Annotated in this window: 103 protein-coding genes and 12 pseudogenes (1 of these 115 only partly in view); 61 read left to right on the top strand and 54 right to left on the bottom strand. The window is 51.5% G+C overall.

The genetic code is table 11. The annotated features are described in order from the left end of the window. Both uspF and ACKI5T_RS00570 read right to left on the bottom strand, forming a co-directional pair. Positions 1 to 328: the 5' portion of a universal stress protein UspF gene (uspF, locus tag ACKI5T_RS00575; RefSeq protein ID WP_059178076.1), read on the bottom strand. 107 nt of this gene lie to the left of the window's left edge; the window shows 328 of its 435 coding nt (coding positions 1–328); it begins with the start codon at positions 326 to 328; its stop codon lies off the left edge, out of view. A 647-nt stretch (positions 329 to 975) separates the two neighbouring features. Next, positions 976 to 1,860, bottom strand: a complete 885-nt coding sequence (locus ACKI5T_RS00570; RefSeq protein WP_407434840.1) for a LysR family transcriptional regulator — start codon at positions 1,858 to 1,860, stop codon at positions 976 to 978. Positions 1,861 to 1,957: 97 nt separating this feature from the next. On the opposite strand from ACKI5T_RS00570, the gene ACKI5T_RS00565 reads away from it, so the two are divergent. Together ACKI5T_RS00565 and chrA are read left to right on the top strand one after the other, a co-directional pair. Further along, complete coding sequence (locus tag ACKI5T_RS00565) at positions 1,958 to 2,617, top strand: DsbA family protein (RefSeq protein ID WP_407434838.1); 660 nt, start codon at positions 1,958 to 1,960, stop codon at positions 2,615 to 2,617. A 614-nt stretch (positions 2,618 to 3,231) separates the two neighbouring features. Then, positions 3,232 to 4,437: a chromate efflux transporter gene (gene chrA / locus ACKI5T_RS00560; RefSeq protein WP_407434836.1), complete on the top strand. Its 1,206-nt coding sequence runs from the start codon at positions 3,232 to 3,234 to the stop codon at positions 4,435 to 4,437. Positions 4,438 to 4,624: 187 nt separating this feature from the next. Here the strand turns inward: chrA and rstA are convergent, their stop codons facing one another. Further along, positions 4,625 to 5,341 carry a two-component system response regulator RstA gene (rstA, locus tag ACKI5T_RS00555; RefSeq protein WP_407434834.1) on the bottom strand — a complete coding sequence of 239 codons (717 nt, stop codon included), beginning with the start codon at positions 5,339 to 5,341 and terminating at the stop codon, positions 4,625 to 4,627. Between the two features lie 126 nt (positions 5,342 to 5,467). Here rstA and ACKI5T_RS00550 point away from each other — a divergent pair, with 126 nt between their 5' ends. Then, a complete protein-coding gene (locus ACKI5T_RS00550; protein ID WP_407434832.1) occupies positions 5,468 to 5,803 on the top strand; it encodes a GlpM family protein in 336 nt (111 codons plus the stop codon). On the opposite strand, the gene folM is transcribed toward ACKI5T_RS00550, so the two are convergent. The 3 genes from folM to ydgH all read right to left on the bottom strand — a co-directional run bounded on the left by folM (position 5,800) and on the right by ydgH (position 9,073). Further along, positions 5,800 to 6,522: a dihydromonapterin reductase gene (gene folM, locus ACKI5T_RS00545; RefSeq protein WP_012017239.1), complete on the bottom strand. Its 723-nt coding sequence runs from the start codon at positions 6,520 to 6,522 to the stop codon at positions 5,800 to 5,802. The two genes, ACKI5T_RS00550 and folM, sit on opposite strands and share 4 nt — an antisense overlap. A gap of 40 nt (positions 6,523 to 6,562) precedes the next feature. Beyond that, positions 6,563 to 7,945 carry an amino acid permease gene (locus ACKI5T_RS00540; RefSeq protein ID WP_407434829.1) on the bottom strand — a complete coding sequence of 461 codons (1,383 nt, stop codon included), beginning with the start codon at positions 7,943 to 7,945 and terminating at the stop codon, positions 6,563 to 6,565. 183 nt (positions 7,946 to 8,128) lie between these two features. Continuing rightward, on the bottom strand, positions 8,129 to 9,073 hold the full coding sequence (gene ydgH / locus ACKI5T_RS00535; protein WP_407434827.1) for a DUF1471 family protein YdgH: 945 nt from the start codon (positions 9,071 to 9,073) through the stop codon (positions 8,129 to 8,131). A 534-nt stretch (positions 9,074 to 9,607) separates the two neighbouring features. Between ydgH and pntA the strand changes: the two genes are divergently transcribed. Together pntA and pntB are read left to right on the top strand one after the other, a co-directional pair. Then, positions 9,608 to 11,137, top strand: coding sequence for a Re/Si-specific NAD(P)(+) transhydrogenase subunit alpha (gene pntA / locus ACKI5T_RS00530; protein ID WP_407434825.1), 1,530 nt, complete (start codon positions 9,608 to 9,610; stop codon positions 11,135 to 11,137). Between the two features lie 10 nt (positions 11,138 to 11,147). Continuing rightward, positions 11,148 to 12,536, top strand: a complete 1,389-nt coding sequence (pntB, locus tag ACKI5T_RS00525; RefSeq protein ID WP_407434823.1) for a Re/Si-specific NAD(P)(+) transhydrogenase subunit beta — start codon at positions 11,148 to 11,150, stop codon at positions 12,534 to 12,536. 61 nt (positions 12,537 to 12,597) lie between these two features. Here the strand turns inward: pntB and uspE are convergent, their stop codons facing one another. Further along, positions 12,598 to 13,548, bottom strand: coding sequence for a universal stress protein UspE (gene uspE / locus ACKI5T_RS00520; RefSeq protein ID WP_407434821.1), 951 nt, complete (start codon positions 13,546 to 13,548; stop codon positions 12,598 to 12,600). Positions 13,549 to 13,836: 288 nt separating this feature from the next. Between uspE and ACKI5T_RS00515 the strand changes: the two genes are divergently transcribed. After that, the gene (locus ACKI5T_RS00515; protein WP_407434819.1) at positions 13,837 to 14,034 is read left to right on the top strand and encodes a hypothetical protein; all 198 of its coding nucleotides are present in this window, start codon (positions 13,837 to 13,839) and stop codon (positions 14,032 to 14,034) included. A 144-nt stretch (positions 14,035 to 14,178) separates the two neighbouring features. Beyond that, a complete protein-coding gene (locus ACKI5T_RS00510) occupies positions 14,179 to 14,481 on the top strand; it encodes a hypothetical protein (protein ID WP_407434817.1) in 303 nt (100 codons plus the stop codon). Between the two features lie 135 nt (positions 14,482 to 14,616). Here ACKI5T_RS00510 and fnr read toward each other — a convergent pair whose 3' ends face one another. From fnr to ACKI5T_RS00495, 3 genes and pseudogenes are all read right to left on the bottom strand, one after another. Continuing rightward, a complete protein-coding gene (gene fnr, locus ACKI5T_RS00505) occupies positions 14,617 to 15,369 on the bottom strand; it encodes a fumarate/nitrate reduction transcriptional regulator Fnr (RefSeq protein ID WP_012017246.1) in 753 nt (250 codons plus the stop codon). Between the two features lie 183 nt (positions 15,370 to 15,552). Beyond that, positions 15,553 to 16,065 carry a methylated-DNA--[protein]-cysteine S-methyltransferase gene (gene ogt / locus ACKI5T_RS00500; RefSeq protein ID WP_012017247.1) on the bottom strand — a complete coding sequence of 171 codons (513 nt, stop codon included), beginning with the start codon at positions 16,063 to 16,065 and terminating at the stop codon, positions 15,553 to 15,555. A 10-nt stretch (positions 16,066 to 16,075) separates the two neighbouring features. Continuing rightward, positions 16,076 to 16,232, bottom strand: a pseudogene (locus ACKI5T_RS00495) (AbgT family transporter); the annotation flags it as partial. Between the two features lie 6 nt (positions 16,233 to 16,238). Here ACKI5T_RS00495 and ACKI5T_RS00490 point away from each other — a divergent pair. Continuing rightward, positions 16,239 to 16,974: pseudogene (locus ACKI5T_RS00490) on the top strand (LysR family transcriptional regulator); the annotation flags it as partial. Between the two features lie 357 nt (positions 16,975 to 17,331). After that, complete coding sequence (gene smrA / locus ACKI5T_RS00485; protein ID WP_407434815.1) at positions 17,332 to 17,895, top strand: DNA endonuclease SmrA; 564 nt, start codon at positions 17,332 to 17,334, stop codon at positions 17,893 to 17,895. A 69-nt stretch (positions 17,896 to 17,964) separates the two neighbouring features. On the opposite strand, the gene tcp is transcribed toward smrA, so the two are convergent. Further along, the gene (gene tcp / locus ACKI5T_RS00480) at positions 17,965 to 19,623 is read right to left on the bottom strand and encodes a methyl-accepting chemotaxis citrate transducer (protein WP_407434813.1); all 1,659 of its coding nucleotides are present in this window, start codon (positions 19,621 to 19,623) and stop codon (positions 17,965 to 17,967) included. A gap of 172 nt (positions 19,624 to 19,795) precedes the next feature. Here tcp and ACKI5T_RS00475 point away from each other — a divergent pair, with 172 nt between their 5' ends. Further along, positions 19,796 to 20,689: an aldo/keto reductase family oxidoreductase gene (locus ACKI5T_RS00475; protein ID WP_407434811.1), complete on the top strand. Its 894-nt coding sequence runs from the start codon at positions 19,796 to 19,798 to the stop codon at positions 20,687 to 20,689. 333 nt (positions 20,690 to 21,022) lie between these two features. Here the strand turns inward: ACKI5T_RS00475 and ACKI5T_RS00470 are convergent, their stop codons facing one another. Continuing rightward, on the bottom strand, positions 21,023 to 21,859 hold the full coding sequence (locus ACKI5T_RS00470) for a MipA/OmpV family protein (RefSeq protein WP_407434809.1): 837 nt from the start codon (positions 21,857 to 21,859) through the stop codon (positions 21,023 to 21,025). A 204-nt stretch (positions 21,860 to 22,063) separates the two neighbouring features. Between ACKI5T_RS00470 and ACKI5T_RS00465 the strand changes: the two genes are divergently transcribed. Further along, positions 22,064 to 22,741, top strand: a complete 678-nt coding sequence (locus ACKI5T_RS00465; protein WP_407434807.1) for a response regulator — start codon at positions 22,064 to 22,066, stop codon at positions 22,739 to 22,741. Then, entirely contained in the window at positions 22,741 to 24,129 is a 1,389-nt protein-coding gene (locus tag ACKI5T_RS00460) for a sensor histidine kinase (protein ID WP_407434805.1), read from the top strand. Before ACKI5T_RS00465 ends, ACKI5T_RS00460 begins: the two co-directional genes overlap by 1 nt. A gap of 279 nt (positions 24,130 to 24,408) precedes the next feature. Here the strand turns inward: ACKI5T_RS00460 and ACKI5T_RS00455 are convergent, their stop codons facing one another. The 3 genes from ACKI5T_RS00455 to ACKI5T_RS00445 form a co-directional block, all read right to left on the bottom strand. Then, positions 24,409 to 24,696, bottom strand: a complete 288-nt coding sequence (locus ACKI5T_RS00455; protein WP_012017261.1) for a putative quinol monooxygenase — start codon at positions 24,694 to 24,696, stop codon at positions 24,409 to 24,411. Positions 24,697 to 24,987: 291 nt separating this feature from the next. Continuing rightward, positions 24,988 to 25,770 (bottom strand): pyrroline-5-carboxylate reductase, encoded by a 783-nt coding sequence (locus tag ACKI5T_RS00450; RefSeq protein ID WP_407434803.1) that lies wholly within the window; start codon positions 25,768 to 25,770, stop codon positions 24,988 to 24,990. Positions 25,771 to 25,862: 92 nt separating this feature from the next. Next, the gene (locus ACKI5T_RS00445) at positions 25,863 to 27,320 is read right to left on the bottom strand and encodes an efflux transporter outer membrane subunit (protein ID WP_407434801.1); all 1,458 of its coding nucleotides are present in this window, start codon (positions 27,318 to 27,320) and stop codon (positions 25,863 to 25,865) included. An 89-nt stretch (positions 27,321 to 27,409) separates the two neighbouring features. On the opposite strand from ACKI5T_RS00445, the gene ACKI5T_RS00440 reads away from it, so the two are divergent. From ACKI5T_RS00440 to ACKI5T_RS00425, 4 genes are all read left to right on the top strand, one after another. Continuing rightward, the gene (locus ACKI5T_RS00440; protein ID WP_407434799.1) at positions 27,410 to 28,024 is read left to right on the top strand and encodes a TetR/AcrR family transcriptional regulator; all 615 of its coding nucleotides are present in this window, start codon (positions 27,410 to 27,412) and stop codon (positions 28,022 to 28,024) included. Between the two features lie 73 nt (positions 28,025 to 28,097). After that, positions 28,098 to 29,207, top strand: coding sequence for an efflux RND transporter periplasmic adaptor subunit (locus tag ACKI5T_RS00435; protein WP_407434797.1), 1,110 nt, complete (start codon positions 28,098 to 28,100; stop codon positions 29,205 to 29,207). Further along, on the top strand, positions 29,204 to 32,293 hold the full coding sequence (locus ACKI5T_RS00430; RefSeq protein ID WP_407434795.1) for an efflux RND transporter permease subunit: 3,090 nt from the start codon (positions 29,204 to 29,206) through the stop codon (positions 32,291 to 32,293). The genes ACKI5T_RS00435 and ACKI5T_RS00430 overlap by 4 nt, the downstream gene beginning before the upstream one ends. Before the next feature lie 607 nt (positions 32,294 to 32,900). Beyond that, on the top strand, positions 32,901 to 34,874 hold the full coding sequence (locus ACKI5T_RS00425) for an alkyl/aryl-sulfatase (RefSeq protein ID WP_407434793.1): 1,974 nt from the start codon (positions 32,901 to 32,903) through the stop codon (positions 34,872 to 34,874). A gap of 100 nt (positions 34,875 to 34,974) precedes the next feature. On the opposite strand, the gene ACKI5T_RS00420 is transcribed toward ACKI5T_RS00425, so the two are convergent. Beyond that, positions 34,975 to 35,718: an SDR family oxidoreductase gene (locus ACKI5T_RS00420; protein ID WP_407434792.1), complete on the bottom strand. Its 744-nt coding sequence runs from the start codon at positions 35,716 to 35,718 to the stop codon at positions 34,975 to 34,977. Between the two features lie 145 nt (positions 35,719 to 35,863). Here ACKI5T_RS00420 and ACKI5T_RS00415 point away from each other — a divergent pair. The 4 genes and pseudogenes from ACKI5T_RS00415 to ACKI5T_RS00400 all read left to right on the top strand — a co-directional run. After that, a pseudogene (locus tag ACKI5T_RS00415) lies at positions 35,864 to 36,028 on the top strand (GNAT family N-acetyltransferase); the annotation flags it as partial. Between the two features lie 371 nt (positions 36,029 to 36,399). Next, entirely contained in the window at positions 36,400 to 37,761 is a 1,362-nt protein-coding gene (locus ACKI5T_RS00410) for a YncE family protein (protein ID WP_407434790.1), read from the top strand. 417 nt (positions 37,762 to 38,178) lie between these two features. After that, entirely contained in the window at positions 38,179 to 38,490 is a 312-nt protein-coding gene (locus ACKI5T_RS00405; RefSeq protein WP_407434788.1) for a hypothetical protein, read from the top strand. Positions 38,491 to 38,728: 238 nt separating this feature from the next. Then, entirely contained in the window at positions 38,729 to 38,830 is a 102-nt protein-coding gene (locus tag ACKI5T_RS00400; protein ID WP_407434786.1) for an FAD-dependent oxidoreductase, read from the top strand. 2 nt (positions 38,831 to 38,832) lie between these two features. Here ACKI5T_RS00400 and ACKI5T_RS00395 read toward each other — a convergent pair whose 3' ends face one another. The 3 genes from ACKI5T_RS00395 to ACKI5T_RS00385 all read right to left on the bottom strand — a co-directional run bounded on the left by ACKI5T_RS00395 (position 38,833) and on the right by ACKI5T_RS00385 (position 40,556). Then, positions 38,833 to 39,048, bottom strand: a complete 216-nt coding sequence (locus ACKI5T_RS00395; RefSeq protein WP_407434784.1) for a DUF6500 family protein — start codon at positions 39,046 to 39,048, stop codon at positions 38,833 to 38,835. 132 nt (positions 39,049 to 39,180) lie between these two features. Beyond that, positions 39,181 to 39,498 (bottom strand): YebG family protein, encoded by a 318-nt coding sequence (locus ACKI5T_RS00390; RefSeq protein WP_407434782.1) that lies wholly within the window; start codon positions 39,496 to 39,498, stop codon positions 39,181 to 39,183. A gap of 77 nt (positions 39,499 to 39,575) precedes the next feature. Then, the gene (locus ACKI5T_RS00385; protein WP_407434780.1) at positions 39,576 to 40,556 is read right to left on the bottom strand and encodes a nitrilase family protein; all 981 of its coding nucleotides are present in this window, start codon (positions 40,554 to 40,556) and stop codon (positions 39,576 to 39,578) included. Between the two features lie 100 nt (positions 40,557 to 40,656). Here ACKI5T_RS00385 and ACKI5T_RS00380 point away from each other — a divergent pair, with 100 nt between their 5' ends. After that, complete coding sequence (locus ACKI5T_RS00380) at positions 40,657 to 41,532, top strand: LysR family transcriptional regulator (protein ID WP_407435126.1); 876 nt, start codon at positions 40,657 to 40,659, stop codon at positions 41,530 to 41,532. A 32-nt stretch (positions 41,533 to 41,564) separates the two neighbouring features. Here ACKI5T_RS00380 and ACKI5T_RS00375 read toward each other — a convergent pair whose 3' ends face one another. Then, complete coding sequence (locus tag ACKI5T_RS00375; RefSeq protein ID WP_407434778.1) at positions 41,565 to 41,927, bottom strand: helix-turn-helix domain-containing protein; 363 nt, start codon at positions 41,925 to 41,927, stop codon at positions 41,565 to 41,567. 335 nt (positions 41,928 to 42,262) lie between these two features. Between ACKI5T_RS00375 and ACKI5T_RS00370 the strand changes: the two genes are divergently transcribed. Then, positions 42,263 to 43,438 carry an efflux RND transporter periplasmic adaptor subunit gene (locus ACKI5T_RS00370; RefSeq protein ID WP_407434776.1) on the top strand — a complete coding sequence of 392 codons (1,176 nt, stop codon included), beginning with the start codon at positions 42,263 to 42,265 and terminating at the stop codon, positions 43,436 to 43,438. A 23-nt stretch (positions 43,439 to 43,461) separates the two neighbouring features. Beyond that, positions 43,462 to 46,614 (top strand): multidrug efflux RND transporter permease subunit OqxB, encoded by a 3,153-nt coding sequence (gene oqxB, locus ACKI5T_RS00365; RefSeq protein ID WP_407434774.1) that lies wholly within the window; start codon positions 43,462 to 43,464, stop codon positions 46,612 to 46,614. A 67-nt stretch (positions 46,615 to 46,681) separates the two neighbouring features. Here the strand turns inward: oqxB and ACKI5T_RS00360 are convergent, their stop codons facing one another. Next, on the bottom strand, positions 46,682 to 47,161 hold the full coding sequence (locus ACKI5T_RS00360; protein ID WP_012017285.1) for an Rrf2 family transcriptional regulator: 480 nt from the start codon (positions 47,159 to 47,161) through the stop codon (positions 46,682 to 46,684). 161 nt (positions 47,162 to 47,322) lie between these two features. Between ACKI5T_RS00360 and ACKI5T_RS00355 the strand changes: the two genes are divergently transcribed. Then, positions 47,323 to 47,457 (top strand): hypothetical protein, encoded by a 135-nt coding sequence (locus ACKI5T_RS00355; RefSeq protein WP_407434772.1) that lies wholly within the window; start codon positions 47,323 to 47,325, stop codon positions 47,455 to 47,457. Between the two features lie 30 nt (positions 47,458 to 47,487). Here ACKI5T_RS00355 and ACKI5T_RS00350 read toward each other — a convergent pair whose 3' ends face one another. Further along, positions 47,488 to 48,063 (bottom strand): CGNR zinc finger domain-containing protein, encoded by a 576-nt coding sequence (locus ACKI5T_RS00350; RefSeq protein WP_407434770.1) that lies wholly within the window; start codon positions 48,061 to 48,063, stop codon positions 47,488 to 47,490. 92 nt (positions 48,064 to 48,155) lie between these two features. On the opposite strand from ACKI5T_RS00350, the gene ACKI5T_RS00345 reads away from it, so the two are divergent. Continuing rightward, a complete protein-coding gene (locus ACKI5T_RS00345) occupies positions 48,156 to 49,082 on the top strand; it encodes an alpha/beta fold hydrolase (RefSeq protein WP_407434768.1) in 927 nt (308 codons plus the stop codon). A gap of 118 nt (positions 49,083 to 49,200) precedes the next feature. Next, positions 49,201 to 49,593: a VOC family protein gene (locus ACKI5T_RS00340; protein WP_407434766.1), complete on the top strand. Its 393-nt coding sequence runs from the start codon at positions 49,201 to 49,203 to the stop codon at positions 49,591 to 49,593. A gap of 336 nt (positions 49,594 to 49,929) precedes the next feature. Here ACKI5T_RS00340 and ACKI5T_RS00335 read toward each other — a convergent pair. Beyond that, a pseudogene (locus ACKI5T_RS00335) lies at positions 49,930 to 50,388 on the bottom strand (MFS transporter); the annotation flags it as partial. On the opposite strand from ACKI5T_RS00335, the pseudogene ACKI5T_RS00330 reads away from it, so the two are divergent. From ACKI5T_RS00330 to ACKI5T_RS00310, 5 genes and pseudogenes are all read left to right on the top strand, one after another. After that, positions 50,381 to 51,117 (top strand): annotated as a pseudogene (locus ACKI5T_RS00330) (contractile injection system protein, VgrG/Pvc8 family); the annotation flags it as partial. The pseudogenes ACKI5T_RS00335 and ACKI5T_RS00330 overlap by 8 nt on opposite strands. 76 nt (positions 51,118 to 51,193) lie before the next feature. Then, positions 51,194 to 51,425 (top strand): annotated as a pseudogene (locus ACKI5T_RS00325) (ogr/Delta-like zinc finger family protein). Positions 51,426 to 51,689: 264 nt separating this feature from the next. Beyond that, positions 51,690 to 52,367: a hypothetical protein gene (locus ACKI5T_RS00320; protein WP_407434764.1), complete on the top strand. Its 678-nt coding sequence runs from the start codon at positions 51,690 to 51,692 to the stop codon at positions 52,365 to 52,367. Between the two features lie 558 nt (positions 52,368 to 52,925). Continuing rightward, a complete protein-coding gene (gene umuD / locus ACKI5T_RS00315) occupies positions 52,926 to 53,360 on the top strand; it encodes a translesion error-prone DNA polymerase V autoproteolytic subunit (RefSeq protein WP_012017298.1) in 435 nt (144 codons plus the stop codon). Continuing rightward, a pseudogene (locus ACKI5T_RS00310) lies at positions 53,344 to 53,781 on the top strand (DNA polymerase V subunit UmuC); the annotation flags it as partial. The gene umuD (ACKI5T_RS00315) and the pseudogene ACKI5T_RS00310, both read left to right, overlap by 17 nt. A 670-nt stretch (positions 53,782 to 54,451) precedes the next feature. Here ACKI5T_RS00310 and ACKI5T_RS00305 read toward each other — a convergent pair. After that, positions 54,452 to 55,584, bottom strand: a pseudogene (locus tag ACKI5T_RS00305) (IS3 family transposase). Between the two features lie 178 nt (positions 55,585 to 55,762). Here ACKI5T_RS00305 and ACKI5T_RS00300 point away from each other — a divergent pair. After that, positions 55,763 to 55,936: a GnsA/GnsB family addiction module toxin gene (locus tag ACKI5T_RS00300; protein WP_202693665.1), complete on the top strand. Its 174-nt coding sequence runs from the start codon at positions 55,763 to 55,765 to the stop codon at positions 55,934 to 55,936. Positions 55,937 to 56,133: 197 nt separating this feature from the next. Here ACKI5T_RS00300 and ACKI5T_RS00295 read toward each other — a convergent pair whose 3' ends face one another. From ACKI5T_RS00295 to ACKI5T_RS00285, 3 genes are all read right to left on the bottom strand, one after another. Further along, positions 56,134 to 56,610 (bottom strand): ferritin-like domain-containing protein, encoded by a 477-nt coding sequence (locus ACKI5T_RS00295; protein WP_202693486.1) that lies wholly within the window; start codon positions 56,608 to 56,610, stop codon positions 56,134 to 56,136. Positions 56,611 to 56,856: 246 nt separating this feature from the next. Continuing rightward, positions 56,857 to 57,012 carry a stress-induced protein gene (locus tag ACKI5T_RS00290; RefSeq protein ID WP_202693487.1) on the bottom strand — a complete coding sequence of 52 codons (156 nt, stop codon included), beginning with the start codon at positions 57,010 to 57,012 and terminating at the stop codon, positions 56,857 to 56,859. 638 nt (positions 57,013 to 57,650) lie between these two features. Then, positions 57,651 to 57,923 carry a hypothetical protein gene (locus tag ACKI5T_RS00285; RefSeq protein WP_202713028.1) on the bottom strand — a complete coding sequence of 91 codons (273 nt, stop codon included), beginning with the start codon at positions 57,921 to 57,923 and terminating at the stop codon, positions 57,651 to 57,653. Positions 57,924 to 58,220: 297 nt separating this feature from the next. Between ACKI5T_RS00285 and ACKI5T_RS00280 the strand changes: the two genes are divergently transcribed. Beyond that, on the top strand, positions 58,221 to 58,454 hold the full coding sequence (locus tag ACKI5T_RS00280) for a hypothetical protein (protein WP_202693666.1): 234 nt from the start codon (positions 58,221 to 58,223) through the stop codon (positions 58,452 to 58,454). Between the two features lie 18 nt (positions 58,455 to 58,472). Here ACKI5T_RS00280 and ACKI5T_RS00275 read toward each other — a convergent pair whose 3' ends face one another. Both ACKI5T_RS00275 and ACKI5T_RS00270 read right to left on the bottom strand, forming a co-directional pair. After that, positions 58,473 to 67,055, bottom strand: a complete 8,583-nt coding sequence (locus ACKI5T_RS00275) for a GH36-type glycosyl hydrolase domain-containing protein (protein WP_407434761.1) — start codon at positions 67,053 to 67,055, stop codon at positions 58,473 to 58,475. A gap of 155 nt (positions 67,056 to 67,210) precedes the next feature. After that, entirely contained in the window at positions 67,211 to 67,369 is a 159-nt protein-coding gene (locus tag ACKI5T_RS00270; protein WP_273542843.1) for a YnfU family zinc-binding protein, read from the bottom strand. Between the two features lie 489 nt (positions 67,370 to 67,858). Here ACKI5T_RS00270 and ACKI5T_RS00265 point away from each other — a divergent pair, with 489 nt between their 5' ends. The 3 genes from ACKI5T_RS00265 to umuC (ACKI5T_RS00255) all read left to right on the top strand — a co-directional run bounded on the left by ACKI5T_RS00265 (position 67,859) and on the right by umuC (ACKI5T_RS00255) (position 70,450). Continuing rightward, entirely contained in the window at positions 67,859 to 68,311 is a 453-nt protein-coding gene (locus ACKI5T_RS00265) for a GNAT family N-acetyltransferase (protein ID WP_202693490.1), read from the top strand. Positions 68,312 to 68,765: 454 nt separating this feature from the next. Further along, positions 68,766 to 69,185, top strand: a complete 420-nt coding sequence (gene umuD, locus ACKI5T_RS00260; protein ID WP_336994275.1) for a translesion error-prone DNA polymerase V autoproteolytic subunit — start codon at positions 68,766 to 68,768, stop codon at positions 69,183 to 69,185. Positions 69,186 to 69,187: 2 nt separating this feature from the next. Then, positions 69,188 to 70,450: a translesion error-prone DNA polymerase V subunit UmuC gene (gene umuC, locus ACKI5T_RS00255; protein ID WP_202693668.1), complete on the top strand. Its 1,263-nt coding sequence runs from the start codon at positions 69,188 to 69,190 to the stop codon at positions 70,448 to 70,450. 388 nt (positions 70,451 to 70,838) lie between these two features. On the opposite strand, the gene ACKI5T_RS00250 is transcribed toward umuC (ACKI5T_RS00255), so the two are convergent. Then, a complete protein-coding gene (locus ACKI5T_RS00250) occupies positions 70,839 to 71,696 on the bottom strand; it encodes a hypothetical protein (protein ID WP_407434758.1) in 858 nt (285 codons plus the stop codon). Positions 71,697 to 71,785: 89 nt separating this feature from the next. Between ACKI5T_RS00250 and umuC (ACKI5T_RS00245) the strand changes: the two are divergent. Next, positions 71,786 to 72,613 (top strand): annotated as a pseudogene (umuC, locus tag ACKI5T_RS00245) (translesion error-prone DNA polymerase V subunit UmuC); the annotation flags it as partial. Positions 72,614 to 72,676: 63 nt separating this feature from the next. Further along, a complete protein-coding gene (locus ACKI5T_RS00240) occupies positions 72,677 to 73,606 on the top strand; it encodes a zinc-dependent alcohol dehydrogenase family protein (protein WP_407434756.1) in 930 nt (309 codons plus the stop codon). Positions 73,607 to 73,647: 41 nt separating this feature from the next. Here ACKI5T_RS00240 and ACKI5T_RS00235 read toward each other — a convergent pair whose 3' ends face one another. Continuing rightward, positions 73,648 to 74,682, bottom strand: coding sequence for an AI-2E family transporter (locus ACKI5T_RS00235; protein WP_407434754.1), 1,035 nt, complete (start codon positions 74,680 to 74,682; stop codon positions 73,648 to 73,650). Between the two features lie 419 nt (positions 74,683 to 75,101). On the opposite strand from ACKI5T_RS00235, the gene mdtJ reads away from it, so the two are divergent. The 3 genes from mdtJ to ACKI5T_RS00220 all read left to right on the top strand — a co-directional run bounded on the left by mdtJ (position 75,102) and on the right by ACKI5T_RS00220 (position 78,026). Beyond that, the gene (gene mdtJ / locus ACKI5T_RS00230) at positions 75,102 to 75,464 is read left to right on the top strand and encodes a multidrug/spermidine efflux SMR transporter subunit MdtJ (RefSeq protein WP_407434752.1); all 363 of its coding nucleotides are present in this window, start codon (positions 75,102 to 75,104) and stop codon (positions 75,462 to 75,464) included. Beyond that, positions 75,451 to 75,780, top strand: coding sequence for a multidrug/spermidine efflux SMR transporter subunit MdtI (gene mdtI / locus ACKI5T_RS00225; protein ID WP_012017303.1), 330 nt, complete (start codon positions 75,451 to 75,453; stop codon positions 75,778 to 75,780). Before mdtJ ends, mdtI begins: the two co-directional genes overlap by 14 nt. 83 nt (positions 75,781 to 75,863) lie before the next feature. Continuing rightward, positions 75,864 to 78,026, top strand: a complete 2,163-nt coding sequence (locus ACKI5T_RS00220; RefSeq protein ID WP_407434750.1) for an EAL domain-containing protein — start codon at positions 75,864 to 75,866, stop codon at positions 78,024 to 78,026. Position 78,027: 1 nt separating this feature from the next. Here the strand turns inward: ACKI5T_RS00220 and ACKI5T_RS00215 are convergent, their stop codons facing one another. From ACKI5T_RS00215 to ACKI5T_RS00195, 5 genes are all read right to left on the bottom strand, one after another. Next, positions 78,028 to 78,849, bottom strand: coding sequence for a trypsin-like serine peptidase (locus ACKI5T_RS00215; protein ID WP_407434748.1), 822 nt, complete (start codon positions 78,847 to 78,849; stop codon positions 78,028 to 78,030). A gap of 101 nt (positions 78,850 to 78,950) precedes the next feature. After that, a complete protein-coding gene (locus ACKI5T_RS00210) occupies positions 78,951 to 79,034 on the bottom strand; it encodes a hypothetical protein (protein ID WP_407435123.1) in 84 nt (27 codons plus the stop codon). Positions 79,035 to 79,125: 91 nt separating this feature from the next. Next, positions 79,126 to 79,524, bottom strand: a complete 399-nt coding sequence (gene asr / locus ACKI5T_RS00205) for an acid resistance repetitive basic protein Asr (RefSeq protein WP_012017306.1) — start codon at positions 79,522 to 79,524, stop codon at positions 79,126 to 79,128. 149 nt (positions 79,525 to 79,673) lie between these two features. Then, positions 79,674 to 81,158 carry a carboxypeptidase M32 gene (locus ACKI5T_RS00200; RefSeq protein WP_407434746.1) on the bottom strand — a complete coding sequence of 495 codons (1,485 nt, stop codon included), beginning with the start codon at positions 81,156 to 81,158 and terminating at the stop codon, positions 79,674 to 79,676. A 73-nt stretch (positions 81,159 to 81,231) separates the two neighbouring features. Beyond that, the gene (locus ACKI5T_RS00195) at positions 81,232 to 82,485 is read right to left on the bottom strand and encodes an MFS transporter (RefSeq protein WP_407434744.1); all 1,254 of its coding nucleotides are present in this window, start codon (positions 82,483 to 82,485) and stop codon (positions 81,232 to 81,234) included. 120 nt (positions 82,486 to 82,605) lie between these two features. Between ACKI5T_RS00195 and ACKI5T_RS00190 the strand changes: the two genes are divergently transcribed. The 3 genes from ACKI5T_RS00190 to bioD all read left to right on the top strand — a co-directional run bounded on the left by ACKI5T_RS00190 (position 82,606) and on the right by bioD (position 85,678). Further along, positions 82,606 to 83,499: a LysR family transcriptional regulator gene (locus ACKI5T_RS00190; protein ID WP_407434742.1), complete on the top strand. Its 894-nt coding sequence runs from the start codon at positions 82,606 to 82,608 to the stop codon at positions 83,497 to 83,499. Between the two features lie 133 nt (positions 83,500 to 83,632). Beyond that, the gene (mlc, locus tag ACKI5T_RS00185; protein ID WP_407434740.1) at positions 83,633 to 84,856 is read left to right on the top strand and encodes a sugar metabolism global transcriptional regulator Mlc; all 1,224 of its coding nucleotides are present in this window, start codon (positions 83,633 to 83,635) and stop codon (positions 84,854 to 84,856) included. 126 nt (positions 84,857 to 84,982) lie between these two features. Next, positions 84,983 to 85,678 carry a dethiobiotin synthase gene (gene bioD, locus ACKI5T_RS00180; RefSeq protein ID WP_407434739.1) on the top strand — a complete coding sequence of 232 codons (696 nt, stop codon included), beginning with the start codon at positions 84,983 to 84,985 and terminating at the stop codon, positions 85,676 to 85,678. A gap of 69 nt (positions 85,679 to 85,747) precedes the next feature. Here the strand turns inward: bioD and osmV are convergent, their stop codons facing one another. The 6 genes from osmV to ACKI5T_RS00150 all read right to left on the bottom strand — a co-directional run bounded on the left by osmV (position 85,748) and on the right by ACKI5T_RS00150 (position 90,521). Beyond that, positions 85,748 to 86,896: an osmoprotectant ABC transporter ATP-binding protein OsmV gene (gene osmV, locus ACKI5T_RS00175; protein ID WP_407434737.1), complete on the bottom strand. Its 1,149-nt coding sequence runs from the start codon at positions 86,894 to 86,896 to the stop codon at positions 85,748 to 85,750. Beyond that, complete coding sequence (gene osmW / locus ACKI5T_RS00170; RefSeq protein ID WP_407434735.1) at positions 86,896 to 87,543, bottom strand: osmoprotectant ABC transporter permease OsmW; 648 nt, start codon at positions 87,541 to 87,543, stop codon at positions 86,896 to 86,898. The genes osmV and osmW overlap by 1 nt, the downstream gene beginning before the upstream one ends. Before the next feature lie 8 nt (positions 87,544 to 87,551). Beyond that, positions 87,552 to 88,448 (bottom strand): osmoprotectant ABC transporter substrate-binding protein OsmX, encoded by an 897-nt coding sequence (osmX, locus tag ACKI5T_RS00165; RefSeq protein WP_407434733.1) that lies wholly within the window; start codon positions 88,446 to 88,448, stop codon positions 87,552 to 87,554. Positions 88,449 to 88,466: 18 nt separating this feature from the next. Beyond that, positions 88,467 to 89,180, bottom strand: a complete 714-nt coding sequence (gene osmY / locus ACKI5T_RS00160; protein ID WP_407434731.1) for an osmoprotectant ABC transporter permease OsmY — start codon at positions 89,178 to 89,180, stop codon at positions 88,467 to 88,469. 290 nt (positions 89,181 to 89,470) lie between these two features. Then, complete coding sequence (gene dmsD / locus ACKI5T_RS00155) at positions 89,471 to 90,085, bottom strand: Tat proofreading chaperone DmsD (RefSeq protein WP_407434729.1); 615 nt, start codon at positions 90,083 to 90,085, stop codon at positions 89,471 to 89,473. A 130-nt stretch (positions 90,086 to 90,215) separates the two neighbouring features. Beyond that, a complete protein-coding gene (locus ACKI5T_RS00150) occupies positions 90,216 to 90,521 on the bottom strand; it encodes a DUF1161 domain-containing protein (protein ID WP_133632261.1) in 306 nt (101 codons plus the stop codon). Positions 90,522 to 90,828: 307 nt separating this feature from the next. Between ACKI5T_RS00150 and ACKI5T_RS00145 the strand changes: the two genes are divergently transcribed. From ACKI5T_RS00145 to ACKI5T_RS00135, 3 genes are all read left to right on the top strand, one after another. Next, positions 90,829 to 91,104, top strand: coding sequence for a hypothetical protein (locus ACKI5T_RS00145; RefSeq protein WP_407434727.1), 276 nt, complete (start codon positions 90,829 to 90,831; stop codon positions 91,102 to 91,104). Positions 91,105 to 91,115: 11 nt separating this feature from the next. Beyond that, the gene (locus ACKI5T_RS00140) at positions 91,116 to 91,394 is read left to right on the top strand and encodes a methyltransferase (protein ID WP_407434725.1); all 279 of its coding nucleotides are present in this window, start codon (positions 91,116 to 91,118) and stop codon (positions 91,392 to 91,394) included. 128 nt (positions 91,395 to 91,522) lie between these two features. After that, entirely contained in the window at positions 91,523 to 92,233 is a 711-nt protein-coding gene (locus tag ACKI5T_RS00135) for a YnfC family lipoprotein (protein WP_407434723.1), read from the top strand. Between the two features lie 22 nt (positions 92,234 to 92,255). Here the strand turns inward: ACKI5T_RS00135 and speG are convergent, their stop codons facing one another. Both speG and ACKI5T_RS00125 read right to left on the bottom strand, forming a co-directional pair. Then, complete coding sequence (gene speG, locus ACKI5T_RS00130; protein ID WP_012017320.1) at positions 92,256 to 92,816, bottom strand: spermidine N1-acetyltransferase; 561 nt, start codon at positions 92,814 to 92,816, stop codon at positions 92,256 to 92,258. Between the two features lie 24 nt (positions 92,817 to 92,840). Continuing rightward, positions 92,841 to 93,179: a DUF1283 family protein gene (locus tag ACKI5T_RS00125; protein WP_407434721.1), complete on the bottom strand. Its 339-nt coding sequence runs from the start codon at positions 93,177 to 93,179 to the stop codon at positions 92,841 to 92,843. Positions 93,180 to 93,331: 152 nt separating this feature from the next. On the opposite strand from ACKI5T_RS00125, the gene ACKI5T_RS00120 reads away from it, so the two are divergent. The 5 genes from ACKI5T_RS00120 (at position 93,332) to ACKI5T_RS00100 (ending at position 99,137) form a co-directional block, all read left to right on the top strand. Next, positions 93,332 to 93,658, top strand: coding sequence for a YnfA family protein (locus tag ACKI5T_RS00120; RefSeq protein ID WP_012017322.1), 327 nt, complete (start codon positions 93,332 to 93,334; stop codon positions 93,656 to 93,658). 109 nt (positions 93,659 to 93,767) lie between these two features. Further along, on the top strand, positions 93,768 to 94,982 hold the full coding sequence (gene manD, locus ACKI5T_RS00115) for a D-mannonate dehydratase ManD (RefSeq protein WP_407434719.1): 1,215 nt from the start codon (positions 93,768 to 93,770) through the stop codon (positions 94,980 to 94,982). A 14-nt stretch (positions 94,983 to 94,996) separates the two neighbouring features. Then, complete coding sequence (locus tag ACKI5T_RS00110) at positions 94,997 to 96,016, top strand: Zn-dependent oxidoreductase (protein WP_407434717.1); 1,020 nt, start codon at positions 94,997 to 94,999, stop codon at positions 96,014 to 96,016. A gap of 50 nt (positions 96,017 to 96,066) precedes the next feature. Beyond that, positions 96,067 to 97,452 carry an MFS transporter gene (locus ACKI5T_RS00105; RefSeq protein WP_407434715.1) on the top strand — a complete coding sequence of 462 codons (1,386 nt, stop codon included), beginning with the start codon at positions 96,067 to 96,069 and terminating at the stop codon, positions 97,450 to 97,452. 221 nt (positions 97,453 to 97,673) lie between these two features. Further along, a complete protein-coding gene (locus tag ACKI5T_RS00100) occupies positions 97,674 to 99,137 on the top strand; it encodes a mannitol dehydrogenase family protein (RefSeq protein WP_407434713.1) in 1,464 nt (487 codons plus the stop codon). Between the two features lie 44 nt (positions 99,138 to 99,181). Here ACKI5T_RS00100 and ydfZ read toward each other — a convergent pair whose 3' ends face one another. Beyond that, positions 99,182 to 99,385 carry a putative selenium delivery protein YdfZ gene (ydfZ, locus tag ACKI5T_RS00095; RefSeq protein WP_407434712.1) on the bottom strand — a complete coding sequence of 68 codons (204 nt, stop codon included), beginning with the start codon at positions 99,383 to 99,385 and terminating at the stop codon, positions 99,182 to 99,184. Between the two features lie 295 nt (positions 99,386 to 99,680). Here ydfZ and ACKI5T_RS00090 point away from each other — a divergent pair, with 295 nt between their 5' ends. Then, positions 99,681 to 100,112, top strand: coding sequence for a universal stress protein (locus ACKI5T_RS00090; protein WP_407434710.1), 432 nt, complete (start codon positions 99,681 to 99,683; stop codon positions 100,110 to 100,112). A 43-nt stretch (positions 100,113 to 100,155) separates the two neighbouring features. On the opposite strand, the gene ACKI5T_RS00085 is transcribed toward ACKI5T_RS00090, so the two are convergent. Continuing rightward, complete coding sequence (locus tag ACKI5T_RS00085; protein ID WP_059178809.1) at positions 100,156 to 100,842, bottom strand: GntR family transcriptional regulator; 687 nt, start codon at positions 100,840 to 100,842, stop codon at positions 100,156 to 100,158. 91 nt (positions 100,843 to 100,933) lie between these two features. Further along, positions 100,934 to 101,680 (bottom strand): bifunctional NADP-dependent 3-hydroxy acid dehydrogenase/3-hydroxypropionate dehydrogenase YdfG, encoded by a 747-nt coding sequence (ydfG, locus tag ACKI5T_RS00080; RefSeq protein WP_407434708.1) that lies wholly within the window; start codon positions 101,678 to 101,680, stop codon positions 100,934 to 100,936. Positions 101,681 to 101,833: 153 nt separating this feature from the next. Between ydfG and dcp the strand changes: the two genes are divergently transcribed. Then, entirely contained in the window at positions 101,834 to 103,873 is a 2,040-nt protein-coding gene (gene dcp / locus ACKI5T_RS00075; RefSeq protein ID WP_407434706.1) for a peptidyl-dipeptidase Dcp, read from the top strand. Positions 103,874 to 104,024: 151 nt separating this feature from the next. Here the strand turns inward: dcp and ACKI5T_RS00070 are convergent, their stop codons facing one another. The 6 genes from ACKI5T_RS00070 to ACKI5T_RS00045 all read right to left on the bottom strand — a co-directional run bounded on the left by ACKI5T_RS00070 (position 104,025) and on the right by ACKI5T_RS00045 (position 109,911). Continuing rightward, the gene (locus tag ACKI5T_RS00070) at positions 104,025 to 105,164 is read right to left on the bottom strand and encodes a phage integrase Arm DNA-binding domain-containing protein (RefSeq protein ID WP_407434704.1); all 1,140 of its coding nucleotides are present in this window, start codon (positions 105,162 to 105,164) and stop codon (positions 104,025 to 104,027) included. Then, entirely contained in the window at positions 105,145 to 105,402 is a 258-nt protein-coding gene (locus tag ACKI5T_RS00065; RefSeq protein ID WP_072140054.1) for an excisionase, read from the bottom strand. Before ACKI5T_RS00065 ends, ACKI5T_RS00070 begins: the two co-directional genes overlap by 20 nt. A gap of 59 nt (positions 105,403 to 105,461) precedes the next feature. Continuing rightward, positions 105,462 to 105,704: a DUF4060 family protein gene (locus ACKI5T_RS00060; protein WP_133632246.1), complete on the bottom strand. Its 243-nt coding sequence runs from the start codon at positions 105,702 to 105,704 to the stop codon at positions 105,462 to 105,464. A gap of 38 nt (positions 105,705 to 105,742) precedes the next feature. Continuing rightward, positions 105,743 to 106,783, bottom strand: coding sequence for a RecT family recombinase (locus tag ACKI5T_RS00055; RefSeq protein ID WP_407434702.1), 1,041 nt, complete (start codon positions 106,781 to 106,783; stop codon positions 105,743 to 105,745). A 14-nt stretch (positions 106,784 to 106,797) separates the two neighbouring features. Next, positions 106,798 to 109,608, bottom strand: coding sequence for a RecE family exodeoxyribonuclease (locus tag ACKI5T_RS00050; protein WP_407434700.1), 2,811 nt, complete (start codon positions 109,606 to 109,608; stop codon positions 106,798 to 106,800). A 138-nt stretch (positions 109,609 to 109,746) separates the two neighbouring features. Then, positions 109,747 to 109,911: a YdaE family protein gene (locus ACKI5T_RS00045; RefSeq protein WP_407434698.1), complete on the bottom strand. Its 165-nt coding sequence runs from the start codon at positions 109,909 to 109,911 to the stop codon at positions 109,747 to 109,749. Positions 109,912 to 110,138: 227 nt separating this feature from the next. Between ACKI5T_RS00045 and ACKI5T_RS00040 the strand changes: the two genes are divergently transcribed. Then, positions 110,139 to 110,642, top strand: coding sequence for a hypothetical protein (locus ACKI5T_RS00040; protein ID WP_407434697.1), 504 nt, complete (start codon positions 110,139 to 110,141; stop codon positions 110,640 to 110,642). A gap of 317 nt (positions 110,643 to 110,959) precedes the next feature. On the opposite strand, the gene ACKI5T_RS00035 is transcribed toward ACKI5T_RS00040, so the two are convergent. Further along, positions 110,960 to 111,652, bottom strand: coding sequence for a helix-turn-helix transcriptional regulator (locus tag ACKI5T_RS00035; RefSeq protein ID WP_133632404.1), 693 nt, complete (start codon positions 111,650 to 111,652; stop codon positions 110,960 to 110,962). A gap of 127 nt (positions 111,653 to 111,779) precedes the next feature. Here ACKI5T_RS00035 and ACKI5T_RS00030 point away from each other — a divergent pair, with 127 nt between their 5' ends. The 6 genes and pseudogenes from ACKI5T_RS00030 to ACKI5T_RS00005 form a co-directional block, all read left to right on the top strand. Further along, on the top strand, positions 111,780 to 112,031 hold the full coding sequence (locus tag ACKI5T_RS00030) for a helix-turn-helix domain-containing protein (protein ID WP_133632243.1): 252 nt from the start codon (positions 111,780 to 111,782) through the stop codon (positions 112,029 to 112,031). Positions 112,032 to 112,059: 28 nt separating this feature from the next. Continuing rightward, entirely contained in the window at positions 112,060 to 112,599 is a 540-nt protein-coding gene (locus tag ACKI5T_RS00025) for a toxin YdaT domain-containing protein (protein ID WP_407434695.1), read from the top strand. 85 nt (positions 112,600 to 112,684) lie between these two features. Further along, positions 112,685 to 112,948, top strand: a pseudogene (locus ACKI5T_RS00020) (replication protein); the annotation flags it as partial. Beyond that, positions 112,939 to 113,433: pseudogene (locus ACKI5T_RS00015) on the top strand (antitermination protein); the annotation flags it as partial. The pseudogenes ACKI5T_RS00020 and ACKI5T_RS00015, both read left to right, overlap by 10 nt. Positions 113,434 to 113,655: 222 nt before the next feature. Further along, a complete protein-coding gene (locus tag ACKI5T_RS00010; RefSeq protein WP_407434693.1) occupies positions 113,656 to 113,847 on the top strand; it encodes a TrmB family transcriptional regulator in 192 nt (63 codons plus the stop codon). 148 nt (positions 113,848 to 113,995) lie between these two features. After that, a pseudogene (locus tag ACKI5T_RS00005) lies at positions 113,996 to 114,099 on the top strand (site-specific DNA-methyltransferase); the annotation flags it as partial.

The raw sequence follows: 114,099 nt of genomic DNA, 5'->3' as shown, positions 1-114,099 counted from the left end.
AATCAGCACTTACCATTTCAGCGAGTTTAAGAATTTGATCCTTCGGTGAACCCGTTACGGCATGAGTCTGTATTTTGTCTGCAGGGATTTTGAATTGCTTCACAATTTCATCCAGTTTTGATAAGGCCGCATGCTGGAATTCTTTCATCTTCGGCATTTCTACTGAGTAGGCTAAACCTAAAGATGAATAATAAGGTTGCGAAGGAATAACAGTAAGAAAATGGACTTTTGCCGTGTTAAGAGCTGTATGCGCCTGAACATATGGAATGACCATGTGTGTCAGGTCATCCTCGGAAATGTCAATTGGAACCAAAATTGTGTTGTACATTTGATCCTCCTACGTGTTTTGCCCCATTAAGGTTAGGCTGATAATTCCTGGAAAACAGAGAGCTGGATGCCATAATGGGTAAAAGTTTATTCTGCCAATATGGGTATTGTCGAACTTGGATTTACACCGGTGTTATCGTCAGGGGTTAAAATCTCTCAACTATGAAATAGTTAATTGAATTAAGATCGTTTTGAATGAATATATCATCATGCGTTAACGATAATTATTATCAAAAAATTAAATTTTAAAATGCGAAAAATCCTCACATTTATGGCAGTGATATTGCTGAGGTTTTTTTGTTTAGTATTGAACACGTTACCCAAATATCTATTGAGTAAAATAATCTAACGATACGCAATGAAGAGGTATTTTAAAATTCTCGCTTTGGAGCGTCACAGCACGCTCTTTTTTTCTACACCACATCCGCAGCCTGGTGCGGTGAGAGCCTGTCACATATCGACAAACTAACCCCGGGTGTTGCTTATGGGACATCAGCCGGGCACGCCTGATGCTGGATGTTAACGATGCCCGATTGCAGCCCATCCCGATGGGCTGCAATCGGGGTAACTGGCAGTATTCTATGCGCTGGGACCAGTCATATCATCGCGCAATCTCCCGGTTGTGTTTTTGCCTTTCATCTCTGCGCTTCATGGGAGCCTGAGATGCTCAACCAGATAATCAATCAATACGCGCTGGGCCTGAGGCATTTTTTTATGTGAAAGATAAACCGCGCTTACAGACAACCTGTCGAGCTCATATTCCGGCAGCAGCGCAACCAGCCTCCCCGCCGCGAGCTCCTGCTCTACGGCATACAGAGGCAGCATGGCTACACCCGCCCCCAACTTTGTCGCCTTAAAAAGGATCGCAGCCTCGTTGGTACTGATGCTGCCCGTTACCGGCAGGTTGACAATGTCGCTCTCTTTATGGAACCGCCACGCGCTCTGGCCGAAGTAGGTATAGGTAAGACAGTTGTGATGTTTCAGGTCACTCAGACTGCCCGGTGTGCCGTGTTTGTCCAGGTACGCGCGGCTGGCGCATATTACGGAAGAGCAGTACCCGAGGTTGCGGGCATAAAGGTTAGGTGCAAGTGTGCTTGAAGTGCGGATAGCCAGATCGATACCTTCCTCGACCAGGTCAACGGTTCTGTCCATGATTTGCAGATCAACCTGTATTTCCGGATAGGCAATAAGGAAGTCAACAAGCAGCTCCGTAAGGCAAAACTCTGCAAAAATGGAATTGGAGGTGATCTTAAGTTTGCCCTTGGGCACAGGAACACTGCCGGGTCCCATGGCTGCAAGCCCATCCGTCAGAATCCGAATGTCCTGACACAGCAAAAGTGCCTGTTCACCGGCTACTGTTAGGCTGAGCCTGCGCGTTGTCCGGTGAAGCAGGCGCGATCCTGTCCACTCCTCCATCAGGTTTATGTAGCGCGAGGCCATAGCCCGCGATAAGCCCAGATGTTCCGCCGCCGCTGAGATGCTGCCGCGTTTGACCGTTTCCGAAAACACTTCCATCGCCGTAACTCTGTCCATTCGTTCACCTCATGCAACAATGTGTCTACTGTATGCCTGTTTTTCATATTGCGTAATCTAATTATGATCAACACAACTGATTAAAGGAGGGTGCACTATGCACATCGAAAAGCTGCAGTACATTTTTGACCCGCTTTGCGGCTGGTGCTATGCCAGCGCGCCTGCCCTGCATTATTTGGCCCGACACCACGGCGACCGGCTTGATCTGATGCCCAGTGGCCTGTTCAGTGATGAGGGGGCGCGGCAGATTACGGCTCAGTGGGCAGAATATGCATGGGCCAACGATCAGCGCATTACATCGCTGACCGGACAGCCGTTCAGCGAGAGCTATCACCAACTTCTGCTGTCCGGCACCCGTTTCGATTCGACCTACATGAACCGCGCGCTGACCGCATTTCAGCACGCTGGTGCAGCCGCAGAGGCGGACCTGCTCCACGTTCTTCAGCACGCCCGCTACGTCGAGGGTCGCGACACCTCTCGATGCGATGTGGTGGCGGATATCAGCGCCACCTGGGCGCAGGAACACGGTGCTGAGGGTGATGCGGATGAGCTGACCAGCCAGTTTGAAGGTGATGCCGCGCTGCGCAACCAGACTGAACAGCGCATTGCCCGCGTAAAGCGACTCATGCACGAAAAAGGTGTGGGAGGCGTGCCCCTGTTGATTGCGACGGCGTATGGGAAAGAACATATCATCAGCGGTTACGATCTTTACAGAGGGGAAGAAAGCATCAGCGCAGCGCTGGCCACGCTGGCATAACGCAACACGAATTTTCACACGATGGCGACTGAAATGGCAAACGTCGCAATCGTATTGTTCAAGGGTTAAGGACAGACTGCCGTAGCTGGTGTTTGATACCACAAGCCGGATAGAAACTCTCAAGGATCCTCAAATTTCGACACGGTGGGATAAATTCCAATACTGACTATCCATATACTCTGGCCTTAATGGCTTTAAGGCGTGTTCGGCAAGAAAGGGCTTTCATTCTGGTTTCACTGCTCGGCTTGTAAACATGATGGTAAACCCTTTCTGCCTGCCGTGTCGGTTGATAACAACGTACTGAAATAATGATTATTTTTTAGTTATGGGTTTGTTATGAGAGTTCCCATGAGCTGTGCCTTTAAAAGTCATCAGGCAAACATGTCAATCGTATCGGACGCTGCGTGACGCCTTAGGTGTTGGTCTGCAACCACGCCGTTCGGCTTCTGGAATCCGTTCTTACTCTCGTCCACGTCAGTCATGTTACAAAAGCAGATGACCCATAAGGACAAGGCATAAGCCAACGATCAAAGGATCATGGCTTATTTTTATCGCATTTCGTTATCGGATCTCGATTAATATAATCTAACGAAGCCAGAAATCTGGATGCGACCATGAGCGATATTGCCAGGCCTGACCAAAGCCCTTGGGCTCTCTTTCTGATCTTTCTTCGACTGGGTCTGACCTCCTTTGGCGGCCCGATTGCCCATTTGGGCTACTTTCACGATGAGTTTGTGACGCGGCGGAAGTGGCTGACCGAGCCCAGCTATGCAGACTTAGTCGCTCTCTGCCAGTTCCTGCCAGGGCCTGCAAGCAGCCAGGTCGGCATGGCGATCGGGTTGTTCCGATGCGGTTATACCGGGGCGTTAGCTGCATGGGCTGGCTTCACGCTGCCATCAGCAGTGGCGCTGATCCTCTTTGCGCTGGGGATGGTCAGCGACGGGGATGTGATGCCATTGGGGGTGCTGCAAGGGTTAAAGGTGGTGGCCGTAGCGGTGGTTGCACAAGCTGTATGGGGTATGGCTCGTAATCTCTGCCCGGATACACCGCGTATCACCATCATGGCGGCAGTCACCTGCTTTGTGCTTCTTGTGCCGTCTGCCTGGGGGCAGGTGGGGGCTATCGTCATTGCTGCTGCCATTGGTCTATTGCTGTTTAAACCTCAGAATAGGTCAATACATGACCCGCTGCCGATCGCCATACGGCGTCGCGTCGGATTGTTGTGGCTCATATTGTTCTTTGTGCTACTGACAGGCTTGCCATTGCTGACGGCAATGTTTCCAAATCAGACTTTATCAATGGTGAGTGTCTTCTACCGGGTCGGTTCACTGGTATTTGGGGGTGGGCATGTCGTGCTACCGTTGCTGCAAGCTGAAGTAGTGCCTACCGGCTGGGTAAGCAAAGATACATTTCTGGCCGGCTACGGTGCTACCCAGGCCGTTCCTGGCCCCTTGTTCAGCTTTGCGGCGTTTCTCGGCGCTTCACTAAATCATGGACCCTCCGGATGGTTCGGTGGTCTGGTCTGTCTGCTGGCGATCTTCGCGCCATCCTTCCTGCTGATCGCGGGTGCCTTACCTTTCTGGGAGCATCTGCGCCGCAACACCCGTGCGCAAGCGGCGATATTAGGTGTTAATGCGGCCGTGGTTGGCCTGTTGTTAGCAGCCCTCTATCAACCAGTATGGACGAGCGCGATTCACGCGCCGCAAGACTTCATCCTGGCGCTTTTGGCACTGGTTGCTCTATTGTTCTGGAAGTTACCACCATGGCTGGTTGTGGTGAGCAGTGCTATTGCGGGCTGGTTGTTCAGTGTAGCCCTGTGAGTTTAGGGATGTATTGAGGCAAAGGGTGCATGTTAAAGTCTGCTTTTGGCCCTATTTTTTTGTTGCGGGAAACCTTCAACCTACTGTAATTAAATAATATTTCAGTACTCACAATAGGTTGAAGGATTTGGCGCTAATACTATGGAACAATCAGCGTTTTCATGAACGTATCCGGATGACAAAGTCATCAGGTTTCCCAGGCGTGCGGAGCGAACAGATAACCTTTGTTGCGCACGGTTTTGATGCGGTAGGGTTCGGTGGCGTTATCCAGCAATTTTTTACGCAGCCGCGAAATCGCGACGTCAACGCTGCGATCCATCCCATCGTAACTCACACCGCGCAGGTTTTTCAGCAGCGCGTCGCGATCCATAATCTGACCGGCATGCGTGGCCAGTTCCCACAGCAGGTCGAAATCGGCAGTCGAAAGGGCGACATCCATGCCCGACAGCAGAACCTGACGATTCACCGGGTCAATCGATAGCGTGCCGAAACGCATGGCTTTGTACGGCGTAAGAGCCGGAGACGGCGTCTGGTTTTCAGCGGCGACACGCTGGCGTAAATGAAGACGCAGGCGCGCCAGCAGAACAGCAGGCGGCGTGGTTTTAAGAATGTAATCGTTCGCCCCCATTTCCAGTGACAGAATGTGGTTCATATCGCTATCAAGCGAGGTGAGCAAAACGATAGGGCCGTCCCATTGCGCGCGCAAATCGCGACACACGGTCATACCGTCTTTGCCTGGCAGCATGATATCCAGCAGGACCAAATCGGGTTTTTCACGCAGCACAACCTCTTCAGCGCGGTCACCACGTGGCTCAACGACGACGTCCATATCGTGTTTTCCGAGGTAGGCGGCGATAAGCTGGCCAACTTCGGGTTCATCCTCAACAAAAACGATCTTATTCATAAAACGTCTGTATCGCGAAAAATGTCAACATACACCGCGTAACCTTAACCTTCCATTAATCTTTCATAATTATCATCAGTTCCGCTATTCTGGCCGCTATTGTTATTTGATTGTTAAGGGAAAAGGATGGCGCTTTTGTTGAAGGCGGCGCTAGGTGCGCTGGTGGTAGTATTGATTGGCCTGCTGGCGAAAACGAAGAATTATTATATTGCGGGCCTGATTCCATTATTCCCGACGTTTGCGCTGTTCGCCCATTACATTGTGGCGTCTGAGCGTGGAATTGAAGCGTTGCGGACCACCATCGTGTTTGGCATGTGGTCCATTATTCCCTATTTTATTTATCTGCTGTCGCTGTGGTATTTCACGGCGATGATGCGTTTACCGCTGGCGCTGGGCGGGGCCGTGGTGTGCTGGAGCCTCAGCGCCTGGGTGTTAATCTTGTTCTGGAGCCGTTTTCACTAATTCAGCGGACGACCGCCGTCGACGCCAAACGAACGCCCCGTGACGTAGCAACTTGTCAGTAAATAATCGATCAGGTCGATCACTTCTTTTTCGCCCGGCACAATTTTCATCAGCGATTTATTCAGCGCTTTCTGGCGGTATTCCGCATCGTCCTCTTCGTTAAACAGAATTAACGAAGGCGCGATAGCATTGACCTTTACCTCCGGCGCAAGCTTGCGCGCGAAAGAGCGAGTCATGTTGTCCAGCGCCGCTTTGCTTGCCGCATAGGCAATATGCTTATCGCTGCCGCGTTCGACGACGTAATCGGTGAAATGAATAATGTCGCCAGCGGCATGGCCATGGCCGCGCAGTAACTCTTCGAGCGCATGATTCAACAGATAAGGCGCATGAACGTGGATCTGCATCATGCAGGCGAGCGTTTCGCTAAGCGGTGTGCCAGGTTTTTCAGCCTGCCATGCGCTGGCATTATGAATGATGGCGCGCAACCCGCGGGTGTTGGACTTCACCGTTTCGGCAAATCTCAGAATCCCTTCGTCAGTAGAAAAATCGGCCTGAATGCAGGTGGCGCCTGCCTGGCGTAATCCTTCTATCGAGGGATATTCGTTGCGATAGCTCACGATAACCGGCTGGCGGAGAGTGAGAAAGTGGTGGGCAAGGGCGAGGCCGATACGTCGGCCTCCACCCGTAATCAGAATGGGGCGTTGTGGCGCGTTTCCCATCGTTTTCTCCTTTTCAGTTCGACAATGGGAAAGTATGCGCTTATCCCATTAACATCCACGTTGCCGGTACGGATGCAACCAGTAACAGACCAATCAATGCCAGTTCGCGCCGTTTCAGCGTGTGGCTAAGCTGATGCGTGCGGCGGGCATAAATAAACACCAGCAGACCCGGCGCGTAGAGCACCACGGAAAGCAGCAGATGCATCGGGCCGGAGGCATACAATAACCATAACCCATAGAGACAAGCACCGACACCCACCACGTAATGCACGGGACGGGTGGCTATTTTTAGCAAATAGGCACCGACAAGGAAATAGGGTACCAGAATCATCTCTGAGGCAATGGTGAGCAGCGTGTTATAGTCCGAACCTGTGAGCCAGATCAGCACCAGACACACCTGGACGCTGATGTTGGTCAGCCACAGAGATGCAGAGGGCGCGCTGTTCTTATTCTGACGCGCAAACAAGCGCGGGAACGCTTTGTGCGTGGCGGCAAGGAAGGGCACTTCTGCCGCCATAATCGTCCAGCTCAGATAGGCACCGCAAACCGAAACAATCAACCCCGCTGCAATCACCACATCGCCCCAGGAACCCATCATTTTGACCATCAGGCCTGCCATTGAAGGGTTACGCATTTGCGCCAGTTCTGGACGGGCAACCACCCCAATAGACAGCAACGTGACCAGCAGATAGACGCTTAACGCAGCCAAAACGGCCAGCAGCGTGGCACGGCCGACATCGCGTTTATTGCGTGCCCTTGCCGAAACCACCACTGCGCCTTCTACCCCAATAAATACCCACAGCGTGATGAGCATGGTGTTTTTGACTTGTTCCCAGACGGGGACGCCCAACGCCACGCCGCTGAAATCAAGGGTAAAGACGTCGAGACGAAACGCGACAAATGCCAGGACGATAAACAGGCCCAGCGGGACCAGTTTTGCCAGCGTCGCCACCAGATTGATGCTGGCCGCCGTCTGCACGCCGCGCAGGACCAGAAAATGGACGAGCCACAGCAGAACCGACGCGCCGACAATAGACTGCCAGGTGTTGCCATCACCGAAGAAGCGCAGTTCAGGAGTATCAGTAAAGAAACTCAGGGCGGAGAAAACAATCACCAGATAGGAGACGTTGGCGATCACCGCGCATAACCAGTAACCCCAGGCGGAACAAAAGCCGATTAACTCGCCAAATCCTGCGCGCGCGTAAGTGAATATTCCGCCATCTAAATCCGGGCGGATACGCGTCAGCAATAACATGGCAAACGCCAGCAGGAGGATCCCAACGCCAGTGATGGCCCAACCGATGAGCAATGCCGCCGGGCTGGCGACTTCGGCCATATTCTGAGGCAAACTGAAGACGCCTGCGCCCAGCATGGAGCTTAAAACAAGCGCAGTTAATGCGCTCAGGCCAAGTTTCTTTTCCATTGGCTTCCTGTTATGAAAGGTCCAAATCCAGAATAATTATTTCGCACAGGCGCATAAAAATGGTGGATCACACTAAGGCGCGGGATTTTACGGAGTGTCTTGCTGGCATGCAATGATGTGAGGCAGAATTTCGATCAAATTAAGAAAAAAGGCGGCATTGCGCCGCCTTTTTAGACCTGGGTGTTACTTGTACAGGTCGGCGCTGATGGTGATGTTATTACCACGTTCCTGCCACTGGCGGGTGATGTGATAGTACTTAGCCCCTTTCTTCTGCGCGCGTTTAGCGACCTGGTACGAAATTTCCGTCATGTTGCCGTAGTTGCCGGTGAACTTCACGCTGTCGAAGGGAACCATCTGCGCTGCGGCAGTTTTGTTCAGCTCTTCAATTTTAGTGCCGTCTGGCAGGGTCACGGTATAGCGACCCCCTTTAGAGGATTGCGTTTCAAAGAAACGGCCCACATCAGAACTTGGTGCGGCAGAGGTTGCCACGCCTGGAATCTCAACAGCCTTAGCCGCTGCGCCGCCGGTCGCCAGCGCCGCACGTCCTGCTTCTGAATCTGCTGGAATCGCATCCGGGCTCTGCAGAACACGCTTTTTCGCATCAGCTTTATAAATGTAAGCAGTGATACGCTGGTTACCGCCCTGATTAGCATCCACCTGGCGCACGATATAGAAAGAGGCTGCCCCTTTCGCTTTCGCGGCTTTAGTGATGGCGTCGTTCACTTCGGGCTGGCTGCGATAGAAACCCTGAACGGTGACGGTGTCAAAAGGCTCAAGCGCAATGGCCTGGTCTTTTGGCAGTTCAGTTACGCCGTTGATCACACGATTTTTTGGCGCGTCAGCTTTGGGTGCATCGTTTTTATAAAGAGCGACCGTAACGCGTTGGTTACCGCTGTTGCCGTGATCGGAAGAGTCAACCACGTAAAATGAGTCTGCACCGACTTTATCGGCCAGTTTTGATGCGGCAGCGACGGCTTCGCTGATGGTGTTATAACGACCCACGATGACTGTCTGATCGAAAGGTTTTAACGCTGATGCTTGCTCCGGCGTTAATTCTGTCGCAGCGTTAGCGGACAAGGCGGTCGCAGAAAGAAGTACGGACGCCAGGAGAGTGTTCTTAAGCTTCATAAAAATAATCCTTCGCCATGCGCAAACCAGGTGCTGGTGTTGTTGTTAATTTGAAATCGTCGCCGATTATGGCATTTAAAACCTGTCGCTGTCTGCGCCATTTTTCGCAGCCGGTGCTGAGGTCAGGATTAAGTTCGATAACATTTAGTGATATGTTGAATAAACAGGCGTTTGAACAGTAAAACTGATTAGGCATATGACTTTCACGAGTTAATTTAATGTTAATGGGTTGTTCTAATGTGGGGCTATATCATGTTTTTACCGCTTCGCTTGACCTATTTATCGGGCCTGGCGCTGAAAGTAAGGTAAATATGTCGGTCAGAGACTGTGATCACTTATTTTTCACAGATAAAGTCAGAAATAGTGTTTTCTTGCGGTGGATCACAAGCGTTATTTTCAGTAGGTTATAGAAAGTTTGTTACTTTTTTATTTTCCGTGGTTATACATTCGTCAGGTCGTGATCGGGCGACAGCAAATGCGAACCGCGGTCATTTATCGACAAACCATCATCAAGAACCGATGGAAGGGAAAACTATGCGTATTGGGGTACCAAAAGAACGGTTTGCCAATGAAACCCGCGTAGCCGCAACGCCGAAAACGGTCGAGCAGCTGCTTAAACTGGGTTTTACCGTCGCGGTCGAAAGCGGCGCGGGCAAACTGGCGAGCTTCGATGACGAGGCATTTATTCAGGCTGGCGCCGAAATCGTCGACGGCGCTGAGATTTGGCAATCGCCGGTGATTCTGAAGGTGAACGCACCTGAAGAGAACGAAATTGCTTTACTGAATCCAGGCACGACGCTGGTGAGCTTCATCTGGCCGGCGCAAAATCCAGAACTCATTGAGAAGCTGGCCGCACGCGGTGTCACGGTAATGGCAATGGATTCTGTGCCACGTATTTCTCGCGCGCAGTCGCTGGATGCGTTGAGTTCAATGGCTAACATTGCGGGCTATCGTGCCATCGTTGAAGCGGCGCATGAATTTGGGCGTTTCTTCACCGGGCAGATTACCGCTGCAGGTAAAGTGCCTCCTGCGAAGGTGATGGTGATCGGTGCGGGTGTGGCCGGTCTGGCAGCAATTGGTGCGGCGAACAGCCTCGGCGCGATTGTTCGCGCATTTGATACCCGTCCGGAAGTGAAAGAACAGGTGCAGAGTATGGGCGCCGAGTTCCTTGAGCTGGATTTCGAAGAGGAAGCGGGTAGCGGTGATGGCTACGCGAAAGTGATGTCTGAGGCGTTTATTAAGGCCGAGATGGCGCTCTTTGCCGCGCAGGCAAAAGACGTCGACATCATCGTGACCACGGCCCTTATTCCTGGCAAACCGGCGCCAAAGCTGATCACGCGTGAAATGGTTGATTCCATGAAAGCGGGTAGTGTCGTTGTCGACCTGGCTTCACAAAACGGCGGTAACTGCGAATACACCGTTCCGAACGAAATCTTCATCACGGCGAACGGCGTGAAGATCATCGGTTATACCGACCTGCCGGGACGTCTGCCGACGCAGTCCTCCCAGCTGTACGGCACGAACCTCGTTAACTTGCTGAAGCTGCTGTGCAAAGAAAAAGACGGCAACGTGACCGTTGATTTTGATGATGTAGTCGTACGCGGTGTGACCGTGGTTCGCGATGGCGAAGTCACCTGGCCCGCTCCGCCAATTCAGGTTTCTGCTCAGCCTAAGGCCGCGCCAAAAGCGGCTCCTGCGCCGAAAGAACCGGCTGAACCGGTTTCTCCATGGCGTAAATATGCACTAATGGCGCTGGTGATTATTCTGTTTGGTTGGCTGGCAGACGTCGCGCCGAAAGAGTTCCTCGGTCACTTCACCGTTTTTGCGCTCTCCTGCGTCGTCGGTTACTACGTGGTGTGGAACGTTTCTCACGCACTGCATACGCCTCTGATGTCGGTGACAAACGCGATTTCCGGGATCATCGTGGTCGGGGCGTTGCTGCAAATTGGGCATGGCGGCTGGATCAGCTTCCTGAGCTTTATCGCGGTGCTTATCGCCAGTATCAATATTTTCGGTGGTTTCACCGTGACTCAGCGCATGCTGAAAATGTTTCGTAAAGGCTAAGGGGTAGCATATGTCTGGAGGATTAGTTACAGCTGCATACATTGTTGCTGCGATCCTGTTTATTTGCAGTCTGGCGGGACTTTCCAAGCACGAAACGTCGCAACGGGGTAACAACTTTGGTATCGCCGGGATGGCGATCGCGCTGATCGCGACGATATTCGGGCCGGACACCGGCAACGTGGCGTGGATCCTGGTGGCGATGATCATCGGTGGCGCGATTGGTATTCGTCTGGCAAAACGCGTTGAAATGACCGAGATGCCAGAGCTGGTGGCGATTCTGCACAGCTTTGTGGGTCTGGCGGCGGTGCTGGTTGGCTTTAACAGCTACCTGTATCACGAACCGGGTATGGAGCAGATTTTGGTCAATATTCATCTGACCGAAGTCTTCCTTGGCATCTTCATCGGTGCGGTGACATTCACAGGTTCTATCGTTGCGTTTGGAAAGCTGCGCGGCAAAATCTCCTCTAAACCGCTGATGTTGCCAAACCGCCACAAGATGAACCTTGCGGCGCTGGTGGTCTCTTTCCTGCTGCTAGTCGTGTTTGTGCGTACCGAAAGCGTGGGCATGCAGGTGCTGGCGCTGCTGGTGATGACCATTATCGCGCTGGCATTTGGCTGGCATCTGGTGGCGTCAATCGGCGGTGCGGATATGCCGGTTGTGGTGTCGATGCTGAACTCCTATTCAGGCTGGGCGGCAGCGGCGGCGGGCTTTATGCTCAGCAACGACCTGCTGATCGTTACCGGTGCGCTGGTGGGTTCTTCGGGTGCAATCCTGTCTTACATCATGTGTAAGGCGATGAACCGCTCCTTCTTTAGCGTGATTGCGGGTGGATTTGGTACCGACGGTGCCACGTCTACGGGCGATGAAGAAGTGGGTGAGCACCGCGAAATTACTGCTGAAGACACCGCTGATATGCTGAAAAACTCGCATACGGTAATCATCACCCCAGGCTATGGCATGGCGGTGGCGCAGGCGCAGTATCCGGTGGCAGAAATTACCGAGAGATTGCGTGCGCGCGGCATCAAAGTGCGCTTTGGCATTCACCCTGTTGCGGGTCGTCTGCCGGGTCACATGAACGTTCTGCTGGCAGAAGCGAAAGTGCCATACGATATCGTGCTGGAGATGGATGAGATCAATGATGATTTCACCGACACCGATACGGTTCTGGTCATTGGCGCGAACGACACGGTTAACCCTGCGGCGCAGGACGATCCGGGTAGCCCAATTGCCGGTATGCCTGTTCTGGAAGTGTGGAAGGCGCAGAACGTTATTGTCTTCAAACGCTCAATGAACACGGGCTATGCAGGCGTACAGAACCCGCTGTTCTTCAAAGAGAACACCCACATGCTGTTTGGCGATGCTAAAGCCAGCGTGGATGCAATTCTGAAATCGCTTTAAGACGTAAAATGTGAAAAAGCCGCCAGAGATGGCGGCTTTTTTTATGGCGGTGAAGCCGGTTTTAATCGTCCTCTTCGTCGTCCAGTTCAACAGGCGTTTGATACTGATCCGGTTTAATCACCAACAGGTCGCAGCGTAAGTGGTCAATGACCTGTTCAGCCGTGTTGCCCAGGAAGGCTGCGGAAATACCGGTTCGCCCGACAGTTCCCAGCACCACAATACCTGCCTGCAAATGCTCCGATAAATCAGGAATCACCTCTTCAGGCAGACCTTTTTCGACGTGCGTCATTTTCTCGTCGATGCCAAATTTCTGGCGGAGGGCTTTCATAGCCAGCAGATGCTGACCGCGAATCGCATCGTTATACACGCTTGGATCAAATTCAGGCAGTTCGATGGCGATATTAATCGGCGTGACCGGATAAGCACCAATTAAATGCACTTCGGTATGATTGACCTGCTCGGCGAGATGTATCGTCTCTTTGACCAGTTTTTCATTCAGAGAATTATGATAATCCTCTTCACTGGCGAGGTTCACAGCGACAAGCGCTTTACCGCCTTCTGGCCATGGCTGGTCTTTGACCATCCACACCGGACATGGACATTTGCGCAGCAAGTGCCAGTCGGTCGGGGTGAAAATCACCGACTCCAGTTTGTCGTGCTGATGGGCCATTTTGAGCAGCAGGTCGTGTTTCTCGGCAACCACTTCCTGGATGATGGCCTCAAAAGGACGGTTATGCCACACCACTTTGATATCAATGGGGATACCCGCATCGATGTAATATTTTGCCTGCTCGCGGATCCACGCGGTACGCTGGCTGATCACTCCCTGACGCATCGCCGTGCGTTCGTCAGGCGACAGAAGGGTGGTCATTTCGTATGAAAAGTCATAGATGGGCAAAAACGCTTTGATTTTGCCACCAATCCGTTGATGTAAATAGACAGCTCGACGTAATGCGGGTTGATCGTCCTGATTAGGATCGATGGCCACCAGCATGTTTTGATACTTTGCCATACAGGTCTCCTTACTACTGTCACCACAGTCTGTAATTAAAAGAGTAACCTATATATGTTGAATGAAACAGGGGATAAGTTTTACCAGATCAATAAATCGTGAGAATTTATTGATGAACGCCTTTATATGTTGATTCCCGTAAATTTTCCCAGGATTAAGCCGATCTTTTGGCCATCACAGGAAGCCACCTGTCAGCTTGAGACGCTGAAGCGTAGTGTCTGCTGGCGGAACATCTTGAGTGTTTGCCGGGCGGTGCTACTCTTTTTGAGGGTTTAATGGAGCAAAGCGATGAAGAACAAAGATGAACAGACGGGGTTGGTGGGGCTGGCAATCGGCGCGGCAGTGATTGGCCTGGTCTCCGCGCAGAAACCCATCAATCGGGACAGCGTTGTTGGTGAACTGGTCAGACTCGGAAGGCAGAAGGGTGATGGTGTGGAAGATGAGGTTTTTCAACAGGCCGCCGCGCTTGTGCGCAAAGGTGTATGAAAAACTGACACGGTGACCGGGTTAACGGCATAGACACGCAGTGAGTTCTGAAACGTTAATGGCTCATTTATATTGGCGAGCGACGAGAGACATGCACACAACCCTGGCTGTCATGGATAATTAAAGAATAAAAGGAGAACGACTGTGTTAAAAAAATTAGTGACAGGGCAATTGAGTTTGCCGATGACGTTCTGGGGATGGGGGTTTTGCGGGGGGTTATTGATCGGTCTGATGGGGTTAGCTGGCATACATACAGGTTATACGATGCTGGTGCCGCTGAGTTACATCGTTAAAACAATTCTTTTTAGCGCCGTACTGTCCGGTATCACGTTCATTCTTCGTAGAAAAATCACCGTGCTTGGTGTTCTTGCTTTTTTTGTTGCCTTAATCCAGGTGATTATGGGCATCGTTATGTTTGTAGGCCTTTCCTCATTACTTTTTAAATAATACTTTTTAAATAATTGAAGGGCTGGAGTCACACACAAGCCGAAATAAGAGTGGGATGAGTATTTAACGCGTTGTAGAAGGGGGAGTTTTAATACCGGGCCAAAAAATCGTTGACCCGGTAAAGAGAAAAGTACGTTATGCGACGTTGCGCGAGTGACCCGCAAGAACCGCCAGCGCTTCACCATTCTCGATGGTGATGTATTTGCCTTTTACCGCCAGCATGCCGCTTTTCTGGAAACGACCCAGCAGACGACTAATAGTTTCAACGGTCAGACCCAGATAGTTACCGATATCACCACGCGTCATGGTCAGACGGAATTCGCGAGGAGAGAAGCCCCGCTCCGCAAAACGGCGTGACAGATTGTAGATAAAGGCTGCCAGACGCTCTTCAGCATTCTTTTTGGAAAGCAGCAGGATCATGTCCTGATCGCCTTTGATCTCACCGCTCATCAGACGCATCATCTGCTGACGCAGATTAGGCATTTTGCCTGACAGATCATCCAGGGTTTCGAATGGAATTTCGCACACCATTGAGGTTTCAAGCGCCTGAGCAAAGCTCGGGTGATGAGCTGTCCCGATGGCGTCAAAACCGACCAAATCGCCAGCAAGATGGAAGCCAGTGATCTGCTCGTCGCCTTGCTCGGTGATGGTATAGCTCTTGATGGTGCCAGAACGGATTGCATAGAGCGATTTCAGTTCGTCTCCCGCTTTGAACAGCGTCTGCCCTTTCTGAATAGGCTTCTTGCGCTCGATGATGTTATCAAGCTGATCAAGTTCATGCTCGTTCAGGGTAAACGGGATACAGAGCTGGCTAATGCTGCAATCCTGACAATGGATAGCACAACCGCCAGACTGAATGCGTCGTATAATTCGCTTTTCCGGGATCATAGGTCTGCTCAAGCTTTAATTGATATTGGTCAATTTTAACATCTTTTTAGTGGAGACGTAAGCCTGGTAAACCATCAATAAAGGCAAGTGGCGACATTGTGTCGCCATCTTCTTGAAATTCCACAGCTTGACTGTGGGATTTGGTGCTAACTGGAAGAAAATTAAGCACTAAAAGCCTGGTTTCTACAGCAACAAATAGCCTTCATGACGCAGAAGCCACTCTTTTCGTTGCACACCACCCGCGTAACCCGTCATCGTTCCATTGCGGCCAATCACGCGATGGCAGGGCACCACAATACTCACCGGATTGGAACCGTTCGCCGCACCTACCGCGCGAGCCGCTCCGGCGCGTCCGAGCTGTTCGGCAAGCTGACCGTAATGCATTACCTGCCCGCAGGGAATGGCGCGCAGTGCCTGCCACACCTCGCGCTGGAAGGGCGTGCCCGCTGTTGCGGTAGGCAATGTATCAATAATGCTGAGATCGCCTTCAAAGTAGTTTGCCAGCTTCTCGCTCAGACCGCCCGGATTGGTAGCACCGATGCGTTCATAACCGGTGCGGTAATGAATATCCAGCAGTTCAACCATGCGATTGCTGTATTCTTCCCACTCCACCGCGCGCAGATTGAACTGCTCGTCGGCGATCACCCATAGAGGCCCCAGCGGCGTGGCAATCTTATCTTCGAGTAACCTCAGCATCCTTTTTCCCTTAATTCAGCCGTGGATAAATCCCCGGTCCAATTGACAGTTCGACAAGATACCACGCCACTAACATCACCAGCCATACCCCTAAAAAGATAAGCGGATACGGTAAGACCAGCGAATAGTAGGTACCCCAGTTTGGCCTCCGGTTTGTAGCGCTGAAGGCGTTTACAGAATGCGGCGAGAGTTTTTATCAACATGCGAATCTGATTCTCGAAGAACGACGTGCGGAGCAGGACGATATCCATCAGCGTCAAGGTCTGCTGGGCGGTCAAATTAACATTGGCATGGGGGCAATCTCGCCCGTAAGTTAATGCCTGCGGTGATTACGCGCTTTCATGAACAGCACCCGCTGGTGAAAGTGCGAATTATGGAAGGGCAACGGGTATCGATGATTAACGAATTACGTCAGGGCGAACTTGATTTTACGATAAATACCTATTATCAGGGGCCATTCGACCACGAATTTACCTTTGAAAAACGCTTCGAAAAACCGTTTGCGGTATTTTGTCGGAAAGGGCATCCGGGGTAGGGGCTAAATCCATCAATGCGCTTCTGCATTATAACTGGAGCATGCCGACGCCTCGTGGGAGTTATTATAAGCAGCTGGAGGACATGTTTAAATATCGCTCAAAAATACCGCGCATTGACGTTGTATGCGAAACATTCTCATCCTGTATCAGCCTTGTTGCGCAAAGCAATTTCTTGAGTGTCTTACCGCAAGAACTGGGCTGCTATCCGCTCCTGACGCACCATCTGGTGATGTTGCCGATCGAAGAAACCTTGTCCAAAGCCGTTTATTATTTGATTGAAAGACGTGATTCCCGACAAACGCCGCTGACGTTGTCGTTAATTACGCAATTCAGAAGAGATGCCCGCGGAATATTAAGCAGCGACGATCAATAAAAAAATAGAGTCTGCCGACATCGGACAGACCCTACAGTACACACAGCAGTTCATCCTATTGCAAATCCCGCTTCATTATTCCGTTCTGCAGGTTTATTTAGTTATAACAGGTTTCACTTAAAAATAAAGTGATGGCACCTCGAAATTCACATATTTTTAACTTAAATTGGTAAATTAATTAACAGTTAAATTGTGGTTAAGGTTGATTTAATCATTCATATTAGCCATGTTAATTCTTTTCATGTGGTTATTACTTTTGATTGTGTCGTAATCGCTTCAGAAGTGATGTGGCTGGAGCATTGAGACCCCCGTCCGGCGCGGGTATAGTACCCCTTCAGATCTCGCCGGAGAATTTCCATGAAGCCAGACGATAAATCAATTTTTCTTGACGCCATGGAAGATGTCCAGCCCCTGAAACGCGCCGCGGATGTCAACTGGCAGCCTAATCGTAACTCGCGCATCCGTCAGATTGTAGATGTTACTCAGCTTGATAACTTTTTGACGCTGGGGTTCCTCGACGTATTGCCTCTCGCCGAACCGCTGGCGTTTCAACGTGAAGGTGTCCAGCAGGGCGTAATTGAAAAATTACGTCACGGAAAATATCCCCGCCAGGCCAGTCTGAATCTATTACGCCAGCCGATTGAGCCGTGTCGCCAGATGCTATTTAGCTTTATTCGGCAGGCGCGTCACGATGGTTTGCGCAACCTGATCATCGTTCACGGAAAGGGCCGGGAAGATAATTCGCATCCGAATATTGTGCGCAGTTATCTGGCTCGCTGGTTAACAGAATTTGATGAAGTGCAGGCCTTCTGCGTAGCGCTGCCCCATCACGGTGGAGATGGCGCATGCTATGTTGCGCTGCAAAAATCCGAAGCCGCTAAACTGGAAAACTGGGAACGACACGCAAAACGGAGTCGATAAACAGGTTTTGCTTTTAGTGCCAGAAAAGCATTGCGGGTGATAATTCACCCGCATTTCAAAAGATGACTGTCAGAAGGTTTCCCAGTTTCCGTCTGAGGCAGAGGCCGCAGCCGGACGCAATACCTGCGGTGTTTTGAGATTCGACGGTCGCGGCGCGCTGTTTTGCGCTTGTGCATTCAAGCGGAACGCGGCAACTGCCTGGCGCAACTGCTCGGCCTGATCTTCCAGCGCCGCCGCCGCCGTGGCGGATTCCTGCACCAGCGCGGCGTTCTGCTGCGTCACGCTGTCCATCTGAGAAACGGCCAGGCTGACCTGTTCAATCCCGCGGCTCTGCTCATCGGATGCCGACGCGATTTCGCCCATGATATCGGTTACGCGCGTCACGGCCGCAACAATCTCTTTCATGGTTTTGCCTGCTTCGCTGACCTGCCCGGAGCCGGTATTCACGCGGCTGACGGAGTTTTCAATCAATCCTTTGATCTCTTTCGCGGCCTGCGCACTGCGGCTTGCCAGCGTGCGGACTTCACCGGCAACGACGGCAAATCCACGGCCTTGCTCACCGGCACGAGCCGCTTCCACAGCGGCGTTCAGCGCCAGAATATTGGTCTGGAAAGCGATGCTGTCGATAACGCTGGTGATGTGGGCAATTTGCTGTGAACTGTCGGCAATCTCGGTCATGGTACGAATGACGTTATCGACCACCATTCCACCCCGATCGGCGGTTTCTGACGCATTTTTTGCCAGCAGAGTCGCCTGGCGGGCGTTGTCGGAGTTTTGTTTGACCGTGGCGGTCAGCTCTTCCATGCTTGCAGCGGTCTCTTCCAGGGAAGAGGCTTGCTGTTCAGTACGTGCAGACAAATCGTTGCTCCCCGTCGCGATTTCGCCCGCGCCGGTGTAGATCGAATCGGTGCTGCCACGTACCGCGCTGACGGTTGTCACCAGCGATTGCTGCATTTCATGCAGACCCGCAGCCAGTTGACCCATTTCATTACGACTGTCGATAGAAATGGTATGCGTCAGGTCGCCGCTGGCGATGGTGCGAATATGATTCATCACGCTGCGCAGGGGTCTCAGCAGGAGATGCTGCAAACCCATCCAGAACACAATCAGTACGCCGATGACAACCAGCAAAATGGTGCCCAACGTCCACTGCATGCTGGTAAAGCTGTTTTGGTTTTCCAGAGCAGCCGCCTTCAGCAGGGTGTTGTTTTCTGCACGCCAGCGCGTATAGACGGCTTCCATCTTGTCCTGAGCCTCTTGTGCATCCAGATCGCCGTACGCCTGATAGTTATCGGCGCTCAGATATTCGATCGACAGCCGCATGACTTCGTGCATCTGGGTGTATGCTTTCTGCATCTCGGCGGTTAATTCCTGGCTCTGCCCGTTCACCGGCGGCATCTCATGCCATGCGCTGTAATAGGCTTCAGCTTTGCCCAGAGACGTGCTGGCGTTACCGAGCAGCTTGTTGATCGCCGCCAGAGAAGCGGGATCGCGCTGATTTTTAAGGTAACGGATCGCAACGCGAGTGACGGTAACGCGCGTTTTAACCAGCGTGTTTACGCTGTCGCTCAGGCTCTCTTGTTGCGCGTTGAGATTTCCTGAATTTTGGAAGTTTTGACGATCATTGCTGACTGCGGAGTAGAACAAGCCACCCGTGACGACCTGGAGCAGGCAGAACAGCGTAAGTGCAAAAATGATCCCAGTAATTACGTGCAGATTTTTCAGCATAAAAAGACGCCCGATTGTTGTGCAGAAGTTGCACCATTACTATCGACGTAGTATCTCTAAACTTTAACTTAACAGTGACTAAACTAACTTTTTCTTCATGTAACCTATTGTTCCCCTGAATACTATTTATCAAATTTAATTTTCTTTCAGTTCGTCGAACAGGAATCAAAATATGATCAATATCGAGAAAAGCGGTACGTTTACGTTAGGCACCCGTAACGTGAAAAGAGTGGGTTATGGGGCGATGCAGCTCGCCGGCCCGGGCGTGTTTGGCCCGCCGAAAAACCGGGACGCGGCGCTGGATGTGCTGCGGGAAGCAGTGGCGGCTGGGGTTAATCATATTGATACCAGTGATTTTTACGGCCCTCATGTCACTAACCAACTGATACGTGAGGCGTTACATCCGTACCAGGACGACCTGACGATTGTGACCAAAATTGGTGCGCGGCGTGGCGCTGATGCGTCGTGGCTCCCTGCATTTTCTGCTCAGGAATTGACGCAGGCGGTACACGATAATCTGCGAAATCTACAGCTGGATACGCTGGATGTGGTGAATTTGCGCATTATGTTCAGTGCTCATGGGCCCGCTGAAGGATCCATTGCCGAGCCGTTGACCACGCTTGTCGAATTGCAGCGTCAGGGGCTGGTGCGACATATTGGTTTGAGTAATGTGACCGCCGCGCAAGTCGCCGAAGCGCAGAGCATCGCCTCGATAGTTTGCGTGCAAAACCTTTACAACATTGTTAATCGTGGCGACGATGCGCTGATCGATTCTCTGGCGGAGCAGGGCATCGCCTATGTGCCGTTTTTCCCGCTCGGTGGGTTTACGCCCTTGCAGTCTTCCGGCCTCCAGGCCGTCGCGGAGGCAGTAAAGGCGACGCCGATGCAGGTTGCATTGGCATGGTTGCTGAAACGCTCGCCTAATATTCTGCTGATTCCGGGCACCTCATCGGTTGTACATCTGCATGAAAATCTTGCCGCCGCAGAGCTTGTGCTGTCCGACGAGGCGATGGACACGCTCAATGCGCTCGCGTCTTATGAAGAGAGTAATACTGCGCAGCATTAAGCGATGAAAAGCAAAACAGGACGCGCCCTCAGGCTACGTGGGACAAAATTCAGCGTGGCGTGGAGGCGTTTTCAATCTCTTCGGCGATACAGATTTTTCTGTCACGCCGGTGGCGGTGAAAGGCCTCAAGTGCGCGGACCACTAATACCGATCTAAAGATGACCCGATCAAAAGATGAATGGTTCAGAGATCGGGAACGCTGATGTGCTCCAGAGGCTCTGAGTAATTCTGCAAGTCGAATACCGCCCCATAATCTGAATCGGGGCGGATCGAATGTGTATGTATTGACGGTGGATACCCACACTCTGCCGAGAGGCAAACGTCGGACAATTATCAGAAACTGTATATCACTTTCAAGCTCCCAGTGGGCGATGCTTTCCGTTGCACAATCGGGCTGTTGCGTGCATCACCCACCAACTGTGTAAAACCCGTTGCGGCTACCACGCTCCAGTCCTGGTTGAACTTGTGCGTCCAGTCCACATTCATTGACCATGCATAAATCCCCGTTCCGACATCATAGGGAGCAAACCCTGATGCGGCTGACTGTGATGAATTGACCCCGTAGTACGTCTGCATATAGTCACTCGTCCCCCAACTGCTGGTCAGCGCCATCGTTAAAGTATCTTTCGAGCCGCTATACAGTGGGCTAAGAATGCCGAAATGCAGAGCCGCACCATTGTCTCGCTCAGTAAACGGCACCTCAGCCTGTAATTGCAAATGAAGCCAGTCGGCCACCTTATACCCCAGACCCACCACACCCAGAGCCGACCCTTTGACATCGCCCATACCGCGCAGGTTGTCACTGCCGTCGCTCAATGAGTCGCTGTCAACATCGTGATCTTTACGGCCTGCGCGATAACTCAGCGCAGTACTGTAATCCAGGTTGCCGATGCTGTTGCCGTAACCGATACCCTGCGTGGTACTCACGAAGAATCCATTACGCATCGAGTAATCAAACACAAGGGCCGTCGTGACACGGTTTTCATTCGAACCAGAATAGCGTGGTGTAACATCCACGCCCCCTCCCAACGTTAAGCCGTTACCTTGCTGCGGTTCTGCCGCCAGCACTGGAGAGACGAGTAACGCCAGCAGCGCGCCCGGCAATATTTTTTTTAGCGTGTGTCCCGAAAGTGAAGGGAGGAACTGATGACGCAGTTCGAAATTTCTCATTAAAGAAGTCCTTAGGGATTCAACTGATTACGATACAAGCGGTTTAAACGCCAGAACGCTCAGTGTGAATACACACCCTAAAGTTCTCATGAGCTCAAAATGAAGAAATACTGAAGTACGTCCCGGTGATGCAAACCTGATAGATTTCCTGATACCGTTTTTTTCTTCAGACTTTCTTCATTCACTGTTGATAACGTAACTATTGTGAAAATTCTCCTGATCGAAGACGACCTGGATCTAGGCAACGGCGTGCGTATCGCCCTTGCAGATCAAGGATTAGATGTCATATGGGTTCGCCGCAAAGAGGATGCGCTGCATCAACTTGATGCCTGCGTACCAGAACTGGTGTTGCTCGACCTCGGGCTGCCCGACGGCGATGGCATGAGCCTGATGGCATACTTGCGCCGGCAACTGAAGGGGATCCCTGTCATCATTCTGACCGCACGAGGCACGCTGCAGGACCGCCTTTGCGGGCTGGATGCTGGCGCTGATGACTATCTCGTCAAACCTTTTATGCTTGCCGAGCTGTTGGCCAGGGTGAGAGCCCTTGCGCGGCGCAGTTACGGTTTCGAAAATGAGATGATAGAAATTCGCGGGTTATCTCTTCACGTTCCGACTCGTCGCGTAACAGTGAACGCGCGGAATATTGAGTTGACGGCGAGTGAATACGCGCTGCTTGAGACTTTACTGTTGCGCACCGATCGCGTCATTACTCGTAGGTTTCTGGAAGAGAGAATATTCGGGGCAAAAGAGAATATGAGCAATTCTCTGGATGTGCATATGGGGAATTTGCGTCGCAAAATCGGCGATGGCTATGTGCGAACGGTGAGGGGAGTCGGGTTTGTGATCGATACCGTCCCCGTTCAGAAGGGAGCGGGTTGATGCGAAATTTTTGGCTGCACCTGAGAACCCCTTCGCTCGTACGGCGAATTATCATCGCCCAAATGCTTTTGCTTACGCTGCTTTGGTGTTTTTTTCTGACCTACATTCTGTCGGAAGACTTGCGAAGCCCTCCTATGCTAACGGGCAGTAAGACTTACGAAACCATTCAAAAATTGGTCGATCGTTTGGACGATCGTCCGCAGGCGCGAACCGAGGTACTGGACGCCTTCAGCCAGGCGTTGCGGGAAGGTTATGGCGGAGGTGAGGATCCTGCGCTGTCGATCAGCTTAATTGTTCGCAAAAATAAACACATAATTTATTCATCGGATGGCGCACCAACCGGGGTGACAAACACTCTATATGGGAGCCTCCAGACAATAGAGAGTGAAGGACGCTCCTGGACTAGCCGTACTCTACAATCAGGGAACTCCGATGTGGAGATCACACTGATTACCCCTGCCGCAGGCTGGAACTTCTTTATCTACCTGAACTCACGTGGCTACTACATATTACCGTTACTGGTCTGTATTCCTTTTCTATTGTTTCCCGCGTGGCTGTCAATCCGCATTGCGATGCGGCCCTGGAATAAAGTGGTCAATGAGATTGCCTTACGCACGCCGGAAGACCTGTCTCCCTTAAAATCAGTGCCAAAGCATATGGAGCTTCACCAAATGGTGGCCGCGATTAATGCATTTCTTGCGAGGCTGCGAGAAAGCACTGATAGGGAAAGGATTTTCATTGCCGATGCCGCTCACGAACTGCGTACCCCGCTGGCTGCAATGCGCATCAATGTTGAGGCATTGCAGTCCTATATAAGCAGCGAGAGTCAACAGGAGTTGCTGGCAGGGATCATTCGTAGCAATAGCCGCGCAGCTCGACTCGTCAATCAGTTGCTGCTGCTCATGCACAGCGAGGCGCGCATTGACACTGTCATGGAGCCTGTGCCGCTGACGACGCTCATTCAGGAGCGAATGGCGGAGTTAGCTCCGCTGGCTGCTGAGCGCAGAATTGAACTTGAATTTTACTCTGAAAATGAAATATGGATTACCGGTGTCAGAGAGCGTCTGATGTCTCTGATTGATAACGTCATTGAAAATGCCGTGAAGTATAGCCCTGAGGGCGGGCGGGTTGAGGTCGTCGTTCGATCACTCGAGAGATTCACGCAACTGCGTGTCTCAGATGCAGGGCCCGGTATTCTGCTTGAGATGAGGGAGCGCGTGTTCGATAGATTCTTTCGCGATCCCAATCAGATACAGAGCGGAAGTGGGCTGGGGCTGGCAATCGTCAAAGCGGTTGCGCAGCAACACAACAGCAGCGTATCCCTGAGCACGTCTGAAGAGGGCGGGTTGATGGTAACTGTTGATTTCCCTACACCAAAGTCCGCGTGAAAGGCAACAGCACTGTCATCCCTGACCAGCGGAGGGCATCAGTAAAAGAGCGGGGGCAGGGAGCTCCGCGCTTTTCTGTGCGCCTGTTCGCCAGCAAATCCAGCAAATTGAAGCCTACGGGGTTGAGCGCTATTACCATTATCTGTCTAAAACGATCGCTGAGGCTGGTGAACAATTCTTCACGGATTTCAACGTAAAATTCCGCGCCTGATTTCGCACCGGTGACGCAGCCAGATAGCTGCGCACCGTTGCATCAGGATTGATTATGCCGCAGACGATTTACGCAACGCTGTTCATGAAAATAAAGGTCGCTTTTTTGCGCTCGTACTGATTTATCAGGGGCACAAGGCGTCTGAAGTGTTCACTCGCACAATGTGCATCCAGCGCCGCGCGGTCAGGCCACTCTTCTACGAAAATAAAATGCCCGGCATCGTTCTCATCCACATACAAGTCATATGCGATGCACAGCGGCTCCAGCCTCGTCGCTTCAACCAGTTCGCGATAAAGCGGAAGCACGATCTCTACGGCCTCCGGCTGCATAAAATCTTCGGCAATCACTTTTAGCATGTTAGTTCCTTAACGGGCCCCGGTAGATCCGCCGGGACGCAGCTCATTTAAAATCAGTGTGACTTCAACGGATTGATTCTATCGAATCGTCATCGGCACGATCTGTTCGGTAAAATCATGTCACTGTATTTATATACAGTTGCTGGCACGTAAGCAATGATCAGTCATCTTTTGCGATGACCTCAACACCATTATGAAGAGACCTTTCTTTCTGGAGCGTGTGTCGTGCGGCTTTCTCAGTCCAGTAGGGAATAGATGCGAAAAAGCCAACAGATCCGTTGGCTTGATTTTTCAATATAGCGTCTTTTTTGAATGTTCTTGTATCGCCGATAAAGCCTTCTCAGAGGCGATAATCCAGGGTTTGAGCGCCTGCATCTGGGTAAGAATTTCAAGCCCTTCCCGTGTGAAATGCCCGGAAAGTGCCATCTCTTTACCCAGCTCATCCAGGCGCACAGACTCTTTATATTCTGCATACTGCACGACGTCCTTTAACCCATTGAGCACCAGTCGACGGGCAATATCTTCTGTCAGGCCTTTCTGTACAAACCAGCGCTGCAACCCTTCGGCGAGATAATAGTACCCGCTGTTCATACCCATACTTACCGTAGCCAACTCAAATTCTGATTCGTCAGTAAACACCATTAGCTCGCCTACTCGCGCAAACAGCTGCTGAATAGGATTGTCGGCAGCCGTTAGGATGACCGTCGATGTATTCATTTCAGCGGCGAACGTCAGGCTCAGCCTGATGCAATCCGTATGCCCGAATAAATCACGCAGACGCTGAATGGAGGTGGCAGGCACAAGAGAAATCAGGGTTTGCGTGCCGCGCAACTGTACCTGAGGCGCAATTTCATGCAGGGAATCAGAATCCCCGCCAATAAGAATGACATCAACTTCATCGACGACATTCTGTTTACTGTCCGGCGTCCAGCAGGGCAGATCGATTGCTAGTTTTTGCGCCCGTGCGTTATTTTCGCAAAAAAGAAACACCTGCGACTCTGGAACGGCACGAAACAGTCCCCGCACCAGCTTTTCAGTGAACGCATCCACATTTAGAATACCTATCCTTTGCATCCGTCCCCCTGGTGTCAGTGTCATTTCGTCATGTTTTCAACGGCCTAAGGCGTTGCTCTCATGTACTGCGGCATATTGAGGCGCACTGCGCCTTACAGCGTCTTTTTGTCAGCTTCTGGCGGCTGCCAGCCTCCTCCGAGCGCTCTGAATGTCGCGACAGCGGCGCGGGCAGAGTCTGTCTGGGCTTGCGCTCTGGCGTCGGAAGCCTGCAAGAGAGTTTCATCGTTGTGCAGGACGTCAATCAGGCTTGCCGTTCCTTGCTGGAAGGCGATGAAAGACGACTGGCGGGCGCTGGCAAGGGCGGATTCACCGTTGGTCAGGGTGGCGGTTTGTGATTCACTGTTGACCAGGGCGGAGAAGGCATTTTCGACGTCCTCGGTGGCGTGTAATACCGACAGGCGATAGGCGGCGAGTGCTTCAGCTTCCTGGCCTTTTGCCTGATCTATCTCGGCGTTGATCCGCCCGAAATCGAAAAGCCGCCAGCGCAATCCCAGCACGCCCGCAGACTGACTGGCACTGCCGGAGAAGAGGTTGTTGCTCGATATGGCCGTTGCGCTGCCGAGCAACGCACTGAGTGAAAACGTCGGATAATACTCGCTGACGGCGACGCCAATGCGTGCACTTGAGGCGGCGAGATGGCGCTCCGCGACGATAATATCGGGCCTGCGACGCAACAGATCGGCAGGTGTGCCTGTTGAGGTTATTTGTGGCGCCTGCGGAATGACGCCAGGCGATTCTAATTGAGCACGATGCGTGCCGGGAGGCGTGCCGAGCATAACGTCTAAGGCATTCATCGTGCTATCAAGCCCCGTTCGCAGCGCCGGGACGGTAGCCTGAACTTGCGCCAGTTCCCCTTCAGTCTGGCGAACCTGATACGCGGGAGCCAGTCCTTTGCGGTGAAGGAGTTGGACTTTTTCCAGCAGCGCTTGTTGCGTCCTGACCTGTTTCTCAGCAATTGCCAGTCGGGCCTGTAATCCGCGCAGGGTAATATAGATATCGGCAGTCTGCGCGGCCACAGCCAGGCGGGTCGCGACGACGCCCGCTTCAGAGGCCTGATAGTCAGCCAGCGCGGCCTGGCGACCGCGTCGCAGCCCGCCGAAAACATCAATTTCCCAGGTTGCGTTCAGATCGGTTTCATAGCTATTGCCGTAGCGACTATAATCCGGCGTCGAGCTAAGAACTTGACCCTGTGGGGTCTCTACGGACTGATGCACACGTGCTGCTTGCCCGCTGATGTTACCCGATGGCAGCAGGGTGGCGGTGGCGTTACTCAGTCCGGCACGGCTCTGGGTCATGCGCGCGGTTGCCTGGGCAAGATCGAGATTCTGTGCCAGAGCGTCCATAACGAACTGACTTAACAGGGGATCGCCGAAGCCGTCCCACCACTCGGCAAAACGGGCGGGTCTGGAAGCGGTTCTCTCCTGGACGGCAGACTGCGCCTGATAGCGTTCCGCAAGCGGCGCATCCGGGCGCTGATAATCTGGTCCGACGGCACAACCCGCCAGTAAACCGGTGCTCACCATGAGTGTAAGAGTACGTAGGGGTAACATTGATGTCTCTTGAGGCAATATTAAGTTGTGACCACATTACCAAATGGTCACTCGTTGTCAATCGTGGCTCATTGAGCTAAGCTGAAAAAATGACTAAACAGACAAATGATCTTCTTACGCGGGGTCCCTCTGACCACAGTGTCCGTGACCAGGTTGTGGAGGCGGCTACCGCTCATTTCGGGCATTTTGGCTACGAAAAAACAACCGTTTCAGACTTGGCCAAAGCGATAGGCTTTTCCAAAGCGTATATTTATAAATTTTTCGATTCCAAGCAGGCGATTGGCGAGGTGATCTGCGCGAACAGGTTGTCGCAAATTGCTGAAATCGTTAACAACGCGCTCGCGGATGTGCCGACGGCGTCTGAAAAGCTGCGGCGTTTGTTGAGAACGTTGACTGAAGCCGGAACGGATCTGTTTTTTCACGATCGCATGCTGTATGACATTGCCGCCGTTGCTTCCCGGGATAACTGGCCCTCTGCCGTGGCGCATCAGACGCGCCTTCGTCAACTGATACAGGACATCATCCAGGAAGGGCGTCAGGCCGGGGAGTTTGAGCGAAAAACGCCGCTTGATGAGGCTGCTGAGGCCATTTATCTGGTCATGCGCCCCTACATTTGCCCGTTACAGTTGCAATACAACCTTGATTCCGCACCTGCCGCCGCCGTCCTGCTGTCGTCATTGATACTGAGAAGTTTATCACCTTAGTTGTGACTATTGACTTAATTGGTCACCTGAAAGAGTATGCGGGTACTGTCCTGTTAAATAATTAAGGTACCCCATGCTCCGGCTCAAACCCGCCACTTTTGCTGTTTGTCTGTTGCCGCTCGCCCTCGTGGCCTGCGGTGACGCTTCCAGCGCCGACGATCCCCGTACGCAGCCTCCTCTGGTGAGGTCTGCTACCATCGTGAGCGCTGTCGATTCCTCCCGCGCCTTCACCGGTGTCGTGGTCGCCCGGATTCAAAGCGACCTCGGTTTCAGGGTGCAAGGCAAAATCATTGAACGTATGGTCGATACCGGCCAGACCGTTAAACGCGGCCAGCCGCTGATGCGTCTGGATCCTGTCGACCTGGGCCTGCAGGCGCAGGCGCAGCAGCAGGCAGTAGCGGCTGCACGCGCCCGTGCAAAACAAGCGATTGATGACGAGGCGCGTTACCGCGGGCTGGTCTCTGCAGGGGCGGTGTCGGCATCGGCCTACGATCAGATTAAGGCCGCCGCCAATACGGCCAAAGCTGAACTGAGCGCGGCTCAGGCACAGGCGAATGTGGCGCAAAACGCAATGGGCTACGCCGTGCTGCTGGCCGACGCCGACGGCGTGGTGATGGAGACGCTGGCGGAACCGGGTCAGGTTGTCAGTGCGGGTCAGGCGGTGGTTCGTCTGGCCAGAGCAGGGCAGCGCGAGGCCATCGTGCAGCTACCCGAGACGTTACGTCCGGCTCCCGGAAGCGAGGCCGAGGCCACCCTGTACGGAACGGGGAAACGCACCTCTCCTGCAAAACTGCGTCTGCTTTCCGATGCCGCCGATCCGGTGACACGCACTTTTGAAGCGAGATATGTCCTTGAAGGGGCGCTGGCAAGTGCACCGCTCGGATCGACCGTTACGCTTCACATTGCAGACGATCGCGCCGCCGCCCCAGTGATGCAGGTCCCTTTAGCCGCCCTCTACGATCCAGGAAAAGGGCCGGGTGTCTGGCGCATTTCAGGTAAACCCGCCAAAGTGTCATGGCAATCCGTTCAGGTGCTGGGATTAGGTGACGAGGCTGCCAGGATTACCGGTCGCCTCAAACCGGGTGAGCAGGTGGTCGCTCTTGGCGCACATCTGCTGCATGACGGCGAGGCCGTTCGCATGGCGGCACAGAGCGGATCCAGCACTGCCGGGAGTCAGCCATGAGCGGGGGGCGATTTAATCTTTCCGCGCTGGCCGTTCGTGAGCGCTCAATCACTCTGTTTCTTATTATTCTGATCACCGTGGCCGGTATTCTGTCGTTTTTCGAATTAGGGCGGGCTGAAGATCCTCCCTTTACCGTTAAGCAGATGACGATTATTTCGGCCTGGCCTGGCGCCACCGCACAGGAAATGCAGGATCAGGTGGCCGAACCGCTTGAAAAACGCATGCAGGAACTCAAGTGGTATGACCGCAGCGAGACCTACACGCGCCCCGGACTGGCGTTTACCATGCTGTCACTGAAGGACAGCACCCCGCCTTCGCAGGTGCAGGAAGAATTTTACCAGGCGCGCAAGAAGCTCGGTGATGAAACCAAAAACCTTCCTGCTGGCGTCATCGGACCGATGGTCAATGATGAATTCTCCGACGTGACTTTCGCGCTCTTTGCGCTCAAGGCGAAAGGGGAGCCGCAGCGGCTGCTGGTTCGCGATGCGGAATCATTACGCCAGCGAATTTTGCATGTGCCGGGGGTCAAAAAGGTCAATATCATCGGTGAACAGACGGAACGTATTTTTGTCTCGTTCTCGCATGACCGCCTGGCCACGCTTGGTATTTCACCTCAGGATATTTTTTCCGCCCTTAACAGCCAGAACGTACTCACACCCGCCGGGTCGATTGACACTCAAGGGCCACAGGTCTTTATCCGCCTCGATGGTGCCTTTGACAAACTGGAGAAAATCCGTGAAACGCCCATCGTCGTACAGGGCAGAACGTTACAGCTTTCTGACGTGGCGACCGTTGAACGGGGCTACGAAGATCCGGCGACCTTCCTGATCCGTAATCAGGGTGAACCGGCGCTGCTGCTGGGCATCGTTATGCGGGACGGCTGGAACGGTCTGGATTTGGGCAAGGCTCTGGATGCGGAAACGGCCAAAATCAATGAGAGCATGCCGCTGGGTATGACGTTTGCGAAGGTCACCGATCAGTCCGTCAACATCAACTCCTCCGTTGATGAATTCATGATCAAGTTCTTTGTCGCGCTGCTGGTGGTGATGGTGGTGTGCTTCGTCAGTATGGGATGGCGCGTGGGTGTCGTGGTTGCCGCCGCCGTGCCGCTAACGCTGGCGATTGTCTTTGTGGTGATGGAGGCCTCCGGTAAAAACTTTGACCGTATAACCCTGGGCTCGTTGATCCTGGCGCTGGGGTTGCTGGTGGATGACGCCATCATCGCTATCGAAATGATGGTGGTGAAGATGGAAGAGGGCTATGACCGCATCAAAGCCTCGGCCTATGCCTGGAGTCACACGGCGGCTCCGATGCTGGCCGGTACGCTGGTCACCGCCGTCGGTTTTATGCCTAACGGTTTTGCACAATCCACCGCCGGGGAATACACCAGCAACATGTTCTGGATAGTGGGTATCGCCCTGATTGCTTCCTGGGTCGTGGCGGTGGTGTTCACGCCTTATCTCGGCGTGAAAATGCTGCCCGACATCAAAAAGGTCGAGGGTGGACACGCGGCTATCTACAACACCCGTCATTACAACCGCTTTCGCCAGGTGCTCACGCGCGTTATCGCCCGTAAGTGGCTAGTGGCCGGCACGGTGATTGCGGTCTTCACGGTCGCGATACTCGGCATGGGGCTGGTGAAAAAACAATTTTTCCCGACCTCCGATCGCCCTGAGGTGCTTGTCGAAGTGCAAATGCCTTATGGAACGTCCATCGAGCAAACCAGTGCGGCAACCGCGAAGGTTGAAGCCTGGCTGAGAAAGCAGAAAGAGACAAAAATCGTGACGTCTTATATCGGGCAAGGCTCACCCCGTTTCTTTCTGGCTATGGCCCCGGAATTGCCCGACCCGTCGTTTGCGAAAATCGTTGTGCTGACCGACAACCCGGAAGCACGTGAGGCGCTGAAGTTCCGCCTTCGTGAAGCCGTTGCAGACGATCTGGCTCCTGAAGCGCGGGTGCGCGTGACTCAACTGGTGTTTGGCCCGTATTCACCTTATCCAGTGGCTTACCGTGTCATGGGGCCGGATGCAGCTCAACTGCGCAGCATTGCAGACAGGGTTGAAAAAGTGATGCAGTCCAGCCCGATGATGAGGACCGTCAACACGGACTGGGGGTCGCGGGTACCGGCGCTGCATTTCACGCTCAACCAGGATCGTCTTCAGGCTGTGGGGCTGACATCGAATGCAGTCGCGCAGCAGCTCCAGTTCCTGCTGTCTGGTGTTCCGATAACATCGGTGCGTGAAGATATCCGCTCGGTGCAGGTCATGGGGCGTGCGGCCGGGAATATTCGACTCGATCCCGAAAAGATCGCCGGGTTTACCCTGGTAGGATCTTCCGGTCAGCGTATTCCGCTGTCTCAGATAGGGGAGGTTGAAGTGCGAATGGAAGACCCTGTTCTGCGTCGTCGCGATCGCACTCCGACGATTACCGTGCGGGGAGACATTGCTGAACATCTGCAGCCGCCGGATGTCTCGACAGCCATCATGACGGCGCTAAAGCCAGTTATGGATACGCTTCCAGCCGGATACCGTATCGAGCAGGCGGGGTCGATTGAAGAATCCGGGAAAGCCACCCAGGCCATGGCCCCGCTTTTCCCTGTCATGATTGCCATGACGCTGTTGATTATTATCCTGCAGGTGCGGTCGATGTCGGCGATGGTGATGGTATTTCTCACCGCGCCACTGGGGCTGATTGGGGTGGTGCCCACGCTACTGCTCTTCAACCAGCCGTTTGGTATCAATGCGCTGGTGGGACTGATCGCGCTGTCGGGGATTCTGATGCGTAACACCCTGATTTTGATTGGGCAGATTCATCACAACGAGCAGGAAGGGATGGATCCGTTCCATGCGGTCGTGGAGGCGACGGTTCAGCGCGCACGGCCTGTGCTGCTCACCGCGATGGCCGCTATTCTGGCGTTTATCCCCCTGACGCACTCGGTGTTCTGGGGCACGCTGGCTTATACCCTGATTGGCGGTACGTTTGGCGGCACCATCATTACGCTGGTGTTCCTGCCCGCGATGTACGCGACCTGGTTCAAAATTCGTCCCGATCAACCGACGCCTGAAGAGGTAAAATCCACGGCATAGCAGTCACCGCAAAGAGGGCGTGATAACGATACAGGGAATTCACGCCCTCTGAATATCGAATGGTGAGGTTATTTCAGACATGATTATTTGGTTGGGCAGGGTGTTTGCAGGGGCATCAGGCGGAATACCGGTCACCTTGCCTGGTTGAATCCACCGATGAAGGCGCGTTCACGCTTTTAAGCCACCTCTCTACAGGCTTGTCACTCGGAGAACTCACCGCATCAGTTCGCTTCAATAACAGGTGTTTGGGGGCGTAGAGACTTTATACGCTAGCAAAGTGGTCACTGTTGTACTTGCATAAAGGAATCAAACTCATGCCTGCAGGTAAAACTCAAGAATAGCGATGGGATATCACGATAATTTGTTGAACTATTCACCTTTTCTGATGAGTAAGCGGGATTGAATAAGCGCTTACGAATAATCGTTTATTTCCCTTAGTCTATCTACGTTTAAAATCAATATGTTGTTTTTCATTCATTCGTTTGCTGAATGCAATTGCCTGGTTATATTTATTCTTGCTCATCTGATTTAATTCGCATTTCTTGAAACATTTTCAGCCAGGACTCGTAGTTTCAAAGCGACGTAGCATTCACTGAGAGGTTTTAGGATGAAATTCAATTTGATAGCCAGAAGTCTCGCACTTGCTGGACTGTTCGTTTCTGCCGGGGCTACCATTGCTGCCGAAGCGCCTAAAGAGGCGACAGCGCCCACCCAACAAGCCAACAACGCACTTTACAATCAACTCCCTTTCTCTGATAACACAGACTTCACTGATGCGCATAAAGGATTTATTGCTCCCATTCCGCAGGACGTTATCAAAGGGGAGCAAGGAAATGTCATCTGGAATCCGCAGCAATATTCTTTTATTAAAGAAGGCGATAAAGCACCGGATACCGTTAATCCAAGTTTATGGCGTCAATCACAGCTGATTAATATTAGCGGCTTATTTGAAGTGACTGATGGCGTATATCAAATTCGTAACCTTGATCTGTCTAATATGACTATTATCGAGGGGAAAGAAGGTATTACCGTTGTCGACCCGCTGGTATCCGCAGAAACGGCCAAAGTCGGGATGGATCTCTATTTTAAAAACCGTGGCAATAAACCTGTCGTCGCGATTATTTATACCCATAGCCACGTTGACCACTACGGCGGCGTGCGTGGCGTCGTGGATGAAGCCGATGTGAAATCCGGCAAAGTTAAAGTGTATGCCCCGGCAGGCTTTATGGAAGCGGCTGTCGCGGAGAACATTATGGCCGGTAATGTGATGAGCCGCCGCGCCAGCTACATGTACGGCAATCTGCTCAAACCCGATGCGAAAGGTCAGGTCGGCGCAGGTCTGGGGACAACCACTTCCGCCGGGACGGTGACGCTGATTGCGCCAACCAATATCATCGAGAAAGACGGTCAAAAAGAGGTGATCGATGGCCTGACCTATGACTTCATGCTTGCCCCAGGCTCCGAAGCACCGTCAGAAATGCTCTGGTATATCGAAGAGAAAAAACTCATCGAATCTGCAGAAGATGTTACACATACGCTTCACAACACTTATTCTCTGCGCGGCGCAAAAATTCGTGAACCATTGCCATGGTCTAAATACATTAATGAAGCCATCGTTCGCTGGGGTGATAAAGCCGAAATCCTGATGGCACAGCACCACTGGCCGACGTGGGGCAACGAAAACGTGGTTAAACTGCTTAAAAGCCAGCGTGACCTGTATCGCTATATCAACGATCAGACGCTGCGCATGGCTAACGAAGGTCTCACGCGCGATGAAATTGCCGCCAACTTCAAGCTGCCAGATTCTCTGGCGCATACCTGGGCGAACCGTGGTTACTACGGTTCAGTCAGCCATGACGTAAAAGCCACCTATGTGCTGTATCTCGGCTGGTTTGACGGCAACCCGGCAACCCTGGACGAACTGCCCCCAGAAGAAGGCGCGAAGAAATTCGTTGAATATATGGGTGGCGCGGACGCTATTCTGCAGAAAGCGAAAACTGACTTTGACCAGGGTAACTACCGCTGGGTCGCGCAGGTCGTCAGCAAAGTGGTGTTTGCCGATCCGAATAATCAGGCAGCGCGAAACCTGGAAGCGGACGCGCTCGAACAGCTTGGCTATCAGGCAGAATCTGGTCCGTGGCGTAACTTCTACCTGACCGGTGCACAGGAGCTACGTAATGGCGTGGTGAAAGGCCCGACGCCTAATACCGCCAGCCCGGATACCGTTCGAGCCATGACGCCTGAGATGTTCTTTGACTACCTGGCGGTACACATCAACGGGCAAAAAGCCGGTGATGCGAAATCGGTGTTTAACATCGATCTCGGTAATGACGGCGGAAAATATAAACTTGAACTGGAAAACGGAGTGCTGAACCACACTGCCGATGCAGAAGCGAAGGATGCCGATGCGACCATCACATTAAACCGTGACACGCTGAACAAAATCATCCTGAAAGAAACCACCCTGAAACAGGCGGAAGCGAGCGGAGATGTTAAGGTTACCGGTGACGGCGCCAAACTCGACACCATGTTGGGTTACATGGATAAGTTTGAGTTCTGGTTTAACATCGTGACGCCATAAGTTATCTGCCTGCAGGCTTCGTTTTAGCCTGCAGGTATTTCATACACTGTATGTCCGCTCCTTGCACTGACATTGAGCTGTGAGTTCAACGTCACCAGATTCAGCCACTCACATTCAGATCTTCGCGCGTTGGACCTTGAAAGTAGATGCTACTTATATGGCAACTACGAGGTTGGCCCAGTACAAAACGAATCGTTTCCCAGATCGATCGCCCATTCATCAGACGTTCCCCCATTCTGGAGTGATTATCGACAAATGTATCTAAACCAGTGAGTTCGAAATCGGGTGGGTACAGACCGGTTACACGTATGTTTTCTTCGGACAACAGCTGGGACAGTTTAGTTGTAAATCCGCTAAGCCCATGTTTGCTGGCGAAAAAAGCGGGGTGCGCAATGGAATCCGTAAAATTCGGGATTCCACATGAAGATATTATTGAGACGATATCAGCGCTGTCTGAACGTCTTAACCCAGGCAGCAATGCCTGAGTCAGTAGAATCGAGCCTGTCAGGCCAGAACTGACGGTATTGATAATCTCTGTGTCAGGGTGATCATCTAATGTTCCTGATAACCACTGAGCTGCATTGAGGATTAAAATGTCTATGGGTTTGTCTGAAGTTAACAGCTGTGAAGAAAACTGAGAAAGGGATTCAGGCTGGGTTAAATCACAGATATACCCTTTAGAAAGGCCGCCTTCCGCAGTGATGATGCTGCAGGTTTTTTGAATATCATCCGCTCGCCGCGCGCAAAACTCCACCTCGACGCCTTCTCGCGCCAGCCACACGCACAGCGCCTGACCAAATCCTCCGCCGCCACCGGTAATAACCGCTCTTTTATCTCTCAGCATCTTCATGCATCCTTTTCTTGATGAGTATGATTGGTTGGAGATATAGCACGCGAGGGGGAGGGACATCTTTCAGTTAGTGCCATTCTTAAACGAGGGATATAAATAAGGTGCAAAGCAAACTGTTAAATAGCGTGTAAGGGGATTAGCGCGTGGCGAAGTGATAGGATGCGGCGCGTTAAGGCCATTAACGCAAAATATAGCTGAGCTAAAAAGGCTAATTTCAGACCGAAGCGTGCCAGGTATTGGCAGAACTTTACTCACTTATCTGGAAACATCAGCAATAGAAATGGGTTATAACGAACTTAGGCTATAAACACGACATATCAATATGAGGGCTGTCTGTTTATCAAAAGCATTGCGCTAACCGTATTAATCGAGTTTGACGTCCGTTTCTGGCACGGATCTGAGCAGAAGGTCCGCTCTGGGCGACAAGCGTCAGTTCGCTCCTGACAATGCCACCCCCTTACGGGAAAATCTCCAGCTCGCTCACCCGCTATACATCAAACGTCCCGCATTTAAGATACCACTTAAAACAGTAATGATAATTATTTACATCTGTATGATATATTGACTGCGCTTATAGCGAGACCTGTTTCTCAGGGCGGAAGATAAGATTCAGCGCGTGGGAAATAATGTGTGGCTGCGTTGAGATGCAGCATTGAGACAATTTATGGAGATAAGATGAGAAGAATTTCAGTCCGTTCAGTGCTGTTGGCCTCCACCATTGTGATGTCAACCGCCACAACGGCATACGCCGATAGTCAATGGGAAGCCGCCACCACGACCTTCCCCGGCAGTATCCGTGCCGGGTCACGGGACCTTCCTGTTAAGCCAGGCGATAAAACGGTTATAACGATTAAGAGCCTGCAGACCGGCGCAACCGTCACCATGCTAAATGGTGCTGAAGTCCTGACACCGAAACCACTGACCGCCGACGAGAAGGGAAACCTCACTATTCCGCTAACCGTTCCGGCTGATGCCGCTACTGGCCTTCATCCCCTCACGGTTATCACGCAAAATCCCGCGAGCGTGTCGCAGGTGATGTTGAAATTGTCCCAAATCGTTCCCCCGAAAAACACGGAGGCTTTCAGTCTGCAAACTATTTCCGTCGGTGAGCGGGCTTACCAGTCTGCGATTTCAGCCGACGGAAAGCTGTTCGTGACCTCTGCACGCGGCCCGAAAGAGGGTAGCCGTCTGATGAGACTGAACGCTGGAACGCTGGCTGTCGAAGCGGAGGCCACGCTGCCTAAAGACAAAAAGGGTGAGCAAATCGGCGTCTTCGGCGTCGGTGTTGATAATGTCCATCATCAAGTCTGGACGACGAACACGCTTGCCGAAACAGTGACCGTTTATGACGCAAAAGACCTTTCCGTCGTGAAAGTCTTCCCGGAGGGTTCGGTCGTCCATCCGCGCGATGTGATTATTGATGAAGCCCACAATCGGGCTTATGTCAGCGCAGCACTGACCGGTTTTATCGAGGTATATGATACCAAAACGCTGGAACATATCGGTCAGATGCAGTTCGTGACGAACCGCGGCCGCGACCTGTTTAACAGTACAGATCTTGCCTTAGACAGTGCCGGTGGGAAACTCTACGGCGTCAGCCGCGATACGCCTTGGGTGGGCTGGATTGATCTCAATACGGGCAAGAGTACGACGGTGAAAATACCGCAGGCGCAAGGCGCAACCGACATCGCTCGCGACCCTAAGACCGGCCGTCTTTACGTCGTTTCCCAGGAGACGAACAATGTTGTGGTGCTTGATGCGGAAGGCAAGGTTCTCGCTGATACCTATATTGGTGCCGGGGGCGTATCTGTCGTCTGGGATCCTGTGACGTCGCAGGTATTCGCCGCCACGCGCGCCGGAGGAACCGTTGCTGTTCTGAACAAGGACGGAAAACTGGTCGCTAATATCCCGATGGATGATACGCCAAACCACCTGACCGCCGCGCCTGATGGTGCCGTTTATCTTGTGTCTATGTATGGTACTCCCGGGGATAAAACGCAAACAGGCTCAGTGACGAAAATCACCCCGAAAAAATAACGGCTTGAGCCCATCATTATTAACCCCCAGCCGCCGATGGGTGGGGGTATATTCCCGGTATAGCTGACCGGTATTCAGCACCTCTTCCTTGAGTCAGGCTGACGTCCCTGGCCATCCCTAAACTCAAACTTTCAGCAAATATTTCGCGTTGCAATATTTGCTGCACGTATGTATACCGGACTAAATTGACGGGGCCGACTATTGAACGATGTCTTAATACCTAACTTTTTCATCTGTTTCGAAGTAGAAAGATTGGCGAGTTGTTGTCCGCTACGAGCGCGGAGCGGGACTTCAAGAAGAAAGCTGGTCTATTCCAGTAATGAGTTTTGAGTGACAAGGTATGATCTTAGGAAAATACACTCTAACCTGGCTTCCGATGGTATGGTTACAATCCTACCGCTGAAAGAGGAAACACTAATGATTGTAAGAACCTGGCACGGCTGTGTTCCGCTAAAACATGCTGAAGGTTTTGCAAAACACCTTGAGAAAACAGGTGTGGAGCATTCAAAGAGCGTCTCTGGCAACAGAGGCGCTTTTGTGCGTAGAGAAACCCAGGGAGAGTGGGAGCATTTTTTTCTGGCTACTTACTGGCAGGATCTGCAGTCGGTTAAGATTTTTGCCGGAGAAAGCTATCACGTCGCGGTGACTTACCCGGATGACGAAGAATTTGAATTACTTTCCGATCCCTACGTTTTCCAGCATGGAGTGGAGAATGTTGCACCGCTTTAGTTTCGTTTCCGGGGCAACACCCCCTTGATTAAGGATAGCGTTGTATCGACCCATTGAACTCACAGCACTAAGCTGACATTGCCAGGAAGAGGATGTCTGTTTTGAGCAGGTGTTGCTGTCCTGAAGCGTTGTGGCAATGAATATTGTTGCCTGCAAGAGATGGACTTTTGCATCAGGCATGAACATGTTTGGCACACAGGAGAAGGGCACAGTTGCCCGAAAATGAAGGATCGTCATCGTGGGGGCTGGAATGACTGGCGTATTCATCGCATGGCATTTTGCCCAACCTGAATTTGACGTCACCCTTGTTGAACAGGATACCGGCCATCTCGCTTTATAGCGTTACATGGCTGAGACGAGGTTTCTGATCTTTTCTGCCTTTTCAAAATGGTCCAGTTTCATTTCCATAATCCACCAGTGCGCAACTTCCATAAGCAGTTCAGGATCGTCATTTTTATTAGCAAAAAAAGCATAAAATGAGAGCCCAACATTGCCGCCTTTAGAGGCCATTTTTGCATCACATACTCTGATGATTTTTCCCTTCATTCCTTCCCGCACACCATCTCCTTGTTGCATATTCTGAGTATGAAACAATGGCATCAACCAGTTGAGGATCCCAACAGACAGCGAAAAAAGCCGCAAGCAGTTGTCTGCTTACGGCGCCAGGATCGGTGATGATTTTTCTGACAATTAAGCCGCTTTCACAGTCCTGATTTTTTTAGCATCAGCCGCATCGGATTCAGTTTTATCGGTAGCCGTTGGAGCATTGAGATCGGGAAGCTTGCTGGTACGCAGAATATGCTGCACGGTCTCTTTTTGCTCGGCGAGATACAGGCCAAGATTTTCAGCCTGCGTTTCATCCATCTGCATTCCGCTTTGCAACAGCCAGTCGGTGAACGCATCTGCCATATCGAGCAGCTTGTCGTAAGCGTCAGCCTCTTTCTTACTGGCAAATGTCATTTTCTCTTCACCTTTTCTGACGACAACAAATTTTGTTTCAACAGCCATTATGTGTACCTCGCACTGTAATTATATACAGTGTAGCAGTTCCGGTTCTTTGTTGCAGCTAAAAAGTGCTCGCATTTCTAGCGAGCAGGGGTCACATTCGAAAATCGTGCACTGATTGCATCACGTTCATAGCCCTGCGGTTGTGTCAGTATCTGGTATAAATCAGGACGACGACCGTGGATCCAGCGCCGTCCGGTGCTCATTGCAAGCAGGCTTAAATCCAGTTCGGCGCTCACCATAACGTCGTCAGCCGCCCAGGTTTCATTAATGATGCGTCCGTAAGGATCGAGGATCATCGCATTGCCTGTGCGCACTTCGTCATCATCTGCACCGACGCCGTTGCTGAAGAGAAGAAATAATCCGTTGTCATGCGCGCGGGCAGGCAGCCAGCGGATCAGCCATTCGCGACCACTTGGCCCTTTGAATGCGGCCATAATCTCTTCCTTGCGCGTTTCCCGTTCCTCCCAGAGCGCCAGCGGAATAGGCTTCATCGCGTGAGGACTGCGGGAATCGGTGCCGCCTGTTTGATGTGGTGCGAGAAGAATATCTGCACCCAGCAGCGCCGTCGCGCGCACATTTTCGACCAGATTATTGTCCCAGCAAATCAGGATACCGACCTTCACTCCCCAGGGCGTATCGAAAACGGTAAAGCGGTCCCCGCTGCTGATAGCCGGATGTTCAAAAGCATGGAGTTTTCGATGCGTATGCATTGAGCCGTCAGGCATACAGGCAACATACGCATTGTAGAGGCGGCCATCGTCGGCTCTTTCAATAAGACCGACGCCAATCAGCATTTGATGTTTTATCGCCAGAGAGCGAATTAACGTCAGGGAAGCGCTCTCAACAATCGGCTCTGCCAGAGCAGACACCTCCGCTGCGGTGAGCTTGGGGACATGCCAATAGCCGGTGATACACATTTCAGGGAAAACGAGAATGTTCACCTGCTCAAGCGCCGCCTGTTCAATGAATTTCTCGATTATCAACAGATTGTATTTTTTGTTATTGGCCTGGTGCTGAAACTGTACGGTTGCCGCCTTTAGGAATTCTGGTTCGTTCATGATGCTGCTCCAGTGGTTATCGAAACTGAATTACATAACGATTACCAATAACTGTATAATCAAATCATTTCTTATTTCGATAACCATCTGGAATGTAAAATTGAACACTCGGTTGCTTAAAGCCTTTTTGATGCTGGCTGAAAAAGGAAATTACGCCGATGCGGCGCGAGCGTTGTTTATCTCGCAACCGGCATTGACCAAACAGATTAATCTCCTCGAATCCCAGGTGAATATGTCTCTTTTTTCACGAGGTCGTCACGGCGCAATACTAACGGCCGGCGGCAGGCGTTTGCTGCCAGAGGCTGAAAAAGTGGTCAGGCAAACCCAGGTATTTATGCAGCATGCTGAGCGGGTGGCAAAAGGGGTGGAGGGCCATATCGCCGTTGGGTTCGGTCTCTCAAGTTTTTATCTGGCGCCGCGCTGTATCGCAGACTTTCGTCGAGACTACCCGGGAGTCGAGATGTCCTTGACGGATCTGCCTTCCTTTCAGCAGTACGAGCTATTGCAAAATGATGAGCTGCAGGTTGGTTTTGTCAGGGTTCCTCCCCCCGTGGCGCTTGAATACCTGCCGTTATTTACCGATCGGCTGGTTCTGGTTGCACCCGCAGCGTCGCCGACAATGCCTGCCGCTGAGTGGCTAACGAAACGCCCTCTGCTACGGCTTCATGCTGAGCGAGGACGGGGTTTAAATGCGCAGATTGACCGTTTTCTGCACAACAACGGCTTTTACATCTCATCGACTCAACTGACTGACGATATACAAACTATCGTCGCGATGGTGATTGCGGGTATCGGTGTTGCCATTCTGCCCACCAGCGTGACACATATCGCGCCGCCGGAACTGGTGATGATTCCGTTAACGGGGGAGTCAATAAGCTGGAAGATGGGTATCGCCTGGGACCCAGGCAAGGAGGATGTCATCCGTGACAACTTTATTGCCAGCATACGAAAGGGCATTTCCGCCGATTGCGGCTAATGATTCCTGAGAGGGCCATCCCGCAAGATGCACTACCTGGCTTGTTGACGTAGCTGCTGTGTTTGTGGGCCACCTATACTGCGCCGCCATGCGCCAGGTGCCTGACCGTACAGACGCTTAAAGCTGCGGTTGAAGGACTGCTGGGAGTCAAAGCCCAGCGCGATCGCCACGTTCAGAATCGGTTCATCGCTGTGGGTTAAGCGTTCAACCGATTTTTGCAGCTTTTGCGCGCGGATATACGCGGCGAGGGGATAGCCCGTATGGTCTTTGAACAGCCGCTGGAGGTGCCACTTTGAATAACCGGATCGCCTGGCGACGGACTCAATGTCCAGACGACTATCCAGGTTGTTATCGATCCAGTCGAGTAAATCATGCATAAATGCGCCAGTGTTCATCTGGTTACCCCCACGCAGCCCGTCTAAAAGTATCTTTATTTGTTGCATTAAAAGGTGCCGCGTTTTTGTATTAATTGCAAGTTTTATTGTTGCATTTAAATCTTTGACTGAAACGGGTCATTTAGCATCGACGCAAATAGCACATAAAGTGCAACAATTATTCTTGCACTTAATTAAGCGCCTTCCTACAATCGCCGCGAATAGTGTATTCGCAACTGTTACAGTTTTGTGGCGATGAACGACACAAATGGCCTTAAGCCGGCCCGGACAAAGGAAGTAGCGCGGCGTCTCCTGCTGCGTCTTGCCCGGCGGCGACAATTACCGGAATAAAAATAATGAGCCTGCAAAAAACCTGGGGTAACTTTCATCTGAATGCACTGGGCGCGATATTGCTCTCCGTGCTGCTCGTCGGATGCGATAACAGCGTCGCGCAAAACGCCGCGCCACCTGCGCCCGCCGTCAGTGCCGCTGACGTGGTGGTGAAATCTATTAGCCAGTGGGATAGCTTTAACGGGCGGATTGAAGCGGTGGAAAGCGTTCAGCTACGTCCTCGCGTCTCCGGCTACATTGACAAAGTGAATTACACCGACGGTCAGGAAGTGAAAAAGGGCGAGGTGCTGTTCACGATTGATGACCGAACCTATCGCGCCGCGCTGGAGCAGGCGCAGGCAACGCTAGCACGCGCCAAAACGCAGGCCAGCCTGGCGCAAAGTGAGGCTAACCGTACCGATAAGCTGATCAATACCCACCTGGTCTCACGGGAAGAGTGGGAGCAGCGCCGTTCGGCCGCAACGCAGGCGCAGGCGGATATTCGCGCCGCGCAGGCGGCAGTTGACGCAGCGCAACTCAACCTGGACTTCACGAAAGTGATCGCGCCTATCGACGGTCGCGCCAGCCGCGCATTGATCACCAGCGGGAATCTGGTCACCACAGGCGACAGCGCTAGCGTGCTCACCACGCTGGTCTCGCAGAAGACGGTTTACGTCTACTTTGACGTGGATGAGTCGACCTATCTCCACTATCAAAATCTCGCCCGCAGCGGGCAGGGGGCGTCCAGCAACCACACGGCGCTACCGGTTGAGATTGGCCTGACCGGCGAGGATGGCTATCCCCATCAGGGCAAAGTGGATTTCCTTGATAATCAGCTCACGCCGAGTACCGGCACAATCCGCATGCGCGCCTTGCTGGATAACGCACAGCGTCAGTTCACGCCGGGACTTTTTGCCCGCGTGCGTCTGCCGGGCAGCGCGGAGTTCAACGCCACGCTTATCGACGACAAAGCGGTGCTGACCGACCAGGATCGAAAATATGTTTATATCGTTGATAAAGAAGGTAAAGCGCAGCGTCGTGATATTACGCCGGGGCGTCTGGCAGCCGGTTTACGCATCGTGCAGCGAGGGCTGAACCCTGGCGATAAAGTGATCGTCGATGGTTTACAAAAAGTGTTTATGCCGGGTATGCCGGTTAACGCGAAAACCGTTGCCATGACCGCCAGCACTGCGCTCAACTGATCCCTTATCTGAGAATCCAACACATGGACTTTTCCCGCTTTTTTATCGACAGGCCCATTTTCGCCGCGGTGCTGTCGATTCTGATTTTTATCACCGGATTAATCGCCATCCCGCTGTTGCCGGTGAGCGAATATCCTGACGTCGTGCCGCCAAGCGTGCAGGTGCGCGCGGAGTATCCGGGTGCCAACCCGAAAGTGATCGCAGAAACCGTTGCAACGCCGCTGGAAGAGGCGATCAACGGCGTTGAAAACATGATGTATATGAAATCCGTTGCAGGTTCCGATGGCGTGCTGGTGACCACCGTCACTTTCCGCCCGGGTACCGATCCGGATCAGGCGCAGGTTCAGGTGCAAAACCGCGTATCACAGGCCGAAGCGCGTCTGCCGGAAGATGTGCGGCGTTTAGGGATTACCACTCAGAAACAGTCGCCGACGCTGACGCTGGTAGTGCATCTGTTCTCGCCCGGCGGTAAATACGATTCACTGTATATGCGTAACTACGCCACCTTGAAAGTGAAGGATGAGCTGGCGCGCTTGCCCGGCGTGGGCCAAATTCAGATTTTTGGCTCGGGCGAATATGCGATGCGCATCTGGCTCGACCCCAATAAGGTGGCGGCACGCGGATTAACCGCATCGGACGTGGTCACGGCGATGCAGGAGCAAAACGTTCAGGTTTCCGCCGGGCAGCTTGGCGCCGAGCCGCTGCCGAAAGAGAGCGACTTCCTGATCTCCATTAACGCCCAGGGGCGTCTGCACACGGAAGAAGAGTTTGGCAACATTATTCTGAAAACGGCGCAAGACGGTTCGCTGGTGCGCCTGCGCGACGTGGCGCGGATAGAAATGGGGTCTGGCAGCTATGCGCTGCGCTCTCAGCTGAACAATAAAGACGCGGTCGGGATTGGTATCTTCCAGTCGCCGGGGGCGAACGCTATCGATTTGTCTAACGCGGTGCGCGCCAAGATGGACGAACTGTCCACGCGTTTCCCGGAAGATATGAAATGGGCGGCTCCTTACGATCCTACGGTTTTTGTGCGCGATTCCATTCGCGCGGTTGTACAAACGCTGCTGGAAGCGGTAGCGCTGGTTGTACTGGTCGTGATTCTGTTCCTGCAAACCTGGCGCGCGTCAATTATTCCGCTGATCGCGGTGCCGGTATCGATCGTGGGCACGTTTGGCATTCTCTACCTGCTCGGTTTTTCGCTTAATACCCTGAGCTTATTCGGGCTGGTATTGGCTATCGGCATCGTGGTGGATGATGCCATCGTGGTGGTGGAAAACGTAGAGCGAAATATCGAAGAGGGGCTTGCTCCGCTTGCGGCGGCGCATCAGGCGATGCGCGAAGTGTCCGGTCCGATTATCGCTATCGCGCTGGTGCTGTGTGCGGTGTTCGTCCCCATGGCATTCCTCTCCGGGGTGACCGGCCAGTTCTACAAACAGTTTGCGGTAACGATTGCGATTTCAACGGTGATCTCCGCCATAAACTCGCTGACGCTCTCTCCGGCGCTGGCTGCTCTGCTGTTAAAACCGCACGGTGCGCCGAAAGATTTTCCAACCCGGCTTATCGATCGTCTGTTCGGCTGGATTTTCCGGCCATTTAACCGCTTTTTCCACCGCAGCTCGAACGGTTATCAGGGGCTGGTGGGTAAAACGCTCGGACGCCGTGGCGCGGTATTTGCGGTTTATTTGCTGCTGCTCTGTGCCGCAGGCGCCATGTTTAAAGCCGTACCCGGCGGATTTATTCCTACGCAGGATAAGCTGTATTTAATTGGTGGCGTAAAAATGCCGGAAGGCTCCTCGCTGGCACGCACCGATGCGGTGATTCGCAAAATGAGCGAAATCGGGATGAATACCGAGGGCGTGGATTATGCGGTCGCGTTTCCGGGGCTGAATGCGCTGCAGTTCACCAACACACCGAATACTGGGACGGTCTTTTTTGGTCTGAAGCCGTTCGACCAGCGAAAACACACTGCTGCGGAAATTAACGCGGAGATCAACGCGAAAATCGCACAAATCCAGCAAGGCTTTGGGTTCTCCATTTTACCGCCGCCGATATTAGGGCTGGGTCAGGGTTCTGGCTATTCGCTGTACATCCAGGATCGCGCCGGTCTTGGCTATGGTGCGCTGCAAAACGCGGTGAATACGATGTCCGGTTCGATTATGCAGACCCCGGGGATGCATTTCCCGATCTCGACTTACCAGGCTAACGTGCCGCAGCTGGACGTGCAGGTCGATCGCGATAAGGCGAAAGCGCAGGGCGTGTCGCTGACCGACCTTTTCGGTACGCTGCAAACCTATCTGGGATCGTCTTACGTCAATGACTTTAACCAGTTCGGGCGGACCTGGCGCGTCATGGCGCAGGCCGACGGACAGTTCCGCGACAGCGTGGAAGACATCGCTAATTTACGCACCCGTAATAATCAGGGCGAGATGGTCCCGATCGGCAGCATGGTGAATATCAGCACCACCTACGGGCCGGATCCGGTGATTCGCTACAATGGTTATCCGGCGGCGGATCTGATTGGCGATGCCGATCCGCGCGTGCTCTCCTCCGCGCAGGCGATGACGCAGCTGGAAGGCATGTCTAAGGAGATCCTGCCAAATGGGATGAATATTGAATGGACGGATCTGAGCTTCCAGCAGGCCACGCAGGGGAATACGGCACTGATTGTCTTCCCGGTCGCCGTACTGCTGGCATTCCTGGTGCTGGCTGCGCTGTATGAAAGCTGGACGCTGCCGCTGGCGGTAATACTTATCGTCCCAATGACGATGCTGTCCGCGCTGTTTGGCGTCTGGCTGACCGGCGGTGATAACAACGTGTTCGTGCAGGTGGGGCTGGTCGTTCTGATGGGGCTGGCCTGTAAAAACGCGATTCTTATCGTCGAGTTTGCCCGCGAGCTGGAAATCCAGGGGAAAGGGATCATGGAAGCCGCACTCGAAGCGTGCCGCCTGCGTTTACGCCCGATTGTGATGACCTCCATCGCCTTTATTGCCGGGACAATCCCGCTAATCCTCGGCCACGGCGCGGGTGCCGAAGTGCGCGGCGTCACCGGTATCACCGTGTTTTCCGGTATGCTAGGCGTTACGTTGTTTGGTCTGTTCCTGACGCCAGTATTCTATGTGACACTGCGTAAATTCGTGACGCGGGGCAAGGCTGAAAGGGACGTTTTGCCTGCGTAGGGGATTGCAGATAACAAAAAAACCGCCTTCACGTTGAAGGCGGTTTTTTTTCGCAATTAAGAAATGATTAGTGCGCTTTTTTAACCTGGGTACAAATTTCAGGTACCGGATCGCAGCCGCTGGTGTCGGCTTTTTTAACTTCTTCCAGCGCGCTTGCCACGGTATGACGAGCTAAAACCTCTAACGAAGCTTGCTCCGCTTCATCGGCGATAGATTTGAAGTACCAGCACGCGTTGGCACTGACCACGCAGCGAGCCGGCACGTCTGGACGCGACGCCCACAGCTTTTTATCTTCCGTTACGGAAATATAGATATCGCGCAGGGTGATCTTATCAGCCGGGCGGCCAAGATGAATGGAACCGTTGCGGCCAAGCGTTGAGACGATAATACCGTCACGCGTGAGCGGAACCATTAATTTGCGGATAAAGCTCGGATTGGCTTCCAGCCCGTAGGCCAGAATCGTACTCGTTGAACGTTCACCCGATTGCTCCGCCATCGCTACGCTGAGAACCATCTGCAAAGCTGTCGGGAAGCGGTAATCTAACATTATAGTGTCCTGGGTTGCGGTGAATTTTGTTCTTTTTGGCACCGCAGAGGTGAATAAACAGTGAGCAACATGATAACAAATACGGTAATTTTTTTGAAGCAATGCAGGCTAAACCTGTGACGTAAAAAAGAGTTTCCGGCGCGCGCTGAATGTGAACAGGGATGAACAGGCCACGCGCAATCCCTTTTGGCGTCGGCTTTCTGGTGGGACCGTTGCTGACGCTGGTACCGATGGTGACCGGCCGCGTTGCATCCTCTGACGATGGCGATGTGTCTCGCCGCAGACCCCCTTATTAAACCCGCTCCTTTCCGTCGAAGTCATAATCGCTATGCATTCTTCCTGTTTCTGAAGGCCGCCACTTTCATGCGATTCCCACACGTCGCCATACTGCACCAGCGGCGGCGATGCGATTTACTCAAGTCGTGGAAAAGTAAAATACAATTATGCGCTTCACACTGGCGCACGAATTCAAATTTATCGCCTGTGACCAGTTTCATCAGTGCATCAGCAATGGGCCAGAGAAGGCTTTCGGGGCTATGGCTGACAGCATGAGAATCGACGTGATAACGCCGCGTATCTTCATCCCATTGCAGTTTCGTCAGAGGATGCCCTTTCTCAAGAATCCGGTTAACGACATCCAAATCAACCGCAACAGAGTTCATCGCGGCGTGCACCACAGCCCTGGAGGCATCACGTAGCTCGCGAGCTTCTGTTAATAATCCAGCCGGTGCCTCCGTCCCCTTGGATACCAGGCCAGCCGTTATCAGCCAGTCAATGACGCTGAGATCGTCCTCAAAGCAATCATGTCGATCGTCACCTGTCCCATATTCGCTGTTGATGAAATCCAGAGCGAGGTTATCGGCCAGAAAGAGAGGAGGGGAAGAAAGCTGTTTGAAATCCATATTCGTCCGTAACTTATAAAATCATTTTGACAGGTTACCAAATTTACCTGTAACCTTCAAATTCACACTTTAAAGGTTACAAGGGGTTTATCATGGCATCTTCCACAATCGGGCTTCCTGCTGCAGATAACGCATCCGGCTTACACGCGATAAAGATTCATTACCGATACAAACAGGCAGGTGATGTTAAGGTTTTCTACCGTGAAGCAGGTGACCCTAAATCCCCTACGCTTCTGATGCTTCATGGCTTTGCGGGTTCCTCATTTATGTTTCGCGACCTGATTGCCCAACTGGCCGATCGTTATCATTTGATTGCGCCAGATTTGCCGGGCTTTGGTTATACCGAAGCACCAGAGAGAGGCGAATATGCTTATACCTTTGACCAGCTTGCCGAGACAATTGATCAGTTCACTGAAGAACTTAATCTCGATACCTATGCGTTGATGGTTCATGACTACGGCGCGCCTGTCGGGTGGCGACTGGCGTTAGCACATCCGCAGCGTGTGACCGCCATCATTTCCCAAAATGGCAACGCCTATGAAGAGGGACTGGGAAAAGCCTGGGCACCTATTCAGACGTACTGGCGCGATCCCTCGCCAGAGAACCGGAGTGCACTGAGTGAATTTCCAACGCCGGCTTCCATAAAATGGCAGTATCTGGAAGGGGTTACCGATCAGAGCCTTGTTTCACCTGATGGCTATTCGCTAGAAGGGATGCAGGTTTTACGCCCTGGCAATGCAGAAATCCAACTCGACCTGTTACTGGACTATGCCTCAAATGTCATGATGTACCCCCAATTCCAGCACTATTTTCGTGAGAATCAGCCCCCGTTGTTAGCAGTCTGGGGAAAACATGATCCTTTTTTCATGGCTGCGGGTGCTGAAGCCTGGAAACGCGATATTCCTGATGCCGTCATTAACTTCTACGATACTGGCCACTTCGCACTCGAAACGCATGCAAAAGAGATTGGTCTTGACGTTCTCAACTTTCTGGACCGTCATATCCGTCCGTCAGATTAACTCCCCGCGCGGACACAGTGGCCTTCTGCGCTGAATATAAAAATGAACTCCAGCCAGCGCGTATATCACTAGCGATGAAACGTTGGCTAAAGCAATTCCCTGGAGGAGAACACTCACTATGTCAGTGACTGCCGGTGTGCAACATATTGGTTTAGCCGTCTCGAATCTTGAAGAAAGCGCTAAGTTCTTTACTCAGTTATTAGGCTGGGAAGAAGTTAAACGGCGCGAAGATTATCCAGCCATCTTTGTGAAAGACGACGCACTTACGATAACGCTCTGGAAAACGCAAACAGAAGAGCCCGTAAAATTTGATCGTAAAATGAATATCGGGCTCCATCACTTAGCTTTACGGGTTAAAAGTAAAGAAGCGCTGTATCAGCTTCTTGATGTATTGAAGGCGAATCAGCTTGAAATCGAATTTGAACCAACCCTTATCAGAGAAGGGCCGTCAATGCATATGATGTGCTATGAACCGAGTGGGATAAGAATTGAATTTTATTATCCTGGTTAGATGAATACAGACATTCTCCATCAGGCGCTTTTCAATGTAAGACGGGTCGCGAGAAGATAGGTGTTGGCAACAACAGAGGATTGGAAAAAAGCGGCTTTACTGTGCAGATTGCCGGGTTCTATCAAGGTGGCAACAACTTCCCTTATCCCTTTAGTTACTCGCCCTGAACAGGGCTACCGATCCTCTGCTGCAATACTGTCGCTCTGCTTGCAGTCCAGAGCCATGTTCCTACTCAAATCTCCTGCAAGGTGAGCGAGTTGAGTAGGGTTGTCCCTCCACAGTGAGTAGCGGACACAGCACTATCCGATATTTAAAATGGGCTGCGCCGCTTCTGCATTACCTCAGTCTCGCCGGGCTTTTCAGCATCCAAATCAGCGCCAAACTGCAGACCATGACGACCGCCGCCAGTAACGCCATTGTCTGAAGACCGACTTCTGTCGACACCAGGCCGCCGACAAGCGCGCCCGTCCCGATCGCGGCATTGAAAATGGCGACGTAGACGGCTGAAGCGGGCTGCGCCACATTTCCCGCACTACGCAGCAACCAGGTTTGTAAGCCAACGAATACGATGGCCATTCCTGCTCCCCAGATGGCAAGCAGCGCACCGGTGAACCAAATCGGAAGAGATGACCCGCTCTTCACGCCCAGCATTCCCAGCGCGGCTGCGCTGAGCAGCAGTGACGTCATCACCAGTATTTTGATATGTCGATCAATAAGCTTACCGGCAATGATATTTCCCAGTAGGCCGGCGAGTCCTGAAATAAGCAGCAGGACTGAAATGGTTGCCGCGGGTACCCTGAAAGCCATTGCGATCCCGCATATCGACCAGACGCAGGAATCTGACACGGCGTTTTTGTCCAGGCTGGCGGAGCGTAACGGGCGTCTGTCTCGGTGAAAGCCGGGAAATTATTATTCCTGAAAGCGGGTAGCGCGATGACGGCCAGCGGCAAACCCATCCCGCAAATGACCATCGAGCGGGGTGATGGTGACCGGCATCAGTTCGCCATTGCTGACCGGGAGGCGTACACCGGTGTCACGGCGAAATGGTTGCACACCAAAGACCCGAAACCGCAAAAGCAAAAGGTGAAGCTGAAACGCAAGCCAAAGGTGCAGCACCTGCGCGCGCTACAGCATCCGAAAGCGGCTAAAACCACGGCAAAGACCAAAGCCAAAAAGGAGCAGGAAGCGCGCGAGGGTGAGTATATGGTCGGTGAGGCTGACAACGTGCTGGAGCTCACGACCATCTACGCCACAAAGGCGCAGGCGATGCGTGCCGCTCAGGCAAAGTGGGACAAAATACAGCGCGGAGTGGCGGAGTTTTCAATCTCGCTGGCGTATGGCCGTGCTGATTTATTTCCTGAAACGCCGGTTGCGGTGAAAGGCTTTAAGCGCGTGATAGACGAGCAGGCGTGGATAATCAGCCGGGTGGTGCACAGTCTCAACGGGAACGGCTACACGACGGGCTTAGAGCTTGAGGTTAAGGTTTCGGATGTGGAGTACGAAAGCGAAGACACAGAAAGTTGATATTTATTTATGTGTTTGTTTTATAAGGTTAAATTGACTAAAATGCCTGCATCGGAAACGTTCAAAGGTGCTCATTATGTTTCACTGTCCTAAATGCCGCTCATGCCGCTCATGCCGCTCATGCCCGCACGAGTCGCTATTTTTCAGACATAACAAAAGAGCGTTATCATCAGTGCACTAACATCAACTGCAGTTGCACCTTTGTCACGACCGAAACCCTTTCCCGTTTTATCATTTCGGCGGGTGAGGTCGTGCCAGCACCGCCGCACTCTACAATATCTGGTCAGCAACATACCACTTGGGTCTGAACAAAAAAAGCCTGCATATGCAGGCTTTTTCATATGTTTTTTAAAAAGTAATTTTCTAAGATGTACATAATTGTGTTGCAGTAATGAGTTCATAAGGGATTGATTTTACTACACCATTGGCGTTAATCTGAGCACAAGAAAAAAATATTGCTATGCGTTTATGTCAGACGTTGAGTAGATGTGTTTATTTTGTCTATGAGTGTTTTAATAATCTGACTGGGCTGAAATGATTTTTTATTAACTTGCAAAGGTAATTGATATCAGATGGAGATAAAAATCAGTGGCACCACACTTATTGTATTAGTTCCAATAGCTTTGACTATTATTGGTGGTGCGTATGCCTTAGGGCATGCAATAAATTCTGCTCAAGTAGAACATCAAAAAGAAATCATTGAGGAATACAAAAACTCTAGCCAACTTGATGCTCCTAATTTAATCTCGGCCTTGAGACAGTCAGCTAACGCATTGACATTATCTGCGACAGAAAGGCGTGTATTTGATGACGCAAAAACTAGAGTAGACGAGTACGCAGGTCGTATAGGAGCTTGTGATGTGAAGTTGAAAGAAGCTGAGAAAAAAATTACTGAAATGACGGAGCATTTTACTAAAGAACAAGCGCAATGCTCGGCAAAAATTAAAAATTTGAAAGTCGAGCTTGAATCTTATGTACCAGAAACAAAAGAAATTAAACTCAAACTTGGAATTGCTGCTGAGTTGATACCAGGTAAAGTAATGCTTGGCATTAATTCGGTTTATAATAATCGTGCTGTTATTTACGTCAATTCAGATACTATCTTCTTAAATATAGGGGAAAGTACCAGAATAAAATCTGACAAACGTGAGTGTAATCTATGGTTAACTGGAGTTGACGAAAAAGAAGGTGAAGGCATTTTCAAATTAAACTGTCCACTTGAGCATGAACTGAATCCGGCCTCAGAATAACTTAATATCCAATCACATGTTTTATTTTTAACGGTGACATCTTAGATATAGGTGTATTTATCAATTTGGTTTTTTTATATTTGTGTCCACTTGAGTTTGTAGCCCCGAACAATCGGGGCTTAATCAATCAATGTGGTCAACATGTGGACACGACCTGAAATAAATCCTTTTATTTCATTGTGTTGAAGCGTTTCACAAAACCCCTTATGGGGCCTTTTTGTCGGCTTATTTTCATCAAACCTATTCGAATAAACGGACCCGCGCCGTTGATTTAACCTCTTGCACCAGAAAAGTCTATGTCGCATTTTGCCGTCACAATAAAGGCGGTAGGTCTGCTATCAGCAAGGTGCGAACCTTACAAAAGCGCGCCTACCAAAACGGCGGGGATTCATTGTTAAGCAACAGAGATACGCCATCCGGGCGCGTGTTTGCGCTCACCCTGCAAACTAAATTCCCACAAACTTCAACGTGTTTGGGTGATCGTCCCAAAAGTGCCTTGATCCCTACCTAAAACTCATAATACTGTATTTATATACAGTTATCTGCAGGTAAGCAATTATGAGTCATCTTTTTTCGTGCGACCTCAACACCCTCATTGAGTTACCTCTCTTCCTGGAGCGCGCGTCGTGTGGCTTTCCCAGTCCGGCTCAGGACTACGTAGAAGATCGCATCGATCTCAATAAACTGGTGATTAAGCACCCCAGCGCCACGTACTTTATCCGGGTCAGCGGGGAGTCAATGATCGGGGCAGGGATTACTGACGGTGACTTGCTGGTGGTGGATCGCGCTTTAACGCCTGAACACGGCGACATTGTTGTGGCCGCCGTCGCCGGGGAATTTACGGTGAAAGAGCTACGCGTTCGCCCCATTTTGCAGCTTGTGCCGCGTAATCCGCGCTTTTCTCCCATCATTTTTGACGCCGAAGAAGAGCTGCAAATCTTCGGCGTAGTGACTCACACGTTGAAATCGCACAAATATGTTCGCGCTAGTTGATGTCAACAGCTTCTACACCAGCTGCGAAACGGTATTCCGCCCGGACCTTCTGGGCAAGCCGGTGGTCGTGGTCTCGAACAACGATGGCTGCATAATCTCTCGGTCAGAAGAGGCCAAAAGATTGGGCATCAAAATGGGTGCGCCATACTTTAAGATCAAAGATGATCTTCACCGTCAGCAAGTGGCTGTTTTTAGTTCTAATTATGCGCTTTATGCCGATCTGAGTGAGCGCGTGATGACGACGCTGGAAGAGATGGCCCCCGCGATTGACATTTATTCCATCGATGAGGCGTTTGTTAATCTGACGGGTATTGCTGGATGTATGCCGCTTGAGACGTTCGGACATCAGATGCGGGATAGGGTGTATAAAATCACCGGACTAAGAGTCGGGGTCGGTATTGCGCCAACCAAGACGCTGGCGTTATACAGTGATCAATATATTTTCATTTGAGGTCTACTGAAAGTAAGCTTTCCTCATGTGCTATCAGCTTATGTTGTGCTGCAGCATCGCTGTGAGTCTTATCAATGAAGAGCAAATGATTAGCGGTTGCCGCTTCGGTTGAAGGAAAAGAGTCAGATACAAAAAAAGCGGGGGTAGCACCCCGCTTTGGTATTTTTGGTAAGTAGCAACCCAAAGGCGGGCAACTCCTCACATCCTAACGCTAAAAGTTGTAAGAATACAAAACTTTTCGAATACAATTTTTCGCACGGTATATCTTCCCGACTGGTTAGATTATGTAGTCAAAATGCTATATATCGTTAAAGCATGCTGCCTGTTATAGACAAAGATGTCCGTTCCTCGCTCACGGCTCATAGCAGATGGAACATCTACCTCGGGCATCTTTTTTCCAGAAGCAGACTTTAAGTTGTTCAAGAATAGTTCTCATATTTTGACCTATTCAGTACTCGCAGGAGTTAAAGCGACATCGATACTGCATGTGGACACAGGTGGGTCAGCGAGGTAATGTTTCTAAGAGGAGCATCAAGCCATTATTTGGCAGTATTTTGAGGGGATTAGAGTGCGCGTTAAATCTATTAAGCTTACCAATTTCAAAAAATTCAAAGATGAACATTGAATCGCCGCGGATAATCTAGACACTTCCGAGCCGTTGATAATACTGGTTTTCATATTCTGTCGGTGACATCTGATCGCTAGAACCATGCCGACGTTTACTGTTATAAAACATTTCGATGTAATCAAAAATATCGCTGCGGGCTTCTTCCCGCGTTCCGTAGATCTTTTTCTTTATCCGTTCGCGTTTCAACAACTGGAAAAAGCTTTCTGCAACCGCATTATCGTGGCAGTTACCGCGACGGCTCATGCTGCCCTCCTGGCCGTGTGATTTCAGGAACGACTGCCACTCATGGCTTGTGTACTGACTGCCCTGATCCGAATGAACCAGCACCTGTTTTTGGGGATTACGCCGCCATACAGCCATCAGCAGTGCGTTCAGGACAATGTCCTTTGTCATCCGGGATTGCATGGACCAGCCGATAATTTTGCGTGAGAACAGATCAACAACCACGGCAAGATACAGCCAGCCTTCGTGGGTCCTGATATAGGTTATGTCGGTTACCCAACGCTCATCCGGAGCATCCGGATTGAACTGTCGCTGGAGCCTGTTGGGCGACACGATACTTGCCTCGCCTTTACGTGCCCGCGGGCTCCGGTATCCGACCTGAGCCTTTATCCCGACACGTTTCATCAGTCGCCAGACTCTGTTGACTCCGCACTGTTGCCCGCTGTCCCGCAGATCCAGATGGATACCATAGACGCATCCCGATTCCAGCCAGAACTCTGTCCTGTCAGTCTCAGGTCTGCCTGATGGCGTTGTGAATGCGGCTGCGGAAGCCAGGCGTAAAAACCACTGGGATGAACATCCATCACCCGACAGAGCAGGCGAACAGGCCAGCAACAGGTGTTGTCACGGATAAAGGCGTACCTCAGCCGGACAGCTTTGCGAAGTACGCCGCGGCTTTTTTTAATATGTCCCGTTCGTCGGTAACCCGCTTCAGCTCTTTCTGGAGACGGCGGATCTCGGCCTGAACATCTGACTGTTCTTTATGAGTGGAGGAATCCGGACCGTACTTCTTTATCCAGGCGTAAAGGCTATGGGTGGTGATATCGAGACGTGTTGCAACGCTGGAAACAGAATAACCACGATCAACAACCTGTTTTGACTGCTTCAATTTTAAACTTTTCGGGATAACGCTTACCGCTCATGGGCACCTCTCTTTAAGCCATCTTAAATGACTCTGAGGTGTCTGTTAAACCCGTGGCGATTCAGTTCGCTCCCAAGCGGTATTCAAAGCGATAGTCTATAATTTATAGGGAGTTATCATATTCGATAATTATTCACCTTTCTTTGCAAGAAAGCCAAATGTTCTAAAGGAGTAAAATGATGGATAATGATGAACTTGTAAGAAAAGCTGAAGAGGAAATTGCAGCGCTCATTGTGAAAAAAACTGCGGAGTTACGAAAAAAGACAGGAAAAGAACTTTCCTCAATTGAATTTATCCCTAAGGAAACGATGGCCGGTCTTGAAGGTTATCGGATTAAAATAAACCTTCTCTAGGCATTCCATTATCATCAGGTCGCGCTAGCGGCCTTTTATAGATTCCATAATCACAACATAATGTACAGGGACAGAAACTCAAACATGTTAAACGATAAACAGGTTTAAGTAAAAACTCTGCTAAGAAGTCTTAAACATCTAAAATGTTTGGCCTTTAAAGAGATTCATAATATTACGCTGTGAATCTCAAGGAGAATTCAGGCTTGCAAACCTGCAATCGCGGTTAACTTTTTATCCGTGTCTTTTTCTTCCTGAAGGGTCTCCGCAAGCAATTCTGCGGCCTCGTTTAACCCAAGCTTTAAGGCGAGAGCATGCAGTGTTCCATAAGCGGCTATCTCATAGTGCTCCACTTTCTTCGCTGCACCGATAAGCCCCGCATCCCTGACAGGCCCAGAATCAACAGAATCCATAATTTCCTGTGCTTCTTCAGCCAGACCCTCAAGCGCGTGGCATGTCATGCCGGTGATAGAAACAAAGTCTGTCGTTTCTGTCAGTCGATCGAGGCGCTCAATTTGTCCACGCGTTTCTTCAAGGTGTTGTTCAAAAGCAGAAATTAATTGTGGGTCCGAAGCCGCTCGTGACATTTTAGGTAAGGCCCGAAGAATTTGCTTTTCTGCACTATAGACATCGGACAGATCATGAGAGAAGAGATCTTCAAGTGTTGAAATATTCATTATCGCTCCGATAATAATTTGTGAGGCAGTTTTTCGCTGCCATTATTTTAAGAAAAGAAAAACGTAACGATGCAAGGAAATCCATTTGGTGCTTAAAAATCAACGTTGTTAAGGGATAAAAACGAAGATCCATTAAGTTATGCATCGTCACTATGAAATTTTAGACTGTAAAAACTTTTGTGGTCATAAATATTTTTTATCTAAAGATTTCAGTTGAGAATAGTAAGGGCTAGGGTAAGAAATTATTTATTTTTTGGAACTGCCTTTGCCTGTATTTTTCGTTCCGCTCTCACGCTCATTTTTGTCTTTTTCTCCGCCGCGTTGCCCGTCTTTTCTACCTGCTTCGGATGACTTTTCACGAGTTTCTAAAAGTCGGATCGAATTTTCACGAAATTTTGACATGGTATTTTTCTCCAAATATTTTTTCCGGAGCCTAACGGTGTCGATGAAATAAACACTGTGAGGCCTGCTTGGTACATTTTAAAACTAGCACACTAATAAGATTAAACAACTAGTATTGATGTTTATATTTAAATAATAAATGGGCGCTATGAAAGCGAAACCGTCATTTCGTCATATCGGAAAGTCTATTTTTTAAAAAAGGCATTTAAATCATCACGCGAATTTTATTTTTTGGCGGATTGTCGTTTCGCTTGAATAATCGCATTATTTTTAATAAGAACATTATAATCTAAGCCTGTCTCAGAAAATCCCGACGAATGTAAGTAGAAGGAATGAAAGCGTGCAGATCTCCTCATTCGATACCGTTGCCAACCCCCTGCAGCGGAGCGGTATTACGGTGAAAAAAGTATGGTCTTAATGATGAAAACCATCGCGACTACCACCGTTGCTCATAACGAATTCGTCAATTGACTCTTCCATACCTGGATGTCATGCGCCGAGTGTCCTTTATGTGTTTTTACAGGATTTATCGATTACAAAAGCTGATTTCCAGATCAACCTTAATCTTCAAACCTAAATGTGAGTATTTTATCTGACGATATATACAATGAAACATAATCAGAAAAATCCCAATTACACTAATAGCACTCTATTAACTGTCTACGTGATTCATTTTCTTCGACATATTCAAAAGAGAGCAGAGGTGTTTTTATCTGCTTATAAAACCATTCACCATCGTTTCGCTGAATTATATCTCCGGGGTTAAAGCATATCCCGGATACTGCGCGAACTAACGCATATTTCCCATTAAGAAACATAACTCTGTGGATACAAAAAAGTTTATTTGGCTCTCCTAATAGCCTATTTTCTATGATCTTGCCTTCAATAAAAAAAGTTTTGTTGGTTTTCATGAGTATTACCTTTATCACATAAGAGGAATCAGTATATTATCATTGCTCTGTTTCTTTTTCGGTGCGGCCCCCCATGCGCCGACTTTTGGCTCGTACTGTAGGGTCGTCGTATGCACGAATCTGACTTTGAAATTACTTAGTCAGTTAGTGTAAGGCATAAATGTTCTACTATTCATTATACGCCTTAATTTAGTAATACTTTGATTATGTCCATGTGCTTGTTTATGCACGATGAATCCAATCCCGGAAAGAAAAATGGGAATACGTGATAAAATATCCTTCAGTGAGAATTTTATGATGAAATCAGAAGACACCCTTGACTGGTATCCGGCACAGCTGCCTCCAGTGAAAATCATCCTTGGTGACGCAGTACTGGAAGTGGGTAAACAGGGCAGGCCAATTAACACCCGTACGCTGCTTGAGTACCTTCAGGTGATGCAAGAAAAGCAAAAACGAAGGGATGATAAAATCGCGATGCAGACGGCTATTGACGTTCTCAGAGATAATCAGCGCATTAACGGAAGACGTTAATGCGCATTTTTAGCTTTTTCAATTCTGAATGATATCAACTGTATGGTTTTGCCCGTCATCAAGCAGAGGAATTCTGTCGTCCGATAAAATGACGCCATCCATTAAGACCTGGTACTCCATGCCGCCACGCGAAACGGTTATGTAATACCGGCTGTAGCCATGTTGATAGGTTATGCCAAAAGATGACCATTCATCGGGAAACTGGGCATGTAGGGTAAGGACCGTACCGTATTGTTTTATTCCCAGAAGTTCCTCGGTTAGCAGACGGTATGCCCAGCCTGCTGAACCGGTATACCAGCTCCACCCTGCACGCCCGGTATGTGGCTCCACGCTGTAAACATCCGCACTCATGACATACGGCTCCGCTTTATATTTTGCCACTTCGCCAGCATTCAGTGTGTGGTTTATGGGATTTATCATTGACCACAGTTGCCAGGCTCGCGCTTTATTGCCCATTCTGGCAAACGCCATCACTGCCCAGATGGCACCATGCGTATACTGCCCGCCATTTTCTCGCACGCCAGGTAGATAGCCCTGAATGTAACCCGGGTTTGGCCCGTGATTATCAAATGGAGGGGACAGCAGTTTGATGAGCCCCGCATCGCTATCCACGAGATACTTATCCAGCGCCTGCATGGCCCGTCTGCTGTGGTCCGGGCTGGCAGCCCCGGACAGCACAGACCAGCTTTGCGCAATGGCATCAATCCGGCAGTCCTGCGAGGCTTTCGACCCCAGAGGGGTGCCATCATCAAAATATCCCCGCCGATACCATTCGCCATCCCAGGCGGAGGTCTCAAGATTTTTTTGCAGGTGCAGCGCCTGAGAACGACACATCAGCGCGACACAGGCGTCCTGCCGCTGTTCTGCGAGCGTAGCGAATCGCTGTAAAATATCGTACAGGAAGAACCCCAGCCAGACGCTTTCGCCTCTGCCTTCAATGCCGACCTGGTTCATACCATCATTCCAGTCACCCGCCCCCATAAGGGGCAGGCCATGCTGTCCGAACCGCAACCCATGTTGAACCGCTTTTACGCAGTGCAGCCACAACGTCTCTTCGGTGTTGCTGATGACGGGCGTATCATAGACAGATTCTTCACCAGGCTGGAGGAGACGGCCTTCCAGATAAGGAATACACTGCTCCAGCACCGCGGTGTCACCGGTCGTATCGACATAGTGGCATACGGCGAGCGGGAGCCAGAGATAATCATCCGAACAGCGAGTGCGAACGCCGTTACCGTGAGGAGGATGCCACCAGTGCTGTACATCCCCCTCAATAAATTGCCGTGAGGCGCATAGCACAATCTGTTCGCGCAGCCGTTCCGGTGCAGCATGACTCAGCGACAGCGAATCCTGTAGCTGATCGCGAAAACCAAATGCGCCGCCAGACTGGTAGTAACCGCTGCGCGCCATAAGCCGACAGGCCATTGTCTGGTACAACATCCAGCCATTAACCAGTAAATCAACCGTGGTATCAGGGGTAGTGACCACTATTTTATCAAGCACGCTATGCCAGTAATCGTGCACCTTGTTCAGCTCCTGATGCGCGGCATCTTCATTCAGATAACGGGCAAGCGTCGCCTGAGCCTGGGCCTGATTTTCTTCCGCCCCCAGAACAAAAATAAACGTTCTCTGGTCACCATCAATTAATGTGACCACCGACTGTAGCGCCCCGCATGGATCGAGACCAGCACCTGTTTTCCCCGTAAGGCTGTGCTGTTTCATGGCTATAGGGTTTTGCAGGGAACAATTACGTCCAATAAACTCTCGGCGATCACCGGTCAGCGAGCAGTGAATGCCACTGACGGCAAAAAAGGCAGTTCGCCCGCCACCGTTTGCGCCGTAAAAGTTGTTTGCCATCACGCCGCAACCACCCGGTACGCTGACAGAATGCGTCACAATGTGAGGGGCGGTGCGGGTTCGTGATTCCCCGAGCGTCCACTCCACATAACCCGTGACGGATAGTTTACGCGTGCGGCCCGAGTTGTTACTGAGCGTCAGGATGGCAATTTTCACCGGATCTTTTTCGGCGACCAACACCGTCAGCTCAGTGTCTATACCACTCTCACGATGCGCAAACACGCTGTAGCCGAAACCATGACGGGCCAGATAATCCCCCTTCCCGCGTACCGGTAATGCAGTAGGGGACCAGAACGCGCCGCTCTCTTCATCACGCAAATAAAAGGCTTCACCACTACAGTCGCTCACCGGATCGTTTTCCCAGGGCGTTAAGCGATATTCATGGGCATTCTCATACCAGCTATAGGCCTGGCCCGCTTCAGAGATCACGCTGCCAATACAGCGATTTGCCAGCACGTTGGACCAGGGCGCCGGAGTTGGCGCGTTTTCCTTCAGGACAATTTGATACTCCCGGCCATCCTGAGAAAATCCACCGTAGCCGTTGAAATGGCGCAACTGACTGGTATCAGGTGTCCAGTCAGTATGTTGATTGCGTCCGGTCATGGTGTACGAGATAAATGCCCTGGCCGGTGTTTTTGACGTATTCATTCGCAGGCTGAGCTGTTCATTAATGCCACCCGCGCGGTCATCAAGATACAGATAAGCCACACTCATCAAAAGCTGCTTATCATCCGCGGACAGATGTTCGCCATTACGGACAAAAATCCCGCCGGATTTATCCAGCAGGCTGGCACCCGAACCCGCGTTAATTAAATCCATCATCTGCGCCTGCAAGACCTGCTGGTAGCCTCCGGGGCTGTTATTCAGAATGACAAGATCCACTTCCAGCCCTTTTAGTCTCCAGTAGCGATGCGCCTGAATAAGGGTGGTAACGGAGGCTATACTTTCCTCACTGGCGATGCTGAGCAGCACAATCGGTAGATCGCCTGAAACAGCCCAGCCCCACAAACCGGACTGACCACGCCGGTTGCGGCTAATCACCTGGCCATCTACGCGCCATTCCTGACTGGGATAAAGCACCGCGCTGGCGAGACGGTTAAACAAGGTGGCATCATCTTCACTGGCATTCATCTGACGTAACATCACCAGGCTGTGAGACCAGGCCAGTTCAAAAACACGGTCAGCGATGGGATGATCACGATATTTTTCCAGCAGTGTCTGGCTTTGCTGACGGCTTTCACTGATACCATAAACGATATCAATGGTTATCGGCTGTCCGGGTTGCAGCGTGACAGCATGGCGTATCGCCAGTATGGGGTCTAGCACAGACCCCGACGTGTTGCTAAGCGGTCCGTTTTCTCTGTTCGCCATTGCATCAGCAGGGCTCCGGCCACGCCCCAGAAATTTAGCTCTGTCGGTCTCAAACGAAACGCTCTTGGGCTTATCGCCATGCACTACCATCATGTGGAATAGGCAAGGGCTTTTCTCATGCTCCGAGCGCGGACGACGATGGCAGAGAATGGCGTCGCGATCGGGGTCAAGTTCCGTCTGGATAAACAAATTACTGAAGGCAGGATGAGACAGATCGCTGGCGTAAGGCGCGAGCACGACTTCGGCATATGTCGTCAGTTCCAGGGTTCGCGGCAGACGGCCTCGATGCACAAGTGTGATCCGCCGTAGTTCAATATCATCCTCGGGGGAGACTACGACCTGCGTTCTGACGCTGAGTGACCCGAAGGTTCGTCGGAATTCAGCACCCGCATCGGTAAATATCACTTCGTCGCTGTCACCCGTATCGTCACCTGTGGGAAGCCAGGTATTGCTCCATATCTCACCTGTTTGCGGATCGCGAATATAGCAGAATGCCCCCCAGTTATCGCGGGTGGTATCGCTGCGCCAGCGCGTGAGGGCAATATTATTCCAGCGACTATACCCCCCGCCGCCCGCAGTCATCATCAGATGGTAATGGCTGTTGGATAGCAGCTGAACCTCGGGGACCGGGCTATCCGCTGCGGTGAAAATGCGCGGCTCGTAGCGAACCGGTTTGACTCTCCCTTCATGAGACTCGAAGTGACGTCGCGGGCTGTAAAGATCGACGGCATCAGGGACGCGTTCCTGCAACAGCAGGCTCGCCGACTGGAAAGCTGTGCTGGACATGAAACGCTCTGCCATAGGGGCATCAAGCAACACATGCGCCAGCGCCTGAAATGCCATTCCCTGATGATGCGCCATCCAGGACTGTACTACGGCATAAAGCTGACCGGTCGCCAGGCGAGAGGACGTATAGTCCAGTGCTTCATAAAAACCGTACTCACCGTGAGCACCGGTTTTTTCCAGTCTGAACAGGTTCTCACAGGCTTTTTGTGGCGAGACCATCAGTGCCAGAATTGTGGCGTAGGGAGCGACGACCATATCGTCGGCCAGCCCACGGCGAAGACCGAGACCGGGGACGCCAAATGCCTGATACTGATAGTTATGCTGAACATCAAAAGCATGGTAACCAGACTCTGAAACTCCCCATGGCACGCCGCGCTCTTTTCCCCAACTTATCTGGCGCATTACGGCCGACTGACTCATTTCATCAAGCAGGCTACCGGGCCAGGCAGGCATTACCAGATTTGGCATCAGGTATTCAAACATTGAACCACTCCATGACATCAGCGCGGTTTCATTTTCAATCGTGGTGAATAGTCGCCCCAGGGTGTACCAGCTTTTAAGCGGCAACTGATTTGTTGCGATGGCAAGAAAGCTTGTCAGGCGAATTTCGGATGGGAGGAGGTCGTAGTGGCTTTTGTCTGGTGTATTTGTGTCACAGTTGTAACCGACACTGAGCAGGCTGGTCGCTTCACTGTACAGAAATGCGAAATCCATTCGCGCGTGCTCGTCCAGGCGCTGTTCAAGTTCGGTAATAATATCCAGGCGCAGACGGGCTTGCGTTATCACGGATGCCGTAGGTGTCCCTTCACCGGAATAGGTCGCTGTTGCAAGCCAGTTCAGTGACGGTAACGTCTGATCCTTATACAGTGGAGTTAACCAGCCAAGCAGATGCGTCCATTCTTGACAAAGCTGAACCAGCTGATGCTCGAGATGCTCGGTCCAGCGCACAACAAGACTATTCTCCTGATTGTATAGCATCTTCAGATGGTTGCTTTGTGTCCTCATTTTTTTTAGAGCATTAAAAATGTGTGTCGGAGGTAACGACATCGCACTGAGACACTGTTTACGCAACAGCCGCAGGCTGGTAGGTGCGTTCTGACCCCAGTGTCTTTCCAGGATAGACAATGTATCGTTCAGCCCGGCCAGTATCTGTTCACCGTTCAATACGGGCTGCTTACGCATGGCGGACAGCCCCTGACGTAGTGTCAGTAAATGACCAGCCATATTGCCGCTGTCGACGCTTGAAACATAGCGAGGGCTGAGTGGGGCAAGCGTGCGAGTGTCATACCAGTTATACAAATGCCCCCGGAAATGTTCCATTTTATCCAGCGAGTCGAGTGTTTGGGTGATGCGCTGCAATACTTCGCCACCAGGCAGATAGCCAAAATCCCAGGCCGTCAGGTTTGCAAGCAGGGAAAGCCCAATATTTGTGGGAGAAGTGCGATGCGCGATCGTAGGCTCGGGGATTTCCTGGTAATTGTCAGGAGGAAGCCAGTTTTCTTTCGCCGTGGCAAACGTCTCAAAAAAGGCCCAGATTTCGCGGCTTGTCTGACGCAGCAGTTCTTTCTGTTCTTTATTGGGTGAAAACACTTTGCGCACAGGCTGACGGCTCAGCCAACTCATCAGCAGAGGCGCCAGACACCAAAGAATGCTGACAGGTAATGCGATTACCAGGAGCTGCGGTACAAAATGAAAGGTAAGCCCCGTTAATGCTATACCACTTACCACATTCAGCCACATTGCCCGATAAAAACGGACAGCAGATACCTTTACCTGGTCACTTACGGGATTGTGACTGGCCCATTGGCTGAGGTTTCGTCGACTGATGGCCAGCCGCCAGAGCGTTACGCCAATCGCATACAGAGTGTATCCGGCCTCATGTGGCAGTATGGTAAAATTGAGCGCGATGCGGGAAAGTCGCTTCAGCGCACCAGCGACGACCAGCGACAGATGCTGACGCAGGGGTCGGCGAGGAGGTTTACGTAAGAGATCATGGGTGATACTCAAGACTGCAGGCAACAGCCAAACCAGTGTTACCACTCCGAGCCAGTAAAAGGGATTGGGAACCCAAATCAAAGCGCAAAACAGGAGCACAAGTAAAGAAGGCGCTACGAGGCTGCGACGCAGATTATCGAATAACTTCCAGCATGACAGCAGAGATAACGAATTTTTAGCGGTGGTTCCATCCGCTTTTCTGACATGAGGTCTCAGCCAGTTCAGGAGTTGCCAGTCTCCACGTATCCAGCGCGTGCGACGAGCAACATCCGACAGATAATTATTCGGATACTGCTCATAGAGTAAGACTTCGCTTAACAGCCCGGAGCGGGCATAACAACCTTCGAGTAAGTCATGGCTGAGGACCAGATTTTCAGGGCAGATGTTGGCGGTGGCCTGAACAAAAATATCAACATCGTAAATACCCTTGCCGACAAAGGATCCTTCCCAAAAGAGATCCTGATAGATATCTGAAGACATCATCGAATAGGGGTTATTACCTGGTATGCTGCTGCTCAAGGCGGCATAGCGCCCCTGTCCGTTGCGTGGAATCTCCTCCGCCAGTCCTGGCTGTAGAATTCCATATCCTCTTACTACCCTCAGCTTTAAAGGATCATATTCTGGCTTATTCATGGGGTGAGCCATCGTGGCGATCAGCTTATGCGCTGTATCTCGCGGCAGAACCGTATCACTGTCCAGCGTAATGACATATTTAATGTGCACGGGTAACTGGTCTGCTGGCATGCCCTCAACACTGGTAAACTGTGCTACAGGATGGCGTAACCAGTCGTTCAGTAACGCCAGTTTTCCTCTTTTGCGCTCATAACCCATCCAGACGCCCTGCAGAGGGTTCCATTCCGGCTTTCTGTGCAGCAAATAAAAGTTTGGACGGCTGCCAGGATATCGCCGGTTAAGGTTCTGTGTCTCTGTGATCGCCTGACTTAACAGAGCCTGGTTTTCTTCGGTACTTTCACTGGGCGAATCAGCGAAATCGGTAAGAAGCGCAAAACAGAGATTTTCGTCCTGATTACCAAGCCAGCAAACTTCCAGACTGGTGAGAAGTTTGCAGATGCTTTCGTGACTGGTCAGTAAACAGGGAATAGCGACCATAGTCGCGCAATCAGCGGGGATACCTGCCGAAAAATCCATTCGTGGCAGCGGCAGAGGGGTACGGAAACGGGTCGTAACCTCACTTAGCATATCGCTCATTAACTGGCTGACAGCAACAATAAGGGGTAATGCCAACAGTAACAACAACCAGCCCATTCCCTGATGCGATGTTTCGTGCAATATCCCTGCTGTCGTTGCCGTGGTCAACAGGCTCAGGCTGCCTAGCCATGACAGAAGGGGAATTTTGTTGAAACTGTGCCGCACACATATGAGTCTGGACGTTTCAGCCAACAGCTGAATTTCCAACTGCTGACGTCCTTCGCCTGCCAGATAATGACCAATATGATGGGCTGCCGTCCCAGGAGTGGTTTCCCGGGAAAGTGCCAGGACATGGTTTGCCACCTCAGGCTCAGTGAAGTGGCTCTGTCTGGCCAGGATCTCAACAACATGACGATAATGGTCCCGGGTATCAAAGTGCATGCGGGAGTATATGCCTGCGGGATCAAGACGTAACGTCTGTTCCACTACGCTAATGGTTTCAGCAAAATCAGCCCAGTTGGTTTCACTTAGTAAGCGTAAACCGGCGATGCTGTTGCTGACAGAGAGTTGACTGGCAGCGAGCTGTTGATTGAAGCGATGAATGAGGATCTCTGTTGTGACGCCCTGTTCGGCCAGGCGCTGTTCGACCCAGGTCAGAGGCAGGGCCAGTGCATTGCCATGGCCCTGGTGACGGCGTACCAGTTCAGCGACAAATGCGCTGCTCAACGGAGGGCGTGAACGCGCCATGTCAGCGATCACCATGATTAAATCAGCCGGATCATTCTCTGCGCATTCGAAAATTCGTGTGATCCACGTATCTGCCAGGCTTCGTTCTTGCTGGGCTTGTACGACTTCGGCACTGACACGACGCAGGTTTTCGATTAAAGACAGGCGGAGCATGCCCGGCAAAGCCCAGACTTCGCCTAACGTAAGCGGCGTGACGGTCTGATAAGCCGTGATATAGCTGGTCAGGCTGGCGATATCCCACCGCCCATCGCCATGCGCAATGGCCTCTGCGGCAATATCATAAATTCGCGGACAACGGTGTGGGGAGGAGAGTGAAGGCAACCCTTTGCCAAAACTTTTCGGCAAGTGCTGGCGGACGATACGGATCTGCTCCTCAATAAGGTAGTAATTGTCCAGCAGCCACTCCCCGGCGGGCATAATGGTTGTTTTTTTACGTGCATTGAGTTCATAACAGTTTTGCGTAATCGCGGCCTCATTGTCACCCAGCCGCTTAAGGAGGTAGTAAGGCAGTTTATCTGGAGAAATTTTGTGGGTACGAGCCAGTTTTTGACCATAACGCTCCATCTGAGGCATTGAAAACAGCTCTGGTCGCAGAGGAATTTCACCAACCGGGTCGTTAACCGGAAACGGAGCCCAGCCGGGAGCTTGCGTCAGGGGACGGGGGCGGCGAAGCCACGCCCTGGGATTTATTTTCATAGCGTTGCTCTGATGCGACATTAACGCGCAGGAGCAGTTGCGAAATCAGTTCAGAAGGGTTCTCTCAGGATGGGTGTAAGGCATCAGGGATTTAACAGCTGCTAGTTTATATCTGAGTATAGAACATCGTTTTGTGCATGATTCTCTGGAAGGCGCTATCTTGTTGGTATAAACAGGGCTTTACATCCCGGGCAAAGTATGGCCTGTTTCAGACGAATTTTTGAGACTGGCTGAGTCGATTTAGACCCGCAAATGGGACAGGTGACTGTGGCTGCACCACTGATGAGCTTCATTGCGTAATCGATGATAGACATGATGATTAACCTTTCAATGAATGTGCCCTACCCTATCACGTTTGATTATATTTTAATCTATTTTGTTTTTTTAACGCATTCAGACAGCCTCATGCCCAATTTGTATTTTTCAGTCACATACTTTCCATGACTAAGGCATCGATAGTTGTAGTGGTATATTGTCTTTGTTCAGCATAACAAAATGAGAATGAAGCTCTACCAGAGGTACATGATGGACTGACCACACCCCGGTAGACGATTCTGCCCTATAGTTTGAGCATAGGAGGAGCGTATGGGCGTTTCTGCAAAAGGGGCCCGCTTGGAAAAAACGGGAAATATCCTACGTTAAGCCTGTTTTATAAGCAGGCATGACAGACAGCTTTGAGCGAGGAACGGACATCGCATCCTCAGAATAGCAGGAATCACCGGTGTTCCATCACCTGTTGAGAAGTGATGCTTTTCAAGGCAGGAGACTTTATTCTGGTCAAAATCTCTTTATAGGGTATAGCCATGATCACAATAGAGAAATCAGATCCATTTTCTTCAGATTCCCATCGCTTAATCGAAATGCTGTCAGCGGAGCTTGCCGCTATTACGGGTGATAACGGCAAAAGCAACTTCAACGTTGATGCAATGAATGATGACAAAGCATTGTGGGTATTGGCAAAGAATACTCATGGCGAAGTGATAGGATGTGGTGCTGTAAGGCCATTAACGCAAAATATAGCTGAGCTAAAAAGGATGTTTTCAGACCGAAGCGTGCCAGGCATTGGCAAAACGTTACTCGCTTATCTGGAAACATCGGCAATAGAGATGGGATATAACGAACTTAGGCTGGAAACACGACATATCAATATTAGGGCTGTCAATTTTTACGAACTAAATGGGTATGTCCGTATTGAGAATTTTGGCCCATACATAGGTAGGACAGAGGCTGTCTGTTTATCAAAAGCATTGCGCTAATTGTTGTATTAAACGAGTTTGACGTCCGCTCCTGGCTGTGAGTTCAATGGGTCGATGCAACGGCCTCGATAGCCTCCACCTAAAAGGGCGAGCACATGATAAGTGGGGATGTCTGCCATAGTACTTCAACCTCTAGGGGGAAGAAATCGTTAACGTAAGAAGCGTCGTTAAAGGGCTTATTGTAAGCACGCCAGTTGGTGATCCTAAACTCCTTTTTATCCACCGGATTGCCTGCATTGTCAAGGGGATGCTTGATCTGATCCTGCCACTGAACAAAAGTTCGATTTATTCGACAAAGTTTAAAAAAACAAACTTACTCAGTTTACTGCTTACACGGTAAAACCTAAATTCCTCGCAACTTCAAATGGTTCCCGAAACCTGCTTAGAAGAAGGTTGAACGTGCGAAAAATCCAGTGATACTGTATGTAAATACAGTTATGCTGAGTCTCTCATTATGAAGATTTTTTATCCCATAGAGATTGTCCCTTCTATCCATCTTCCTCTCTTTGCGGAACGGGTACCTTGTGGTTTTCCTAGTCCCGCACAAGACTACGTCGAAGATAGGTTAAATCTCAATACGCTTTTGATAGCCCACCCTAGCGCTACGTATTTTATTAAAGTAAGCGGTGACTCCATGGCGGGAGCTGGAATTGGAGATGGTGACCTTCTGGTAGTTGATCGTTCGCTTTCGGCAAGTCACGGCGATATCGTGATTGCGGCTGTCGCTGGAGAATTTACCGTCAAGGAGTTGCGCACGCATCCCGTCCTGCAACTGGTTCCTTACAATAGCAATTACTCCCCCATGACGTTTCATCATCCAGAAGACCTAGAAATATTTGGCGTAGTGACATTTTCAGTGAAGTCACATCAATGACGATGTTTGCTCTGGCTGACGTCAATAACTTTTATACGTCCTGTGAAACAGTGTTCCGCCCGGATTTAAAGGGAAAACCCGTGGTGGTGGTCTCTAACAACGACGGCTGCGTAATTTCGCGTTCAGCAGAGGCAAAAGCGCTCGGCATCACCATGGGAGAACCTTTCTTTAAATTGAAAAATAAAACATTTCCCTCCGCAGTGCACGTATTCAGCTCAAACTATGCCCTTTATGCCGACCTCAGCGCGCGAGTTATGCAGACGCTGACGGAGATGTCGCCAGCCATCGAGATCTATTCAATCGATGAAGCCTTTATCGACTTATCTGGCGTAGCCAGCTGCATGTCGCTGACAGATTTTGGCAAAACCGTGCGAAACCAAGTGTTTAAAAATACCGGACTCACGCTCGGGATCGGCGCTTCGCAAACCAAAACGTTAGCAAAATTAGCAAATTACGCAGCAAAAAGATGGCCTGGCACGGGAGGCGTGGTTGATTTATCCGACATATCACGTCAGCGGAAGCTGTTAGAGCGCGTACCTGTAGAGGAGGTATGGGGGGTAGGAAGGCGCATCAGAAAAAAACTTAACGCTATGGGGATCAGTACAGCGCTGGACTTAGCCAATAGTTCACCGTGGGTAATCAAAAAGCATTTCAACGTTGTTCTGGAAAGAACATTGCGTGAACTACGTGGTGAACCGTGTCTGGCGCTTGAGGAATTCGCGCCAAATAAGCAACAGATTATGTGCAGCCGCTCTTTTGGGCACCGTATTACCGAGTATGCCGATATGCGTCAGGCTGTCTGCGCCTATGCGGAGCGTGCTGCAGCAAAATTGCGTAGCGAACACCAGTTTTGTGCTTTTGTTAGCGTTTTTCTACGCACCAGCCCGCACGCAGATAATGAAATTTATTATGGAAACCAATCATCGGTGAAATTGCTGACACCTTCTGATGATACGCGTGACATCATTTGTGCCGCGACAGAATCACTGGATCGAATATGGGTCGATGGTTACCGTTACATGAAAGCGGGTGTTATGCTGGCTGACTTTTTTAGTCGCGGCACAGCACAGCTTAATTTGTTTGATAGTTTCGCCCCGAAAGCTAATAGCACGGCACTCATGACGGTAATCGACGGCATTAACGCGTCAGGAAAAGGAAAGGTCTGGTTTGCGGGTCAGGGCATCCATAAGCCCTGGGCAATGAAACGTGAGATGCTGTCACCGGCTTACACTACGCGCTACTCAGATCTGCCTGTCGCTAAATGAAAATGAATGCTGGCCTTACATGTACAGTAGCAGCAGTGACAGTATTTTCTCTCGCAGGTTGCCATTCTGTATTTCACAGTTTTCAAGCTCACGTTCAAGCAGAATAACCTTCGCAATCAAGGCTGTTTTGCTCTTACTCGCAAGAAGATAAGCTCTCCGTAATTCTGACGCCGTGGGATCATTAAGTTCAGAGTCCGAAATGGTACGTTTTTTCCGGCTACTACCGTTCAGTGTCGCATGTTTTTTGTACATTGCATGGCATTGCCTGTTCCGCAAGATGGTGGAAGCAGATACGCCTTTTCCCGTAGGGTCTACGCTTTTTGAAGCCAGAACAATCGTCGTTAGGCTGATTTTTAGCCTCCCTGACAGGAGCTCATCAATCGCACGTTTAGCGCAGCAGCACCTTCAGCGTTTTATCCGTGATGATGATATTCTTGACCCGCTTCCCACGACTGCCTTTACTCAGCGACATGAACATGTTGCGAAAACCGCTGACCTTCCAGTCATGCATGGTCAGCGCGCAGGCCTCGTGTATTCTGCAGCCCGTATCGAAAAGTATTCTAACGAGCGCTATATCCTGTAGCTTCCAGCCACACTGTTCGCCTGAGGCCAGCACATGCCCCATGAGTTCCGGATCGTCCAGATACTCCGGGATCCATTGATTATCTTTAATTCTGTAATACGAAGAGCTCAGTCTGAGAGGACGCCAATGGTCAATGCCACTGTCTGATGGCATCGGCGGTCTCTGGTGTATTCTCACAAAGTCATCAAGATGCTGTAGCCGGATTTCGGCAATCATATTTTTGGCTTGGGGTAAATCAAGAGGGTGAAGATGGGAATACAGCTGCATCGAGATAAGCAGCTGATAAAAAGATCGCAGCGCAGCTAACAGATGATTAATCCGGTGGGCTTTTCCCCAAGTAACCTGTACCTTGCGAATATCTTCTCCTGACAAATCGCGTGCGAAAAATAAAGTACAGTGCAGTTGGGTTGTCAGGAAATGTTCGAGCACAGCACGGACCTGACTACTGTTGCCCAGCAAATCCCAATGCTGGCGTTTCACTGTTTCATCCTGTCCAGCCCAGGAAAAAAAAGCCAGAAGATGCCTGAGATAAGCCTTAACTGTGGCTGGTGAATGATACCTGTCGGCTCTGCACGCATAAACCGTCAACGTTAAATGTGGCAACCCCTGAGAATCTGTTACATGAAAGAGAAAATCACCGCTACCGCGACGTAACTGAAACATATATACCTCTCCTCTAATGCTGGCAGCATATGGCAGATGTACTGATGTAACTGGGTTTTTGATTGAGTGTAGAACAGCAGTGTTACACAGCAAAAGCCGCTAATTTTGCCGCGAAAAAATGGCCCCAGCTCGGTGGCGTGGTTGACTTGTCTGACAGCGAACGGCAGCGAAAACTGCTGACCCGGATGCCTGTCGGAGAAGTGTGGGGCGTGGGGCGACGGATCGCTAAAACGCTCACTATGATGGGCATTGAAACGGCGTTGCAACTGGCCGACAGCTCAACCTGGGTTATCCGCAAACACTTCAACGTTGTGCTGGAGCGTACCGTGCGTGAACTCCGGGGCGAGCCGTGCCTCGAAATGGATGAGTGCGTGCCGACGAAGCAACAGATTATTTGCAGCCGCTCGTTTGGTCATCGCATTACGGAATATCAGGAGATGCAGCAGGCCATTTGTGCTTACGCCGAACGGGCCGCCGAGAAGCTTAGAGCGGAACGACAGTACTGCTGCGTCATTAGCGTATTTATGCGCACCAGCCCGCACGCCGAAAACGACGTGTTTTATGGCCCGCAGGCCAGCGGTCGTCTGGCGATCCCGTCAAACGATACCCGCGATATTATTCGCGTCGCCAGCCAGGCGCTGGACAGGATCTGGAAAGACGGTTTCCGCTACATGAAAGCGGGCATCATGCTGAGTGATTTTTTCAGCCAGGGCGTCGCGCAGCTCAATTTGTTTGATGAATATCCGCCGCGACCCGACAGCCAGACGTTGATGCAGACCATTGACAAGCTGAATGTCTCAGGGCGTGGGACGATATGGTTTGCCGGGCAGGGTATTCAAAAAAGCTGGGCGATGAAACGGGAAATGCTCTCTCCGGCCTATACGACGCGATACGCGGATTTACCTGTGGCGAAATAATCATTTCCGCTCGGGGAACAAGACAGTAAGCTTTGCTGATGAAACCTATTCAGGTATCCGATAATGAATCATTCTGCTTTAGGGTATCGCGCCTTTGGCAAGCCTGAATCCGTTCTGCAAGTCGAACTGAGATCACCCGAACCGCTGTCTGCCGGGCAGATCCGGGTGCACATGCGCTTTTCCCCGGTGAATGCGTCGGATCTCATTCCGATGACGGGCGCCTATCGTCATCGGACGCCGTTGCCAGCGGTGGCAGGTTACGAAGGCGTCGGCGTGGTAACGGATGGGCCACAACATTTGCTTGGGAAGCGCGTGCTGCCGTTACGCGGGCAGGGTACCTGGCAAAACATTGTGGATTGCCCTGCGGCGCTGGCGATCCCCGTGCCGGACGACATCGACTCAACGCTGGCGGCTCGCGCGTACATCAACCCGCTGGCCGCCCAAATGATGCTCAATCTTTACTCTCCTCGGGGAAAGCAGATCGTGCTGACGGCGGCCGGGTCCGACTGCGGCGTGCTGCTCGGGCAATGGGCGCTCAAGGCGGGCGCTGACGCGGTGTATGGGATTCACCGTTCTCCTGCGCATGGCGAAAGGCTGCGGGCGATGGGTATTATTCCCGTTTCGCAGCAGGATACGGCGGCCATTAGCGCCATTGCCGCACGGGCAGAAATTGTGTACGACGCTACGGGTGGCAGGTTAGCGGACAGGATTCTGAATGTGATGCCTGAGACAGGGCTTTTTGTCTGCTACGGTTTGCTTTCGGGTCAGCCGTTCAGGCAGCAGCCGCAGGTGCGGTGGTTCCATATTAGAAACTCTCTGGATGGGTTAAGTGTTGATCAATGGCAGGCTGAATTTTGCGAAATCTGGCCGAAACTGCAGGCAAGTTGCTATGGCGACGTGACGCTGTTTCCGCTGGCTGAGTGGCGATCGGCGCTGGCGAATTATCGCCAGGCAGGACGGCTTGCTAAGCCCATGTTCGCGATGCACGACTAACGCGTTCCAGCCCTCTCGTGAGAGAGAGCTGTTGCGAAAACTTATCGGTGGCTCATATCGCTCAGCAACACGGCGATAGTTTGTCCACCAGCGGTCTGTTCCAGCCCGATTTTGACAATAATCGTCAGTGGAACAGAGAGCAACATGCCCACCGGGCCGAGCAACCATCCCCAGAAAATCAGTGATAAAAAGACCACAAGCGTGGAAAGCCCAAGCCCGCGTCCCATCATTCTTGGCTCCAGAATGTTACCGAAGACCAGATTAATAATTAGATAGCCCGCCAGGACGATCAACGCATCGTAAAAACCGCTAAAGACCAGCACCTGAGCAATCGGGGGGATTGCGGCCAGCACCGAGCCGATATTGGGAATATAGTTAAGTGCGAAGGCCAGCAAGCCCCACACAAACGCAAAGCGCACATCCAGCGCGGCAAGCATGGCCCAGGCTACCAGCCCCGTCACAATACTGATCGCGGTTTTGAGTACCAGATAGCGCGACACGCTGTCCAGCGCGCGTTGGATTGCACCCATGCCCTCAACCGGTCGCACCATCATCTGCTGCAGTTTGACCGGCAGTTGCGGCACCTCGACGAGCATAAAAACAACGGTCAACAGCAGCAGGAAAATGGAGGTCATGGCGCTGGAAAGCTGCGCCAGAATACCCGTCACCAGCGTCATCGCCGCATTCGGATCGACATACTTCAGCAACTCCTCAACGGACACCTCAATACCCGCACGCTGCAGCCAGGGTTCCAATTGCTGCAACGGAATCACCAGTTTTGAACGGTACTGCGGCAGCGTTCGCGCCAGCTCGTTCAAAGATGTTCCAAGATAGGTCACCAGCAGCGCCATCGCCATGATGATAATGGTGATGAGCAGCGAGATCGCCAGCACCCGTGGTATGCGCCAGCGGACCATTCGCTGCACTAAGGGGTTAAGGATCACCGCGATAAACAGCGCCAAAATGAAAGGCACGATGATATCGGCGGCAAAGCGGATACCGGTGAGAATAATCACCAGCATTCCAAGCATAATGACGATTTTTAATCCGTTCAGAGTAATGATGGGCTTAGCCATGTGAGTTCCTGCTCTAATCCTTTTTTTTATAATAATAGCGATGCGCCATTAATATGCGAATGTAAGTTAAACAAGCAGGGTAAAGAAATGAAAAATTTTTGAGTTAATTCTTAGCTTGTGGTACAAATCAGGCGTGTTTAACTACCGAGGACAATTTTCATCCGCAATGACGAGAAGCAATACCGCGGATAATTGTAATATTATGGACAATCTGTTCAGGACGTACTTTTCAAATAACACCGCTATTTTCTCAACCTCTCTCTGCCTGCTGTCCGGTGAGCAACACTGGCGCAACGCGCTATAGTCCTGCCTTCTGCCTGAGCTGACGCTATGCGTTTAGCTATCTGACGTATTTCATTTTTTGGGTTTGTCGTTTTCGACAAGCTGCAATGGATTATATTCTCAAGCAGGAGAAGAGCATGTTTTACTGGATACTATTAACCCTGGCCATCGTCGCTGAAATTACGGGTACTTTGTCGATGAAGTGGGCAAGTATTAGTGATGACAATACTGGCTTTATTTTAATGCTGGCGATGATTTCCCTTTCGTATATTTTCCTGTCATTTGCGGTAAAAAAAATCGCGCTCGGCGTGGCGTATGCGTTGTGGGAGGGGATCGGTATTCTGTTGATTACGCTGTTTAGCGTAATGTTATTTGATGAAGCCCTGTCAACAATGAAAATTGCCGGTCTGGCAACGCTTGTGGTGGGTATTGTGCTGATTAAATCAGGCACGCGCAAACCGACAAAACAGCCGAAGGAGCAGGCCCATGCAACAGTTTGAATGGATTCATGCAGCCTGGCTGGCGTTCGCCATCGTGCTGGAAATTATCGCCAACGTGTTCCTGAAATTTTCTGATGGTTTTCGCCGAAAGTGGTTCGGTTTGCTGTCCATCGCGGCAGTATTAGGCGCATTTAGCGCACTTTCTCAAGCGGTAAAAGGGATCGATCTGTCGGTCGCCTACGCGCTGTGGGGTGGTTTCGGTATCGCCGCCACGCTGGCAGCGGGTTGGGTTCTGTTCGGCCAGCGGCTCAATCGCAAAGGCTGGATTGGCCTGGTTCTGCTGCTGGCAGGTATGGTAATGATAAAACTGGCCTGATGTGATCGCTGCCTGCATTTACGGGCAGCGAAATTCGCGCGCTGTATTACGCTTAGAAATACGCCCTTTCAAGAGAGCCGCGAATGTATAACCCCCTAAGCTGGCGTAATATTCCTTCCGCAAAAACCCTGTTTGTCATGATTTTTATGGCGGGGATCGGTTTGGTCGTTTCCGTTGTCGCGCTGCTTTACCTTTCGCTGCACCTGATCAGCAGTAAAACCAATGAGATAGATGAACACCGCTCTGCGCTCTCCGTACAGGGTGCGATCCAGACGTCGGCGAATCGCGTCTGGTCGCTGGTGATTGATAATGCCGTCTGGGATGATGCGGTGCGGGAAGTGTATCCGCCGGTGTTAAATACCGACTGGCTGTATAACACCTGGGGAGCAGGCTTTAAAATCAATAACCTGTACGACGGAACCTTCGTGCTCGACGAGCGTTTTCATGTCATGTGGGGCTCATTTAAGAGTCAGCCGTTTAAAGAAACCAACCTCGATTTTTTTGGATACGGCCTGAAAGCGTTGATCCGTGAAAACGCGAAGGCATTGCAGGTCGAAACGACGATTTATGCCGGGATCACCCGCACGCGGCAGGGGGTCGCCTTTGTTGGGATTGGGCTGATTCGTCCCATGGTGGGACGCTTGCAGGTGAAGAATGACGTCCGCCGTTATCTGGTGATTACGCGTCATATCAACCCGCAGATCCTGAGCGATCTGGGCAATACCTTCCAGATTGAAAACCTGCATTTCACCCGGGATCACACCAGCGAATCCAGCATTCCGCTAAAAAGTTCGGCGGGCGAAATCCTGGGTTACCTCAACTGGCAGCCGCAGCGGCCCGGTGCGCAGGCGGCAAGTGCAGCATCCAACCAAATCACCCAAATCGTTGTTCTGGCCTCGGCGCTGATTTTGCTGTTTATTCTGGTGAGCAGCGTGGGGCTGTACAAACTCGCCCGGGGCGAAAATCAGGCCAGACGCGTGGCGCGTACCGACTGGCTGAGTCATCTGCCGAATCGACGCGCGTTGATCGAAGAGCTGGAACGGGTGAGTTTGCGCGGCGATATCGACGTGAAAACCGTGGTCTTTATCGATCTGGATGGCTTTAAGGATGTGAATGATATTTACGGCCATGACGTGGGCGATGAACTCATTATTCTGCTGGCAAAGGCACTGCGCGAGAGGGTGCCGCAGGGCGGAATGCTGGCCCGAATGGGCGGCGACGAATTCGCGATGACCATTGGCGGCGACCCCTCCCAGGCGCAGGCCTTGACCTTTGCAAACGATGTTCTGGCGTTCCTGGATGCGCCGGTACGCATTGGTGAACGCACCATCCATATCAGCGCCAGTATTGGGCTCGCCAGCGGCACGCTGATCGACTGTACCAGCTCGGAATTATTCCGCCGGGCAGACATCGCGATGTACCACTCAAAAATCACCGGAAAAGGGCGCATCACACAGTATGATGCCGAACTGAACAGCGCCCGCGAGCGGCAACTGGCGATAGAAAATGAAATTCGCGACGGCATGGAACGAGATGAATTTGATGTCTGGTATCAGCCGATTATTGACGCCCGTAGCCAGAAAATGACTAGCGTGGAAGCGCTGGTGCGTTGGCCGCGTCGCCCCGCGGGCGAGCTAACACCGGATGAATTTATCAGCATTGCTGAAACCAGCGGGCTGATTTATAGCCTGGGTCAGTTCGTGCTGCGCCGCGCCTGTCATGACCTTGAACCGTTCAGCGATCTGAAACTGTCAGTCAATATTTCTCCCGCCCAATTTCGCGATCCCGAGTTTGAAGAAAAGGTCGCGAAAGTCATTGAGATGACCCGTTTTCCGGCAAATCGGCTACAGCTTGAGGTCACCGAAACCTACGTTCTGGAAAATCCTGAACGCGCCCGCGCCGCCATCGCCAATTTGAAAGCGTTGGGAACCGCCGTCGCGCTGGATGATTTTGGCACGGGCTATTCCAGCATTGGATATTTGCGCCGCTTTAATTTCGATACCATCAAAATCGACAAATCCCTGGCCGGGCTGGTGGATAACGACGAGCAGGCGATCGCCCTGGTCAGCGGAACGGTGCGCATAGCGAGCGCATTGGGTATGGCGGTAGTTGCCGAAGGGGTGGAAAACGAAAAGCAGATGAAACTGCTGCGCCTCGCGGGCTGTGACCAACTGCAGGGATTCTTGTTCAGTCGGCCGATGCCCATCGAGGCGATTATTGAATTACGTAAAGTCAGATACTGCTGAGTTATTCCTGCGACAAGGTTTCCAGTTTGTCGCGAAAACCGGTCACCGATAACGCACGGTTATCCGCGCGCCAGCGATCTTTGGCCGCCGGAGCCGAACTCTGCACACCAATCAATTGCCAGCCTTTGTCGGTTTTCAACATCAACGGTGAACCGCTGTCGCCCGGCAGCGTGTCGCATTGATGCGATAACACGCTGGTTTGCGCCCAACCGGTGACGATGCAATCGGTATGCGTATAGAGTGAATCCAGATGATCGACCGGATAACCGGACTGGGTGACTTTGCGATCGGCGGCTTTGAGCGCCTCGGTCAATGCGCCTTTATCGCCGTCAAATAACGGCAGCGGCGTGATACCTGACGGCGGATAGCGCAAAATGACTAATCCAAAATCCCACTCCGCCGCTGACGGGGGAACAATCCAGCCATCGCCATCGGGCTTTAAACGTTTACCCAGCGACGGTTCGACGCGGCCTTCCACGCCATGAATGTCATAACGCCAGACGCCTTTTTTGGAGACAAAACGCAGCGCAACGACTTTATCTGGTTTGCCTTTCGGTGGAATAAGCAGACAGTGTCCGGCGGTCAGCGCCAGATGAGGGGAGATCAAGGTTGCGGTGCATAAGTTACCGCTCGCGGTTTCCAGTTGCCCAATGGCATCCCAGGGTGATTCAGTCGGATCGGCGACACGCGTACGGTCATCATGACCAAAAAAAAGCGTTTTGATCTCTTTCGCGTTCACCGCGTCGTCGTCGCCGTCATCCGCATGGCTAAAACCAGAAAAGAGGCAGAACGTTCCCAGTAAGCACACAACTATTTTCCGCATATCACACTCTGGTGGGGTAATTATGATTATTAAAAGTGAACCCTATTAAAATACTATAGACGGGACGGCGAGAAAGTGGGAGTAAAATCAGCGTGCTACATTCAGGAAAGATAAAACCGACAGGCGATGAGCGCGCATAAAATAAGCGTGAAAAGAATGAACTCAAACCGATAGCGTCGCAGCATACGGCCTCCGGAAATAAAAACGGCGCTGATCCGATTCCGGTTCAGCGCCGGTCTACAACGCGCCCCGAGGGGCGCGATTAAGCTCGAACGCTTATGCAGCTGGCTGAGCAGCAGGTTTAGCCGCTTCGTGTTTCACTGCTTTTTTGTGATGCTTTTTAGCGGCTTGCGCTTTCTGCGCTACGGCAGGTTTAGCAGCGGCTTTGTGGTGTTTTTTCGCAGCCTGGGCTTTCTGCTCAACAGGAGCAGTGGTCGTTGCCGGAGCGGCTTCTTGTTTTTTCACTGCTTTTTTGTGGTGTTTTTTAGCAGCCTGAGCTTTCTGCTCAACCGCTTTTTTGTGTTTTTTGTGGTGCACAGTTTTCGCTGGTGCTGCTTTAGTGGTGGTCGCCGTTGCGGTAGCGGGTGCCGCGGAAGACGTTGTGGTTTCAGCAGCAAACGCAGCAGAAGACAGACCCATAGCAGCGGCAACAACCAGAGCTAATACTTTTTTCATTCTCATACCCTCGAATTTGGTTTTTCATTTAACCCCACTGCGGGGCCGTTGAAATAACTATATCCATTTGGGGTCGAGGCTTCCGTGAGTCATTGGTTTCGGCGTGTAACGGAATGTACAACGCCGGGGACTGGCCCCGGCGCGGAGTATTACAGATAGCGGGAGGTGAGATGTTCACGGAAATAACGGCTATTCAGATCTTCACCGGTTGCCTGCTCGATCAGCTGCGAGGTGGTAAAGCGGCTGCCGTGCTGCCAGATATTCTGGCGCAGCCAGTCAAACAGCGCAGAGAAATCGCCGCCCGCAATCGATGACTCCAGCCCCGGTAACGCGTTTTTAGCGGCGCTGAAGAGCTGCGCAGCATACATCGCGCCCAGCGTGTACGACGGGAAGTAGCCAAAGCCGCCGTCAGTCCAGTGGATGTCCTGCATACAGCCGTTACGGTAGTTGTCTTTGGTCGACAGACCGAGCCATGATTGCATTTTTTCATCCCACAGCGCCGGGATATCTTCCACTTCGATTTCACCGTTAATCAGCGAGCGTTCGATTTCGTAGCGCAGCACGACGTGCGCCGGATAGCTCACTTCGTCCGCATCGACGCGGATGTAGCCCGGCTTCACGCGCTGGTTCCAGGCGATAAAGTTCTCTTCGCTGAAGGCGGCCTGACTGCCAAAACGCGCATGAACAGCCGGGAGCAGATGTTTCAGGAAAGCGTTGCTGCGCCCGAGCTGCATCTCAAAGAACAGGCTTTGTGATTCGTGAATGGCCGTCGAACGCGCCAAAGCGACGGGCTGCCCGAGCCAGTTGCGCGGCAGATTTTGCTCATAACGCGCATGACCGGTTTCATGCACCACGCCAAACAGCGCGCTCAGCAGTTCGTTTTCGTCGTAACGCGTCGTGATGCGGACATCTTCAGGGACGCCGCCGCAGAAGGGATGCGCACTCACATCCAGACGGCCCGCATTGAAATCGAAGCCCAGCATTTGCATGGCTTCCAGACCGAGTTCACGCTGAACGGCGGTTGGGAAAGGCCCTTGCGGCGGAACAAACGATTGTTGCGCCTGTTTTTCCACCACGCGGGCGAGCAAATCCGGGAGCCAGGATTTCAAATCACCAAATACACTGTCAAGGCGGGCACTGGTCATATCCGGCTCAAAGATATCGAGCAGGGCATCATAAGGGGTGCAACCTTTCGCTTCGGCACGCAAGCGCGCCTCTTCACGGCTGAGTTTGACGACCTCTTTGAGATTGGCGGAAAAACCCTGCCAGTCGTTGGCCGGACGCTGCGTACGCCAGGCGTGTTCACATTTGCTCCCCGCCAGCGATTTGGCTTCAACCAGCGACTCCGGCAGTAAAGACGCTTGCTGAAAGAGACGTGTCATCTCGCGCAGATTGGCTTGTTCGACGTCATTTAAATCTTCGCTTTCGGCAGACGCCAGCCATTCACCGACTTTCTTATCGGTGAGGATCTGATGCTGCAATACGCTCATTTCGGCCAGCGCTTCACCTCGTGCCTGGCTGCCGCCCGGCGGCATCATGGCGAACATATCCCAGCTGGCGATGGAGGAAAGGTGCGAGAAGCGGGAGAGACGCTGGAACGTGCGGGTGAGTTGTTGATAGTTATTGTTGTTCATGAAGTCCTCGTGTCTGAATCGGGCAATCACAAAAAGTAGCATCCGACCGACTGAAACACGAGGTTATTCAACGTTAATGCAGACGTTTATGCAGACTCATCCCCACCAACAGCGCGGCGCAGAGCATCAACGCGATAAATCCACCGACACCATTCCAGCCATAGCGGTGCCAGAAGACACCGCCGAGCGTCCCGGCGATGCTTGAACCCAGGTAATAGCTGAAGAGATACAGCGAAGAAGCCTGGCCTTTCGCGCGACGGGCGCGCGGGCCAATCCAGCTACTGGCGACCGAATGCGCAGCAAAAAAACCGGCGGAGAACAGCAGCATTCCGGCGAAAATCAGCCATAAAGATGAGAGCAACGTCATCAGCAATCCCACTAGCATCACGCCAATAGACGTCAGCATGACCGGGCCGCGTCCGAAACGCGCGGTCATTGCACCCGCTTTGGGCGAACTCCAGGTGCCGGTGAGATACGCCACGGACAGCAGGCCGACAAACGCCTGGCTCAAATGCCACGGCGAGAGCATCAGGCGATAGCCAATATAGTTAAACAGCGTGACGAACGAACCCATTAACAGGAAGCCGGTCAGAAACAGGCGCGGTAAACCTTTATCGCGCCAGTGCAGACGGAAATTGATCAGCAGCGTTTTGGGCCGCAGCGACATGGGACGAAAATGACGTGATTCCGGCAGAATTCGCCAGAACAGGAGTGCAGCGGCAAGGGCGAAGCAGCCAATCACCGCCAGCGCGATGCGCCAGTTAAAGAGATCGGTGAAAACACCGCTGAGCAGGCGGCCGCTCATGCCGCCAATCGAATTCCCGCTAATGTACAAACCCATCGAAAAGGCGACAAAACTGGGGTGAATTTCCTCACTCAAATAGGTCATTCCAACTGCCGCGACGCCGCTTAATGACAGTCCAATCAGCGCGCGCATCACCAGAATCCCGTGCCAACTGGTCATCATTGTCGACAGCAGGGTGCACACAGAGGCCAGCAGTAACGCCGTGACCATTACCGATTTGCGTCCGATAGAGTCCGAAAGCGGGCCGGTAAACAGCAAACCGACCGCCAGCATGCCGGTTGAAATCGAGAGCGAAATACTGCTGCTGGCAGGCGACACGCCAAATTCATGAGATAACACGGGCAGAATAGGTTGAACGCAATACAGCAGGGCAAATGTCGCCAGTCCTGCCGAGAAGAGCGCCAGCGTGACGCGCATGAAAGAGGTTGTACCACGTTTGATAAATTGGGCTGGCTGAGGTGTTGCGGGTAAATCATCAATGTCGCTTGCCGGGGCGATATCAACGGTTGTTGTACGACTCACGTAAAATCCTTGCGAAAACGTCCCGCGATGACGGGGGATGGGAATGACCACAGGATCAGGGTAGGAAATTGGTAATATTCTGTCTAATATATTAATAATCTCAAATGATACGTTAAACATATGAATATTGAGCTGCGCCATTTACGCTATTTTATTGCCGTGGCCGAGGAGCTGCATTTTGGCCGTGCGGCGGCGCGGCTAAATATCTCCCAGCCACCGCTGAGTCAGCAGATTCAGATCCTGGAGCAGCAGGTGGGGGCGCGATTACTGGCCCGCACTAACCGCAGTGTCAGCCTGACGGCTGCGGGCAAACAGTTTCTTGCGGATAGCCGACAGGTGCTGAGTATGGTGAATGACGCGGCTGCCCGCGCAGAGCGTTTACATCTGGGCGAGACGGGTGAATTGCGTCTCGGATTTACCTCGTCAGCCCCGTTTATCAGCGCGGTTTCGCATACGCTGTCTTCCTTTCGTCGCCATTATCCGGATGTGCATATCCAGACCCGCGAGATTAATACGCGTGAACAGATTGTTCCGCTGAATGAAGGATCGCTGGATTTGGGGCTGATGCGCAACACGCAGCTACCCGACACGCTGGCGTGGGAGATGATTTTACGGGAACCGTTAATGGCGATGATCCCGCGGGATCATCCGCTGGCAGCGAAGCCGTCAGTAACACTGGCCGAGCTGGCGCAGGAGCCGTTTGTCTTTTTCGATCCCTATGTCGGGACCGGTTTGTACGATGATATTTTGGGTTTGATGCGTCGTTACGGGTTATCGCCAGTGATTACCCAAGAAGTCGGTGAGGCGATGACGATTATCGGTTTGGTCGCCGCCGGATTAGGAGTGTCGATTTTGCCCGCCTCGTTTAAACGCGTGCAGCTAAGTGAAATGCGCTGGGTGGCGATAGCTGAAGAGGATGCCGTATCGGAAATGTGGCTGGTTTGGCCAAAACATCATGAGCTCAGCAACGCGGCACAGCGTTTCAAAAAACAGCTGATTGAGGGGACCCGATAAACAATTTTTGCTATAATGCGCGCGAAAAATGTGCGGTAAATCACATGGCTAAGTAAATATTTGACGACTACGTGTCAAGTGCTTCACCATAGCCCACAGTTTATTTCGAAGCGCGAAAATAAGGATGTAAGAGGTGGTTGCTGCTGATAGTCAGCCTGGACATATTGATCAGATTAAGCAGACCAATGCGGGCGCAGTGTACCGTCTGATTGATCAGCTTGGTCCGGTTTCGCGTATCGATCTTTCTCGTCTGGCTCAACTGGCGCCTGCCAGTATTACCAAAATTGTACGAGAAATGCTGGAAGCCCACCTGGTGCAGGAAACCGAAATTCAGGACCCCGGCAGCCGTGGCCGTCCGGCGGTCGGCCTGGTGGTGGAAACGGAAGCCTGGCATTACCTGTCGATCAGAATCAGTCGTGGCGAAGTATTTCTCGCGCTGCGTGATTTGAGCAGCAAAATGGTGGTGGAAGACCGTCTTGAGTTGCCGCTCCAGTCTGAACAAACGCTGCTCGAGCGTATTGTTATTCATATCGATCAATTCTTTATCCGTCATCAGCAAAGGCTCGAGCGCTTAACGGCTATTGCGATCACCATGCCCGGAATCATTGATACGGAAAATGGGATTGTCCACCGAATGCCGTTTTATAATGATGTGAAAGACATGCCGCTGGGTGAAGTGCTCAAAGCGCATACGGGCGTGCCGGTCTATATTCAGCACGATATCAGCGCCTGGACGATGGCGGAGGCGTTGTTTGGCGCGTCCCGTGGGGCGCGTGATGTGATTCAGGTGGTTATCGATCACAATGTGGGCGCAGGGGTCATCACCGACGGACGTTTACTGCATGCGGGCAGCAGCAGCCTGGTGGAGATTGGTCATACGCAGGTTGACCCTTACGGCAAGCGCTGCTATTGCGGTAATCATGGCTGTCTGGAAACTATCGCCAGCGTCGAAAGCGTGATGGAGCTGGCGCAGTTGCGCCTGAGCCAGTCCATGAGCTCCTCTTTACATGGACAACCCTTAACCATGGATTCGCTGTGTGGCGCGGCGCGTCAGGGCGATCTGCTGGCAAAAGATATTATTACCGGTGTGGGGAACAACGTCGGACGCATTTTGGCCATTATGGTGAACCTCTTTAATCCGCAAAAAATCCTGATTGGCTCACCCCTGAGCCAGGCCGCCGATATTCTGTTCCCGGCGATTTCCGACTGTATTCGTCAGCAATCCCTTCCGGCGTACAGCAAAAATATCGTGGTAGAAAGCACCCAGTTTTCTAACCAAGGAACTATGGCAGGCGCAGCATTGGTGAAAGATGCGATGTATAACGGCTCGTTATTGATCCGGTTGTTACAGGGTTAACTGTTTTTTCACTGATGCCATAAAATTTGCGCTAACTCAATCTGGACTCTGCGCGCATACCTTAGACTCACTCCACTGAATTATTTACCTGGTTTATATTTTCAAAGCATAACGGTGGAGTAAGTCATGCTTAAGCGTTTCTTTGTAACGGGTACCGATACCTCTGTTGGCAAAACAGTGGTCTCCCGCGCATTGCTGCAAGCCCTGGCGGCGGGCGGTAAGAGTGTGGCGGGGTACAAACCGGTCGCGAAAGGCAGTAAAGAGACGCCAGAAGGCCTACGCAATAAAGATGCGCTGGTACTGCAAAGCGTCTCGAGTTTTGAACTGCCTTATCATGCGATCAATCCCATTGCGCTGAGTGAAAACGAAAGTAGCGTCGCGCACAGTGGTCTTATTAATTATTCCTTACTGTCTAACGGTCTGGCTGAGCTGAGTGCGATGGCCGATCATGTGGTAGTGGAAGGCACGGGCGGCTGGCGTAGTCTGATGAACGATCTGCGTCCCTTATCCGAATGGGTCGTGCAGGAACAACTGCCGGTGCTGATGGTGGTGGGGATTCAGGAAGGGTGCATTAACCACGCGTTGTTGACGGCTCAGGCCATCGCGAACGACGGCCTGCAGATGGTCGGCTGGGTGGCTAACCGTATCAATCCTGGCCTTGCGCATTATGCAGAAATCATCGAGGTGCTCAGCAAGAAACTGTCGGGGCCGCTGGTGGGTGAGCTGCCTTATCTGCCCCGCGCCGAACAGCGCGATCTGGCTCATTACATCGATCTCACGATGTTTGATGACGCCCTAACGGTAGACCGGGTCGTGGCATAGCGCGTCCTCAGAAATCAAAAAACCGGGCGGTTAAGCGCCCGGTTTTTTATTGCCTGTAGAACGTGGGATTTAATTGTCGCTGTGAATATTCAGCGCCCGACGCGTACGACCGGAACTTAAATACTCCGCAATATAATCCTGAGAAATTTCGCCGTTATAGCGGCCGTCTTCGTCAACGATAGGCATCCAGCTTGTGTTGCTCTCGTACAGACGCGACAGCACCACGCGCAGGTTGTCTTCCGCTTTACCCGTCATTCTGAACGGATGCAGCACGTCGGCACAAAAACCGGTGGCCTGACGCGCTTCGCGGCGTTTCACAAAGCCCAGCGGTTTTCCCATGTCATCCACAACGGTAATTGCGCGGATATCGTTGTCATCCATGGTCGCAAAGGCCTCCGGCAACGAGGTCGATTCGCGCACCGTAAGGGTCGGCTGCTGATCCGTGACGTCACCCGCCGACACCAGAAGCAGGCGTTTAAGCGTACGGTCCTGACCAACAAACGAGCCGATAAATTCATTGGCGGGTTTCGCCAGCAGTTCATCCGGGCTGGCGCACTGCACAATTCGCCCCTGACGGAACACGGCGATACGGTCACCCAGCTTGAGCGCTTCGTCAATGTCGTGGCTGACGAGCATGACCGTCTTTTTCAGCTTGCGCTGCATCTCCAGGAACTGGTTCTGGATCACTTCGCGGTTGATCGGGTCTACCGCGCCGAACGGTTCATCCATCAGCAGCACCGGAGGATCCGCCGCCAGGGCACGGATCACGCCGATACGTTGCTGCTGGCCGCCGGACATTTCGCGTGGATAGCGGTTAAGAAATTTATGCGGGTCCATCGCCACCATATCCATCAACTCCTCGGCACGCGCTTTACTGCGCGCTTTATCCCAGCCGAGCATGCGCGGGACGACGGTAATGTTCTCTTCGATGGTCATGTTAGGGAACAAGCCAATCTGCTGGATCACATAGCCGATGTTACGGCGCAGCGTAACTGTGTCCATTTCGTTGGTATTTTCACCATTAATCAGGATATTGCCGCTGCTCGGTGTAATCAGGCGATTAATCATCTTCAACGTCGTGGTTTTCCCGCAGCCAGACGGGCCAAGCAGAACGCACATTTCGCCTTCAGGTACGTTGAGGTTCACGTTGTCGACGGCCTTAAACGTTTGGCCATTTTTCTGCGAAAATTGTTTAGTGAGATTTTCCAGTTTTATCATTATCGAATCCCCTTCGGAGTCAGCACGACCTGCAGGCGATGGAGCAGCCAGTCGAGCACAATAGCTAAAAGACAAATCATTAAGGCACCGGCGATCAACATGCGAATATCACTGCCGCCAATGCCGTTGAGTAACAGCAGACCCAGACCACCTGCGCCGATCACGGCAGCAATGGCCATCACGCCAATATTCATCACCACGGCGGTACGGATCCCGCCAAAAATCACCGGTAAGGCCACTGGGATTTCTACCCAACGCAGACGCTGCCAGAACTTCATGCCAATCCCGCGCCCGGCTTCACGCAGTCCCGGCGGCAGGCTATCCAACGCGGTGTGCGTGTTACGCACAATCGGCAACAGTGAATAGAGGAACACGGCGGTGATGGCGGGCAGGGCACCAATCCCCTGACCGATCAGTGAAAAGAGCGGAATCATCAAACCAAACAGCGCAATCGACGGGATGGTGAGCACGATCGTGGCAATCCCCAGCACGGGTGTCGCCAGCCATTTGTGCCGCACAATCAGAATTCCCAGCGGCACGCCGATAATGATCGCCAGGCCAACCGCTAATCCCACCAGCCACAGATGCTGAAAGGTCAGCGTAAGCAGAAAACCCCAGTTATTAAGCATGTAGTGAATCGTATCCATAGCGCCTCCTATAGCCCTTTGCTATGCAGGAAATCACGAGCGACCTGCTGCGGTGACTGATGGTCGATATCTACCTTCTTATTCAGCTCGGTGATAACGTCGTTATTTAGCTGGCTGGATAAGGTGTTCAACGCCTCTTCCAGACCAGGGTTCGCATCCAGCGTGTCTTTACGCACGACTGGCGTCACGGCGTAGCTCGGGAAAAAGCCTTTGTCGTCTTCCAGCACTTTGAGGTCGAATCCTTTAACGCGTCCGTCGGTGGCGTAAACCAGTCCGGCATCCACAAATCCATCTCGCACGGCGTTATAAACTAACCCTGGGTCCATCTGGCGAATCTGCGGGCGATCCAGTTCCATTTGATACGCTTCCTGCAACGGTTCCATGCCGTCGCTACGCCCGGCGAATTCAAGGTCTAGACCCAGCATCCAGTTGTTATCCGGATCGGTTTTACGCACCTGTTCGATTTTCGCCACCATATCCGACATCGTATTGATGTGTTCTGCCTCGGCGCGTTTACGCTGCATCGCAAATGCATAGGTGTTGTTCATATTGGCGGGTTTCAGCCAGACCAGACCCAGCTTGCCATCCAGACGTTTAACGGTGTCGTAAGACTCCTGCGGCGACATGCGTTTATTGATGTGGTTAAAGATAATCAGCGAGGTCCCGGTGTATTCCCACGTCATATCAACCTGTTTGTTGATCATCGCGTTACGCGAAATCACCGTCGCGATATTGGTTTTAGGCTGCACCTCAAAACCTTTTTTTTGCAGATACTGCACGGTCATGGCCGAAAGAATATGTTGTTCAGTAAAGCTTTTGGTGGTCAAAACTAGCGGTGCGGCCTGCGCCTGCGTCGCGAAGAATGCGGCTGCAGCCAGCGCGGCGAGGCTTGAAGACAGTCTCATAAAGGCTCCTTGTTATTGTTATCGCGCGACGTGCGGGCTCATGACTCGGCCCAGCGCAGCGAGCAACGTGTCCAGAATCAAAGCGAAAAGTGCTGTCGCTGCGGCGCCTAAAATCAGCGTCGGGAAGTCGTTCAGATAGATGCCCGGGAAGATCAGTTCGCCGTAGCTGCTGGCGCCAATCAGGAAGGCCAGCGGCGCGGTACCCACGTTAATCGCGGTCGCAATACGAATACCGGACAGCATCACCGGTAAAGCGTTTGGGATTTCCACCTGGTATAAACGCTGCCATTTCGTCATCCCGATGCCGTTCGCGGCTTCGAGCAAAGAAGGGGGCACCGAGCACAGACCGGCATAGGTGTTGCGTACAATCGGCAGCAGCGAGGCGAGGAATAGCGCGACGATCGCCGGTTTATCGCCAATGCCCAGCACCACCATCGCCAGCGCCAGAACGGCCAGCGGCGGAAGCGTGTTACCGACGTTAAAGATTTGCATCACGTATTCGGCAACACCGCGCGCCGCCGGACGACTAAGTAGTATTCCGCTCGGGATCCCGACCAGGAGGGCGAAAAACATCGAAGAGAAGACCAAAATCATATGCTGTTGACCCAAATAAAGCAGGTCTACCTGACGCGCTTTTATCGTATCCAGTCCAATTCCCCACGTCAGCAGCGCGAGGACTACAACTATCGCTCCGACGAAAAGCAGCGTGCGTTTCAGTAAAAATGAGTGCATTGCGATGTGTCTCCCTGTGCGCATGCGTTATAGCAACCCATTGATTGCCTGTTGTTATGCCATGTATCGGCAGGGGGATATGACCTATAGCAAGCGAATGGGAAGGGTTCCAGCGAAGCGGCAAAATCAGTAAAGCAGCGTTAGCAACATAAACAGGGGGTTATGCCTTACGGGAGAAGGGCTGAAAGCGTGTCGCCAGAATTTTCCTAAACGTAACAAACGAAAAGTGACACCGTAACAAATGAGGGCGCGCACGGCAGAGCATTCAGCCGTGCGGACGGGAGAAAGGGTTAACGATAAAGCGTTTTTTCAACGACCGGAATCGGCAGGCGGGATTGCCAGTCAGCCAGCGTCATCTGGGCAAGTTCAGCGATACCGATGTAAAAAGGATGGCGAGCATTTTCCACAAATACTGCCAGGAAACGCTGACTCCATGGCAGCAGGTGGCATGCTAAAAGCTGCTCGCAATCGTTATCGCGACCATTTTCACGCAGCCAGGCGGCCAGCATCAGCAATGTCCCGAAATGGTCTTCCGGCTCGTTTTGCGGCATGTCGAAGGTAATGCCGTTATCGCGCATCCACTGACGCAGCGCGAGTGTGGACTCCCCAAACAGCACGGACTCACGATCCAGCCAGACGGAACTCCACGGCGGCGCAGGCAACGCCCAGGGGCCAATGAACAGACGTTGCCAGGCCTCGGGCAGGGTTTCATCCGCGGTTGCGCGCAGTGTATCGGCGACGGGCAGTAACGATTCCTCCGCCAGCGGCCAGTCGCGATACCAGTCGGTCGTTGTTAACGCGGCGACCAGCGGCGCTGCCTGCTCACTGTCAGGAGAAAAGTAAAATAATGCGCCGAGGACTCGGGCGCTCACGGCGAATGACTCGCGGGTGGAAACCTCTTTCATCACAACATTCCTTGCTCGCGTGAGTGCTTTCACGCTTCAAAATTAGGGAGGGAGAATGATGAAAGAGTGTGGCGTAATCAGGGGGATTAAACATTAATCCCCATCAATGGCGGGCGCATTATGCGGAGGATTATTGCGGCTCGGTTGGCGCGTTTTCTTGTGCACCTGCGCTACTGGCGGGAGAATTACCGCTGCTGGTGCGCGTGTAGAGAATCTTGAACGTATCGTTGGCGCAATGACCCACAACTTGCGCGTCCGGCTGATCGGCTTGATCGTTAGGGACAATATTCAGTGTGAAACCCGATTCAGGTACGCCGTTATTGATAATGCGCTGTTGAATATCGCTTTTGACGCGTTCGCAAGAATCCGGGGCGGCCAGTACCGCAGGTGAAGCACCAATCAACAACAGGGTGGTAATCCAGGTTAACCGTTTCATTGAAAACTCCTTTTGTCTGTGTGTGTCTTTCATTCTAGCAGGCTTGGTTTCACTCACTGACCTGTAAGGCAACTTTCTGAAAAATCTTAGAAAATAATATTTAGGCTATGTTTAAAAGTTAAAACGGGAAATATAGGTAAGAGCGTGGCCATTATTTTTTACATTATAGAAAAAACGTAGAGACTTCTTTCCATCGCGTGATTTAAAACTGCTCGTGTTGATTGGCGCCTTTAATATTTGATGCTTAGGCTTGCAAACAGATGTTTCTGTTTGGTTATTTTATTAATATATCAAATAGGTAAATGAAATGTTAACACAAACAAATTTATCTGAAGCCGAGCGTAAAGATGCCGTGTATTTGTTAGAGCAGAGTATGGGATTTGTCTGGCAGGCCTCATTACGGGCAGCGGCAGAACCAGGTGTTGCTGACCGACTCCTTGAGGGGGATAAAACAGCCGGACAACTCAGGGATGAGCTGAATGTCGACGGGGTATTTTTGCAGCGAGTGATGAGAATACTGGCTTCCCGCAAGGTATTCCATGAATCGCCGGATAGCCTTTTCTCACTCACTCCTGCATATTGAAATATATTTTAATGAACTGGCCAGATGCCCAGACCAATAAAATATTACAGACTTGTCGGCAATCAATGAAAGCGAACTCTCGATTATTAATTCTGGAAACTGTTATTAAAGACAATAATAACGAACCGGGGCGATATGAAATCGTTTTATTATTATTGACCAGCTTTGACGGAGGGCGAGCGCGCACTGAGCAAGAATATGCCGATATGCTGGCAGATGCCGGGTTAAAACTCAACCGGGTGATACATACACCGTCCTATTTATCGATTATAGAAGCTGTTTTAGCCTAAATTTTAACGAGAGTTCACGCTTTATTGGCTCAACGGATATAAATAATCTTAATTGAGGTTTAACCCGAAAGTAAACATCTGTATATTGCTAATATTATTGGAATTAACGTCCACGTATTGGTGAAAATGTGAAGAAATTAGCAGTGATGATTGCGCTGGCAAGCGTACTGGCAGGATGCGATAACGCTTCCGCGCCGCTGTCGTTCACGCCAGAGATGGCCAGTTTTTCGAATGAATTTGATTTTGACCCACTACGTGGACCGGTTAAAGATTTCACCCAGACGCTGTTTAACGAAAAGGGTGAAGTAAGCAAACGTGTTACCGGCACCCTGTCTGCTGAAGGATGTTTCGACAAACTCGAGCTGCACGATCTCGACGCGAATACGGGCGTTGCGCTGGTGCTTGACGCCAATTTTTACCTCGATGCCGAGACGCAGCAGCAAAAGATCAAGCTGCAGGGCAAATGCCAGCTGGCTGAATTACCCTCTGCGGGCGTGACCTGGGATACTGACGACAAAGGTTTCATTGTTAGCGCGCACGGAAAAGAGATGGAAGTGAACTATCGCTACGATGCTGATGGTTATCCGTTGGGTAAAACCACAAAAGCTGGCGGGCAGCAGCTTTCCGTCGCTGCAACGCCATCAAAAGATAAGCGCAAAAAACTGGATTATTCCGCAGTAAGTTTGCTCAACGACAAGCAGCTTGGCACGGTGCAACAACGCTGTGAATACGATGGACATGACAACCCGGTGAGCTGCGATCTGAGTATCAAGGATGAGAGCGTCAAGCCTGCGGTTGAGCGCAAGTTTACGATTAAAAATAGCATTGATTATTATTGATTAGGCATGAAAAACCGCGCATTTACTGCGCGGTTGGTTTCAAAATCGTGGTGCCGTGTGCTTTGTGTTCCACTAAATACTGATGCTGGAAAATGCACATTCGGATGGTGTTGCGGTACTCACCGTTAATAAAGAACTCGTGTATTAGCTCGCCTTCCACCATAAAGCCAAGCTTGCGATAGATGTGTATCGCCTTTTCATTCTCTTTATCAACAATCAGATAGAGCTTATACAGGTTTAATACCGTAAACCCATAATCCATCGCCAGTTTTGCCGCGCGGGTGGCGAGGCCTTTCCCCTGAAAATCCGGCGAAATGATGATTTGAAACTCTGCCCGGCGGTGAATGTGGTTGATCTCAACCAGCTCAACCAAACCGGCTTTATCACCATTACACTCCACCACGAAACGGCGTTCGCTCTGGTCGTGGATGTGTTTGTCGTACAGGTCAGACAGCTCGACAAACGCCTCGTAAGGCTCTTCGAACCAGTAACGCATCACGCTGGCGTTATTGTCGAGCTGATGCACAAAGCGCAGGTCCTCGCGCTCAAGCGGTCTAAGTTTTACTGCTAACGGGCTGGCCATGATTATCCTTTCTGGCTGTCGTTTTTATGGCGCAACGGTACGGCCAGTTCGGCGATCCAAACAGCGCAGGGTATTCGGTTCCCAGTAGGCATTCACGTTCGCACTTTGCTGGCATTTATCGCGTGAATCAAATGCGACATCTTCTTTATCCCACTCTTTTTCAGCGCGTTTGTTTACCTTCTGGCGAAGATTACGCGTGTCATTCCATTGTTCTTTGTCCATGGCAGCATTCTGGCGGCTTTGGGCGCTATCACCTGATTCAATAATCAGTTTGCTGGTTTGCGCAGAAACCGGCGCGGTGAAAGCGAGTGCCGTCAGGGAAAGCATGGTCGCCAGGCAGAGGCGTTTGCGTAAAGTCGTCATTGCGTGTTCCTTTTGTTGGGCGCGAAGAAGTGGTTTACCCGACGTCAATTCTACACCAAACCAAAATGGCGGCATACCCGCGCATCAGGTATGGAAAAGTAAATCTTATTATCGCGTATCATGTCTAAACCCTGACTCACTCGACAATAATTATGATCAAAACAACGCTGCTTTTCTTTGCGACCGCACTGTGCGAAATCATCGGCTGCTTCTTGCCCTGGCTCTGGCTAAAACGCGGCGCGTCGGTGTTCCTTTTGCTGCCAGCAGGCATCGCGCTGGCCTTATTCGTTTGGTTGTTAACGCTGCACCCGGCGGCGAGTGGGCGCGTTTATGCGGCCTATGGCGGGGTCTATGTATGCACGGCGCTTCTTTGGTTGCGCGTCGTTGATGGCGTGAAATTAAGCGCCTACGACTGGGCCGGGGCGCTGGTTGCGCTGTGCGGCATGTTGATTATCGTTGCCGGATGGGGTCGGACATAAGCCCCGTATTTTGTGATCAAACGATGATTTTTCGATCATAATACTTGTATGGTAGTAGCTCAGTTGAGTAAATTTCCTTCATCACAACAAACGATGCAAGGAACGGATTATGAAGATTGTCGGGGCTGAAGTTTTTGTTACCTGCCCAGGGCGCAATTTTGTCACCCTCAAAATCACCACCGATGACGGTCTCGTCGGGTTGGGTGATGCCACCCTGAACGGACGCGAACTTTCTGTGGCGTCTTACCTGAAAGATCACCTCTGCCCGCAGCTGATTGGGCGCGATGCACACCGAATCGAAGACATTTGGCAGTTCTTCTACAAAGGCGCGTATTGGCGTCGTGGGCCGGTCACGATGTCGGCGATTTCGGCGGTGGATATGGCGCTGTGGGATATCAAAGCCAAAGCTGCGGGGATGCCGCTTTATCAATTGCTGGGTGGCGCGTCACGCGAAGGGGTGATGGTGTATTGCCACACCACCGGACAGACCATTGATGATGTGCTGGAAGATTATGCGCGTCATAAGGAGATGGGCTTCAAGGCGATCCGCGTCCAGTGCGGCGTGCCGGGAATGAAAACCACCTACGGGATGTCAAAAGGAAAAGGGCTGGCATACGAACCTGCGACCAAAGGTGACTGGCCGGAAGAGCAGCTCTGGTCGACCGAAAAATACCTCGATTTCACGCCAAAACTGTTTGATGCCGTGCGCAGCAAGTTTGGCTACGACGAACATCTTTTGCATGACATGCATCACCGCCTGACGCCTATCGAAGCCGCGCGTTTTGGTAAGAGTATCGAAGAATTCCGCCTGTTCTGGATGGAAGACCCAACGCCTGCCGAAAATCAGGAGTGCTTCCGTTTAATTCGTCAGCATACGGTCACGCCAATTGCCGTGGGTGAGGTATTCAACAGTATCTGGGATTGCAAGCAGCTGATCGAAGAACAGCTCATCGACTATATCCGCACCACAATGACCCACGCGGGGGGAATCACCGGGATGCGCCGCATTGCCGATTTTGCCTCGCTGTATCAGGTTCGTACTGGCTCACACGGCCCGTCAGATCTGTCGCCGATTTGCCACGCTGCCGCGCTGCATTTCGACCTGTGGGTGCCAAACTTTGGTGTACAGGAATATATGGGGTATTCCGAGCAAATGCTGGAAGTCTTCCCGCACAGCTGGACCTTCGATAACGGCTATATGCATCCGGGTGAAAAGCCGGGCTTGGGCATTGAGTTCGACGAAAAACTGGCCGCCAAATATCCGTACGATCCCGCGTATTTACCGGTCGCGCGTCTCGAAGATGGCACCTTGTGGAACTGGTAAAACAGGAGCAAAAAATGAAAAGCGTAGTGATTCAAAAACCGAATGAACTGGTGATTGAAGAACGTCCGTTACCCGCTCCTGCAGCAGGCGACGTGCGTGTCAAGATCAAACTCGCCGGTATCTGCGGCTCTGATAGCCATATTTATCGTGGCCATAATCCATTTGCAAAATATCCACGCGTGATCGGCCATGAATTCTTCGGCGTGATTGACGCGGTGGGCGAGGGTGTTGATGAGAAGCGCATTGGTCAGCGTGTATCCGTTGATCCGGTCATTAGCTGCGGGCATTGCTATCCGTGTTCAGTCGGCAAGCCAAACGTGTGCACTTCGCTGGTGGTATTGGGTGTGCATCGCGATGGAGGATTCAGTGAATACGCTGTCGTGCCGTCGAAAAATGCGTGGCACATTCCCGATGCGATTGAAGATAAACATGCGGTGATGGTGGAGCCTTTCACTATCGCGGCCAATGTCACCGGGCATGCACAGCCCACAGAGCATGATGTGGCGCTGATTTACGGCGCAGGCCCGATGGGGCTGGTCACCGTACAGGCATTGAAAGGTGTCTATCGCGTGAAGCAGGTGATCGTCGTCGATCGTATTGAAGAACGTCTGGCGATGGCGCAGCGCAGCGGGGCTGACTGGGTCATCAATAATGCTGAACAGTCCCTTCAGGCGGTACTGGACGAGAAGGGCGTTAAACCGACCTTAATCATTGATGCCGCGTGTCATCCGTCGATTCTGCAGGAGGCGATTACCCTGGCCTCACCGGCCGCGCGGATTGTGCTGATGGGCTTCTCCAGCGACCCAAGCCAAATTGTGCAGCAGGGCATCACCGGCAAAGAGCTGTCGATATTTTCTACACGCCTCAACGCCAACAAATTCCCGGTCGTTATCGACTGGCTGGAAAAAGGACTGATCAATCCAGAAAAACTGGTTACCCATACCTTTGACTATCACCACGTAACAGACGCAATCGAACTGTTTGAGAAAGATCAGCGGCAGTGCTGCAAAGTCTTGCTCACGTTCGGGCAATAACAACAAACGCGGATAAGTGGTACGCATCTTACCTTTTAGAGATAGCCATTATGACTCAAGCACAACCTCAAAGAACGACATCCGATCTGGTGAAAGCAGCCGTTTCCGGCTGGCTCGGTACGGCACTGGAGTTTATGGATTTCCAGCTCTATTCACTGGGGGCCGCACTGGTCTTCCACGAGATTTTCTTCCCTGAACAATCCGCCGCCATGGCGTTAATTCTGGCGATGGGGACCTACGGTGCGGGCTATATTGCGCGTATCGTTGGCGCGTTTATTTTTGGCAAAATGGGCGACAGCATTGGGCGTAAAAGGGTGCTGTTTATCACGATCACGATGATGGGGATCTGTACCACGCTTATCGGCGTGTTACCGACCTACGCGCAAATTGGCATCTTTGCACCCATCTTGCTGGTGACGTTACGCATTATTCAGGGGCTTGGCGCAGGCGCAGAAATCTCTGGTGCAGGCACCATGCTGGCGGAATATGCCCCGAAAGGGAAACGCGGCATTATCTCGTCACTGGTCGCGATGGGGACCAACTGCGGTACGTTGAGCGCAACGGCAATCTGGGCGGTGATGTTCTTCGCGTTGGACCGTGAAGAGCTGATCGCGTGGGGATGGCGTATTCCGTTCCTCGCAAGCGTGGTGGTGATGATCTTCGCTATCTGGCTGCGAATGAATCTGAAAGAAAGTCCGGTGTTTGAGAAAGTAAATGACGCGCAAACAGGGCCGGTTGTAACAGCGGAAGATATTTCCCTCGGGGCGATGTTCAAAAGCAAATCATTCTGGCTTGCCACCGGCTTGCGTTTTGGTCAGGCGGGCAACTCCGGATTGATTCAGACCTTCCTGGCGGGCTATTTGGTCCAGACACTGCTCTTTAATAAAAGCATCCCAACCGATGCATTAATGATTAGCTCGATTCTTGGGTTTATCTCCATCCCGCTGCTGGGCTGGCTGTCAGATAAGGTTGGCCGCCGGTTGCCTTATATTATCCTCAACATATCGGCCATTATTCTGGCGTACCCGATGTTGTCGATTATCGTTGATAAGAGTTACAGCCCGAGCGTGATTATGATGTCTATTATCGTGATTCATAACTTCGCGGTACTGGGATTGTTCGCCCTTGAAAATATCACCATGGCCGAGATGTTTGGCTCACGTAACCGCTTTACACGGATGGCAATTTCAAAAGAGGCGGGCGGACTGGTTGCCGTTGGTTTCGGTCCGGTACTGGCGGGGATTTTCTGTAACATGACGGGTTCGTGGTGGCCCATCGTGGTGATGATGATTGCCTATTCAATTGTGGGTCTGATTTCCGCCATTCTGATGCCAGAAGTGCGTGACCGTGATTTGAGTCTGGCCGAGGATGCAGCTGAAATACCCCGTAAAGAATCCTTGGGGTACGGAGCGTTGCCATCTCGTCGCGAGCAATGACTGGTTTATAACTTGCGTGACTTGTCACACAACCTGGCGTTCATGTCACACCACATGACCAAAAGTTAATATAAATCAATAACTGAATCGGAAGTATCAGTATGGTTAATGGCAGTCATTTTTGACAACAACTGCCATTCTAGTTGGTGTAGTCAGCAGGCGCAGTCGCTCCTTAGGAGCGACTGCGAATCTCAGCTTCATTTATTAAACGAGTCACAATCATGGAAAACCCGTTATTAAAGGCCAACGCCACGCTCCCACAGTACAATCGCGACACTCTAAAGGTACGGATTGTCCATCTCGGTTTTGGGGCATTTCATCGTGCGCACCAGGCGGTTTATACCGATATTTTGGCTGCTGAGCATGGCAGCGACTGGGGGTACTGCGAAATTAACCTGATTGGTGGCGAGCAGCAGATTGCAGATCTCACTGCCCAGGATAATCTTTACACCGTGGCGGAAATGTCTGCTGATGCCTGGACTGCACGCGTGGTGGGTGTCGTGAAAAAGGCGCTTCACGCTCAGGTTGACGGCCTTGAAACCGTGTTAAATGCGATGTGTGAGCCGCAGGTTGCCATTGTTTCCCTCACCATTACTGAAAAAGGCTACTGCCATGCGCCTGCGACCGGGCAATTGATGCTCGATCACCCGTTAATCGCCGCCGACCTGCAAAACCCGCATCATCCAAAATCAGCGCCGGGCGTGGTGGTTGAGGCGCTGGCGCGTCGTAAAGCGCTGGGGTTACCGGCTTTCAGTGTGATGTCTTGCGATAATATGCCGGAAAACGGCCATGTGATGCGCAATGTCACCTGCGCGTATGCACGCGCGGTGGACGCCGAGCTGGCGGACTGGATCGAAGCTAACGTCACGTTCCCTTCGACGATGGTCGACCGCATCGTTCCCGCAGTCACGGCCGAAACGCTCGATAAAATTGAACGCATCACGGGCGTGCGTGACCCTGCCGGTGTGGCCTGCGAGCCGTTCCGCCAATGGGTGGTTGAAGACAATTTCGTTGCCGGCCGTCCGCAGTGGGAAAAGGCCGGTGCTGAACTGGTATCCGACGTGGTGCCATTCGAAGAGATGAAGTTGCGCATGCTGAATGGCAGTCACTCATTCCTCGCGTATCTCGGTTATCTGGCGGGATACCAGCACATTAATGACTGTATGGAAGACGAAAATTATCGTCATGCCGCACACGCGCTGATGCTAAAAGAGCAAGCGCCAACGCTGAAAGTGAAAGGTGTCGATTTAGGGCGTTATGCCGATCTGCTGATTGCGCGCTACAGCAACCCTGCGCTGCGCCATCGTACCTGGCAAATCGCGATGGATGGCAGCCAAAAACTCCCACAGCGTATGCTGGATTCTGTGCGCTGGCATCTTGTGAATCAGCGTAGCTTCCCGCTGTTGGCGCTGGGGATTGCGGGCTGGATGCGTTATGTCGGCGGTATTGATGAGCGCGGAAATGCAATTGAAGTCTGCGATCCTTTACTGACCGTGATTCAGGCTGCGGTTAACGGGAGTGCCGAAGGAGAAACCCGCGTACAGGCTTTGCTCAGCATTGAGGCGATTTTTGGTAAAGAGTTGCCGCTGGAAAAAACGTTTGTGGACGCCGTTATGAAAGCGTATCTGACGTTAGTGGCGAAGGGCGCTCAAGCGACTGTTGCGCAGTACGCCGCGGCAAGGTAAGGCTCTATTATGCCGCCGTTCGCGGCGGCATATCGTTGCAAAGATCAGTGCATCCCCAGGCGAATCAATTCGACCGGTTCAAACTTACCTTCACATCCTTCTACTTCCACCGTTTTGCCGCGGCGTACTTGCGCTGGAGTAAGGCCTTCCGTGTGGATCGCGGTAATTCTCCCCGTGCGGCCCGTGCCATTAATCATCACGCGACTGCCAGTCGTAATAGCATTACGGTTACGGTCATAGGTCATCATAATTATCACTCCTCAAATTCAACACATCGCGACGCTGTCATTTCTGCGCCGCTGACGGCGAATATAAATACGCCTGTTCAGATCTTATTTTTTTGTTTTTGATCAAAATCACATTTATTTCCGTTAATTTTTATCTTACGTCCTTCTGACGAATAACGACGAGAACTGACAAACCCGACATTTGTTTTCTTTTACTGATAGTTTCAGGGATGGACTGTTTAACCTTTGTTTGGCTTCCGCATGGCACTCTATTTTTAAGCGAACAGAATCTATTTATATGAGAAGGAGAAGGCTTATGTACAAGAAAATACTGATGCCTGTTGATGTATTTGAAATGGACTTAAGTGATAAAGCGGTACGCCACGCCGAGTTCCTGGCAAGAACCGATAACGCAAGCATCACCCTGCTGAACATCCTGCCAAACAGCAGCCGCTCTCTATTGCGAGGATTCAACTCTGACATCAAGAAATTCGAGACCTTTATGGTGTCGGAATCAGAGAAAAAGATGAACGCATTGAAACGTTTATTTGCTATCGCACCTGAGAATATTCATACCGAAGTTCGGTTTGGCAACGTGCGCGATGAAATTATCGCGATGAGTACAAAAGAGGATTACGACGTTATTGTGATTGGGTCAAAAACGCCGGGAATGACGACACATCTGCTGGGCTCAAATGCGGAATCCGTAATCCGTTACGCCAAAATTCCGGTATTAGTGGTGCGTTAAATATTATGCCGCATCCGCCACTCCCCGGCGAATGCGGTATAAATTAATCTTCGGTAAACCAGTCGCTATTTTCCATGCGAATTAACTGCACGGACTCTCCAATTTCCTGCAAATGCAGGGTCATCGCTTTTTCAACGCTATCGCCATCGCGCTTTTCCAGTGCAGTGAAAATATCATGATGCTGACGTAACAGCATTTCAGGCGGTGAGACGTGATCCAGACTCATGTAACGCACCCGGTCAATGGTCGCTTTAATATTTTCGATGGTGTCCCATGCTAGCTGGCAATCGGCGATCTGCGCTAACTTCTGATGAAATTCATCATCTAGCTGGAAGAAATCATTGAGCTGTTTACGCTCAATGGCAATGCGTTGCTGATGGAGATTTTGTTCCAGCAAATAGCACTGATGATCGTCTACCAGCGAGGCCGCACGACGCGCCACCGCACACTCAATCGCTTGTCGAACGAAACAACCGTTACGCACCTGCGAGAGCGAAATCTTATTCACATAGCTGCCACGCTGCGGGCGGATTTGAATCAGACCGTTTTCCGCCAGTTTAATAAACGCTTCACGCACCGGCTGGCGAGACACGTCAAAACGCACCGACACCTCTTTTTCAGAAAGGGGCGTTCCTGGTGGGATCAGGCACTGCACAATATCGCGACGTAAAATGCGATAAATTTGCTGATTAACAGGTTGGGTGGGATTAAGTTGCGATTCAGCGGCCATAGCGTGTGATTTCTCAGAGAGTTAACCCGTGAATACTACCATTCTTTTGACGGGCATCCCATACCCGACCCGAAGGCCGGGCAGGAATTTATCAGCCGCGATGCACGCTTAAACCGGCAAAGCTCTGACTGACCGGCATCATTTCAACGGTATTGATATTGACGTGTTTTGGCAGCGTCGCCACCCACCAGACCGTTTCGGTGACATCTTCAGCGCTCAGTGCTTCGGTGTTCTCATAGGTTTTGCCTGCTTTCGCATCATCCCCTTTGAATCGCACGTTAGAGAACTCGGTGCCGCCGACCAGGCCTGGCTCAATGTCCGTGACGCGGATAGCGGTGCCATGCAAATCGGTACGCAGATTCAGGCTGAACTGGCGAACGAACGCTTTCGTCGCGCCGTAGACGTTGCCGCCCGCGTAAGGCCAGCTACCCGCGGTGGAACCGATATTGATGATGTGACCACGGTTGCGCTCGACCATGCCTGGCAGAACGGCACGAGTCATATACACCAGCCCTTTATTGTTGGTGTCGATCATGTTTTCCCAGTCCTCAACGCTGGCTTTGTGCGCCGGTTCCATGCCCAGCGCCAGGCCGGCGTTGTTGACCAGCACGTCGATAGCACGCCAGTCCGCAGGCAGATTCGCCATCATTTCTTCGATTGCGGCGCGATTACGCACGTCGAGCTGTGCCGTCAAAATACTGTCGCCCAACTCGTCTTTCAGCTCCTGTAAACGCTCCTGACGACGGCCGGTTGCAATCACTTTGTGTCCGTTGGCGACGAAGCGACGCGTGATGCTTTCACCAAAACCCGCCGTTGCCCCGGTAACTAAAATAATCATCTCACTGTTCCTCAACGCTTTTTGTGTTGTATTACCATAGCACGCCCGTTGGCACGGCGTTAGGGCAACTTTTGTTACCCGACGTGTGCCAGGGATTGCAGCCCGCAGCGGCCTGTCTTACTCTGAGAAAATGATACTGCGCAGGAGTTAAACATGTCCGTTGCCAATCCGTTTTTTGAAGTCAGCTTGTTACCTTACCAGGCGCCTCGCTTTGATATTATTGAGGACAGCCATTATCGCCCGGCGTTTGATGAGGCGACGCGCCAGAAGCGGGCGGAAATCGCCGCCATTATTGCAAACACGGCTGCGCCCGATTTCGTCAATACCGTGCTGGCCCTGGAGAAAAGCGGCGTCATGCTTTCCCGCGTCAGCAGCGTATTTTTCGCCATGACGTCAGCCCATACCAACGATTATCTTCAGGAGCTCGATGAGGCGTTCTCGACTGAACTGGCCGGGTTATCCAATGATATTTGGCTGAATGATGCGCTGTTTTCTCGCATAGAGGCCGTCTGGCAAGGACGGGAATCGCTGGATGGCGAGTCGCGTCGCCTGGTCGAGCAGACGTATCAGCATTTTGTCCTGGCGGGCGCAAAGCTTAGCGATGCGCAAAAATCGGAGCTAAAAGCGCTCAATACCGAGTCAGCGTCGTTGACCAGCCAGTTCAATCAACGTTTATTGGCAGCGGATAAAGCCGGGGGGCTGGTGGTGGATTATGTTCATCAGCTCGATGGATTATCGCCCGATGAAATCGCGTCTGCCGCGCAGGCCGCCACTGACAAAGGGCTGGCCGATTGCTGGCTGATTCCTCTGCTGAACACCACTCAACAGCCCGCGCTGGCAGCGTTGCGCGATCGACAAACGCGCGAAAATCTGTTTATGGCCGGTTGGCTGCGCACCCAAAAAGGTGATGAAAACGATACGCAGCACATCATTCGTCGGCTGGTGGCGTTACGCGCGCGGCAGGCGCAACTGCTGGGCTTTGACAATTACGCCAGTTGGAGCACCGCCGATCAGATGGCGAAAACCCCGGAGGCGGCACTGGCATTTATGCGCGGTATCGTTCCGGCAGCACGCGCTCGCGCCGAGTGGGAGCAGGCGGATATCCAGACGGTAATCGACGACGAGCAGGGCGGATTCAGCGTGCAGCCCTGGGACTGGGCCTTTTACGCCGAGCGGGTGCGTCTGGGGAAATACGCGCTTGATGAATCGCAAATCAAACCGTACTTAGCACTTAACAGAGCGCTGGAAGAGGGTGTGTTCTGGGCGGCCAGCCAGCTTTTTGGCATCCGTTTTGTCGAGCGTTTTGATATTCCCGTCTACCACCCGGATGTCCGTGTGTGGGAAATATTCGATCATAACGGCGAAGGCATGGCGCTGTTTTACGGCGATTTCTTCGCGCGGGATTCCAAAGGTGGCGGGGCGTGGATGGGCAATTTCGTTGAGCAATCGCACGAGTTTTCCGCACGCCCGGTGATTTACAACGTCTGTAATTATCAAAAACCGGCCAACGATCAGACGGCGCTGCTCTCCTGGGACGACGTCATCACGCTGTTTCATGAATTTGGCCATACCCTGCACGGCCTGTTTGCTAATCAACGTTTTGCTACGTTATCCGGGACCAATACGCCGCGCGATTTTGTCGAATTCCCGTCGCAAATCAATGAGCATTGGGCCAGCCATCCGCAGGTATTCGCCCGATTTGCCCGGCACTATCAGACAGGCGAACCGATGCCGGATGCCCTGCGCGAGAAGATGCTCAATGCCACGCAGTTCAACAAAGGTTACGACATGACCGAATTGCTTAGCGCGGCGCTGCTGGATATGAACTGGCACGCGATTGATGCGCAGGAAAACGTAGAAGATCTCGACACCTTCGAATCTGCCGCGCTGAAAAAAGAGGGGCTGGATCTGCCTGCCGTACCACCGCGCTATCGCAGCAGTTATTTTGCCCATATCTTCGGCGGCGGATACGCGGCGGGATATTACGCTTATTTATGGACACAAATGCTGGCCGACGACGGCTATCAGTGGTTTGAAGAGCACGGCGGATTAACGCGCGAAAACGGACAGAAATTCCGCGAGGCGATTTTGTCCCGTGGGAATAGCACTGATTTAGCTGAACTTTATCGTGAGTGGCGTGGACACGATCCAAAGCTTGAACCGATGCTGGTGAATCGTGGGTTGAACGCGTAAGGGATTTTTCAGGCTGGGAACAGAACCGGGCACGATGCCCGGTTTTTTATGAGAATTTTTCTTCCCCAAAACTCCTCCAAAATTCCTCCCCAAAATGAATCCTTAAATTCTGCGAAATTTGCAGGGGGATACGGCCCAATTATTCACGTAGCTACACCTTCACTTTCATCCAGTCGAGACCGCGATCGTTATGATACTGCGCTGTCATCCTGTCTGATGAATGACCCAGTAGCTGCTGGGTGTTGATGCCTTGCTCCTCATACAGACGCTCCGAAAGAGAACGCTGCTCGTGAAAGGTCGGCATTGTTTTTCCGTCCTTCACGGAAATGCCCGTGCTATCGATCGCGAGCTTGAAGGAGACGCTAAGGCTGTTCTGGCCAACCTGGTCGCTTGCCTTCACATTACCGCTTGATGTCACGTGATGAAGAAGCCAGGGGCTAACTACCCGATCCCTACATCGCTTAATCACCTGCGCCAGGGTGATATCCAACATCTCGCAGCGTAGCGAGAGCGGTATAGCCAGTTTCGCCCCTGTCTTTTGCTGCTCAACGTGGAGATGGCCGTCCCAGACATCAGAGAACTTCATTTTGGCGATATCACCGCGGCGCTGCCCGGTTACCACTGCCAGAAGCATGGAGTTTTGGACGTAGGGTGCCATATTACCGGCCGCTTCGAATATCGCCTTCCACATCTCAAGGTTCAGTCGCGAACGGGTCACCCGGACAGTGACTTTTCTTGTGGCCAGCGCCGGGTTATACCCAGGCTCAACTTCACCTGCGTGCTGCGCTTCTCTGAACAGATCAACCCAGACGCTACGGAGTGTTTGCGCCATTCGTGCTTTGCCCCTGGCTTTATATTCATCGGTGATGGCCGCCAGCATTTTGGTGGTGACTTCCTGAATGGCAATGTCTGGCATCCTTTCAGCCAGCACGTTGGTGCAGGTCCTTCTGGATTTAAGCGTATTGATTTTTATCTCCTTATTGCTGAGTCGCTCCTCCTGAATTTTCAAATACCGTTCGATCCATACGCGCATCCGCATCGATTTCTTTGCGTTAACCTTCTTATGGCTGACCATATCGATCAGGGCAAACGACTGAGCAGCTTCCTGCTGCGCCAGCAGTCGATTCAGTTCAGTGGCGGCCAGTCTGGCCGCCTCCTGATCGGTACCAAAACCGATAAATTGACCGGTTAAAGGGTGCCGGTATTGCCAGTAGGTTTTGCTGTTGCGCTTATCCAGCTTGCAATAGAGATTTGGGATATCAACCCTGTGATTACGTGGTCTGGCTGCCATTAATTACTCGCTCCATAAGCGTCTTCACCGCTTTCGGCATGCGTGGTGGTAGAACCGGCGATGCGAGCAAGCCAATGAATTTGGCCTCTTCATCGATAACCCATCGCCGGCCTTGTTTCAGCGCCCTTGGGATTGTTTGTCCTGTTTTTGCAATCCTGTGCAGCGACGCTCTGGATGGTGGTTGCTTAAAGCCGTTAGGACCGGAAGCCCAATCTTCTAAGCTGACGAGCTGCCCCATGAAAACCTCCAGTTTGATTAATATGAGCCATCAAAGCCCGGTATGGTGATATTTCAATATCAGGCTGCCTGCCCGGGTAAGGATCGTAGGCGGCGCATGCCGGTCATCGCTGTGGCCACGTAGCTCGCCTTACGATTCACCACTTCAACCCAAACTTTCACACCTTCAACTCTCACGGTGTAGGTCTCTTTCATCTTGCTTCGCCCGTAATTGCCGTAACGCCCCTGATGAGCGGCGAGTGCTATGTCGCATGCCTGACGAGCCAAAGGGGATTGCCTACTACCTCGATTGATTAGTCGCATATTGTCTCCTTAAGGGAGGGTTTCCCCTCCCGATCTCCCTAAGCCACGTATTCCGGTTTCATATCCGCTAGGGTGATGCTGAACTGCTCATGCAGTTCTTCGCCCAGATGACGTTTTGCTGATGCCAGTACGCGCTCAACCTCCAGGAATCGTTCTGCTGCATCGGGTTCATCCGTGGACGGCAGGGAATTGATTGCTGCTTCTACTTTGTTACGTGCGTCTACCAAGTAGTAGCGCTTCACGGCTTTGTTTTTAAGTTCGGTGAAAAGAGCCGAACCTAGCGTGACTTTGATGCTTTCGATGTCTGCGCGAAGTGCCTTTGCACAGTCCACATCCTGAGCCGTCTCGATTCGGCCACGTAAGTCATCGGCCAGGGCATCAACAGTGACGGCGGATTCTTTCGCACTTTGTGTAGTTGTTACGGTGTCACCAGATATTTCCGTGAGGCTGACACGCTGCGGCGCCGGGTTAATTTCCTTCTCTGCAGGTTGATCAACCTCATCCTGGCTGTAAACGCCGAGAATGACTTCAGGGCAGTAAAGGCGAGCCCAGTACTTCACTGCAAGGTATGCGATCTGTTGCTTGGGCGCCGTTTTCCACAGCGGAGAATTTCGGGTCGAAACATCAGCCAGATAAATTGGTTCGCTCCAAGTGATTTCCTTTTCACCGCGCAGGACTGCACCGACCTCAATGTACAGACCCAACTCATCGCGGTTTTCTTTCTTACCGGCGATCTTTTCCCAGTCGCCGCCATATTCATAATGAAAGCGACCCACAATGGCGCTGGAGCTGGATATAACCGCATTAACCAACTGCGCTTCGTAGCCCAGCACGCCGTTTACAAGGTGTGTTTTCTGTGCAACTGCGTACGGATTCATGCCCCATTGCATAGCCTGCATAACGATTGCCATACAGTCGGCAGGTTTACCGACCAGGTGTTTTGGAACGGTAACGGCGGACTGCGCCATCAGCTCAGCAAATGAGGTCAGTTGACCCAAAGCCTGTACGTTAAACACAGCATTGCTGGCAGAAATGGTGTTGGGTGCCTGCTCAGTCGTAATGATGTTGGTGTTTTGCATAGTCAGTTCCTCCATTAAGCCAGACGCAGCGCTTCAAGGCGGCGCAGGTCGAAGTCGTTCAGTTCATCGGTGTAATCGTCGGTGATTGGCGCTGGCCATTCGCCAGTATCGAAGCCAGTAGCGATAGCGCGCATTGATTTGCGATATTCGAGCATGCCCAGTTCGAGCAGTTCTGCGGATGCTTCGATGATGGCTATCCAGTGGTAGCTCTCGTCTTTGTTGACGAAGATCCAGAAGAACTGATCCAATGCTGCAGTTTCGCAGTACATTGCCGCGCTCAGGTGGTAATCACGGTCGATGATTTCGCGGTGAAGTTTGGCGCGAAGTCCTTCCTGTTTAATGTTCCACATGCTGATGGTTTTCAGATCAGAGCCAATACGCACGCCGTCTATGTCGATCTCAAGGTCAGGGCGGACACGCACTTCCAGGCCAGTTTCATCGTCAAAGCCAAAGTAGCTGACCTCCACTGCACGGCTCGGGTGCTGGAGTAGCATGCCGGCGGTCGGGTGGGCGAGCAGGGCCGACTGAATGGCCAACGCGGTCGCCAGCTGCTGGCGCGTCACCAGAATCTTGTCGCCCGGGTTATCGCGCCATGCATCCAGCAGTTCGTCGGCAAACACGGCATCCGGTTTCACGGATTTCACGGACTGCATCAGGTCAGCTTTGGTTCCAGACACTTTCAGCGGTGCCGGCTTCTGTGCTTCCTGTGCGACCATGTCAGGATTGACGATCGCCAGCTGCTCGAGCAAGGCATCGCGGTTGCCGCTGGTTTTCACCTGCGATGGAAGGGTGGAGTTATATTCTTTGATGCAGGCTTTCATCGCCGTGGCGGTTTGTTTCTGATCTGCTTCGATACGCTGATATTCATCTGGCAGCGCCATGTAACTTTGAGCCGTTTCTTCAAGCGATCCGCCAAGCGAGACCTGAGGTGGCAGGGTGCTGTTGTGCGCTTCCAGCAGGGCTTTAATTTCGTCAGCGCTCAGCAGTGCCGGCAGACTGGCGTTATACGTGTCGATGAACTCGCGAAGTGTTGCAGTCGTGGTAAAGGCACTCTCCGGAATCAACGGTTCAACACTGAATTCTTCATCGAGATTTTCAGGTTGAAGAGCCAGTGCGTGTACAAGGTTGCCCATATCCAATACTTTGGAAGGTGCGCGAGGGATAGTTTTAGCTACGTGACGCGCGTTGAAATACATCAGACTCACTCGCGCATCTTTAACCTGCGTCGAGCTGATGCCATTCGCCGCGTGATAGACGTCATTTGGCAGCCCTTCATAGCGGCCCGGTTCGAAGTAAGCCGGATATTCTGGTTCGGCCTGTTTCGCTTCTGGCTCGTTTTGTACCGGCTCTGGCGCGTACTGGTTTACAAAATCGCTGTTATGGCTGACTGAATCATCTTTTTGGTTAACATCTGGCTTATTCTGGTTCGCGAGGCTTGGTGCCGCGGCGGCAAGCACATCAGCCGGCGCTAGGATATTTGCTTGCGGATCAGCTGTAACAGCGCCTTCGACTGGTGGTACCGCATCATTAATTTCGACTTTCTCTGGCTGAGCCTTTTCCATCTGCTCATGGCTGAAGTTCTCCTCTTTAACCGATGACCGGTCATCTTTTTCTGTTGGTTTTTCATTCATCAGACCATCGATGGAGAACACGCCGCTGCCGAGATTTTCAACTTGCGGTTGCTCTAACGTAACTTCAGTTTCGATAATTGGGGTAGGCATCGGCAGCAACTCTACCGCTGCATTGAATTCAGCCGTCATAGTCTGGTTAACGAACTCAAGATGAGCTGCAGGCGTGCGGTGGATGTTCTCGGGCGCGATGCGAATCAGGTTAAAAATTGCCGCGCGGTTTACCGCCAGAACGCCCGGTTGATTGCGCAGGATGGCGCTCCATGACTTCCACGGTTCTTCTTTTTTCGCCACAATTTCTTTGGCTCGACGATGGATGCTGCCTGGTATCTCCAGATGGTTGAAGTCCATCGGTAGCAGGGCGCAGGCAATTTCCAGATCCAGAGTGTCCAAAGTATGGTGCGCACCTTCGCCGCGATCGGTGACATAACCGCTATCGGCATTCGTACCGGAATCGGTGCGCTGAACATTGCTAATGCGATTGCCAGCGGCCCATTCGCGTACAAGAATGCCGCGGTCAATGTGGTCGGTTGCAAACCAGATGGTGAGGAAATGGATCAATGTTGCTAGTTCGGAACGCTTTTCCTGTGGAAATATGCTTTTAACGGCGTTTACAGCTTTCCAGATGGTGCATTCGTTCGCGGTTTTGAACCCGTCTACGTTTTCAGCGGCAAGAAGCAAGTTCTGGACATAGCTGTTATCCACATCCATGACCAGTCGTTGAACTTCATTTTTCAGTTCTGCATCGATGTGATAGGCGTATTCTTCTTCAGCCAGAAATTCTGCCAGTATCCGATGGCGCAACGGCAGTGTCGCGACAGTGAACAGCGTAGGAGTTTCTGGCTCACGGAATTTTTCGACTAAAGCTGTTGATGAGCCAGATTCTAATTCGCTGGTGGTATGGCTTTTTTCTTCAACCTTTACTTTTTTCTGCCACGTGCGCTGGTCTTCATCCAGTTCGTAGCGCTTGCACCAGGTGTAATCCACTGTGCTTTCTCCCGGCAGGTCGTCATAGACCGGGAAATCAGTGCGGATCGGTTTCTGGTAATCCTTACCCCGTCCAGTTTCAATACCAGCATCTTCAAGCTCAACATCGAGCTGCAGATTGGCGCGAGCTTCGGATTTCGCAGTGAACCAAACCACTGCGTCTTCTTTGCCGGATTTCTGCGTAGCTTTAACTACATAGAAAAATTCCATGTGAGATCCTCTTTTTTGGATGTAAGATCCCCGGGCCAGAGATAGCGCCCATTGGGTGAACTTTGGTTTTGTTTAGTTTTCCGGTGTAACTTTGGTCGGTGTCACCGGACGTACGGGCCGCCTTGCGCGGCTTTTACGTTAGCTTTCGTGGGCCATCTGGTCGTACGAAGCACAACGTTCAGAACAGTATTCTTTTTCTTTGCGCGCCAGCTGTGAGCCGTTGCGATAGAGAAGGGTACTTTTAACTACTTCCTCCGGTTCAACCGGCTTGCCGCAGTACCCGCATTTCGTTGAGTTACACATCTGGATTCCCCTTTTGCGCCAGCAGATAGCACAGGCGGCGAAGAATCACCTCGAAGAGGTTCAGTTTTACGGCCTGCTTCCGTGATGGTTTACGTGCGTAATCAGTCACTTTGATCTCCTTGTAATGCCTGTCTTTTGACCACACCAGGCTCGGTGGATCCTGCTGTTCCCCAACAACAAGGATTCGTTTAATCTGGATATCCCCAACAAGAAGAAGAGTACTCGAAGTGATTGCTGAGCTATCAGCGGCCATGGCCGCTATAAAGGAGACTGCTGGGCTAGCCAAAGTCATTAATGACGCAAAAACTGACGCGGAGGTCAAAGCTGCAACTATCGAACTTCAGAGCAGATTAATTACACTTCAGGCGGAGTGCTTCTCTCTTTACGATTTGATTCGTCAGCGTGAGGAAGAGGCAATACTTCTCAAAGCAAAAATTGCAGAGTACGAAGACTTTAGTTCCCAGACAGAAGGTTACGTTCTTAATCAACTTGATTTCGGTTCTTTTGTATATTCTAAAAAAGAACTTGTGGGTGAGGAGCAGGTAGAAGTGCATCTTTGCCCACAATGTCATGCCAAGCGTCAGATATCGATACTGCAACCAACTGGTGAAGCCTCTTTTAATAGCCATACAAAAAAATGGTATTTTCAATCTCGTTGCCATAATTGTGACTCCGTCTATAGCATGAACGTTTCAAACTACAATCCTGAGATTTATGCTCCTTGGTCTTGAGGATATTCAGATTTTTAAAGAGCTAAGCGTCCTTTGGGGCGCTTTTTTATGCCTTATCGCCGGCCAGCGGAACGTTGAACCTGATGCGCTTAATTAGTAGCGGTGGAATGCCGCTGGTTGTCTACCAGAAGGATAATAGCTAAAGCGATTGGTGTGGTCAATCGTATAGGCGATATTTGGCGAAGTTTAGGTGATAATGAATTGAATGTTAAAGCGATATTTTTTCAATCGCAGTTAAAAAAGTTAGGTTTTGGACTTTCATCGAGGGGAAAATGGAGAGGAAATATCGAGGGAATAAAAAAACCCGCCTCAGCGGGTTATGCAAATCTCTTGTAGTCAATTGTTTGCCTTAGCAGTACCTTAGCCATGACGTAGAATCGGTCTTCGTCGCCAGCTTCAACGTACCATTTCTCGTAAATCGGGTTATCAGAGATCACTGCCAGTCGGTCACGCTGCATCTGCAGGCGTTTGACGTGTAGGGTTTTCCCGAAGACAAAGATGTAAACCCCGTCACCATCAAATTGCGTAACACCCGTATCAACAAAGATCTGATCCCCGGGGGATATGGTGCCATCCATGCTGTCGCCGTTAACCGTGATAACTTTTACGTTCGTAGCTGGTCGGTTCCCGAACAAGGCACGCGCTTGCTCACTTGTGTACTCGATCGCTCTTATAGTTTCTATAAAATCACTTGTAACTAATGCACCTGGGCCTGCGCTGGCTTTTACGTCGAGCACATCAACTCGGTAAATTCCTGATTGCGAGACCTTAAGATGGTTTGGTGATGAAGTGCCTTCATTGTTAATTGAATTCATTTCGCCTTCACCAGTAGATAGCCATTCTGGTCGAACTCCGAGAACAGAGGCGATCTCAACAGTTTTGCGAGAACCGTTCGCGTCTTTCAAAAGCTTATTAACACTGGACTGTGCCATGCCTACTTCTTTGGCTAATCGGCCCTGAGTAAATCCAGCCAGCTTCATTGCCTGAGCCAAGCGCTCTGAGAATCCCATATTCACCTCTGATAATGACTCCCTTAACTCTATCGCTCAAGCGATTATTAAGCAAAAAATCGCCTATGCGATTGACATTCGCTATTGTGATAAACATAATCGCTCAAAACTGATAGCTGAGGTGATTATGAAAAACAAAATAGTAGAGAAAAACCCTGCAGTGGCGAAAGCAATCGCCATCGCTGGCAGCCAGAAAGAATTGGCAAAACGTTGTGGTAAAGCCCAGTCCACTATATGCGACTGGCTAAACGGAAAGAAACGTATATCTCCAGTTCACGTACCTGAGCTGGTAAATGCTGTTGGTGGTGAAATCCTTGCTTACGAATTCCGCCCGGATCTGCCATCCATCTTTCCACCTCCTGATAATTATACCGCTTAGCTACTGGCACAACTTCGGATGAAAATTTATGCAATCACTTGCGTACAAACACAGTAACGGATTAGCGCCAGGGGCGCTGATAAACCGCTCTCAACCAAGGCAGTTTCAAAGCCAGGAACTAATTCGCGAGGCGGTGCGCGCTTGGGCAGCTACAGCGGGCCAAGATGTCGTGTCGGCCTACATCGTTGAGGAGTGGAGACGGCAGGGGGGAGATAGTATCGAATTTCCAGAAGATCTTAGTCGTGCTCGGCAGAAGTTGTTCAGATTTTTAGACAACCGCTTCGACTCTGAACAGTATCGCGAAAATGTTAGCCAACTGACGCCGGCAATCATGGCCGTGCTGCCGGTCGAATATCGAACTTATCTAATTGGCGCCGACTGCAAGCTGTCACGACTTGCAAAAGCCGAGAAAGAAGTCGCTGAAGCAAAACAGGCAATTATCCTCGACGCACCGGAGCATCAGAAGCTGAAAGAGGTTAGCGAAGGGATCGCGTCTCTATTCAGTCTCATGCCTGAGCAAATCGGGCCGTTGATGGCGATGGTTACTTCAATGCTGGGGGTTATGTGACTACTTCTAAAATGGCGAAAGCCGGTCTGCTCGAACAGATCCGACTTTCTTGTGCATCAGTTGTTAGGCAAATGCGGAGCTAAGTATGTCAAATACCGCTGAAATTATCAATTTCCCCAATAAAAACGAACAACCGGGAGGTCGTATGGTCGACCTGTCGAACGGGTACACCAAGGTCGCAAATGAGATTCAACAGCTCAAGCCTCGTCTGAAAATGTCAGGTCGAGAGTGGCAGTGTTTTGAGGCGGTGATCTGGCTTACCTACGGCTGGAACAAGAAACAGGATCGGGTAACGAACACAGTGATCGCCGAGCTCACCGATCTGAGTGATTCGCACGTTCCCGCAGCGCCGCCAGCGTGAAGCAGTGCGATTGCTGTTCAGGGAGTGGCTTTATTGAGGCCGATGTATTCACTATGAAATCGCACTACACCATGAAACTCCCACAGTTCGCAAAAGACCTGAAGCAATCTCCGAGTGATTTCGAGGTAAAACGCCAGATTCGCGAGACCGTCAAAGTGCTTTGCACAAGTTGTAAGGGGAAGCGGGTCGTGAGTTGCGCATGTAATGACTGCCTGGGGCGCGGCAAAGCAGTTAACAAAAAGCTCACCGAACAACAGGGTGTACCGGTCCTGACTGATTGCAAGCGTTGTAGTGGAAGAGGGTACGAGCGTATTCCTTCAACTGAAGCGCATGCGGCTGTTTGCCAGATTACTTATGCCATCACGCTTGATACCTGGAAAAAGTCAGTGAAACCATTCTACGACCAGTTGATCACGAAATTCGATATCGAAGAAGCATGGGCAGAAGCGCAGCTAAAACGGATAACTAGATAGTTGGTTATTTAATAGCTCTCGATATTGTCGTGAGCTATTTACTTTTCCCGAATCTGTGTTAATTTATCTCTAACGATGGGTTACTGACTTCGTTGAACTAGCAAAAAATTCCAGCCCTGCGGTTAACACCGTGGGGCTTTTTTATGCCCTCGCAAAGATACCTTGCTGTTCGTTCCAACCAGAGTTATCTGTATGTCACGCCATTACTAAGGGTAAAAAGACATGCTAAATCAGTTGGATATGACAGAAGAAGCAAAAGCAGTTTTAAATGAATTAGCCGACGCGCCGGCTACTGCTGGCGAGATAGCGCAGAATACCCACCTCAGCCACGAACGCTGCCAGTTAATACTCACACAATTGGTGTTGGCTGGATTATCAGAATATCAATTTGGAAGTTACAAGCGCCTCCAGTGATGGGGGCTTTTTTTGTGGGAATGGGCGGCTGGTGGGTGTTGTAGCACCCAGCCAGCCATTTGCTCATGTAGAAGGTCACAAGCGAACCAAGGCCCACCGCTTTAGCGCTAAAGCAGAGTGAGCCTACCAGAGACCCGCTTACTGATCTATGTATAATACTGTAAAAATAAACAGTGCTGAATTAATCAACGCTGATTGCCTTCACTATGTTGCTTCACTCCCCGATAACTCCGTCGATCTGATTGTTACCGA

The sequence above is a fragment of the Lelliottia sp. genome (assembly GCF_045627565.1).
Lineage (GTDB): Bacteria > Pseudomonadota > Gammaproteobacteria > Enterobacterales > Enterobacteriaceae > Enterobacter.
The sequence above is the reverse complement of the archived record's forward strand: the minus strand, read 5'-3'. Positions and strand labels throughout refer to the sequence as shown.

Coding starts and splice junctions, on each gene's coding strand:
- ACKI5T_RS00570 (WP_407434840.1), bottom strand. CDS start 1,860: ATGGACAGAGTTACGGCGATGGAAGTGTTTTCGGAAACGGTCAAACGC.
- ACKI5T_RS00565 (WP_407434838.1), top strand. CDS start 1,958: ATGCACATCGAAAAGCTGCAGTACATTTTTGACCCGCTTTGCGGCTGG.
- chrA (WP_407434836.1), top strand. CDS start 3,232: ATGAGCGATATTGCCAGGCCTGACCAAAGCCCTTGGGCTCTCTTTCTG.
- rstA (WP_407434834.1), bottom strand. CDS start 5,341: ATGAATAAGATCGTTTTTGTTGAGGATGAACCCGAAGTTGGCCAGCTT.
- ACKI5T_RS00550 (WP_407434832.1), top strand. CDS start 5,468: ATGGCGCTTTTGTTGAAGGCGGCGCTAGGTGCGCTGGTGGTAGTATTG.
- folM (WP_012017239.1), bottom strand. CDS start 6,522: ATGGGAAACGCGCCACAACGCCCCATTCTGATTACGGGTGGAGGCCGA.
- ACKI5T_RS00540 (WP_407434829.1), bottom strand. CDS start 7,945: ATGGAAAAGAAACTTGGCCTGAGCGCATTAACTGCGCTTGTTTTAAGC.
- ydgH (WP_407434827.1), bottom strand. CDS start 9,073: ATGAAGCTTAAGAACACTCTCCTGGCGTCCGTACTTCTTTCTGCGACC.
- pntA (WP_407434825.1), top strand. CDS start 9,608: ATGCGTATTGGGGTACCAAAAGAACGGTTTGCCAATGAAACCCGCGTA.
- pntB (WP_407434823.1), top strand. CDS start 11,148: ATGTCTGGAGGATTAGTTACAGCTGCATACATTGTTGCTGCGATCCTG.
- uspE (WP_407434821.1), bottom strand. CDS start 13,548: ATGGCAAAGTATCAAAACATGCTGGTGGCCATCGATCCTAATCAGGAC.
- ACKI5T_RS00515 (WP_407434819.1), top strand. CDS start 13,837: ATGAAGAACAAAGATGAACAGACGGGGTTGGTGGGGCTGGCAATCGGC.
- fnr (WP_012017246.1), bottom strand. CDS start 15,369: ATGATCCCGGAAAAGCGAATTATACGACGCATTCAGTCTGGCGGTTGT.
- ogt (WP_012017247.1), bottom strand. CDS start 16,065: ATGCTGAGGTTACTCGAAGATAAGATTGCCACGCCGCTGGGGCCTCTA.
- smrA (WP_407434815.1), top strand. CDS start 17,332: ATGAAGCCAGACGATAAATCAATTTTTCTTGACGCCATGGAAGATGTC.
- tcp (WP_407434813.1), bottom strand. CDS start 19,623: ATGCTGAAAAATCTGCACGTAATTACTGGGATCATTTTTGCACTTACG.
- ACKI5T_RS00475 (WP_407434811.1), top strand. CDS start 19,796: ATGATCAATATCGAGAAAAGCGGTACGTTTACGTTAGGCACCCGTAAC.
- ACKI5T_RS00470 (WP_407434809.1), bottom strand. CDS start 21,859: ATGAGAAATTTCGAACTGCGTCATCAGTTCCTCCCTTCACTTTCGGGA.
- ACKI5T_RS00460 (WP_407434805.1), top strand. CDS start 22,741: ATGCGAAATTTTTGGCTGCACCTGAGAACCCCTTCGCTCGTACGGCGA.
- ACKI5T_RS00455 (WP_012017261.1), bottom strand. CDS start 24,696: ATGCTAAAAGTGATTGCCGAAGATTTTATGCAGCCGGAGGCCGTAGAG.
- ACKI5T_RS00450 (WP_407434803.1), bottom strand. CDS start 25,770: ATGCAAAGGATAGGTATTCTAAATGTGGATGCGTTCACTGAAAAGCTG.
- ACKI5T_RS00445 (WP_407434801.1), bottom strand. CDS start 27,320: ATGTTACCCCTACGTACTCTTACACTCATGGTGAGCACCGGTTTACTG.
- ACKI5T_RS00440 (WP_407434799.1), top strand. CDS start 27,410: ATGACTAAACAGACAAATGATCTTCTTACGCGGGGTCCCTCTGACCAC.
- ACKI5T_RS00435 (WP_407434797.1), top strand. CDS start 28,098: ATGCTCCGGCTCAAACCCGCCACTTTTGCTGTTTGTCTGTTGCCGCTC.
- ACKI5T_RS00430 (WP_407434795.1), top strand. CDS start 29,204: ATGAGCGGGGGGCGATTTAATCTTTCCGCGCTGGCCGTTCGTGAGCGC.
- ACKI5T_RS00425 (WP_407434793.1), top strand. CDS start 32,901: ATGAAATTCAATTTGATAGCCAGAAGTCTCGCACTTGCTGGACTGTTC.
- ACKI5T_RS00420 (WP_407434792.1), bottom strand. CDS start 35,718: ATGCTGAGAGATAAAAGAGCGGTTATTACCGGTGGCGGCGGAGGATTT.
- ACKI5T_RS00410 (WP_407434790.1), top strand. CDS start 36,400: ATGAGAAGAATTTCAGTCCGTTCAGTGCTGTTGGCCTCCACCATTGTG.
- ACKI5T_RS00405 (WP_407434788.1), top strand. CDS start 38,179: ATGATTGTAAGAACCTGGCACGGCTGTGTTCCGCTAAAACATGCTGAA.
- ACKI5T_RS00390 (WP_407434782.1), bottom strand. CDS start 39,498: ATGGCTGTTGAAACAAAATTTGTTGTCGTCAGAAAAGGTGAAGAGAAA.
- ACKI5T_RS00385 (WP_407434780.1), bottom strand. CDS start 40,556: ATGAACGAACCAGAATTCCTAAAGGCGGCAACCGTACAGTTTCAGCAC.
- ACKI5T_RS00375 (WP_407434778.1), bottom strand. CDS start 41,927: ATGAACACTGGCGCATTTATGCATGATTTACTCGACTGGATCGATAAC.
- ACKI5T_RS00370 (WP_407434776.1), top strand. CDS start 42,263: ATGAGCCTGCAAAAAACCTGGGGTAACTTTCATCTGAATGCACTGGGC.
- oqxB (WP_407434774.1), top strand. CDS start 43,462: ATGGACTTTTCCCGCTTTTTTATCGACAGGCCCATTTTCGCCGCGGTG.
- ACKI5T_RS00360 (WP_012017285.1), bottom strand. CDS start 47,161: ATGTTAGATTACCGCTTCCCGACAGCTTTGCAGATGGTTCTCAGCGTA.
- ACKI5T_RS00355 (WP_407434772.1), top strand. CDS start 47,323: ATGAACAGGCCACGCGCAATCCCTTTTGGCGTCGGCTTTCTGGTGGGA.
- ACKI5T_RS00350 (WP_407434770.1), bottom strand. CDS start 48,063: ATGGATTTCAAACAGCTTTCTTCCCCTCCTCTCTTTCTGGCCGATAAC.
- ACKI5T_RS00345 (WP_407434768.1), top strand. CDS start 48,156: ATGGCATCTTCCACAATCGGGCTTCCTGCTGCAGATAACGCATCCGGC.
- ACKI5T_RS00340 (WP_407434766.1), top strand. CDS start 49,201: ATGTCAGTGACTGCCGGTGTGCAACATATTGGTTTAGCCGTCTCGAAT.
- ACKI5T_RS00320 (WP_407434764.1), top strand. CDS start 51,690: ATGGAGATAAAAATCAGTGGCACCACACTTATTGTATTAGTTCCAATA.
- umuD (WP_012017298.1), top strand. CDS start 52,926: ATGAGTCATCTTTTTTCGTGCGACCTCAACACCCTCATTGAGTTACCT.
- ACKI5T_RS00300 (WP_202693665.1), top strand. CDS start 55,763: ATGGATAATGATGAACTTGTAAGAAAAGCTGAAGAGGAAATTGCAGCG.
- ACKI5T_RS00295 (WP_202693486.1), bottom strand. CDS start 56,610: ATGAATATTTCAACACTTGAAGATCTCTTCTCTCATGATCTGTCCGAT.
- ACKI5T_RS00290 (WP_202693487.1), bottom strand. CDS start 57,012: ATGTCAAAATTTCGTGAAAATTCGATCCGACTTTTAGAAACTCGTGAA.
- ACKI5T_RS00285 (WP_202713028.1), bottom strand. CDS start 57,923: ATGAAAACCAACAAAACTTTTTTTATTGAAGGCAAGATCATAGAAAAT.
- ACKI5T_RS00280 (WP_202693666.1), top strand. CDS start 58,221: ATGAAATCAGAAGACACCCTTGACTGGTATCCGGCACAGCTGCCTCCA.
- ACKI5T_RS00275 (WP_407434761.1), bottom strand. CDS start 67,055: ATGAAAATAAATCCCAGGGCGTGGCTTCGCCGCCCCCGTCCCCTGACG.
- ACKI5T_RS00270 (WP_273542843.1), bottom strand. CDS start 67,369: ATGTCTATCATCGATTACGCAATGAAGCTCATCAGTGGTGCAGCCACA.
- ACKI5T_RS00265 (WP_202693490.1), top strand. CDS start 67,859: ATGATCACAATAGAGAAATCAGATCCATTTTCTTCAGATTCCCATCGC.
- umuD (WP_336994275.1), top strand. CDS start 68,766: ATGAAGATTTTTTATCCCATAGAGATTGTCCCTTCTATCCATCTTCCT.
- umuC (WP_202693668.1), top strand. CDS start 69,188: ATGTTTGCTCTGGCTGACGTCAATAACTTTTATACGTCCTGTGAAACA.
- ACKI5T_RS00250 (WP_407434758.1), bottom strand. CDS start 71,696: ATGTTTCAGTTACGTCGCGGTAGCGGTGATTTTCTCTTTCATGTAACA.
- ACKI5T_RS00240 (WP_407434756.1), top strand. CDS start 72,677: ATGAATCATTCTGCTTTAGGGTATCGCGCCTTTGGCAAGCCTGAATCC.
- ACKI5T_RS00235 (WP_407434754.1), bottom strand. CDS start 74,682: ATGGCTAAGCCCATCATTACTCTGAACGGATTAAAAATCGTCATTATG.
- mdtJ (WP_407434752.1), top strand. CDS start 75,102: ATGTTTTACTGGATACTATTAACCCTGGCCATCGTCGCTGAAATTACG.
- mdtI (WP_012017303.1), top strand. CDS start 75,451: ATGCAACAGTTTGAATGGATTCATGCAGCCTGGCTGGCGTTCGCCATC.
- ACKI5T_RS00220 (WP_407434750.1), top strand. CDS start 75,864: ATGTATAACCCCCTAAGCTGGCGTAATATTCCTTCCGCAAAAACCCTG.
- ACKI5T_RS00215 (WP_407434748.1), bottom strand. CDS start 78,849: ATGCGGAAAATAGTTGTGTGCTTACTGGGAACGTTCTGCCTCTTTTCT.
- ACKI5T_RS00210 (WP_407435123.1), bottom strand. CDS start 79,034: ATGCTGCGACGCTATCGGTTTGAGTTCATTCTTTTCACGCTTATTTTA.
- asr (WP_012017306.1), bottom strand. CDS start 79,524: ATGAAAAAAGTATTAGCTCTGGTTGTTGCCGCTGCTATGGGTCTGTCT.
- ACKI5T_RS00200 (WP_407434746.1), bottom strand. CDS start 81,158: ATGAACAACAATAACTATCAACAACTCACCCGCACGTTCCAGCGTCTC.
- ACKI5T_RS00190 (WP_407434742.1), top strand. CDS start 82,606: ATGAATATTGAGCTGCGCCATTTACGCTATTTTATTGCCGTGGCCGAG.
- bioD (WP_407434739.1), top strand. CDS start 84,983: ATGCTTAAGCGTTTCTTTGTAACGGGTACCGATACCTCTGTTGGCAAA.
- osmV (WP_407434737.1), bottom strand. CDS start 86,896: ATGATAAAACTGGAAAATCTCACTAAACAATTTTCGCAGAAAAATGGC.
- osmW (WP_407434735.1), bottom strand. CDS start 87,543: ATGGATACGATTCACTACATGCTTAATAACTGGGGTTTTCTGCTTACG.
- osmX (WP_407434733.1), bottom strand. CDS start 88,448: ATGAGACTGTCTTCAAGCCTCGCCGCGCTGGCTGCAGCCGCATTCTTC.
- osmY (WP_407434731.1), bottom strand. CDS start 89,180: ATGCACTCATTTTTACTGAAACGCACGCTGCTTTTCGTCGGAGCGATA.
- dmsD (WP_407434729.1), bottom strand. CDS start 90,085: ATGAAAGAGGTTTCCACCCGCGAGTCATTCGCCGTGAGCGCCCGAGTC.
- ACKI5T_RS00150 (WP_133632261.1), bottom strand. CDS start 90,521: ATGAAACGGTTAACCTGGATTACCACCCTGTTGTTGATTGGTGCTTCA.
- ACKI5T_RS00145 (WP_407434727.1), top strand. CDS start 90,829: ATGTTAACACAAACAAATTTATCTGAAGCCGAGCGTAAAGATGCCGTG.
- ACKI5T_RS00140 (WP_407434725.1), top strand. CDS start 91,116: ATGAACTGGCCAGATGCCCAGACCAATAAAATATTACAGACTTGTCGG.
- speG (WP_012017320.1), bottom strand. CDS start 92,816: ATGGCCAGCCCGTTAGCAGTAAAACTTAGACCGCTTGAGCGCGAGGAC.
- ACKI5T_RS00125 (WP_407434721.1), bottom strand. CDS start 93,179: ATGACGACTTTACGCAAACGCCTCTGCCTGGCGACCATGCTTTCCCTG.
- ACKI5T_RS00120 (WP_012017322.1), top strand. CDS start 93,332: ATGATCAAAACAACGCTGCTTTTCTTTGCGACCGCACTGTGCGAAATC.
- manD (WP_407434719.1), top strand. CDS start 93,768: ATGAAGATTGTCGGGGCTGAAGTTTTTGTTACCTGCCCAGGGCGCAAT.
- ACKI5T_RS00110 (WP_407434717.1), top strand. CDS start 94,997: ATGAAAAGCGTAGTGATTCAAAAACCGAATGAACTGGTGATTGAAGAA.
- ACKI5T_RS00105 (WP_407434715.1), top strand. CDS start 96,067: ATGACTCAAGCACAACCTCAAAGAACGACATCCGATCTGGTGAAAGCA.
- ACKI5T_RS00100 (WP_407434713.1), top strand. CDS start 97,674: ATGGAAAACCCGTTATTAAAGGCCAACGCCACGCTCCCACAGTACAAT.
- ydfZ (WP_407434712.1), bottom strand. CDS start 99,385: ATGATGACCTATGACCGTAACCGTAATGCTATTACGACTGGCAGTCGC.
- ACKI5T_RS00090 (WP_407434710.1), top strand. CDS start 99,681: ATGTACAAGAAAATACTGATGCCTGTTGATGTATTTGAAATGGACTTA.
- ACKI5T_RS00085 (WP_059178809.1), bottom strand. CDS start 100,842: ATGGCCGCTGAATCGCAACTTAATCCCACCCAACCTGTTAATCAGCAA.
- ydfG (WP_407434708.1), bottom strand. CDS start 101,680: ATGATTATTTTAGTTACCGGGGCAACGGCGGGTTTTGGTGAAAGCATC.
- dcp (WP_407434706.1), top strand. CDS start 101,834: ATGTCCGTTGCCAATCCGTTTTTTGAAGTCAGCTTGTTACCTTACCAG.
- ACKI5T_RS00070 (WP_407434704.1), bottom strand. CDS start 105,164: ATGGCAGCCAGACCACGTAATCACAGGGTTGATATCCCAAATCTCTAT.
- ACKI5T_RS00065 (WP_072140054.1), bottom strand. CDS start 105,402: ATGGGGCAGCTCGTCAGCTTAGAAGATTGGGCTTCCGGTCCTAACGGC.
- ACKI5T_RS00060 (WP_133632246.1), bottom strand. CDS start 105,704: ATGCGACTAATCAATCGAGGTAGTAGGCAATCCCCTTTGGCTCGTCAG.
- ACKI5T_RS00055 (WP_407434702.1), bottom strand. CDS start 106,783: ATGCAAAACACCAACATCATTACGACTGAGCAGGCACCCAACACCATT.
- ACKI5T_RS00050 (WP_407434700.1), bottom strand. CDS start 109,608: ATGGAATTTTTCTATGTAGTTAAAGCTACGCAGAAATCCGGCAAAGAA.
- ACKI5T_RS00045 (WP_407434698.1), bottom strand. CDS start 109,911: ATGTGTAACTCAACGAAATGCGGGTACTGCGGCAAGCCGGTTGAACCG.
- ACKI5T_RS00035 (WP_133632404.1), bottom strand. CDS start 111,652: ATGGGATTCTCAGAGCGCTTGGCTCAGGCAATGAAGCTGGCTGGATTT.
- ACKI5T_RS00030 (WP_133632243.1), top strand. CDS start 111,780: ATGAAAAACAAAATAGTAGAGAAAAACCCTGCAGTGGCGAAAGCAATC.
- ACKI5T_RS00025 (WP_407434695.1), top strand. CDS start 112,060: ATGCAATCACTTGCGTACAAACACAGTAACGGATTAGCGCCAGGGGCG.
- ACKI5T_RS00010 (WP_407434693.1), top strand. CDS start 113,656: ATGCTAAATCAGTTGGATATGACAGAAGAAGCAAAAGCAGTTTTAAAT.